Source organism: Candidatus Binatia bacterium (assembly GCA_029243485.1).
GTDB lineage: Bacteria > Desulfobacterota > Binatia > UBA12015 > UBA12015 > VGTG01.
The window spans coordinates 1-115,343 of the sequence record JAQWRY010000052.1 but is presented as its reverse complement, the minus strand read 5'-3'; the positions used below and the strand labels follow the sequence as shown (position 1 = coordinate 115,343).

108 protein-coding genes and 2 pseudogenes (1 of these 110 running past the window's edge) are annotated in these 115,343 nt (G+C 65.1%); 68 read left to right on the top strand and 42 right to left on the bottom strand.

Annotated elements, in window-relative coordinates; genetic code table 11:
* The 4 genes in view from P8R42_14575 to P8R42_14560 are tightly spaced (at most 11 nt apart) and all read left to right on the top strand, a layout consistent with a single transcriptional unit that may run on beyond the window.
* Positions 1-744, top strand: the 3' portion of a protein-coding gene (locus tag P8R42_14575; protein ID MDG2305838.1) for a CoA-transferase. It extends 138 nt beyond the left edge of the window; the window shows 744 of its 882 coding nt (coding positions 139-882); the start codon falls outside the window, past its left edge; it ends in the stop codon at positions 742-744.
* 11 nt (positions 745-755) lie between these two features.
* Positions 756-1,523, top strand: coding sequence for a ketoacid CoA transferase (locus P8R42_14570; protein ID MDG2305837.1), 768 nt, complete (start codon positions 756-758; stop codon positions 1,521-1,523).
* Between the two features lie 3 nt (positions 1,524-1,526).
* Entirely contained in the window at positions 1,527-2,291 is a 765-nt protein-coding gene (locus P8R42_14565) for an enoyl-CoA hydratase family protein (protein MDG2305836.1), read from the top strand.
* Positions 2,291-3,451 (top strand): acyl-CoA dehydrogenase family protein, encoded by a 1,161-nt coding sequence (locus P8R42_14560; GenBank protein MDG2305835.1) that lies wholly within the window; start codon positions 2,291-2,293, stop codon positions 3,449-3,451. The genes P8R42_14565 and P8R42_14560 overlap by 1 nt, the downstream gene beginning before the upstream one ends.
* On the opposite strand, the gene P8R42_14555 is transcribed toward P8R42_14560, so the two are convergent.
* Complete coding sequence (locus tag P8R42_14555) at positions 3,437-3,760, bottom strand: hypothetical protein (GenBank protein ID MDG2305834.1); 324 nt, start codon at positions 3,758-3,760, stop codon at positions 3,437-3,439. The two genes, P8R42_14560 and P8R42_14555, sit on opposite strands and share 15 nt — an antisense overlap.
* A 157-nt stretch (positions 3,761-3,917) precedes the next feature.
* Entirely contained in the window at positions 3,918-5,165 is a 1,248-nt protein-coding gene (locus P8R42_14550; GenBank protein MDG2305833.1) for a Glu/Leu/Phe/Val dehydrogenase dimerization domain-containing protein, read from the bottom strand.
* A gap of 94 nt (positions 5,166-5,259) precedes the next feature.
* Between P8R42_14550 and P8R42_14545 the strand changes: the two genes are divergently transcribed.
* The 13 genes from P8R42_14545 to P8R42_14485 all read left to right on the top strand — a co-directional run bounded on the left by P8R42_14545 (position 5,260) and on the right by P8R42_14485 (position 17,570).
* Positions 5,260-6,699 (top strand): hypothetical protein, encoded by a 1,440-nt coding sequence (locus P8R42_14545; GenBank protein ID MDG2305832.1) that lies wholly within the window; start codon positions 5,260-5,262, stop codon positions 6,697-6,699.
* 224 nt (positions 6,700-6,923) lie between these two features.
* Entirely contained in the window at positions 6,924-7,979 is a 1,056-nt protein-coding gene (locus P8R42_14540; protein MDG2305831.1) for an acyl-CoA/acyl-ACP dehydrogenase, read from the top strand.
* 30 nt (positions 7,980-8,009) lie between these two features.
* A complete protein-coding gene (locus tag P8R42_14535) occupies positions 8,010-8,453 on the top strand; it encodes an OB-fold domain-containing protein (protein ID MDG2305830.1) in 444 nt (147 codons plus the stop codon).
* Complete coding sequence (locus P8R42_14530; GenBank protein MDG2305829.1) at positions 8,450-9,643, top strand: lipid-transfer protein; 1,194 nt, start codon at positions 8,450-8,452, stop codon at positions 9,641-9,643. The genes P8R42_14535 and P8R42_14530 overlap by 4 nt, the downstream gene beginning before the upstream one ends.
* Before the next feature lie 12 nt (positions 9,644-9,655).
* Positions 9,656-10,807 (top strand): acetyl-CoA C-acetyltransferase, encoded by a 1,152-nt coding sequence (locus P8R42_14525; GenBank protein ID MDG2305828.1) that lies wholly within the window; start codon positions 9,656-9,658, stop codon positions 10,805-10,807.
* Positions 10,808-10,834: 27 nt separating this feature from the next.
* Positions 10,835-11,740, top strand: a complete 906-nt coding sequence (locus tag P8R42_14520) for an SDR family oxidoreductase (GenBank protein ID MDG2305827.1) — start codon at positions 10,835-10,837, stop codon at positions 11,738-11,740.
* A gap of 13 nt (positions 11,741-11,753) precedes the next feature.
* Complete coding sequence (locus P8R42_14515) at positions 11,754-12,893, top strand: acyl-CoA/acyl-ACP dehydrogenase (protein ID MDG2305826.1); 1,140 nt, start codon at positions 11,754-11,756, stop codon at positions 12,891-12,893.
* A gap of 12 nt (positions 12,894-12,905) precedes the next feature.
* Positions 12,906-13,688: an SDR family oxidoreductase gene (locus P8R42_14510; protein ID MDG2305825.1), complete on the top strand. Its 783-nt coding sequence runs from the start codon at positions 12,906-12,908 to the stop codon at positions 13,686-13,688.
* 1 nt (position 13,689) lies between these two features.
* Positions 13,690-14,154, top strand: a complete 465-nt coding sequence (locus P8R42_14505) for a MaoC family dehydratase (GenBank protein ID MDG2305824.1) — start codon at positions 13,690-13,692, stop codon at positions 14,152-14,154.
* Between the two features lie 327 nt (positions 14,155-14,481).
* A complete protein-coding gene (locus tag P8R42_14500) occupies positions 14,482-14,793 on the top strand; it encodes an AarF/UbiB family protein (protein ID MDG2305823.1) in 312 nt (103 codons plus the stop codon).
* Positions 14,794-14,839: 46 nt separating this feature from the next.
* Positions 14,840-15,226: a DUF427 domain-containing protein gene (locus P8R42_14495; protein ID MDG2305822.1), complete on the top strand. Its 387-nt coding sequence runs from the start codon at positions 14,840-14,842 to the stop codon at positions 15,224-15,226.
* A gap of 101 nt (positions 15,227-15,327) precedes the next feature.
* On the top strand, positions 15,328-16,317 hold the full coding sequence (locus P8R42_14490) for a DUF3500 domain-containing protein (protein MDG2305821.1): 990 nt from the start codon (positions 15,328-15,330) through the stop codon (positions 16,315-16,317).
* Positions 16,318-16,322: 5 nt separating this feature from the next.
* On the top strand, positions 16,323-17,570 hold the full coding sequence (locus P8R42_14485; GenBank protein MDG2305820.1) for a cytochrome P450: 1,248 nt from the start codon (positions 16,323-16,325) through the stop codon (positions 17,568-17,570).
* Here P8R42_14485 and P8R42_14480 read toward each other — a convergent pair.
* Entirely contained in the window at positions 17,557-19,788 is a 2,232-nt protein-coding gene (locus P8R42_14480) for a histidine kinase N-terminal 7TM domain-containing protein (GenBank protein ID MDG2305819.1), read from the bottom strand. The two genes, P8R42_14485 and P8R42_14480, sit on opposite strands and share 14 nt — an antisense overlap.
* Positions 19,789-19,914: 126 nt before the next feature.
* Here P8R42_14480 and P8R42_14475 point away from each other — a divergent pair, with 126 nt between their 5' ends.
* Both P8R42_14475 and P8R42_14470 read left to right on the top strand, forming a co-directional pair.
* Positions 19,915-21,096: an SPFH domain-containing protein gene (locus P8R42_14475; protein MDG2305818.1), complete on the top strand. Its 1,182-nt coding sequence runs from the start codon at positions 19,915-19,917 to the stop codon at positions 21,094-21,096.
* Positions 21,093-22,454: a hypothetical protein gene (locus P8R42_14470; GenBank protein MDG2305817.1), complete on the top strand. Its 1,362-nt coding sequence runs from the start codon at positions 21,093-21,095 to the stop codon at positions 22,452-22,454. The genes P8R42_14475 and P8R42_14470 overlap by 4 nt, the downstream gene beginning before the upstream one ends.
* A gap of 94 nt (positions 22,455-22,548) precedes the next feature.
* On the opposite strand, the gene P8R42_14465 is transcribed toward P8R42_14470, so the two are convergent.
* Positions 22,549-23,175 (bottom strand): hypothetical protein, encoded by a 627-nt coding sequence (locus tag P8R42_14465; protein MDG2305816.1) that lies wholly within the window; start codon positions 23,173-23,175, stop codon positions 22,549-22,551.
* Between the two features lie 314 nt (positions 23,176-23,489).
* Here P8R42_14465 and P8R42_14460 point away from each other — a divergent pair, with 314 nt between their 5' ends.
* Positions 23,490-24,512, top strand: coding sequence for a YHYH protein (locus P8R42_14460; GenBank protein ID MDG2305815.1), 1,023 nt, complete (start codon positions 23,490-23,492; stop codon positions 24,510-24,512).
* Between the two features lie 41 nt (positions 24,513-24,553).
* Entirely contained in the window at positions 24,554-25,099 is a 546-nt protein-coding gene (locus tag P8R42_14455) for a hypothetical protein (protein MDG2305814.1), read from the top strand.
* A 64-nt stretch (positions 25,100-25,163) separates the two neighbouring features.
* Here the strand turns inward: P8R42_14455 and P8R42_14450 are convergent, their stop codons facing one another.
* From P8R42_14450 to P8R42_14430, 5 genes are all read right to left on the bottom strand, one after another.
* Positions 25,164-25,841 carry a GDSL-type esterase/lipase family protein gene (locus P8R42_14450; protein ID MDG2305813.1) on the bottom strand — a complete coding sequence of 226 codons (678 nt, stop codon included), beginning with the start codon at positions 25,839-25,841 and terminating at the stop codon, positions 25,164-25,166.
* Complete coding sequence (locus P8R42_14445) at positions 25,805-27,307, bottom strand: NAD(P)/FAD-dependent oxidoreductase (protein ID MDG2305812.1); 1,503 nt, start codon at positions 27,305-27,307, stop codon at positions 25,805-25,807. The genes P8R42_14450 and P8R42_14445 overlap by 37 nt, the downstream gene beginning before the upstream one ends.
* Before the next feature lie 27 nt (positions 27,308-27,334).
* Positions 27,335-28,285 (bottom strand): creatininase family protein, encoded by a 951-nt coding sequence (locus P8R42_14440; protein ID MDG2305811.1) that lies wholly within the window; start codon positions 28,283-28,285, stop codon positions 27,335-27,337.
* A 417-nt stretch (positions 28,286-28,702) separates the two neighbouring features.
* Positions 28,703-29,830: an amidohydrolase family protein gene (locus P8R42_14435; protein ID MDG2305810.1), complete on the bottom strand. Its 1,128-nt coding sequence runs from the start codon at positions 29,828-29,830 to the stop codon at positions 28,703-28,705.
* 27 nt (positions 29,831-29,857) lie between these two features.
* Positions 29,858-30,979: an amidohydrolase family protein gene (locus tag P8R42_14430; GenBank protein MDG2305809.1), complete on the bottom strand. Its 1,122-nt coding sequence runs from the start codon at positions 30,977-30,979 to the stop codon at positions 29,858-29,860.
* A 75-nt stretch (positions 30,980-31,054) separates the two neighbouring features.
* On the opposite strand from P8R42_14430, the gene P8R42_14425 reads away from it, so the two are divergent.
* The 3 genes from P8R42_14425 to P8R42_14415 all read left to right on the top strand — a co-directional run bounded on the left by P8R42_14425 (position 31,055) and on the right by P8R42_14415 (position 34,179).
* The gene (locus P8R42_14425) at positions 31,055-31,849 is read left to right on the top strand and encodes a GntR family transcriptional regulator (protein MDG2305808.1); all 795 of its coding nucleotides are present in this window, start codon (positions 31,055-31,057) and stop codon (positions 31,847-31,849) included.
* A 110-nt stretch (positions 31,850-31,959) separates the two neighbouring features.
* Positions 31,960-33,504 carry a mercuric reductase gene (locus P8R42_14420; protein MDG2305807.1) on the top strand — a complete coding sequence of 515 codons (1,545 nt, stop codon included), beginning with the start codon at positions 31,960-31,962 and terminating at the stop codon, positions 33,502-33,504.
* Between the two features lie 108 nt (positions 33,505-33,612).
* The gene (locus P8R42_14415) at positions 33,613-34,179 is read left to right on the top strand and encodes a hypothetical protein (protein ID MDG2305806.1); all 567 of its coding nucleotides are present in this window, start codon (positions 33,613-33,615) and stop codon (positions 34,177-34,179) included.
* Here P8R42_14415 and P8R42_14410 read toward each other — a convergent pair.
* Together P8R42_14410 and P8R42_14405 are read right to left on the bottom strand one after the other, a co-directional pair.
* Complete coding sequence (locus P8R42_14410; GenBank protein ID MDG2305805.1) at positions 34,113-35,609, bottom strand: glycosyltransferase family 39 protein; 1,497 nt, start codon at positions 35,607-35,609, stop codon at positions 34,113-34,115. The genes P8R42_14415 and P8R42_14410 overlap by 67 nt on opposite strands.
* Positions 35,610-35,621: 12 nt before the next feature.
* Positions 35,622-36,329, bottom strand: coding sequence for a hypothetical protein (locus tag P8R42_14405; GenBank protein MDG2305804.1), 708 nt, complete (start codon positions 36,327-36,329; stop codon positions 35,622-35,624).
* Positions 36,330-37,289: 960 nt separating this feature from the next.
* Between P8R42_14405 and P8R42_14400 the strand changes: the two genes are divergently transcribed.
* From P8R42_14400 to P8R42_14380, 5 genes are all read left to right on the top strand, one after another.
* Complete coding sequence (locus P8R42_14400) at positions 37,290-37,943, top strand: hypothetical protein (GenBank protein ID MDG2305803.1); 654 nt, start codon at positions 37,290-37,292, stop codon at positions 37,941-37,943.
* A 52-nt stretch (positions 37,944-37,995) separates the two neighbouring features.
* Positions 37,996-39,561: a glycerol-3-phosphate dehydrogenase/oxidase gene (locus P8R42_14395; GenBank protein MDG2305802.1), complete on the top strand. Its 1,566-nt coding sequence runs from the start codon at positions 37,996-37,998 to the stop codon at positions 39,559-39,561.
* Entirely contained in the window at positions 39,558-39,788 is a 231-nt protein-coding gene (locus tag P8R42_14390; protein ID MDG2305801.1) for a hypothetical protein, read from the top strand. Before P8R42_14395 ends, P8R42_14390 begins: the two co-directional genes overlap by 4 nt.
* Positions 39,789-40,054: 266 nt before the next feature.
* On the top strand, positions 40,055-40,858 hold the full coding sequence (locus P8R42_14385) for a glycosyltransferase family 2 protein (GenBank protein MDG2305800.1): 804 nt from the start codon (positions 40,055-40,057) through the stop codon (positions 40,856-40,858).
* Positions 40,859-41,658: 800 nt separating this feature from the next.
* The gene (locus P8R42_14380; protein MDG2305799.1) at positions 41,659-44,739 is read left to right on the top strand and encodes a hypothetical protein; all 3,081 of its coding nucleotides are present in this window, start codon (positions 41,659-41,661) and stop codon (positions 44,737-44,739) included.
* On the opposite strand, the gene P8R42_14375 is transcribed toward P8R42_14380, so the two are convergent.
* The gene (locus P8R42_14375; protein MDG2305798.1) at positions 44,736-45,647 is read right to left on the bottom strand and encodes an amidinotransferase; all 912 of its coding nucleotides are present in this window, start codon (positions 45,645-45,647) and stop codon (positions 44,736-44,738) included. The two genes, P8R42_14380 and P8R42_14375, sit on opposite strands and share 4 nt — an antisense overlap.
* 238 nt (positions 45,648-45,885) lie before the next feature.
* On the opposite strand from P8R42_14375, the gene P8R42_14370 reads away from it, so the two are divergent.
* From P8R42_14370 to P8R42_14350, 5 genes are all read left to right on the top strand, one after another.
* Complete coding sequence (locus tag P8R42_14370; protein MDG2305797.1) at positions 45,886-46,317, top strand: Zn-ribbon domain-containing OB-fold protein; 432 nt, start codon at positions 45,886-45,888, stop codon at positions 46,315-46,317.
* 3 nt (positions 46,318-46,320) lie between these two features.
* Complete coding sequence (locus P8R42_14365) at positions 46,321-47,460, top strand: thiolase family protein (GenBank protein ID MDG2305796.1); 1,140 nt, start codon at positions 46,321-46,323, stop codon at positions 47,458-47,460.
* 65 nt (positions 47,461-47,525) lie between these two features.
* A complete protein-coding gene (locus P8R42_14360; GenBank protein ID MDG2305795.1) occupies positions 47,526-48,011 on the top strand; it encodes a YfcE family phosphodiesterase in 486 nt (161 codons plus the stop codon).
* Positions 48,012-48,022: 11 nt separating this feature from the next.
* Entirely contained in the window at positions 48,023-48,463 is a 441-nt protein-coding gene (locus P8R42_14355; GenBank protein MDG2305794.1) for a Zn-ribbon domain-containing OB-fold protein, read from the top strand.
* A complete protein-coding gene (locus tag P8R42_14350; protein MDG2305793.1) occupies positions 48,463-49,659 on the top strand; it encodes a thiolase family protein in 1,197 nt (398 codons plus the stop codon). The genes P8R42_14355 and P8R42_14350 overlap by 1 nt, the downstream gene beginning before the upstream one ends.
* 9 nt (positions 49,660-49,668) lie before the next feature.
* Here the strand turns inward: P8R42_14350 and P8R42_14345 are convergent, their stop codons facing one another.
* From P8R42_14345 to P8R42_14320, 6 genes are read right to left on the bottom strand one after another with little or no spacing between them, the layout of a single operon-like run.
* The gene (locus P8R42_14345; protein ID MDG2305792.1) at positions 49,669-50,295 is read right to left on the bottom strand and encodes a PqiC family protein; all 627 of its coding nucleotides are present in this window, start codon (positions 50,293-50,295) and stop codon (positions 49,669-49,671) included.
* Positions 50,292-51,215 carry an MlaD family protein gene (locus P8R42_14340; protein ID MDG2305791.1) on the bottom strand — a complete coding sequence of 308 codons (924 nt, stop codon included), beginning with the start codon at positions 51,213-51,215 and terminating at the stop codon, positions 50,292-50,294. Before P8R42_14340 ends, P8R42_14345 begins: the two co-directional genes overlap by 4 nt.
* Positions 51,212-52,009 carry an ATP-binding cassette domain-containing protein gene (locus P8R42_14335; GenBank protein MDG2305790.1) on the bottom strand — a complete coding sequence of 266 codons (798 nt, stop codon included), beginning with the start codon at positions 52,007-52,009 and terminating at the stop codon, positions 51,212-51,214. The genes P8R42_14340 and P8R42_14335 overlap by 4 nt, the downstream gene beginning before the upstream one ends.
* A gap of 2 nt (positions 52,010-52,011) precedes the next feature.
* Positions 52,012-53,205: an ABC transporter permease gene (locus P8R42_14330; GenBank protein MDG2305789.1), complete on the bottom strand. Its 1,194-nt coding sequence runs from the start codon at positions 53,203-53,205 to the stop codon at positions 52,012-52,014.
* Complete coding sequence (locus P8R42_14325; GenBank protein ID MDG2305788.1) at positions 53,198-53,344, bottom strand: hypothetical protein; 147 nt, start codon at positions 53,342-53,344, stop codon at positions 53,198-53,200. The genes P8R42_14330 and P8R42_14325 overlap by 8 nt, the downstream gene beginning before the upstream one ends.
* A 42-nt stretch (positions 53,345-53,386) precedes the next feature.
* A complete protein-coding gene (locus P8R42_14320) occupies positions 53,387-53,986 on the bottom strand; it encodes a 2-hydroxychromene-2-carboxylate isomerase (GenBank protein MDG2305787.1) in 600 nt (199 codons plus the stop codon).
* A 43-nt stretch (positions 53,987-54,029) separates the two neighbouring features.
* On the opposite strand from P8R42_14320, the gene P8R42_14315 reads away from it, so the two are divergent.
* Genes P8R42_14315 through P8R42_14300 form a run of 4 tightly spaced genes read left to right on the top strand, consistent with a single transcriptional unit; the run spans position 54,030 to position 57,183 of the window.
* On the top strand, positions 54,030-54,449 hold the full coding sequence (locus P8R42_14315; GenBank protein ID MDG2305786.1) for an HIT family protein: 420 nt from the start codon (positions 54,030-54,032) through the stop codon (positions 54,447-54,449).
* A 4-nt stretch (positions 54,450-54,453) separates the two neighbouring features.
* Positions 54,454-55,146, top strand: a complete 693-nt coding sequence (locus P8R42_14310) for a hypothetical protein (GenBank protein ID MDG2305785.1) — start codon at positions 54,454-54,456, stop codon at positions 55,144-55,146.
* Positions 55,143-55,694, top strand: coding sequence for a hypothetical protein (locus tag P8R42_14305; GenBank protein MDG2305784.1), 552 nt, complete (start codon positions 55,143-55,145; stop codon positions 55,692-55,694). Before P8R42_14310 ends, P8R42_14305 begins: the two co-directional genes overlap by 4 nt.
* 40 nt (positions 55,695-55,734) lie before the next feature.
* On the top strand, positions 55,735-57,183 hold the full coding sequence (locus P8R42_14300) for an Nramp family divalent metal transporter (protein ID MDG2305783.1): 1,449 nt from the start codon (positions 55,735-55,737) through the stop codon (positions 57,181-57,183).
* Here P8R42_14300 and P8R42_14295 read toward each other — a convergent pair.
* Together P8R42_14295 and P8R42_14290 are read right to left on the bottom strand one after the other, a co-directional pair.
* Entirely contained in the window at positions 57,180-58,283 is a 1,104-nt protein-coding gene (locus P8R42_14295) for a phospholipase (protein ID MDG2305782.1), read from the bottom strand. The genes P8R42_14300 and P8R42_14295 overlap by 4 nt on opposite strands.
* Before the next feature lie 4 nt (positions 58,284-58,287).
* Positions 58,288-59,166, bottom strand: coding sequence for a TauD/TfdA family dioxygenase (locus P8R42_14290; protein MDG2305781.1), 879 nt, complete (start codon positions 59,164-59,166; stop codon positions 58,288-58,290).
* Positions 59,167-59,287: 121 nt separating this feature from the next.
* Between P8R42_14290 and P8R42_14285 the strand changes: the two genes are divergently transcribed.
* From P8R42_14285 to purM, 5 genes are read left to right on the top strand one after another with little or no spacing between them, the layout of a single operon-like run.
* On the top strand, positions 59,288-61,099 hold the full coding sequence (locus P8R42_14285; GenBank protein ID MDG2305780.1) for a glycoside hydrolase family 15 protein: 1,812 nt from the start codon (positions 59,288-59,290) through the stop codon (positions 61,097-61,099).
* 31 nt (positions 61,100-61,130) lie between these two features.
* Complete coding sequence (locus P8R42_14280; GenBank protein ID MDG2305779.1) at positions 61,131-62,261, top strand: AAA family ATPase; 1,131 nt, start codon at positions 61,131-61,133, stop codon at positions 62,259-62,261.
* A gap of 4 nt (positions 62,262-62,265) precedes the next feature.
* A complete protein-coding gene (locus P8R42_14275; GenBank protein MDG2305778.1) occupies positions 62,266-64,005 on the top strand; it encodes a VWA domain-containing protein in 1,740 nt (579 codons plus the stop codon).
* A 17-nt stretch (positions 64,006-64,022) separates the two neighbouring features.
* Complete coding sequence (locus P8R42_14270) at positions 64,023-66,380, top strand: CoA transferase (GenBank protein MDG2305777.1); 2,358 nt, start codon at positions 64,023-64,025, stop codon at positions 66,378-66,380.
* Positions 66,377-67,483, top strand: coding sequence for a phosphoribosylformylglycinamidine cyclo-ligase (purM, locus tag P8R42_14265; GenBank protein ID MDG2305776.1), 1,107 nt, complete (start codon positions 66,377-66,379; stop codon positions 67,481-67,483). The genes P8R42_14270 and purM overlap by 4 nt, the downstream gene beginning before the upstream one ends.
* Positions 67,484-67,520: 37 nt before the next feature.
* On the opposite strand, the gene P8R42_14260 is transcribed toward purM, so the two are convergent.
* Complete coding sequence (locus P8R42_14260) at positions 67,521-68,264, bottom strand: SDR family NAD(P)-dependent oxidoreductase (protein ID MDG2305775.1); 744 nt, start codon at positions 68,262-68,264, stop codon at positions 67,521-67,523.
* An 86-nt stretch (positions 68,265-68,350) separates the two neighbouring features.
* On the opposite strand from P8R42_14260, the gene P8R42_14255 reads away from it, so the two are divergent.
* From P8R42_14255 to P8R42_14240, 4 genes and pseudogenes are all read left to right on the top strand, one after another.
* Positions 68,351-69,163 (top strand): enoyl-CoA hydratase/isomerase family protein, encoded by an 813-nt coding sequence (locus P8R42_14255; GenBank protein ID MDG2305774.1) that lies wholly within the window; start codon positions 68,351-68,353, stop codon positions 69,161-69,163.
* 2 nt (positions 69,164-69,165) lie between these two features.
* Entirely contained in the window at positions 69,166-70,029 is an 864-nt protein-coding gene (locus P8R42_14250) for an MBL fold metallo-hydrolase (GenBank protein ID MDG2305773.1), read from the top strand.
* Positions 70,030-70,049: 20 nt separating this feature from the next.
* Positions 70,050-70,154 (top strand): annotated as a pseudogene (locus tag P8R42_14245) (DUF1223 domain-containing protein).
* 245 nt (positions 70,155-70,399) lie between these two features.
* The gene (locus tag P8R42_14240; protein ID MDG2305772.1) at positions 70,400-70,852 is read left to right on the top strand and encodes a VOC family protein; all 453 of its coding nucleotides are present in this window, start codon (positions 70,400-70,402) and stop codon (positions 70,850-70,852) included.
* A gap of 489 nt (positions 70,853-71,341) precedes the next feature.
* On the opposite strand, the gene P8R42_14235 is transcribed toward P8R42_14240, so the two are convergent.
* On the bottom strand, positions 71,342-73,747 hold the full coding sequence (locus P8R42_14235; GenBank protein MDG2305771.1) for a TonB-dependent receptor: 2,406 nt from the start codon (positions 73,745-73,747) through the stop codon (positions 71,342-71,344).
* Between the two features lie 161 nt (positions 73,748-73,908).
* A complete protein-coding gene (locus P8R42_14230; GenBank protein MDG2305770.1) occupies positions 73,909-75,234 on the bottom strand; it encodes a hypothetical protein in 1,326 nt (441 codons plus the stop codon).
* Positions 75,235-75,346: 112 nt separating this feature from the next.
* Between P8R42_14230 and P8R42_14225 the strand changes: the two genes are divergently transcribed.
* A complete protein-coding gene (locus P8R42_14225) occupies positions 75,347-76,147 on the top strand; it encodes an FCD domain-containing protein (protein ID MDG2305769.1) in 801 nt (266 codons plus the stop codon).
* A 15-nt stretch (positions 76,148-76,162) separates the two neighbouring features.
* Here the strand turns inward: P8R42_14225 and P8R42_14220 are convergent.
* Positions 76,163-76,754 (bottom strand): annotated as a pseudogene (locus P8R42_14220) (dihydroxy-acid dehydratase).
* 90 nt (positions 76,755-76,844) lie between these two features.
* Here P8R42_14220 and P8R42_14215 point away from each other — a divergent pair.
* From P8R42_14215 to P8R42_14190, 6 genes are all read left to right on the top strand, one after another.
* The gene (locus P8R42_14215) at positions 76,845-77,126 is read left to right on the top strand and encodes a TonB-dependent receptor (GenBank protein MDG2305768.1); all 282 of its coding nucleotides are present in this window, start codon (positions 76,845-76,847) and stop codon (positions 77,124-77,126) included.
* A gap of 8 nt (positions 77,127-77,134) precedes the next feature.
* Positions 77,135-77,740, top strand: coding sequence for a gluconate 2-dehydrogenase subunit 3 family protein (locus P8R42_14210; protein ID MDG2305767.1), 606 nt, complete (start codon positions 77,135-77,137; stop codon positions 77,738-77,740).
* A 2-nt stretch (positions 77,741-77,742) separates the two neighbouring features.
* A complete protein-coding gene (locus tag P8R42_14205) occupies positions 77,743-79,431 on the top strand; it encodes a GMC family oxidoreductase (GenBank protein ID MDG2305766.1) in 1,689 nt (562 codons plus the stop codon).
* An 11-nt stretch (positions 79,432-79,442) separates the two neighbouring features.
* A complete protein-coding gene (locus tag P8R42_14200; protein ID MDG2305765.1) occupies positions 79,443-80,297 on the top strand; it encodes a sugar phosphate isomerase/epimerase in 855 nt (284 codons plus the stop codon).
* Positions 80,298-80,445: 148 nt separating this feature from the next.
* Entirely contained in the window at positions 80,446-80,589 is a 144-nt protein-coding gene (locus tag P8R42_14195) for a hypothetical protein (protein ID MDG2305764.1), read from the top strand.
* A gap of 111 nt (positions 80,590-80,700) precedes the next feature.
* A complete protein-coding gene (locus tag P8R42_14190) occupies positions 80,701-80,877 on the top strand; it encodes a hypothetical protein (GenBank protein MDG2305763.1) in 177 nt (58 codons plus the stop codon).
* Positions 80,878-80,887: 10 nt separating this feature from the next.
* Here the strand turns inward: P8R42_14190 and P8R42_14185 are convergent, their stop codons facing one another.
* Positions 80,888-81,343: a nuclear transport factor 2 family protein gene (locus P8R42_14185; GenBank protein ID MDG2305762.1), complete on the bottom strand. Its 456-nt coding sequence runs from the start codon at positions 81,341-81,343 to the stop codon at positions 80,888-80,890.
* 52 nt (positions 81,344-81,395) lie between these two features.
* Positions 81,396-82,577, bottom strand: coding sequence for a phosphatidylinositol-specific phospholipase C1-like protein (locus P8R42_14180; GenBank protein ID MDG2305761.1), 1,182 nt, complete (start codon positions 82,575-82,577; stop codon positions 81,396-81,398).
* A 178-nt stretch (positions 82,578-82,755) separates the two neighbouring features.
* Between P8R42_14180 and P8R42_14175 the strand changes: the two genes are divergently transcribed.
* A complete protein-coding gene (locus P8R42_14175) occupies positions 82,756-84,198 on the top strand; it encodes a sulfatase-like hydrolase/transferase (GenBank protein ID MDG2305760.1) in 1,443 nt (480 codons plus the stop codon).
* A gap of 14 nt (positions 84,199-84,212) precedes the next feature.
* On the opposite strand, the gene P8R42_14170 is transcribed toward P8R42_14175, so the two are convergent.
* From P8R42_14170 to P8R42_14155, 4 genes are all read right to left on the bottom strand, one after another.
* Positions 84,213-85,949, bottom strand: coding sequence for an amidohydrolase family protein (locus tag P8R42_14170; protein MDG2305759.1), 1,737 nt, complete (start codon positions 85,947-85,949; stop codon positions 84,213-84,215).
* A gap of 90 nt (positions 85,950-86,039) precedes the next feature.
* A complete protein-coding gene (locus tag P8R42_14165; protein MDG2305758.1) occupies positions 86,040-86,642 on the bottom strand; it encodes an NUDIX hydrolase in 603 nt (200 codons plus the stop codon).
* Positions 86,643-86,685: 43 nt separating this feature from the next.
* The gene (locus tag P8R42_14160; protein MDG2305757.1) at positions 86,686-88,287 is read right to left on the bottom strand and encodes a bifunctional glycosyltransferase/class I SAM-dependent methyltransferase; all 1,602 of its coding nucleotides are present in this window, start codon (positions 88,285-88,287) and stop codon (positions 86,686-86,688) included.
* Between the two features lies 1 nt (position 88,288).
* Positions 88,289-90,691 carry an ATP-binding protein gene (locus P8R42_14155; GenBank protein ID MDG2305756.1) on the bottom strand — a complete coding sequence of 801 codons (2,403 nt, stop codon included), beginning with the start codon at positions 90,689-90,691 and terminating at the stop codon, positions 88,289-88,291.
* Between the two features lie 115 nt (positions 90,692-90,806).
* On the opposite strand from P8R42_14155, the gene P8R42_14150 reads away from it, so the two are divergent.
* The 6 genes from P8R42_14150 to P8R42_14125 all read left to right on the top strand — a co-directional run bounded on the left by P8R42_14150 (position 90,807) and on the right by P8R42_14125 (position 97,377).
* Complete coding sequence (locus P8R42_14150; protein ID MDG2305755.1) at positions 90,807-92,015, top strand: phytanoyl-CoA dioxygenase family protein; 1,209 nt, start codon at positions 90,807-90,809, stop codon at positions 92,013-92,015.
* A 107-nt stretch (positions 92,016-92,122) separates the two neighbouring features.
* Positions 92,123-93,220 carry a Zn-dependent alcohol dehydrogenase gene (locus tag P8R42_14145; GenBank protein MDG2305754.1) on the top strand — a complete coding sequence of 366 codons (1,098 nt, stop codon included), beginning with the start codon at positions 92,123-92,125 and terminating at the stop codon, positions 93,218-93,220.
* Positions 93,221-93,621: 401 nt separating this feature from the next.
* Positions 93,622-94,266: a nitroreductase family protein gene (locus P8R42_14140; protein ID MDG2305753.1), complete on the top strand. Its 645-nt coding sequence runs from the start codon at positions 93,622-93,624 to the stop codon at positions 94,264-94,266.
* The gene (locus tag P8R42_14135; protein ID MDG2305752.1) at positions 94,263-95,924 is read left to right on the top strand and encodes an amidohydrolase family protein; all 1,662 of its coding nucleotides are present in this window, start codon (positions 94,263-94,265) and stop codon (positions 95,922-95,924) included. The genes P8R42_14140 and P8R42_14135 overlap by 4 nt, the downstream gene beginning before the upstream one ends.
* Positions 95,924-96,280: a hypothetical protein gene (locus tag P8R42_14130; protein ID MDG2305751.1), complete on the top strand. Its 357-nt coding sequence runs from the start codon at positions 95,924-95,926 to the stop codon at positions 96,278-96,280. The genes P8R42_14135 and P8R42_14130 overlap by 1 nt, the downstream gene beginning before the upstream one ends.
* On the top strand, positions 96,277-97,377 hold the full coding sequence (locus P8R42_14125; protein MDG2305750.1) for an amidinotransferase: 1,101 nt from the start codon (positions 96,277-96,279) through the stop codon (positions 97,375-97,377). The genes P8R42_14130 and P8R42_14125 overlap by 4 nt, the downstream gene beginning before the upstream one ends.
* Before the next feature lie 199 nt (positions 97,378-97,576).
* On the opposite strand, the gene P8R42_14120 is transcribed toward P8R42_14125, so the two are convergent.
* Positions 97,577-99,235 carry a carboxylesterase family protein gene (locus P8R42_14120; GenBank protein ID MDG2305749.1) on the bottom strand — a complete coding sequence of 553 codons (1,659 nt, stop codon included), beginning with the start codon at positions 99,233-99,235 and terminating at the stop codon, positions 97,577-97,579.
* 69 nt (positions 99,236-99,304) lie between these two features.
* On the opposite strand from P8R42_14120, the gene P8R42_14115 reads away from it, so the two are divergent.
* Together P8R42_14115 and P8R42_14110 are read left to right on the top strand one after the other, a co-directional pair.
* Positions 99,305-99,781 carry a L,D-transpeptidase gene (locus P8R42_14115; GenBank protein MDG2305748.1) on the top strand — a complete coding sequence of 159 codons (477 nt, stop codon included), beginning with the start codon at positions 99,305-99,307 and terminating at the stop codon, positions 99,779-99,781.
* Between the two features lie 19 nt (positions 99,782-99,800).
* Complete coding sequence (locus P8R42_14110) at positions 99,801-101,360, top strand: cellulase family glycosylhydrolase (GenBank protein ID MDG2305747.1); 1,560 nt, start codon at positions 99,801-99,803, stop codon at positions 101,358-101,360.
* Between the two features lie 9 nt (positions 101,361-101,369).
* On the opposite strand, the gene P8R42_14105 is transcribed toward P8R42_14110, so the two are convergent.
* The 4 genes from P8R42_14105 to P8R42_14090 are packed head-to-tail and all read right to left on the bottom strand — an operon-like array spanning position 101,370 to position 105,218.
* Positions 101,370-102,305, bottom strand: coding sequence for an alcohol dehydrogenase catalytic domain-containing protein (locus P8R42_14105; protein MDG2305746.1), 936 nt, complete (start codon positions 102,303-102,305; stop codon positions 101,370-101,372).
* Positions 102,302-103,489, bottom strand: a complete 1,188-nt coding sequence (locus P8R42_14100; protein ID MDG2305745.1) for a M20 family metallopeptidase — start codon at positions 103,487-103,489, stop codon at positions 102,302-102,304. The genes P8R42_14105 and P8R42_14100 overlap by 4 nt, the downstream gene beginning before the upstream one ends.
* Before the next feature lie 19 nt (positions 103,490-103,508).
* Positions 103,509-104,948 carry a hypothetical protein gene (locus tag P8R42_14095; GenBank protein ID MDG2305744.1) on the bottom strand — a complete coding sequence of 480 codons (1,440 nt, stop codon included), beginning with the start codon at positions 104,946-104,948 and terminating at the stop codon, positions 103,509-103,511.
* A 45-nt stretch (positions 104,949-104,993) separates the two neighbouring features.
* Positions 104,994-105,218 (bottom strand): hypothetical protein, encoded by a 225-nt coding sequence (locus P8R42_14090; GenBank protein MDG2305743.1) that lies wholly within the window; start codon positions 105,216-105,218, stop codon positions 104,994-104,996.
* Between the two features lie 67 nt (positions 105,219-105,285).
* Between P8R42_14090 and P8R42_14085 the strand changes: the two genes are divergently transcribed.
* On the top strand, positions 105,286-105,603 hold the full coding sequence (locus P8R42_14085) for a hypothetical protein (GenBank protein ID MDG2305742.1): 318 nt from the start codon (positions 105,286-105,288) through the stop codon (positions 105,601-105,603).
* Here the strand turns inward: P8R42_14085 and P8R42_14080 are convergent.
* Complete coding sequence (locus P8R42_14080; protein MDG2305741.1) at positions 105,597-106,025, bottom strand: DoxX family protein; 429 nt, start codon at positions 106,023-106,025, stop codon at positions 105,597-105,599. The two genes, P8R42_14085 and P8R42_14080, sit on opposite strands and share 7 nt — an antisense overlap.
* 39 nt (positions 106,026-106,064) lie before the next feature.
* Here P8R42_14080 and P8R42_14075 point away from each other — a divergent pair, with 39 nt between their 5' ends.
* Positions 106,065-106,769, top strand: coding sequence for a hypothetical protein (locus P8R42_14075; GenBank protein ID MDG2305740.1), 705 nt, complete (start codon positions 106,065-106,067; stop codon positions 106,767-106,769).
* A gap of 16 nt (positions 106,770-106,785) precedes the next feature.
* On the opposite strand, the gene P8R42_14070 is transcribed toward P8R42_14075, so the two are convergent.
* The 3 genes from P8R42_14070 to P8R42_14060 are packed head-to-tail and all read right to left on the bottom strand — an operon-like array spanning position 106,786 to position 109,146.
* Positions 106,786-107,604, bottom strand: coding sequence for a TIGR03619 family F420-dependent LLM class oxidoreductase (locus P8R42_14070; GenBank protein ID MDG2305739.1), 819 nt, complete (start codon positions 107,602-107,604; stop codon positions 106,786-106,788).
* 10 nt (positions 107,605-107,614) lie between these two features.
* Positions 107,615-108,406, bottom strand: coding sequence for an enoyl-CoA hydratase-related protein (locus tag P8R42_14065; GenBank protein ID MDG2305738.1), 792 nt, complete (start codon positions 108,404-108,406; stop codon positions 107,615-107,617).
* Positions 108,403-109,146, bottom strand: a complete 744-nt coding sequence (locus P8R42_14060; GenBank protein ID MDG2305737.1) for a flavodoxin family protein — start codon at positions 109,144-109,146, stop codon at positions 108,403-108,405. Before P8R42_14060 ends, P8R42_14065 begins: the two co-directional genes overlap by 4 nt.
* Positions 109,147-109,258: 112 nt before the next feature.
* Between P8R42_14060 and P8R42_14055 the strand changes: the two genes are divergently transcribed.
* Complete coding sequence (locus P8R42_14055) at positions 109,259-109,639, top strand: hypothetical protein (GenBank protein MDG2305736.1); 381 nt, start codon at positions 109,259-109,261, stop codon at positions 109,637-109,639.
* An 8-nt stretch (positions 109,640-109,647) separates the two neighbouring features.
* Complete coding sequence (locus tag P8R42_14050) at positions 109,648-111,312, top strand: acyl-CoA dehydrogenase family protein (protein ID MDG2305735.1); 1,665 nt, start codon at positions 109,648-109,650, stop codon at positions 111,310-111,312.
* A gap of 1 nt (position 111,313) precedes the next feature.
* Here the strand turns inward: P8R42_14050 and P8R42_14045 are convergent, their stop codons facing one another.
* The 3 genes from P8R42_14045 to P8R42_14035 form a co-directional block, all read right to left on the bottom strand.
* On the bottom strand, positions 111,314-112,696 hold the full coding sequence (locus tag P8R42_14045; protein ID MDG2305734.1) for a glycosyltransferase family 39 protein: 1,383 nt from the start codon (positions 112,694-112,696) through the stop codon (positions 111,314-111,316).
* Positions 112,697-113,866 (bottom strand): amidohydrolase family protein, encoded by a 1,170-nt coding sequence (locus P8R42_14040; GenBank protein MDG2305733.1) that lies wholly within the window; start codon positions 113,864-113,866, stop codon positions 112,697-112,699. It abuts the gene before it with no gap.
* Between the two features lie 67 nt (positions 113,867-113,933).
* Positions 113,934-114,323, bottom strand: coding sequence for a hypothetical protein (locus tag P8R42_14035; GenBank protein MDG2305732.1), 390 nt, complete (start codon positions 114,321-114,323; stop codon positions 113,934-113,936).
* Positions 114,324-114,426: 103 nt separating this feature from the next.
* Between P8R42_14035 and P8R42_14030 the strand changes: the two genes are divergently transcribed.
* Entirely contained in the window at positions 114,427-115,308 is an 882-nt protein-coding gene (locus tag P8R42_14030) for a class I SAM-dependent methyltransferase (GenBank protein MDG2305731.1), read from the top strand.
* Positions 115,309-115,343 lie beyond the last annotated feature (35 nt).

The following is a 115,343-nucleotide window of genomic DNA, read 5'->3' as shown; positions in this document are numbered from 1 at the left end:
ACGCTGGTCACGTATGGAGGCCCGGAGGTCGGGATTCTCTGTGCCCTTGGGAAGGTCAAGAAGCTGGTCTTCGGCTTCGTGTCTCTCGACCTGATCCCGCTCGACGCGCACTTCCGTGCCGCGCGGCAGGCGGGGAAGCTTCCCGACGTCATGGAGATCGACGAAGGCATGCTGCAGTGGGGCCTCAAGGCGGCGATGATTCGCGTGCCGTTTCTCCCCTGCCGCGCCGGTCTTGCGACGGACGTCGAGACGCTCAACCCCGAGCTTCGTACGGTTGAGTCGCCGTATGACGACAAGGAAGTCCTCCTTGCGATGCCCGCGCTCGAGCTCGATGCCGCCATCGTTCACGTCGACCACTGCGATGAACGCGGCAATGGTCAGATCCTAGGACCCGACCCCTACTTCGACGACCTCTTCTGCGGAGCGGCGACGAAGCGCTACGTCAGCTGCGAGAGCATCGTCTCCACCGAGGAGATGACGAGTCAGGGATGCATCCACTCGATGGTGCTGAACCGGACTCTCACCGACGGCGTCATCGAGGCACCGTTCGGCGCGCACCCGACGGCATGCGTCCCGAAGTACGGCATCGATCTCGAGCATCTGAAGGAGTACTCCGCGACCGCGAAGGACGCGGACCTCTGGGACGCGTACAAGGCGAAATACATCGATGTCGAACATGATGCGTACGTCCAGACCGTGGGCGGCGAGGAGCGAGTCGGGAAAATCCCGGCTCCGATCTTCTGAGGGCGCGAAAAATGAGTGATCGCGACTACACGCTCTCGGAGCTTTGCATCACCGCCTGCGCGGAGGCCTTCCGCGGTGACGGTGAGATTCTCGCCTCAGGCATGGGCCTTCTCCCTCGCCTCGGCGCGGGGCTGGCCAAGCTCAGCTTCAGCCCGGACCTCCTGCTCAACGACGCCGAGTGCACCTTGGTATCGGAGCCCATCCCGCCGGGGCCCCGTACCGCCCCTCTCGCGGTCGAGGGGTGGCTGCCGTTTCGGCGGGTGTTCGAGCTTCTGTGGAGCGGCAAGCGTCACGCGATGACGATGCCGACCCAGCTCGACAAGTGGGGATACTGCAACATCAGCATGATCGGTGATCCCGCCCAGCCCAAGGTGCAGCTCCTCGGCGTGCGCGGCATCCCGGGCAACACGATGAATCACCCGTGCAGCTACTTCGTACCGAACCACTCGGCTCGCACGATGGTCGAGAAGGTCGACATGGCGTCGAGCATCGGTCACGACCCGGCCCGCTGGAAGCCCGGCGTCCGGAAGGACTTCGCTGAGCTTCGCCGCGTCATTACGAATCTGGCCGTGTTTGATTTCGGCGGCCGGGATCATTTGATGCGTCTGGTGTCTGTCCATCCCGGGCAGACGGTAGAAGGCGTGACGGAGCAAACGGGCTTCGCCTTCGCGAAGGCGGACGAAGTCGGTGAGACTCCGGCTCCGACCGCCGAGCAGCTCCGGATCATCCGCGAGGTCCTCGATCCGAATGATACGCGCGCCGGCGCCGTGAAGGAGTAAGTGGTGGCCGTTCCTGCAGACACCAAGATCGAGAACGGCGTCGCGCACGTCGTGCTGAACCACCCTCCGGTGAACGCGTTCGACAGCGTCGGGTGGAACGACCTGGCGACGCACATCCGCGAGCTAGGCGAGAACGACGACGTGAACGTGGTTCTGCTCTCTGCGGCAGGGCGTGGGTTCTGTGCGGGCGTGGACATCAAGGAACTCGCCGCGGACTCGACCGTCATCACGAAGGTGAACAAGGGCTGTTACGACACGTTCGCCGCGATCTACGATTGTGCGGTTCCCGTCGTCGCTGCGGCCCACGGGTTCGTGCTCGGTGGCGGGATCGGGATGGTCGGCGCAGCCGATCTTCTCGTGGCCTCCGACGATGCGACCTTCGGTCTCCCCGAGATCGATCGCGGCGCGCTCGGCGCGGCGACGCACCTGCTGCGCATGTTCGGCATGCAGAAGACCCGCAAGATGCTCCTCACCGGCGAGCCGATCACGGCGGCCGAGGCGTACCGGCTCGGTGCGGTCGAAGAGGTGACGACGCGCGACGAGCTTCTTCCGACGGCGATGAAGCTCGCCGAGTCGATCGCTTCCAAGAGCCCCAAGGCCGTGAAGCTCGCCAAGGAGTCCTTGAACGGGATCGAGCTCATCGATGTGAAGAAGAGCTACCGTTTCGAGCAGGGCTTCACGCTCGAGCTCTACACCTCGCCGGACTCGCAGGAGGCGCGCAACGCCTTCGTTGAGAAGCGCGACGCGAGCTTCAAAGACAAGCGCTGATGGATCTTCGCTACACCGCGGCCGAAGAGGCGTTTCGCGCTGAGGCGCGCGCGTGGCTCGAAGCAAACGTCCCCGCTGCGCCGCTGCCGTCCTTCGATACTCCCGAAGGTGCGCAGGCGCACCGTGATTGGGAACGGAAGCTGAACGATGCCGGTTGGGCGATGGTTTCGTGGCCCAAGGAGTACGGCGGTCGTGGTGTGAACCTCCTGGAATGGCTGATCTTCGAGGAGGAGTACTGGCGCGTGGGTGCGCCCCTGCGGTTCAACCAGAATGGTCTCTTCCTGCTCGGTCCGACTCTCATGGAGTACGGAACTCCCGAACAGAAGGAGCGGTTCCTCCCGAAGATGGCTTCCGGCGAGGAGATCTGGGCGCAGGGTTGGTCGGAGCCCAATGCGGGAAGCGACATGGCGGCCATCCGGTCCACCGCGCACATGGACGGGGACGAGTTCGTTCTGAACGGTCAGAAGATCTGGTCGACGCGAGCGGTCTTCGCCGATTGGTTGTTCGGCATGTTCCGGACCGATCCGGAGTCGTCGCGTCACAAGGGCCTCACGTTCATCCTGGTTCCGCTCGATACGCCGGGCGTGACGGTGCGACCCATTTCTCAGCTCGACGGTCTGCCGAGCTTCGCCGAGGTTTTCTTCGAGGACGCGCGAGTGCCGAAGTGGAACCAGCTCGGTGAGCTCGGAGCGGGCTGGGCGGTCGCGATGGCGACCGCCGGGTTCGAGCGGGGCCTGATGTTGCGGAGCCCCGGTCGCTTCCAGGCGGCCGCGGCGCGTCTCGTCGATCTGTACAAGCGTCATCGCGACGAATGCGACGATACGATTCGAGACGCGGTCACCCGCGCCTGGAGCAAGGCCGAGGCGTACAGCCTGAGCACCTATCAGACGGCGACCCGTCTGGTTGCGGGCGGCAGCATCGGGTCCGAGGCGTCGCTGAACAAGATCTTCTGGTCCGAGATGGACATGGAACTGCACGAGGCCGCACTCGCAATCCTCGAAGCACGGGCTGAGCTCCTTCCGCACGCGCCGGCCGCGGGAGACGTGGGCCAGTGGCTCGACGGCTTTCTGTTCTCGCTCGCCGGCCCGATCTATGCGGGAACGAACGAGATCCAGCGCAACGTGATCGCCGAGCGGCTGCTCGGTCTACCACGTGCGTGAGCACCGCTGCTTGCTCCACCGGCGCGCACGAGGGCCTGCCGCGGACGTCCGGCGACTCGCGCGCTTGGCCCGCGGCCCGTTGCGAGCGAGGCCGTGCTTCCGCGCGTTGCAGAGCACGTAGGCGAGCGCGTTCTGAATCTCGCGCCCGGTTCGGAGCACGCGGGAGTGAAACCGACCCGTGAAGACCTTCCCTCTGCGCCCCATGAGCTTATTGAGCGCTCTGGCGATCCGGATTAAGAGTCCTTGCCGCCCGCGTGAGAGCGCAAGCTCGCTCTGCGCTTCCACGATCAGATGAAGATGGTTCCCCATCACGGAGTACTCGATGATCCCGCCCGCCGCCCTCGAACGCCCGAAATCGCCCAGCGCCCCACGCCGATTCCAGCGGCGTCGACGAGACGCCGGACATCACTCGGCGGCGTTCCGGCGAACGGCGTTCTTCAACCTGATGTACGCCCCGGCTTCCCCTTCACGCGAAATCAATCGGCACGCGCGTGTGCGTCCGAGACATCGCCGCGAGCCCGACCCGTTGGATTCCCAAGACGAAGCTCGCAGTTCGCAGGTCCACCTTCCGCTCCTTCGCGATGTCCCGCACGTCCTGGTAAGCGCGCCTCATGACCTTCTCGAGTTCCGCGTTCACCCGGTCGAGTTCCCAGCGGAACTGTTGGATATTCTGTGCCCACTCGAAATAACTCACGGTGACGCCGCCGGCGTTTGCGAGGATGTCGGGGACGATCGTGACGCCGCGCTTCCGCAAGATCTCGTTCGCGTCGGGCGTGGTGGGTCCGTTGGCGGCTTCGACGATGATCGATGCGCGTACGTCCGGTGCATTGTCCGCGGTGATCGCGTCCTCGAGGGCGGCCGGGATGAGGACGTCGGCCGGCCACGTGATGACTTCGGAGCCCTCGAACGACTCGCCGCCCGGAAAGCCCTTCACCGTGTGGTGTTCCCCCGCCCAAGAGAAGAGAGCCGGTACGTCGAGGCCATCCGCTTTCGAAACACCGCCGAGGTGGTCGGCGACGGCGAGGATCTTGCCGCCCTCCTGGTCGATCAGACGGGCGGCGTGACTGCCGACGTTGCCGAATCCCTGGATTGCGACGGTGACGTCCGCCAGGCGCTTGCCTTCATCGCGAAGGGCCTCGCGCAGCGCGTACATCACGCCGCGGCCCGTTGCCTCGTCGCGGCCGAGCGATCCGAAGAGATGAAGTGGCTTTCCGGTGACGACGGCCGGTGAGAAGCCCTCGTGGCGCGAGTACTCGTCCATGATCCAGGCCATGACCTGCGCGTTTGTGTTCACGTCGGGGGCCGGGATGTCGATCGTCGGACCCATGATCTCCTTCGTCCGTTCGACGAACGTCCGGGTGACGCGAGCGAGCTCCGGTATGCTCATTGTCGCCGGGTCGCAGTTGATGCCGCCCTTCGCACCGCCGAACGGGATGTTCACAATGGCGGTTTTCCACGTCATCAGGTTTGCGAGCGCCGATGCGTGGTTTTCGTCCATCGACGGGTGATAGCGCAGGCCGCCCTTGTACGGGCCGCGCGCATTGTTGTGTTGCACGCGGAACCCTATGTGGCGGCTCAGGACCCCGTCGTCGCCCTCGGTCACGATCTCCACCTTCATCACGCGTCGCGGTGTGATGAGGATCTCACGGATGTTTGGCGAGAGACCGAGGACCTCGGCGGCTTGGTGGAAGTAGCGATGGCTGGCTTCGAGCATGCGGCCGACAATACCTGCCTCGGCATGGAAGGGAACCGCTGTTGACCAAGCTGCGGCGCCGGCCTACGCTCGGGAGCGTCTCGAGGACCTACGAATGCGTCGATTCCTCCTCTTTCTCCTTGCTGCTGTGTTGCCGTCGGCCGCCTACGGTCAGACGTGCCCCGACTTCTTCCCGCCGGTGACGACGGGAATGCTGCAGAGCCTTGCGGTGAACGAGGCGTCGGGTCTCGTCGCGAGCGAACAGAACCCGGGTGTCTTCTGGGTTCACAACGATTCCGGAGATACGGCGCGTACGTTTGCGATGCGGGCCGATGGGACCGTGCTGGCGACTTACAATCTCACCGGGGTTTCGGCCGTGGATTGGGAAGACATGGCGCGGGGGCCGGGGCCTGCGCCCGGCGTAACGTATCTCTATCTCGCGGACATTGGAGACAACCCGGCCGCCCGCTCGTTCATCACGGTCTATCGCGTCCCCGAGCCCCTGGTTGATCCTGAGACGCAGGGTGTCGAGATTGATCTCGGCACGGCGGTCGCGCTCGAGATGGAGTATCCCGTTGGCGCACACGACGCGGAAACGTTGCTCTCGGACCCACTTACCGGAGACCTGTTCGTCGTGACGAAGTGTCGTGGGGCGTCTGGATGCACGGACGGGGTGAGCCACGTGTTCCGTTACCCCTTCCCGCATCAAGACGGCGTCCGGGTGACGTTGGCCGAGGTGGCGACGATCCCGTTCTCCGGTCCGGAGTTCGTGCACTCCGCGACGGGGGGGGACGTGTCCGCGGCGGGCAATCGAATCGCCGTCCGAACGTACACGCAGGCGCTTCTCTGGGAGCGCGGCCCCGCCGACTCGATCGCGCAGGCCCTTGCGACGGCGCCGTGTCCGATTGCCGTTGCCCCGGAGGTCCAGGGCGAGACTCTCGCGTTTTCGATCGACGGCTCGAGCTATTCGAGCGTGAGCGAGTTCGTGTCCCAGCCGATCCACCGGATCGACGAGATCCTTGGGGACCAGACCCTTCTCGGGAAGCGCCTTTTCGTGAGGGATGCCAGCGCGGGGACGGACCCGACGAAGCGCAAGGTCGTCGTGACGGCGAAGGAGGTGGCTAGCCCGGACACGATCGTTGGCACGCCGCTCGTCTCGGGCGCGGTGCTCGACGTCGCGGCGAATGGCGGCAACGGCACGACGCAGACGTTCGTCCTCCTGGCCGGCGCGGACTCTAAAGGGAAGAGTTTCTGGCGCGCGCTCGGCCCGACCGGGTTCGTCTACTCCGACCCCCGCGGCGAACAGGGGCCCGTGAAGAAGGTGGTGCTCCGCAAGTCCGCAAGTGGGACATTCTCGCTGAAGGTCGTCCTCCTGGGGAAGAACGGTCCCCTCGACATCGTGCCGCCCGCACCCGGTACCGATGGACACGCGACTCTCCGATTCCCCGGCGGGGATCGCTACTGCGTCGAGTACGGCCCGTCCGCCGAGTCGAAGAACGACGGGGCGAAGCTGTGGCGTGTCCGGCACGTGTCGGGGGAAGGCTGTCCGCCTTAGGTTTGCCACCGCTGCTCGTTTCCCTGTAACTCGGGCCGATCTTCCGCCTGGCCGATGACATCGCCGGCTGCGGATCGAACATGTGGAAGGACAACGTCTTCGCAACGGCCAGCCAGCCCTGCCTCGACTGATCCCGCCCCGGGGCTTTGCAGGCAGAGCCGGGCAAAACCCGCAAGAAATCGGAAAGTTGCAACGAACCCCTCCGATTGCTCCAGTTTCGGAGGGTGCAATTCGACTTCAGCGAAGACCAGCGGATGTTCCGCGACAATCTGCGGGGCTTCTTAGGCAAGGAATGCACGCCCGAGCTCGTCCGTAGTCTCTGGGAAACCGAGACGGGCCGCTCGAAAGACCTGTGGGCCAAGCTGGCGGGGTTGGGAATCCTGGGCATGCTCGTCCCCGAGGGTCACGGCGGCCTCGGAATGAACGAGATGGACCTCGTCCTGCTCCTCGAGGAGACCGGACGGGTCGCACTCCCGGAGCCTATCGTGGAGACCGCAGCCGTCGGGGTGCCGCTTCTTGCGGAAGTCGGCGGACCCTGTGCCGAGGAGTGGCTTCCCAAGGTCGCGGCCGGTGAGGCCATCCTCACGGTCGGCCATCGGCTGAGTCCGGTGGTGGCGGATGCCCACGTTGCCGACCTCCTCCTTCTCGAGCGTGATGGCGCGCTGCACGCGTTGCCGCGCGCAGAGGTGCAGCTCACGGCGCAGGTCTGTTCCGACGCTTCGCGCCGCTTGTTTACGGTGGACTTCACGCCGTCTTCGAAGACACAGATCGCAGAGGGCGAACTTGCCGCCACGGTGTTGGCCGCAGCGATCGATCGTGGCGCACTGGCCGTCGCAGCCCAACTCGTCGGGATGGCGCACCGGATGGTCGAGATCGCGGTCGAGTACGCGAAGCAGCGCGAGCAGTTCGGAAAGCCGATCGGCTCGTTCCAGGCCATCAAGCACATGCTCGCGACGGTGCAGGTCAAGACGGAGTTCGCGCGGCCTCTGATCTACCGCGCGTCGCACTCCGTGGCGCACTCGGATCCGGCGCGCTCCATCGACGTCTCGCAGGCCATCGCGGCGGCGTCGGAAGCATCGAATCTCGCCGCCAAGACCACTCTGCAGGTACACGGTGCGATCGGTTACACCTGGGAAGTGGATCTCCACCTCTGGATGAAACGCGCCTGGGCGCTCGAAGCCGCCTGGGGCAGTCGGCGCTGGCACCGCCGGCGCATCGCCGACGCCGTACTCGATTCCGACGCGCCGGCCCCTTCTTTCGGATTCAGCGCGCGGGTTTGACCGCGAAGTCTCACAAGGGTCCAACACGATATGAGCAACCAGAAGAACCGGGTTCCGGCCGTCGACGGCTGGTTCATCGCCGACGGCGAAGCCGCCCTGTTGGGCAGCCAGTGCAACGACTGCAAGAGCTACTTCTTCCCGAAGGAGACATTCTTCTGTCGGAACCCCGGCTGTAGGGGCTCCGAGTTCACGGAGGTCCCGCTCAGCCAGCGTGGCAAGCTCTGGTCCTACACGAACAACTGCTACCCGCCGCCGAAGCCCTACGTCGCTGCGGACCCGTTCGTGCCGTACATCATCGCCGCGGTCGAACTCGACCAGGAGAAGATGGTCGTTCTGGGTCAGGTCGTCGCCGATGTCGAAATCGCCGACCTGAAGGTTGGGATGGAGATGCAGCTCGTCCTCGACCAGCTCTACGAGGACGACGACAACGAGTACATCATCTGGAAGTGGAAACCCGTGACGGAGGGGAACTGATCATGGCCAAGGAAGTCGCCATTCTGGGAGCGGCCATGCACCCGTTCGGGAAGTGGGGCCGCAACTTCGTGGAGTACGGCGTTCAGGCCGCCAACGATGCCCTCGACGACGCAGGTCTCGCGTGGAAGGACATCCAACTCATCGCCGGCGGTGAGACGGTGCGGAACGGTTACCCGGGCTTCGTGTCCGGCGCTTCGTTTGCGCAGGCCCTCGGCTGGACAGGTGTTCCCGTCGTGAGCTCCTACGGTGCGTGCGCGAGTGGCACGCAGGCTCTCGCGACGGCCCGCGCACACATCCTCGCCGGAATGTGCGACGTCGCTCTCGTCGTCGGCGCCGATGCCGCGCCGAAGGGCTTCTTCGGCCCAACCGGCGGTGACCGGAAGGACGACCCGGACTGGCTCCGGTTCCACCTGCTCGGTGCGACGAACCCGATCTACTTCGGCCTCTACGCTCGTCGCCGCATGGATCTCTACGGTGCGACCCAGAGCGACTTCGCCAAAGTGAAGGTGAAGAATTCGCGCCATGGTCTGCACAACAAGAACGCGCGCTACCGGAAGGAAGTCACCGAGGAGGCGATCCAGAACTCCGCGCTCGTCTCCGACCCCCTTCGTCTTCTCGACATCTGCGCGACGAGCGATGGCGGGGCGGCGGTCGTGATCTGCAGCATGGAGTACGCCCGCAAGCACACGACGGACCCGGTGAAGATCAAGGCCATCTCCACCGTTACGCCGCAGTACCCGAACGACGTGATCGAGATGCCGAACTTCGCGACCGATTCGGCGCACACCGTCGGCGTTCCCGAGACGCCTTTCCGGGATTCGATCGCGACCAACGCGTACGAACAGGCCAGCATGGGGCCTGAGGACATGAGCATGGCCGAGGTCTACGATCTCTCGACCGCTCTCGAACTCGATTGGTACGAGAACATCGGTCTCTGCAAGCCCGGCGAAGCCGAGAAGCTGTTGAACGATGGCGAGACCACGATCGGCGGCCGTGTGCCGGTCAATCCGAGCGGTGGGCTGGGCTGCTTCGGTGAAGCCGTTCCGGCGCAGGCGATCGCTCAGGTCTGTGAACTCACCTGGCAGATTCGAGGTCAGGCCGAGGGCCGTCAGGTCGAGAACGCGAAAGCCGGAATCACCGCCAACCAGGGCCTGTTCGGACACGGGTCGTCCGTCATCGTTTCCAAGTAAGGAGCTCTTCCGATGCCTGAAGCGTACATCATCGATGCCCTGCGGAGCCCGACCGGCCGCAAGAAGGGCAAGCTCGCCGGCATGCACCCGGCGGATCTCGGCGCCCACTCGCTGAAGGCGCTCGTCGAGCGCACGGGCATCGACCCGCACATCGTCGAAGATGTCGTCTTCGGCTGCGTCGACACGATCGGCCCGCAGGCCGGTGACATCGCGCGCACCTGCTGGCTCGCGGCCGGGCTCCCGGACGAAGTGCCGGGTACCACGATCGACCGGCAGTGCGGGTCGTCGCAGCAGGCCGTGCACTTCGCGGCGCAGGCGGTGATGAGCGGCACGAGCGACGTGGTCGTCGCGGGCGGCGTTCAGAGCATGAACATGATCCCGATCTCGTCGGCGATGACGTGCGCGGAGCCCCTGGGCTTCACGGATCCGTTCTCGTCGTCCAAGGGCTGGGTCGAGCGCTACGGCACGCAAGAGGTCTCGCAGTTCCGATCGGCGGAGATGATCGCCGAGAAATGGGACATCTCCCGTCGGGACATGGAAGAGTTCGCGCTGCAGTCCAACGAGCGCGCCTGGGGCGCGATCAAGGGCGGCCGCTTCGAGAAGGAGATCGTTCCGATCGGAGACCTTCTCGTCGACGAGACGCCGCGCGAGACGAATCTGGACAAGATGGCGACGCTCCCGACCCTGCAAGAGGGCGGACGCATCACGGCAGCGGTCGCCAGCCAGATCTCCGACGCATCGGCAGCGATCCTCGTCGCCTCTGAGGCGGCGGTGAAGAAGTACGGCCTGAAGCCCCGCGCGCGAATCCACCACTTGAGCGTCCGCGGCGCGGATCCCGTGTGGATGTTGACCGCGCCCATCCCGGCGACGGCCTATGCTCTGGGGAAGACGGGCATGAAGATCGAGGACATGGACCTCGTCGAGATCAATGAGGCCTTCGCGTCGGTCGTCCTCGCATGGCAGAAGGAGACCGGTGCCGACTTGGACAAGGTGAACGTGAACGGTGGTGCCATCGCTCTCGGACACCCGCTCGGCGCGACGGGCGCCAAGCTCATGACGACGCTGCTGCACGAGCTCGAGCGCACGGGTGGCCGATACGGCCTCCAGACGATGTGCGAGGGCGGCGGGCAGGCGAACGTCACCATCATCGAGCGGCTCGACTGAGCCCAGCGGAATCACGGAGCAACGAACATGGGTGGGATCTGCGACGGAAGAGTCGTCATCGTAACGGGCGCGGGCCGTGGCCTCGGGCGCGCGCACGCGCTGGAGTTCGCTCGCCAGGGTGCGAACGTGATCGTGAACGACCTGGGCGCCGAGATCGACGGCACGGGTGGTTCGGAAGGACCGGCGCACGAGGTTGCGGAGGAAATCCGGAAGCTCGGCGGCCAGGCCGCGATCAACGGCGATGATGTTGGCGACTGGGAAGGCGGTGCGCGCCTGGTCCAGACTGCGATCGACGCGTTCGGGCGTCTCGACGTCGTGGTGAACAACGCCGGCTTCCTGCGGGACCGTATGTTCGTGAACGCGGCCGAGGACGAGTGGGACGCTGTCATTCGGGTCCACTTGAAGGGCCACTTCTGCACGACCCGTCACGCCTGCAAGTACTGGCGCGATCAGGTGAAGGCCGGCGAGAAGGTCGACGCGCGGATCATCAACACGAGCTCCGGCGCCGGTCTGCAGGGGAGCATCGCGCAGGCGACGTATTCGGCCGCCAAGGGCGGCATTGCTTCGCTCACGTTGGTGCAGGCGGCGGAGCTTCGTCGGTACGGCATCACCTCGAACGCTATCGCACCGTCGGCTCGCACGCGGATGACCGAGGAAGCCTTCTCGGACATGATGGCCAAGCCTGACAGCGGCTTCGACTCGATGGCGCCCGAGAACGTTTCTCCTCTCGTCGCTTGGCTCGGCAGCACCGAGTCCGCTGAAGTCACCGGCCGTGTCTTCGAGGTGCAGGGCGGTCAGATCAACGTCTCCGACGGATGGCGTACCGGCCCCGGTGTCGACAAAGGCGCCCGGTGGGATCCCGCCGAGATCGGCCCCGTCGTGCGCAAGTTGCTGGACGAAGCCCCGGAACCGCAGAAGGTCTACGGGACCTGATTCGGCCCGACGCATGAATCTATCCTTCAACGAGGAGCAGGAGGCCCTGCGCGACTCTGCGCGGAGCTTCCTCGCAGAGAACTCCTCCTCTGAGAAGATCCGGCAGGCGATGGAGTCCGAGTCGGGCTACGACCCGGATCTCTGGCGGCGCATTGGCGCGGAACTCGGCTGGTCTGCCGTCGTGATCCCGGAGGAGTACGGCGGTCTCGGATTGGGGCCGATCGAGCTCGTCGCTCTGATGGAGGAGATGGGCGCGGCGCTGCTGTGCTCGCCGTTCTTCTCGAGCATCTGCCTCGCCGGTGGCGCGATTCTCGGTGGCGGCAGCGAGGCGCAGAAGGAAGAGATCCTTCCCGGTATCGCGTCGGGCGAAACGATCGCGACGGTCGCGTACACCGAGGCCGGCGGACGGTGGGATGCGGCGGGCATCGAAGCGACCGTGCGGGGCGACGGTAGCGACTTCATTCTGACCGGGCTCAAGACGTTCGTTCCCGACGGCGCGAGTGCGGGCCTGTTGGTCGTTGCCGCACGCCGCGACGGCACCACCGGCGAAGACGGCGTGAGCCTTTTCCTCGTGCCTGCCGACACGCAAGGCGTCGAGGTCCGTGCCCTGCCGACGGTCGACCAGACCCGGCATCAGGCGGAGATCACACTTCGGGATGTACGCCTTCCGGCATCGAGTCTCCTCGGAGCAGAGGGTGCAGGTTGGCCGATCCTGTCCTCCGCGATCGACGGGGCGCTCGTCGCTCTTGCGGCGGAGCAGCTGGGCGGCGCGCAGCGCTGTCTGGACCTAACGGTGGCGTACGCGAAGGAGCGGGCTCAGTTCGGTCGCCCGATCGGCTCGTTCCAGGCGGTCAAGCACAAGTGCGCGGACATGCTGGTGCTCATCGAGTCGGCGCGTTCGGCAGTCTACTACGCCGCTGCGGCGCAGGCCGAGGGCGATCCGGAAGTGCCGACGCTCGCCTCGCTCGCCAAGGCCTACTGCTCGGACGCCTACTTCCGCTGCGCAGCGGACAGCATTCAGATTCACGGTGGCGTCGGTTTCACGTGGGAGTACGACGTGCACCTCTACTTCAAGCGGGCCAAATCGAGTGAGACGCTTCTGGGCGACGCGCCGTTTCATCGCGAACGCATCGCACGCAACATCGGCCTCTGAGGAGAAGATCCTGTGTCACTGACGATCGATCTGACCGGCCGCGTGGTTCTCGTCACCGGCGGCGGCAAGGGCGTAGGACGAGGGATCACCGACCGATTCCTCGAGGCGGGGGCCGAGGTCGTGATCTGCGGTCGGAGTGCCCCGGACGATCTGCCTGCGGCGGGCGGTCGCACCGCGGTCTTCTTAGAGGCGGATGTGCGCGACGTCGAACAGATCGACGCCGTGGTGACCGCGACCACGGATCGTTTCGGTCGCCTCGACACGCTGGTGAACAATGCGGGCGGCGCACCGTTCGTGGATGCCGCGACGGTTTCTCCGAGGTTCACCGAGAAAATCATCGCTCTTAACCTGTTGGCCCCGATTAACTTCGCCCAGCGCGCCAACGCCGTGATGCAAAACCAGGACGATGGCGGTTCGATCGTGAACATCGCTAGCGTGAGCGGACAACGGCCGTCGCCTGGCACGACGGCGTACGGAGCGGCGAAGGCGGGTCTGCTGAGCGCGACGCAGTCCCTCGCGGTCGAGTGGGCCCCCAAGGTGCGTCTGAACGCGATCGCCGCGGGCTTGGTGCGCACAGAGCAGGCGCATCTCCACTACGGTGACGATGAGGGCATCGCGCGGGTCAGCGCGACGGTGCCGCTGGGGCGGATGGCGATCCCGACGGACGTTGGGGATGCTTGCGTCTTTCTCGCGTCTCCGATGGCCAGTTACGTGAGTGGCGCGAGTCTACAGCTGCATGGCGGGGGGGAACCACCGCCGTTCCTGGATGCGGCGAAGAACACCAGTGGAGGCTGAGATGGCAGCGACGATCTTCGAGACTCCGGCCAAGCTGCTGGAGTCGGTGGGCAACGAGCTCGGAGCGAGCGATTGGCTCGAGATCGAGCAGAAGCGCATCGATCTCTTTGCGGACGCCACGGGTGACCACCAGTGGATTCACGTCGACCCGGAGCGCGCGAAGGATGGGCCGTTCGGATCGACGATCGCGCACGGCTATCTCACGATGTCGCTGGTGAACCTCTTCCTGCCGCAGATCCTCGAGGTTCGGAACGTCTCGATGGGCGTGAACTACGGTGCCGACAGGCTGCGCTTTCCGGCGCCGGTTCCCGTGGGCTCGCGCGTGCGCGGTCGCGGTCAGCTCGTCGAGGCCGAAGAGGTCAAAGGCGGTGCGGTCCAGGCGAAGGTCCGCGTGACGGTCGAGATCGAAGGCGGTGATCGCCCCGCCTGCGTCGTGGATACGATCAGCCGCTTCGTTCCCGCCTGATCGTCAGCGTCTGATCGCTCGAGCGCGGAACATAGGTTGAAACCCGGCCGCGGTTCGCGTCATGCTGCGCGCGAGGCGAGGCTGTTCTTGGGATTCGGCTCCGTCGCCCGAAAGGCTCGCCTCCGCGGAGCGCGGACGTGGCGGAAGCGGACAAACTCACTTCGGGGCACTCGCCGGCGGTACGCCCGCTGACCCGATTGGTCGGCGCTCGACCAATATCGCCTCCGGACTCTTCTCCTACGCGCCCGAAAAGCGGTCCCTCATGTACCTGACCGATGTTCGCCGCCGAACTCGAACGAGAGCTCGGGGCGCCGTTGGGCGCGCTCTTTGCGGACATCGACCCGCAGCGACCTGAAGAACGCGTCGTGGCTCTATCCGATGCTCGGCGCGATCTACCGCGCGCTGGAGACCGGTCCGATCGTGGACGAGTTGCGCGACCGGATCCTGGAAGAGCTCGACTCCGAGTGTGAGGCGAGCACTCAGCGCGCATTCGCCGAACTGTACGCGGACCATCCCTTCCTCCATGTGCCGTCCGTCCACGATCGCCATAGTACCGGTCGCGTTCTCACGACCGACTACGCGCCGGGCCACGACTTCGAGCGGCTCGCCTCGCATCCCTCCGGGCCGTTTGCGGGCTGAGCGATCCGACCCCTACCCTGGCGGATGAAGCCAGGAGGAGAACGTCATGCCTAGAGGTGAATCACTTTACGAGCAGTATCCGGATTATCGCGTCGACCTGGAGCCGAATGAAGAGCGAGTGCGAGTGCGCCTCGGAGATCAAGAGATCGCCGACAGTCGCCGAACGCTTCTGGTGAAGGAGACGAAGCATCCCCCGGTGGTCTACTTCCCCCGGGAGGACGTCCGGATGGATCTCCTCGATCGGACGACGCACGAGACGTTCTGCCCGTTCAAGGGGCACGCCGCATACTGGACGATCCGCGTCGGCGATCAGCTCGATGAGAATGCGGTCTGGACGTACGAAGACCCGTTCAAGGAAGTCGAAGGGTTGAAAGACTACGTTTCGTTCTACGTCGGTCGCGGAGAGCTCGTTCAGAAGACCGACGCCTCGTGAGGACTCGCTCAGGTACGGCATGCTTGGCGGTCGGCATCGCCGCGTTGGGTCTTGTAGGGAGCGCGTCGGCGGCCGACCGGGCTTCTTCGGCTGCGGTCAAAATGACGGCTGCGGCGATTGCCGTCCGGGAGTCCCTCTCGGTAGACGATCTCGAATCAGCGACTTACGCGTTCGACGACGACGAGCGGTACGATCTGCGCCTCGCCCCGTTGTTGCTCGAGGGGCTCACGTTGCGCGACATGGGGGAGGAGTCGTCTGCGAAGGTCGGTGACCTCGTGGAGGCGTCCCTCGGCCCGGTCGGTCGCAAGAAGGCCGACGACATCCGTGGACTCGAAGACGAGGTCGTTCGAATGGAGGAGAAGGACGTCTGGTATATGGCCCTGTTCGCGAGCCTGGCCGGGATCCGCGGCACCGATCTCTACTACCTCTCGTTGTACGGCGATCCTTCCGGCGAAGATCCTTGGGGATATCGCTTCGACGGTCACCATCTCTCGTTGAACTTCACTGTCGTCGATGGCGCGGTCTCACCGACGCCGCTCTTCTTCGGCGGACAGCCGAGAGAGGTTCCGCCCGGTGGAATAGGGCCCGCCGGACTTCGGGTTCTCGCGAAGGAAGAAGATACGGCGCGGGCTCTCTATCTCTCTCTAGACGCCCAGCAACGGGAACGCGCAACTCTCCCCCTTGAGCTCGATCGCGATCTCTTCGTCGGGGGCGGGGAGCGGGTCGATCCGAACCTTCCGCCGGTCGGCATTCCCGGAGACGCTTTGACTCCCGATCAGAAGCGGCTCCTGAACGCACTCCTCGAGGCGTATTTCGAGAACGTGTCGACCCGGATCGCGTCGAGCGAGAGGGCGCGCATCGATGCCGCGGGTCGGGAGTCCCTTCATTTCGCTTGGGCGGGTTCCACTACGCCGGGCGAGGAGATCTACTATCGACTGCAGGGCCCGACCCTGCTGATCGAGTTCGACAACACCGTCGATGATGCGAGGCACATTCACGTACTCTGGCGTGATCCGACTGGTGATTTTGGGGCAGATCTATTACGCCAGCACCACGAAGCGGCACACACCATCGAACCGGCGAAGGAGTAGAACGCGTGGCACTCACCAATGGTCTCGATCTGATCGACCCCCAGTCCTATGCGGACCAAGGGACTCCGCATGGCACCTTCACCGAGCTCCGGCGGGAATCGCCGGTCCATCCGTGCAACGCTCCCGGCTATCCGCCCTTCTGGGCGATCACGAAGCATGCCGATATCTGCGAGGTCTCCAAGCAGCCGAATCTCTTTCTCAGCTCCCCGGGGATCGTCCTTCTCGACGAGACGCAGACGCGCGAACGGGATGAGGGCATCGGGGCGATGCGGACCATCATCGAGATGGATCCGCCCGAGCACGTCACGTTCCGCAAGGTGACCAGCGCTTGGTTCACGCCGCGCGCGCTCAACAAGCTGGACGATCTCATTGAGAACAGCGCAGCTTCGCTCGTCGACGAGCTGGCCGGGAAGACCGGCGAGGGTGAGTGCGACTACTCGCCCGACGTTGCCGCCGCACATCCGCTTCGGATCCTCTCGACGATCCTGGGTGTACCGCGCGAGGAAGAACCGCGGATTCTCAGAATCACCAACGAGCTCTTCGCCGCCGACGACCCGGACCTGCAGCGCTCCGCCGAGGATCGCCAGGCTGCGATTCGGGACCTCGGTTTCGAGCTCTTCGAGTTCTTCTCGAAGATCGTCGAAGATCGTCGCGCGAACCCGACGGACGATCTTACGAGTATCATCGCGAACGCCAAGATCGACGGTGAGCCGATGGGCCCGATGGAGACGTTCGGCTACTGCCTCATCGTCTTCACGGCGGGTCACGATACGACGAAGAATGCTCTCGTCGGAGCCATGGATGCGTTTCTAAATAACCCGGATGAGCTCGCGAAGCTTCGCAGTAGTACCGACGTCGTCGACCGCGCCGTCGAGGAGTCGGTTCGCTGGGTTACGCCCGTGAACTACATGAAGCGCACGGCGGCGGAAGATACGGAACTTCGCGGGCAGAAGATCCGGAAGGACGACGAGCTCGTCCTCTTCTACGCGTCGGCCAACCGCGACGAAGACATGTTCGAGAGCCCGGATTCGTTCTGCGCTGATCGCGACCCGAACCCGCATCTGGGCTTCGGCATCGGCGAGCATTTCTGCCTCGGCGCGCACCTGGCACGGCGGTCGCAGGCCGCTCTTCTGCGTCAGTTCCGGGCGCGGCTCGAGTCGATCGAGCGGGCCGGCGAGCCGGCCCAGATTCGTTCGAGCTTCGTCGTGGGACTGAAGCAGTTGCCGGTTCGGTACCGCTTCAAAATGGCGTAACGGGCGCCGGCTCGGCGCCGCTTCGGCCGAGCCACTTCTCCAGCGTGACTTCGAGCGCTCGCCGGGTCAGTGGCTTACTCAGGTAGTCGTCCATCCCGGCGGTGAGGCAACGCTCGCGATCGCCCCGCATCGCGTTGGCGGTGAGTGCAATGACGAGGACGTGCTCGTCTTCCGCCTCGCGATTCCGAAGCTCGGCTGTCGCTTCCAGGCCGTCCAGCTTCGGCATCTGGCAGTCCATCAGCACGACATCGAAGGCACCCGCTGCGAGTAGCTCGAGCGCCTCGCTGCCGTCACCGGCAACGACGACTTCGTGTCCGAGTCTCTCGAGCATTCCCTTGGCGACCAGTTGGTTCACGCGGTTGTCTTCGGCCAGAAGGACGCGCATCGGTTGGACCCCGGGGTCTGGGTTCTCCCCGGGGGCCTTTGTCCCCAAGCCCTCTGGGGCCGTCGGCGCTTCGGTGGGGGCCGAATCCAGGCGGAGGGTCGCGGTGAAGAGCGATCCCTTTCCGACCTCGCTCGAGACCTCAACGTCGCCGTTCATTCGTTTCGCCAGTTCGCGGGCGATCGAAAGGCCGAGGCCGGTGCCACCAAACCGGCGCGTGGTGGAGGCGTCTGCCTGTGAGAATTTTTCGAAGACACGCGCGAGTTGCTCGGGCTCCATGCCGATCCCGCTGTCCGCGACGCGGAGGGTTATGACGTACTGCTGCTCCTCGGGCTGCACGTCGACCTGAACGCGCACGGTTCCTTTTCTTGTGAACTTGATCGCATTCCCGGCGAGGTTCGTGAGGATCTGCCGGATTCGTGTCGGGTCGCCCATGAAGCTATTGGGGAGGTCGGGGTCGTGTTCGACCACGAGGTCGATGCCCTTGTCCTGTGCGCGGAAGGAGAGGAGGCCCGCAACGCTCTCCACTGCGTCTCGCAGGTCGAACGGCGTGGACTCGATGTCGAGCTTCCCGGCTTCGATCTTCGAGAAGTCCAAGATGTCGTTGAGAATCTCGAGAAGCGCAGCTGCGGACGAGTAGATCGTCTTCGCGAGATCGGTCTGCGCGGTATTGAGTCGGGTATCGAGGAGAAGGTCGGTCACGCCGAGGACGCCGTTCATGGGCGTGCGGATCTCGTGACTCATGTTGGCGAGGAACTCCGACTTCGCAACCGTCGCCGACTCCGCCGCTTCCTTGGAGCGCGCGAGCTCGGCTTCCCAGTACTTCCGAACCGTGACATCGCGCAGAACGAGCATGCGACCGGCGGGCTTGCCGCGGCGAGTTTGCAGTACGGACACCTGCAGGTCGAAACTGCGCTGCACGATGCCCTGGCCGAAGTTGACCTCGGACCGCATCGGCGAGACCGAGTTCATGCGTTCGAGCAGGTCGGGAAAGTTGGCGAAGGCTTCGTGTGCGGGCTGGCCCGGTTCCCGGCGGACGGCGAGCAGCTCACGCGCGGTGGCGTTGATCTCTGCGATGCGATCGTCGTCATCGAGGACGATTACGGCGTCCGTCATCTTCTCGAGCAGGTCACCGCGGGTGACGGGCAAGAGCGTGAGGAGGCCACGATGCGAGAGTGACCAGCCGAGTCCACTCGCCGTCAGGGAAAACGCGAATGGGGTGAGGTCTACTGCGGGGATGAGCTCGACGCCGGAAAGGAAGAGCGCGTTGGAGGCCCACGGGAACGACAGGCTGCCCAGCATCGTCAGGGCTTCGCGCCGGCCGTGCGCTCGTTCCACCCAGAGCTTCTGGACGAGAATGCCCGTGACGAAGACCAGGATCGCGTACGCATAGGCCACGTGGGCCCAGAATCCCCACCCGTGTTCGACGCGGATCTCGGGGAAGGGCGTCCCCTCGGCGAATCGTACGGTCGTCCAGACGAGACCGGTCGGGAGCCACACCGCGATCAGGGTGAGGACCGGGATCACCGCGAGGGCGAGAATCAGCCGCGGAGTAACCCAGTGCGCGCGTCCTGCCAGATGCAGGACGACGAGTAGCAGCGCGGGGCAGATGAAAACGACGCCCAGGTAGACGATCTTCGCCGCGATGGCCATGGCCCACAGATCGGTGAGGATGATCTCGAAGCCGTACGCGGTGACCCAGAGGAACTGAGCGGCCACGACGACGACGAAGTAGGCCACGACCGGAGATGCTCTCCGCCGCCACGCATGCATTCCCAACCACGCCAGCGCGAGCGCGGTGACAAGGGGGAGCAGAGCATATGGCGTGAAGGACAAAGGTGTCGATCTCCTTAGGAGATATCGACATCCGAACGCCGTTTCTTGCGTAAGAGTTTTACCCCCGCCGAGAGATCAAGGATTTCCGGTTCCGAACCGATGTCCTGAGGAGGAGAGGAGTCCCAAATGTCTCAGTTCATGGAGGTCATCGAATGGCTCGATGACACCGGCGAAGAGATCGTTCACCGCGTCCCGGAGTTGGGCTCGGGCGAAACGAAGTTCGGTGCGCAGTTGGTCGTGCGCGACAGCCAGGCGGCGATTTTCTTCAAGAACGGACGGGGCTTGGACGTCCTCGGTCCGGGCCGGCACACGCTCAGCAGCATGAACCTTCCGATCCTCACGAAGGTCCTCTCGCTGCCCTGGGGCTTCACGAGTCCGTTCCGCGCCGAGGTCTACTTCGTGAACCTGAAGGTGTTCACCAATCTCCGCTGGGGCACGAAGGATCCCGTCGCCTTCCGCGACCGAGAACTCGGGCTGATTCGACTCCGGGCATTCGGCGCCTTTACGATGCGGGTCACCGAGCCTCTCCTGTTCGTGAATACACTGGTGGGCACGCAGGGCTCCTATACGACGGGTTCGATCGAGGACTACCTTCGCGAGTTGATTGTGTCGCGCTTGAACGACTTCCTCGGCGAGAAGGTCGAGGCACTCCTCGATCTCCCGCAGCAGTACGACGAGATGGCGACCCAAGTGCGCGGTCGGCTCGAGACGGACTTCGGGAAGTACGGTGCGGAACTGGTTGATCTGCTGATCAACCGCATCACCCCTCCCGAGGATGTTCAGCGCGTCATCGACTCCCGAGCCGGCATGGCCGCAGCGGGGAACCTGGACGAGTTCCTCAAGTTCAAGGCCGCGACCGCCCTGGGGGACGCGGCCGGCGGCAGTGGGGGTGGCAACGGCGGCGGTGGCGCCGATGGCGCCGGAACCGGAATGGGGCTCGGAATGGGCGCCGGGCTGGGAATGATGCTCCCCGGCATGCTGCTTCACTCGCGAAGCGGTGAGCTTCTCGCCGACCAGGGCTCGCTCTCCCGCGGCGTCGTGCACTGCCCCGAGTGCCACGGTGACGTCACGGTCGATAGTCGCTTCTGCGCCCACTGCGGCCACCAGATGGTCACCGTTCTGCGCTGCACGCGTTGTGAGAAGAACGTGACGGCACAGGCTCGATTCTGTTCCTCGTGTGGCCTGGATCTCGGCATGGTCTTGCGGTGCGTGAAGTGCTCGACGGTGTTGCCGCCCCGAACGCGTTTCTGCTTCCACTGCGGCGAGCGTGTCGTTGCGGCCGGAGCCCCGCCCGCCGCGGCCCCGTGACCACGACCGCTGTCGTTTCGACCGAGTGCCCGACCTGCGGTGCGCCGCTCGACTTCGACGACGCAGCGCGCGCGATCCGATGTGCGCACTGTCGGTCGCAGTTGCTCATCACCGGGCGCCGACAGGTGCTGAGCTACACGATTCCCGCTCGCATCGCCGAGTCTGACGCACGGTCGCTCGTGCGGTTTAGTTTGCCGGCCGACCGGCAAGCCGCCCACGTCGGGGGTGGTACGCTGTATCTGGTCCCGTATTACCGCCTCACCGCCGAGGAGATCGCTTGGCAGCGAGGGGATTCCGAGCGTAGCCGTCGCCAGAACGTACGCGATATGTCCGCCTTCCTCGGTGTGCCGGTGCCTGGCTCCAAAGAGGCGATGGACGTTGCGCTAGAGGGCGACGACGCCAGTCCCCGCTTTACGAGCCGAGTTCTCGAGCGAAATTTCGTGGCGCGTGAGACGTCCGTCGTTCCACATTCGCTGGGAGTTCGGCCGGCGGCACTCGGGCTCCGACTCTTCGATCGTGAGACGACAGGCGAAGCGGTCGTCGTCTCGGCGGATCTCACGCCACGCTCTGCGCGAGAAAGAGCGGTCGGGGACGGTGGCGGAGACGTGCGGAGTCGCGAGCTTCTGCGCGTCGTCCTTCAGATGGTGTACTTCCCGTTTTGGATGGTTCCGATCAATGTCGGGTCGACCGAGGCAGTTGCGGTCGTCGATGGTGTGTCGGGAAAGATTCTCTGCGACGACGCCGAGCCGGATCTCGTCACGGCGCTCGGAACAGGCGCCCGGCGTCGTACCCGCACGTTGGGATTTCGCGCGCTCGTCTGCCCGAATTGCGGGTGGGATCTACCGTTGCGGCCCGATGACATCCTCTTCCAGTGTTCGTCGTGTGAGCGAGGATGGCTTGCGCGCGGAGATCGCCTCGACCCCATCTCTTTCGGCGTCGCGAACGGGGAGGGCGACGTCGCTTGCCATCTGCCGGTGTGGCGTGTGGGCGGCCTGGAGGGAGCCGCCATCTTCGCGCCCGCCTTTCGATGCCGGCGTGTGAAGGCGCTCTTCGATCTGGGCGCGCGGCTCACGCGGCAGGCGTCCACCATCCCACGAGCGGACGACATCCCGTCGGGGCTCGTTGGGTGCGCGCTCGACGAAGAAGACGCACGCGCTCTCGCCCGCTTCATTGCCGTCGGGATCGCGGACGAAGCGGTCCGCGGCGCGGCGCGCCCGGCCTTGGCGGAATCGGTGGAGGGCCTGCCGATCGAGCTCCTGTGGCTGCCGTTCAGTACCGACGGATACGCACTCCGAGAGCTGATGACGGGGGCGCCCATCCCACAGAGATTGTTGGATCGCGAGCCCGGGTCGGGGTAGGGGCTTGGCTGTCTGAGACCACGGGTCTCCTCGTGCGGAGGGTCGTGATCTAGCCCGACGCAACGTGCGCTGTGGCCGGGTCTTGTAATCGCGCTCAGGTGCCGGTTTCGCGTCGGTAGAGCTCGGGTAGAAAGGCGGCGAGGTAACTCATCTCCTCCGAGCAGTGCCGCTGCAGCCCGGCCGGGAGCTCGGGCGGAATGGGGAGCTTGCCGTCGGGGCCGCGGAGGTCGGGAACGTCCGTTCCGTCGCGGCTCTCGACGACACCGAGCCAGAAGCGGCTGCGCATCTCCGCGCCCCACGGTTGGTTGCGCACGACGTGACACATCCGGGCGAAGCTCAAGGGGCCGTCGAGCGGGCCCGAGCGGGCGGGGATCGCGACCCCATCGAACGAGACGAGGCGATCCGCGCGGAAGATCTCGGTTGGGTCGAGGAACTCGATCCGCAGCTTTTGCCGAATGCCGCCGATGGTCTCCTCAACGAGGTGGTGTGCCCCGACGATCTCACCGGGGGCCTTGTGCTCCCAGTCCATCCAATGGTGATCGACTGGATGCCACCACTTGTAGTGCTCCGTCGTTGCGAGAAAGTCGGCGAACCACCACCGGACCATTTCGGCGGTGACTCCCGCCATGGAGGTGAGGGCGGCGACGAGGACGGTCCCGTCTTCGAGTTCGCGGATTCCGGTCTCGAGGTCCAGATAGCCGGGCTCGAGCAATCGAGGCATGTCATTCGGATGCATGGGTCCCGAACCTAGGTCGTCGATCGGTCTCGGATCAAGCGGCCCTGATGGGCGGGCTGTCGGCCGGGCTCGGGGTGCGGAGAGGCTGATTCACCCGGCGCGAGCGGCTCGGGGTCGGCGGGAGTTCGAGGGCCGTTGGTCACGTAATCGTCGACTGCGGAGCCCGCATACCCGGCTGCGATTTTCGCAGCCGCGAGACGTCCGGGTCCCGCAATCCGGTCGTTTTGCGGGTGGCATGGTTCCTGCGATTCCGTCCGTCCAACCTTGCCCGCGGGCAACCCGGAGAGGAACGAGATCTCATGCGACGGAACGAGATTCAGCGACTTCTATTGATCTTTGGCACCCTGACCCTTCTCGGTTGTGGAGGCGGCTCCGGCGGCGGTTCGGAAGTGGGCGCGGCCGGATCAGATTCGGCGGACGGGGGAACCGACGAACCTACGGTCGAGACACCCGTAGAGCCGACGGACGGCACTGGAACCACCGCCGATGTACTCTGCGAGTACAGCCAGACCGTCGAGAACGCCGACGAGTCGGTCCAGGACACCAGTACGGCCGACTGGTTCTGCTCGGACGACCTCCGCTCGCTGTCCGCCAACGGCCTTCCCGACCACGAGGTCGGGACGTTCCCGAACGCGAACAATCCGACCGCGATCAGCACCCAGAACATCGAGGTGGACTTCCCGTTGTCGCCGGAGATCGCGAGCGAGACGGGTGCCGCCACCATGACCGTCGCCTACGCGCTCAACGGCGTGAAATTCGAGGTCGGAACGGCGGGCACCTGTACCGATGACGGCGACTGCGCGGCGATCGGCAACGGCGGTGGGTGGCGAATGGAGGCGGTGGGTGAGAACTCGTTCGACTTCGGCAACGACAGAAGCAACGGACACGTTCAGCCGACGGGGCAGTACCATTACCACGGCATTCCCGAGGGCTACCTCGAGAAGCACGGCAAGGGCGAGGCTGTGACGCTGGTCGGGTGGGCGACCGATGGTTTCCCGATCTATGCCCGATACGGCTACGCCGTCGCGGCCGACGCGAGCTCCGCGATCACGATCCTCACCAGTAGCTACGCCTTGAAGAGCACGCCGAATGCCGGTCGACCGGACGTCAGCATCTACCCTCGCGGTGCCTTCACGCAGGACTACGAGTATGTTGCGGGAAGCGGCGATCTCGATGAGTGCAATGGTCGCACAGGCGTCACACCGGAGTTTCCCGACGGCATCTATCACTACTACCTGACGGACTCGTTCCCGTTCGGCCAACGCTGCGTGAAGGGCACGGCCATCGATGGCGGAGGCGCCGGCGGACCTCCCTCGGCGTGACCCGCATCGAGCGACGCAGTCGAGACCCAAGAGGAGAGACCATGGTAACCACACGAATCGACGCTGTTCTTGCGGCGCTCTCGATGTTCGTCCTCTGCGCACCGCTCTGCTCGCACGCGCATCTGATGGTCGAGCAGCGGGACACGATCAACATCGTCGAAGGCGGCGCTTTCGTCGTCTTGTCCGTCCCGGTTGCGGCCTTCACCGGCGTCGATGACGACGACGATGGCCGCTTGAGCAGAGCCGAGTTCGCCTCGCACTACCGAGACATCTCGGCGCAGGTAGAGGAGCGCCTCGAGTTGACGAACGACGCCGGTCGGCGTCCCTTGCAGGGCTTGTTGATCAACCCAGGTGACGATCACGCAGGCGAGCCGTCTACGCACCTCGTCGTGATGGGACGGTTCAAGTTGGACTCAGCCGAGGACGCGCTTCACCTGCGCACCAGCCTCTTCGGTCGCACGGACTCGGAGCGAACCCTCCAGGTCGCCGCCACCCGCGGCGACGATTCGGCCATACTGCCCCTTACCCCCGACCATCCGAAGCGTCGCAGGACGGGGACGTTGGTTAGTCTCGCGGTTTTTGTTTAGTCGCAACCACTGATTGCTCTTGGCCCGACCGAAGTTCTATCGCGACTAAACAAAAACCGCGAGACTAACCAACGTCCCCTCCTACCTGGGGGGTGATGGCGTTGCGCCAGACTTCGTAGCCGGGGCCGAGGAGGTGGGCGTTGTCATTGGAGAGGTCTCCGCGGATTGCGTCGTTTTCGGCGGCGAAGAGGGGGACGAGGTCGATGTAGTGGGCGCCGTGCTCGGAGGCGACCTTTTGGATGGCCAAGTTGCGTTTCTCGATGCTCGGCCAGGACTCGACCGAACGCGGCAGGATGGATTGGACGAAGACCTGGCTGTCCGGCGTGTCGGCTTCGAGACGATCGAGGATCGCGGCGTAGCTGGCGGCGGTCTCCTCGACGGTCTTCTCGGCTTCGGCATCGCCGCCGCCGATCATCAGGAAGACCTTGGCGGGCTTGCCGGCGGCGACTTGGCCGATTCGGAAGGCCACATCCTCGGTCGTGTCGCCATCAATGCCACGGTTCTTGACCGGGGCGCCTGGAAAGAGCTCGGACCAGCGCCCTTCATTCGTGATGGCGTCGCCCACGAACACGATGTCGTCGCTCTTCGCCGGGGCTCCGGCGAAAAAGCTCACGTAGCGCTCCCGCTTCGGAAGGACCTGCTTCACGTGAATGAACAGCGGCCAGCCGTAGCTCAGCCCCAGGACACTGGCGAATAGGAAGACGTTCAGGACGATGGATGCGATGAGCGCGTTTCGCTCCACGAATGCTCCTCGAAATCGTTGAACTGGGGTCGGCGCGTTCGCCACCAATAGGCGATCGTGCCGTACGGCCAGTTGTTCGTGATGCGTCCGTCCGTCTGCTTGTACCAGCTATCGCAGCCGGTGGCCCAGACAGATTTCCGCAGTGCGCCCTGACACTCTTCGCTCCAGCGATTCATCGCGTCGCGCTGGATCTCCAGCCGCGACAGGTCGCTTCCACGGAGCCGTTCGATGCACTGCATGATGTAGCGCACCTGGCACTCGATCATGAGGATGATCGAGTTGTGACCCAGGTTGGTATTGGGGCCGTACATCATGAAGAAGTTGGGAAAGTCCGGGAGCACGAGACCGAGGTACGCTTCGGCGCCGTTCTGCCATGCCTCGTTCAGGGGGAGGCCGCCGCGCCCGCGGATGTCCATGGGTTGGAGGAACTCGGTCGTGCGGAAGCCGGTCGCGAGGATGAGTGTATCCGCTTTTCGAATCCGGCCGTCCTCGGTGCGGATACCGTCGGGGAGGACCTCGGCGATCGGGTTGGTGATCACGTCCACGTCGTCGCGGACGAGTGTCTCGTAGTAGTCGTCCGAGATGAGGATGCGCTTGCAGCCGACGGGATAGTCGGGCGTTAGTGCGCGACGCAGGTTGGCATCGGTCACGATGTTCTCGAGCAAGTCGAGAGACATCTTCTTCATCTGCCTTTGCCAGAAGTCGTTCCCCGAGAACGCCGGCCAGCGTAGTTCGAGGAGGCTCCAAATGAGCGCCCGTTGGAGACGAGGGAGGATCGGATACTTCGCGAAGCGTGACTTCTGTTTCTCGGAGTAGGGGCGGTCGTTCCGGCGGACCAGCCAGTTCGCACTGCGCTGGTAGATGTCGAGCCGCTTCGTCTCCTTCGCGATCTCCGGAATGATCTGGACGGCACTCGCGCCGTTGCCCACGATCGCGACCTCTCGTCCTGCGAGGTCATGGTCGTGGTTCCACCGGGCCGAGTGGAACGCTGTGCCGTTGAATCGATCGAGCCCGGGGATCTCCGGGGAGAACGGGCGGTTCAGCTGTCCGACGCCACTCGCGAGGATTCGCGCCACGTGTTCTTCGCCCGAGGCCGTGCGGAGGCTCCAGGTTTCGGACGCCTCATCGAATCGCGCCGATTCGATTTCGGTGTCAAAGCGGATGTGAGGCCGAAGCCCGTATTTGTCCGTGCAGTACTCGACGTACTCGAGGATCTCCGGTTGCTGAGCGAAGATCCTCGACCAATCGGTCTTCACCTCGAACGAGAACGAGTAGAACATCGAGGGTACGTCGCACGCCGCACCCGGATAGCTGTTGTCTCGCCAGGTGCCGCCGACGCCACCCGATTTCTCGAAAATCGTGAAGGAATTGATGCCGGCCTTCTTGAGCTGGATGCCGAGACAGATACCCGAGAGGCCCGCGCCCAGAATCGCGATGGTCGTTGAGTCGGAACGGGCCCCAGGCATGCGGGTCGTCTAACAATCGAGATCGGCTCAGGCGATCCCGTCCGGAATCCGGAGGAGCCGATTGAAGAGCCGGACCATGAGCGTGTTCGTGAAGAGAAAGCGCTTGGGCCAGAGGGGCGAATGCCACTGCTGCGGCGGGAGCTTGCCGTCGAGAATCTCGCTGACGGTATCGCCTCCATGTTTGGATAGGGTGTCGAGAATCTGGTGCCCGAGTTCGGGGGATGCGGCCCCGGGCGCACCGGCGTAGGTATCGGCACGAAAGAAGGCGAGGCCGGCCTGGAAGGATCTCACCATGGCCAGGAGGCCCGGGGGTTTTCCTCGTTCCGCGGCCGGTTTCGCTTGCCCCTGCTCGTCGAGCCAGAGGTCGACGGTTCGCCGCGGCAGGGCGCCGTAGTCCCGCTCGACCCACTCGGGGTGAAGGGCGAGCAGCTGGGACGTTTCGACCAGGCCACCGTGGGCGTCGCCCACGAGATTTTCCTTCTCGACGCCGGGAAGGTCGCCGAGCGCGTCGTAGAGTTCGGAGCCGCCCCCGGTGAGGCGTGTGATCAGAATTGAAAAAATGCACGCCATGTTGATCTCGCGCTCGCGAGTCACCTTGTCGCAGGCCTTCTCAATCGACAGAAAGTGACGCGGGCTCCCGTGGAAGTTCGACACGAAGACGTTCTTGAATCCCTGGGCTGCGAGGGAGCGACCGAGGTCGACCAGAACCTTCACGGTCGTCTGTGGATGGAAAAAGAGAGAGCCGGGGTGGGGGAGCGGATCGCTTGCCGCGAAGATGTACGGGAGCTCCAGGATCTCTCGGTCGCGATGTCGCTCGGAAACATGCGGCCCGTGGACTTCGAGCGGAGAGCACGTGACGAGTACGATGGCGTTCGCTCGATCGATTTCGTCGAAGCGCCGCTTCGTGAGCATCTCCCATCGAAGGATGGTGGGATCGTAGGTGGAGGCGGGTGCGTTCGTAGTCACGCGTGTCGCCATCACCGCCACTCGGGACGTGAAAGGCGTACGCCGAATGCAAGAAGCCCGACGCATCCCCTAAGGGAGGTCGGGCTTCAATGGTGTGGTCCTTGCCACACAGTCCCAGCTTAGAACCGGGAACAATTCATTTGTCGGCAGATTGATCGCCGAATGGTTCGGAATGGGCGTCGCTGTCGCACTTGATCAACGACGCCCGGATTGGCCCGGTGGATCGTCCATCCTAGAAATCCTCCTGCGAGTCTTTCTGGTTGCGTTGACGGTTCCGCGTGCGGCGCGCTTCCTTTCAGAGCGAAAGCCGCCCGCCTCTTTGTCGAGTCCGCGATCTTCGTCGCGTTCCCTTCACAATGATGATGCGCCCTTTCGTCGTGCCTTGTCAATCCCGTTTTGCATGCGGCTGCTCGGCGAAACAACGCGCGTCTATTCGACGAGTCCCCAAAACTTTGCCGCGTTCGTGCAGATGATCTTGTCGCGTTCCTCGGCCGGAACTTCGAAGAGCATTTCGTCGATCGTCTTACGCGAGTACGGCCAGTCGTTTCCGTGATGCGGAAAGTCCGTCGACCACGCGATGTTGTCGATGCCGACTTGGTGGCGAGCTGCGATTCCGCTTCGATCGATGATGAACGTGCAGAGCCAATGGTCGCGGAAGTAGTCGCTCGGAACTTTCTTTAGCTTGACTTCCGCCCAGTGACGGTTTCGCCAGTAGCGATCGTCCGTCATCTCGAGGAAGTGCGGGATCCAACCGATGCCGGTTTCGACGCCCGCCATGCGGAGCTTCGGGAAACGGTCGAAGACGCCCTGGAAGATCAGCTCGGTGATGAGAGGCATCGTGTACGCGAACGCGCCGGCACCGAGGGCTACTGCGGCCTGCTTCGAGCCGACGTTCTTGCGGGTGCTGGCAGCGAGCAGCAGGTGGATGCTCACCGGCATGTCGAGCTCGGCCGCGACGTTCCAGAAGGGGTCGTCGTCGGGCGAGAGGTTCTCGCCGCCCGACGGCCAGGCGGAGAGGGCGACGCCTCGGTAGCCCTCCTTCTTCGCGCGTTTCAGCTCCGACACCGACGTTTCGATGCCTACGTTCGGTGTCTGGAAGATGCCTATCAGGCGTTCGGGGTCCGCCGCGCAGAAACCGTCCTTGAGCCAGCGGTTATAGGCCTGGATGCCGGCCAGATGGGCCTCCTTGTTCTCGTTCTTCATGAACGTGAGCACGGCCCGCTGAGGTGGGTACAGCATTTCGGCGTCGACTCCGTCCTCGTCCATGATCTTCAGGCGCTCGGCGCCGTCATGGCAGGAGGGGTGGATCGTTTCGCCGTACTTCACGCCGGTCCACTTCAGGTCTTCGGGGCGGGTGCCGACGCAGCACACGAGGCCGAGAGGCTCTGGCTTGGTGGCGCCCATGTAGAGCCACGCGTCGCCCCCGTCGCCGTCATCGACGAGCTTCGGAGCCGTGTCGAGGTACTTCTTGTCGAGCCACTTCTCCCAGAGATCCGGCGGCTCCACGGTGTGGGAGTCGGCGGAGATGATTCGGTAGTCGCGTCCAGTCGCAGCCATCGTTCGTTGCTCCGTCTTCGTGGGACCTCAGCCGAGGCCGTATAAATCGATCGCGTTCCGGGCGACCATCTTTGCGCGCTCGTCTTCGGGGACGCCTTCGAACATCTCGTCGACGACCTTGCGGGAGTGCGGCCAGTCGCAGCCGTGATGCGGGTAGTCGGTGGACCACATCAGGTTTTCGACACCGAGGACGTCGCGATTGCGCACGGCGTAGTGGTCGATCATGAACGTCGACAGCCAGTTGCGGCGATAGTAGAAGCTCGGCTCGTGCTCGAGCTTGGTGGGTAGCCACGATCGATTGCGGCGCCAGCGATCGTCGAGTTGCTCGAGGAGGTAGGGAAGCCATCCCGCCCCCGCCTCGACCATGACCCACTTGAGCTTCGGAAAGCGGTCGTGCACGCCGGATTCCACGATCTCGCCGAACTGACTCATCATGTCGACCGCGCCGACGTTCGCGAGGCCGGTGAGATCGCCGCCGCGTACGCCCTTCGGTCGAGGTTTCGCGATCTTGCGCATCGCGCGAACGTGGAAGTGGACGGGGACGCCGTTTGCCTGCGCGGCTTCCCAGAAGGGATCGTCTTGCGGGCGGATCTTCTCGCCCACGCTCGGCATCGCGTTGAGCCAGACGCCGCGGAAGCCTAGTGCGAGGCAGCGCTCCATCTCTGCGATGGCCTCTTCGCAGCCGAGCGCGGGAAGGACGGCTAGCCCGATCAGTCGAGACGGATCGACCGCCACGACTTCTTGCGCGAGCCAGTCGTTGTAGGCGCGGACGCCGGCGACGTGGAACTCGGGGTCAGGATCCGAATAGAAGTGGCTCATCATCCGGGCCGATCCGAAGAGAACCTCGGCGTCGATGCCGTCCTGATCTTGCTCCAGGAGCCGCGGCTCGCCCCGGAAGTTGCCTTGGTTGGCTCCGGCGAAGGTGACGCCGGTCCAGCGGATCTCGTCGTGGCTGCGCCCGGCGGATGCGTAGATCCCGATGGGTGCCGGCGCGACGTCCGGTGCGAACTGCCATGCCTCCCCGCCTTCACCGTCGGGGACGACGTAGGGCGCTTTGTCGTGGAACTTCTTCGGCAGATACGTCTTCCAGATGTGCGGCGGTTCCAGTACGTGCGAATCCGCCGACACCAGCTTGTACTCCCGCGCCATCTCGGTACGCCTCCTCGCTCGCCCACGGGTTCGTGGGCTTGAATCTAATTCGATAGCGAATTATACGAATTGAAGATGGCACGCAAGTCCATATCCGAGTCCTCGGCGAGGCCGGTTCTCGCGGGGAGGCCGGTTCGGGTTCCCAAGGCGGGGCAGATGATCGCGAGCTCGATTCGCGAGCAGATCGCTGCGGGGGAGCTCGTTGCGGGAAGCCCGCTCCCGAACGAGACGGACCTCATGGCTCATTTCGAGGTCGCTCGCCCGACGGCCCGCGAGGCCCTGCGGATCCTCGAGGCCGAGGGGTTGATCGAGATCGTTCGCGGAGCGCACGGCGGAGCCCGCGTGCGTGCGCCGGACGTCGGGGCTGCGGCGCGACACTGTGCCGTCCTGCTCCAGCTGCAGGGGACGACTCTCGCCGAGGTCTACGAGGTGCGGTTGATGCTCGAGCCGACTGCGGCACGGCTCGCGGCCGAGCGTGCACCACGCCGAGACGCGGCGGCGGCCCTCGAGGCGGTCATCGATGAAGAGGAACGCGCGTTCGACCAGGTAGGGTCCCTGGCCGAGCAGGCGATTCGATTCCAGGAAACCCTCGTCGACGTGGCGGGCAATCCCACCTTGGCTCTGTTGGTCCGGCTGCTGCACGAGCTCGTGTCGAGGCAGACGGGCTCCCGGATCAAGCCCGATCTCGAGGACGCCGCGCGCAAGCGCCTCCGACGACGGCTGATTCGCGCCCAGCGCGCCGTGACTGAAGCGATCCGCGCCGGCCGTGGTGAAGATGCGGAAGCCGAGTGGCGTAAATTCCTCTCCGGAGTCCGGGACGCGTTGGTCGTGAACGGCGGCGGCCGGGTGCGGGTCGACCAGTCCGCGTAGGCGTAACTCGCCGCCGCCTCGAACGTACCTGGAGATGGGTGGCAACCCGTCCCCCTTCGTGGGATGAGAATGCCTACGGGGACGCCCGTTTTCGAAGGAGGAGTAACCTGATGTCCGAGTTGCCGGTGATCGAACCGCTGGACGAGTACAACCGCGTCCTGATCGACAATGTTCATCCGGCAGATTGGGAGAATCCGGAGCCGACGGGACGATACAACCTGGTCGTCGTCGGGGCGGGGTCGGCTGGGCTCATTGCAGCCTCCATCGCGGCCGGGCTCGGCGCGAAGGTCGCGCTGATCGAGCGACACTATCTCGGCGGGGATTGCCTGAACGTGGGCTGTGTCCCTTCCAAGGGTATCATCCGCGCCGCGCGCATGGTTGCCGATGCGAGGCGAGCGGCCGACGAGATCGGTCTGCCCCTCGCGGCGGACGCGCAGGCCGACTTCGGGCTCGCCATGGAACGGGTGCGACGCGTTCGTTCGGTCATCAGCACCGAGGACTCCGCGCGCCGGTATCGAGACGAGCTCGGCGTCGAGGTCTACCTCGGGGATGCGCAGTTCACCGGGCGAGATACCGTCGCCGTGGGTGAGCAGACGCTTCAGTTCAAGAGAGCGATCATCGCGACCGGCGCGCGCGCCGTCGAGCTGCCGATCCCGGGGCTGGGTGAGGCCGGCTGCCTGACGAACGAGACGTTGTTCAACCTAACCGAGCGCCCGCGTCGGTTTGGCGTGATCGGCGCAGGGCCGATCGGCTGTGAGATGGCGCAGGCGTTCCGTCGACTCGGATCGGAAGTTGTCGTCCTGCACGCGGATGGGCACATCCTACCGCGCGAGGACGTCGATGCCGCCGAGGTCGTGCAGCAGAAGTTTGCGGACGAGGGGATTCGCCTGGTCCACGGCTGCAAGATCCAGAAGGTCGAGGTCCGGCCCGAAGGCAAGGTAGTGGAGGTTTGGTTGCCCGGTGGCGGGACGCAAGAGGTGGTCGTCGACGAGATCCTCCTCGGGGTGGGGCGCGCCCCGAACGTCGAGGGTCTGGGGCTCGAGGAGGCCGGGGTCGAGTTCGACGTGCGCGATGGCGTGAAGGTAGATGACACCCTTCAGACGACGAACCCTCGAATATTCAGCGCGGGTGACGTGTGCATGAGCTGGAAGTTCACGCACGCCGCGGACGCCACCGCGAAGATCGTCGTGCAGAACGCACTGTTCTCCGTCGGGTCGGTGGGTCGAAAGAAGCTCTCTGATCTCGTGATGCCGTGGTGCACGTACACGGATCCGGAGATTGCGCACGTCGGCATGTACGAGCACGATGCGAAGGCCGCCGGGCTCGAGGTGGACACGTGGCAGGTTCCTCTTCACATGGTGAATCGCGCCGTTACCGACGGCGAGGCCGAGGGCTTCGTCAAGGTGCACACGAAGAAGGGCACCGACGAGATCGTCGGGGCGACGATCGTCGCAACCCACGCCGGGGAGATGATCAGCGAGGTCACTCTCGCGATGGTCGGAAAGCTTGGCCTCGGTCGCTTCGTCGACGTGATCCATCCGTACCCGGTGCAGGCTGAGGGCATCAAGCGAGCAGCGGGTCTGTTCACTCGTGGGCGACTTACGCCGACGGTGAAGACGGTGTTCAACGCGTTTCTGGGTTGGCAGCGCCTCTGACCGGACCGAGGGGCGTTCCTAAGAGATCGCTCCGATCCGCCCGTCATACCTCGCAGCCGAGGGCGCTCTCCGCTGCTGTGGAGCGCGCTCGAGCGCTACCGCCCACGCGTGGTCGTCATCGAGGCGAACGCGAGCATGGAGCCGCACGTTCACTTCGTCCAGCCCGAGCCGTCTCGGCACATCGGTTCGAGCTCTCGCGCGCTGATCGACCTCGCACGAGCGAAGGGCTACGAGATCGTCGCACACCTCGTCTCCAATTGTGCCTTCGTGCTGAACGAGGAGTTTCCGAAGCTGGGAATCGACGACAACTCCCTCGAGGCCCTCTTCACGAGCCCTTTCGTGCCGACCGTCGTCAGCGATCTCGACGGCGTGGACTACCTTCTGAATGAAGGACCGTGGGGTCTTAGCGGCGTGGTCTGGAGCAACTATCTAAAGGCACCGGACAACGATCCCGCCTGCGCCCTGCGCTCTATCCGTCAGCTCCAGGGGAGTGAACGGATGGCGGTCAATGTGACACAGAAGCAGAGTCACGTCGGGTCGATCGAGTACGAGGCGGAAGGGTACTGGGTGATCTCGTGGAGCGCATGCGCGGATACTACAGCGTCTGATCAGCGCGACGACTCGAACACGTTCACCTGCACGCCGGTGAACTCCCGGGAGCGCACGCGGCTGTAGTGCGCTCCGGCCATCAGCTCATCGAGCTCCGTGGGCGTGTCGTCGGCTGGGGAGACCACCACGATTCGATGGATCTCGTTCCGGGCGGTCTCGGCCAGGCCGGCGAGGTGCGGCACGCCGTACACTCCCAGGCGGTTCATGTCATCGACCATGTTTGTGGGATCGGCGAACGACTCGCGAGAGTAGTGGTAGGCGAACGGTAGTAGCTGGTGCGGAGGCGTGACGACCGTGAGGACGCCCTCGTCGTGTTCGCGCAGGGCGACTTCGGCGGCCGCGCGCCAATCGGCCCGAAGGATTGGCTCGGTCCACAGGCCCCACGCCGCCGGCACGAGGATTACGGCGAGAACCGCGAAGCGGCCCCGCTCGGGGAGGGGAAGGCGCGTGAGGGCGTACGCCACGAGCAGAAAGAGCGCGAGCGAGGCATAGAGCAGATAGCGGTACAGGAAAGACGGGACTGCAAACGAGAACGCGTAGTCGAGTGCGAGAGGGGCGACGAGCCACAGGGCGAGCAGGATCACGCGATCGCGGTCGAACGTGGCGAGGCCCGACCGTCCGAGGAGAATGGCCGTCGTGAAGACCGCGGTGTAGAGGCCCACGAGAACTGGACCTCCGGAGAATGCGTTCAGCACGTATAGGATGTCTCCGGGAACCGGCGGTCGGATCCACGTGGCCATGGGTAGGGGCGTGGCCGAGAGAAGCAGGTACGCAGCGCACGGGGCGAAGAGTGCTGCGGCGAGGACCTGGGAGACGACGTAAGCGGACATCGCCCGGCTGCGAACGTGGACTGTGCAGAGGGCGGTGAGCAGCTGCGCGACCAGCGCGAATACGGCGATGTAGTGCGCGTACACCAGCGCGGCCGATAGCGCGGCCGCCGCGAAGGTCCGCCGGCGCGTGGGTTCCTCCAGGAGAAGGAGGAACGCGTAGAAGGAGGCGATGCACACAAGCCCGACGAGCGCGTACGCTCGGGCCTCGTGGCCGTAGTAAAGCTGCGTGCGCGAGGCGGTGAAGAGGAGTGCGGCGAAGAGTCCCGTGCGGCCGTCGAGGAAGCGTCGTCCGAATACAAAGAGAAGCGCCGCGGTGAGCGAACTCAGTGCCGCCGAGAGGCCGCGCGCCGCCTCGAGTGAGGGGCCGAGCACCGAGGTCCAGGCGAAGAGAAGCAGCCCGTAGAGAGGGGCGCTCGCATCGAGCGAAAGGTTCCGGGCGAGGTCGAATGGGCCCTGGACCTGGGAGAGCGAGATCGCCTCGTCGAACCACAGGCCCTGCGCTCGGATCCGAGACAGCTTTAGGACGAGGTTCAAAGCCACGAGTCCGAGGGTGACCACGTTCGCGTTCGCGTCGAGCCAGGACTCAGTGCGACGAGCGGAGTCGTCCGTCTCGTCGCGGGAAGCGGGTAAAGTGTTCAGCGCGTGGGCCTCTCTCGTGACCGGCACGACGCCGGTCGGTCACTCCACTGTAACGGATTTCGCGAGATTTCGAGGCTGGTCGACGTCCCGCCCCAGAGCGACCGGGCATTCGTACGCCAAAAACTGGGTCGGGAGGGTGAGGAGGGTCACATCCAGGGCGGGTTCGGAGCGGGGCACCAGAATCAGGTCGTCCGCGGCTCTCTTTACCCGATCGTCTCCTCCGTGTGCGATCGCGATGATCGGCCCGCGCCGCGCGCGGATTTTCTCGAGCGCGAGAAGGAGTCTCTTCCCGTCGCCGGGAGACAGGTCCCGAGTTCGACCGACGTGAATCGCCAGGAGCGCAAAACACATGAGCGTGCAGGTGAAGGCCTTCTCGATCACCGGGTTGCGGTAGCGGAACTCGGAAGCCGGTTCCGCGTCGGTCGGGATGCGCGTGCGTTGCTCCAGCATGTGCGAGCCGGCGAGGCCCGCGTAGAACGCCGAGCCGCAGCCGAGCACCTTGATCCTCCGTACGTCGAGGAGGTCGCGAGCTGAGAGGTTCAGTCCGCCCAGGTGGGCGACGCCGAACTCCCGGTCCAGGCGTTCGCGGCGCGCTCGTCCCACGGCCTCCGGCTGCTCATAGATCTCTTTGCGCATGAGGTGCGAGTGCTCCCCGCGCTCGTAGAAGTCGCTGCTTGCGGCGACGTCGGAGGCGACGAACATCTCCTTGTCCCCGATCCCGATCACGACCGGACTGCCGTTGCGCACGACCGCGAGGTCGCCGGCGCAGTCGACGTGGGGTGTGCGTTCTCGTCGCTGGGTTCACCGTGCGTCGCCCAGCGCGTGTGGGCGATGCCAGCCTGCGCCTTCAGCCGTTTCGGCAGCTTGGCTTCGAGATGCTCGATCCGTCCTTCGGACCTGTGCACGCGCAGCGCGGTCTTCGGCCTCGCAACGATCGAGTCGCGTGGTCCGATCGGGTTGGGAGAGAAGGGCCTCCCAGGTCGCACCCGCCGCCATGGGAGAACATCCAACCAGAGAGAAATGACCAATCGATAGAATCTGCCCGAAGTCGGGCAGGAATGTGCCCCGAATCGGTCATTCTGAGCTCGTTCAGGCCTTCCAGGAGGGTGGAGAGCGCCCGGAACCCCGTCTGAGCGCCCTCCGGCAAGGTTCCTGGGAGGTCAGGAAGCCGTCGGCTCGACGAAATAGTCGCCGACCAGGATGAACATCTCATTCTCGGTGCTCTCGCTGGCTGTGATCCGGCAGGCGTCGAGCAGGTCCTCGGTCCCCGGCACCGTCTCGTGTTCGGGGGCGCCCCCGAGGGCCTAGTGCTGGTGCCGCGCTCGCCGCAGGCGGCGATGGTGAGAGTCAATAGGATGGGTAGGGCGATCCGCGTCGCACGGCTGGTGAGCATTTGTCCCCCTCTTGTTGCGCCAGTGTCGTGCGTACGCGCGCAACGTCCGTGCCATCCGCCGTGCCGCGAATTGGTGAGCGTTCCCGGCGTGCCCGTGCCGGGGGTGCCCGGTCGCATGTGCGGTGAGCGCATGCTCGGAATGGCATTCGTGTGGCGCAGTCGCGTCGCTGCGGGAGCCGCAGGGAACCTGCGGCGGTTTGCGCCGCGACGTAGAGAGAACACTGCACTTTCGGGCGCGTGGTCCCCGGTACGTCTTTTGCAACTGCCATGTGGTGGAACCCGACACACACCACACGACGAAAGGGGACGCAGAGATGGATTCCTCCGCGAGTCACGAAGTCCGGGAAGAGGCGCGCACCGAAGTCATCGACTGCTACCGCGGTGGTTTCGGAGTGTTGCTCGATTACCCCGTCATGCTTCTGGTACCGGGGTTCGTCGTCTCTGCACTGGTCGTTGCGGCGTGGGGGTTTGTGAGTGTGCCGTTCGTCGGCGGGATCCTCGGATTCATTTTCGCGGCGCTCGTTTCGACACCGCTCGCGTACGGCTTCGCGTACCAGTGCCTGCGTGCGGTGCGGGACGACGTGGCGGAGCCCGGTGACGTCGCAGAGGTCTACGATAGGTACTTCGAGGCAGTCGTCGCGGCCGCGCTGAGCACCGGTCTCGTTCTCGTCGGGTTCGCATTCCTTGTCGTCCCCGGCATCTTCCTACTCTGCCGGTTCGCGTTCGTTCCGTACCTCGTCGTCGAGGGGCGGCTGTCCGCCGTGGACGCTCTTTTCGAGAGCTTCGAGCGTACGCGTGGCCACGGATGGACAATCCTGGGGATCGGGATCTGCCGGATGGTCCTGCTCGTGATCGGTTCGGCGAGCTTCGGGCTTCTGATGGTTCCCGCCGCCGTGTGGAGCGATCTCGCGATGGCGAGCCTGTACCACCGCGTCGTCAGCGGAACGCCCCCTCCCGACCTCTACTGACGGCATCGTCGGCTCGTTCGCACCGGTTCGGCCCATGCGCTAGTTGGGCGGAGTGAATCGTGACGAGATGGTCGGCGCTCTGGAGGGCGATCCGTTCGACGTCCTGGTGATCGGTGGCGGAGCGAGTGGGCTCGGTGTCGCGGTCGACGCGCAGACGCGTGGCTACCGGACGCTTCTTCTCGAGAAGTACGATTTCGCCAAAGGTACCTCGAGCCGCAGCACGAAGCTCGTGCACGGCGGCGTCCGCTACCTCCAGCAGGGGAACGTCTCTCTGGTTTTCGAAGCCCTGCGTGAGCGTGGCCTCCTGTGTCGCAACGCGCCGCATCTGGTGAGCGATCTCGGCTTCGTTGTTCCGCGGTACAAGTGGTGGGAGGGGCCGTTCTACGGCGTCGGTCTCAAGGTGTACGACCGGCTCGCGGGGCGGCTGAACATCGCTCCGTCGCGCGTACTCGATCGCAAGGAGACGATCGCTCACATCCCGAACGTTCAGACCGAGGACCTTCTCGGCGGAGTGATCTACCACGATGCGCAGTTCGACGATGCGCGAATGGCGTTCACGCTGGCCCGCACGGCCGCCGATCACGGCGCGACCGTGCTGAACTACGTTTCGGTCGTCGGATTGATGAAGGAAGCCGACTCTGTCATCGGCGTCCGCGCCGTCGACGAGGAGAGCGGTCGCGAGATCGAGATCCGTGCGAAGGTCGTAGTGAACGCCACCGGAATCTTCGCGGATCAGGTCCGCCGCATGGACGTGCCGGAGAGCGAGGTCACACTCGCACCGAGTCAGGGCGTCCATCTCGTCCTCGATCGAGCTTTCCAGCCGAGCGATACGGCGCTGATGGTGCCGCATACCGACGACGGCCGCGTTCTGTTCGTGATTCCGTGGCACGGGCGGGTGCTCGTGGGGACGACGGACACGCCGGTCGACGGTCCCGAGATCGAACCCCGGCCCCTGCCAGAAGAAGTCGATTTCATTCTCCGGAACGCGGGGCGCTATCTCGAGCGCGATCCAGGCGAAGCCGACGTGCTGAGCTACTTCGCGGGTCTCCGTCCCCTCTTTCAGGGAGGCGGGGAGCGCGGTGGGACGAAGTCGATCTCGCGCGAGCATTCGGTGATCGTTTCCGACTCTGGGCTCGTGACTCTGGTCGGCGGCAAGTGGACGACGTACCGCAAGATGGGGGAGGACACCGTTGACGATGCGGCGCTGGTCGCCGAGCTACCAGAGAGCAAGTGCATCACCGAGGACCTTCGCCTGCACGGTTGGATGTCGCGCGATGACCCCGACCGTCCGCACGACGGGCACATGGCGATGTACGGCTCCGATGCGAAGGATGTCTACGACTTCCTCGCGACCGATCCGGCGTTGGCCGAGCCGATCCACGCGAATCTTCCGTACGCTCGCGGTCAGGTCGTGTGGGCCGCTCGATACGAAATGGCGCGCAACATCGACGACGTCCTGGCCCGGCGCACGCGGAGTCTCTTGCTGGACGCAAAGGCCGCGATCGAAGCGGCCCCCGATGTCGGGCGCCTGCTCGCCGGAGAACTCGGGCGCGACGACGTCTGGGTGAAGTCGCAGGTCGAGGAGTTCCAGGAAATGGCTCGGGGGTATTTGCCGTGAACGAGAACCTGCCGGAAATCGGTCTGGTCGTCGGGCCGCTCCTCGCGGGTTGTCCGATCGGCGAGCAGATGCGGATCCAGGCAAACGCGGAGAGGCTCGGTGCGGCGACCTGGCGTGCCCTCGCGAGTTCCGCGGATGAGGCGTTTCGGGGAATTTTCGCGTCCTGCGCGCCGTTGGAAGAGGAGAGCGCCGCTCCGCCCGAGGCCCTGATTTCCGAGGGCGTCTGAAGCTTCTCGCCTCCCGGGAGCGAGCCCTGAACGATCGACTCCCATGCATGCGACTCGCAGAACGCGGCGAATCGCCGCCCTGAAACGCCGGAGCCGGCAGCCGCAGCTCAGCACTCCGCTGGCGCTGCTCCGGTATCGACGGGCCCTCTGACCCGTCTGGGCGCCGAGCGGACAGGCGGTCCATATAGAGAGGTCCGACTTGCCCACCGTGCGCCGGAATGCGAGCTGTACGGGTTGGATGTCCGTTCAGCCAAGGGGAGACTCCTGTGATCGACGGTAGACGCGTCTGCGTCGTCTTGCCCGCCTATAACGCGGCCCGGACGCTGGAACAGACGATCGCGGACGTGCCGAAGGCGGTCGTCGACGATTTCGTCGTCGTGGATGATCAGTCCAGCGATGACACGGTCGCAGTGGCGCGGCGGCTCGGCTTGCACGTGATCGTTCATCCGAAGAACCGTGGATACGGTGGCAATCAGAAGACCTGCTACACGGAAGCGCTGAAGCGCGGTGCGGACATCGTCGTGATGGTGCACCCCGACTATCAGTACCAACCGAAGCTGGTGCCGGCGCTCGCTGCCTGCATCTCGAGCGGCTTGTTCGACGTCGCGTTGGGGTCTCGGATTCTCGGCGGGGATGCGATGAAGGGCGGCATGCCGGTCTACAAGTACGTCGCGAATCGCTTCCTCACGCTCGTCGAGAACCTGATCCTCGGCCAGAAGCTCTCGGAGTACCACACCGGCTACCGCGCGTTCTCGCGCCGCCTGCTCCTCGAACTCCCGCTTGAAGAGAACGACGACGACTTCATCTTCGACAACCAGATGTTGGTTCAGGCCGTCGAGTTCGGGTTTCGGATCGGAGAGATCACGTGCCCCACGCGCTACGAGCCCGACTCCTCGTCGATCAACTTCTCGCGAAGTGTGAAGTACGGCCTGGGTGTGTTGCAGACGGCGACGCTCGCGCGACTGAAGCGTTGGGGCGTCGCGAACCCGGCGTTCCTCGAAGCGAACGGGCGACGGCTCGCCGTGGATGCGGCCGAGGCTCACGCGCACGACATTGTGCGCTCGCAGTGAGGACTCTTCGCCAGCCGGCGTCCCGCTGACGCCCCACCCACGCAGCGGAGAAGTCCGCGAGTCATGCAGCGTGTGCGGCCTTCGGACCGCAAGTCCTGTGGGACGCAGTGATCGCGACGTCGCTGACGGGGGTACGCTTGTCGCTGTAGAACACGGGTGTGGGGAGAGGAGGGATACGTCATGGGGGGTCTGTCCGAGTTCCACTCTAGGGTAGTCCCGGTTCTTGCCGGTGCTCGTAGCCGTTTGGGTCGGCTCCGCATCGTCCGTTGCTTTCGCAGTGGACTACGACATCGTCTACGTCCGCGAGCTTCGGTTCGGAGACAATGCGAACACGATCTGGCCCGAGGTGTCTCACCCGGCGAGGATCCGACGGCCCCGAGCGATCCAGGGCATTTGCTGTGCTACCAGACGTCCTTCACTAAGCGGACGCCGAAGTTCACGCGCCAATTCGGCCTCTTCACGGCGAATCCCTTCGGAAACGAGCATCTGGACGCTCTAAAGTTCGAGGGGCTCTGCCTGCCGTCGACCGTGACGCCGCCGGCCTGAATTAGGGCGGCAGGAGGGGCCCCGGGGCGGCGGGAAGGAAAGTGGGTTGCTGCAGTGCCTGCAGTTCCGCTTTACTTCAAGCCGACGATCCGCCATCGGGATTTTTGTCCCGAAACACGAAGAACTGGAGGCTCCTCATCGGCTGCGCCCGGAACCCGCCTGGGTCCCCCCCAACCAAAAAACCCCGACGCTCCGGAACTGCGATCCTTCTTTTGGCCCTTGTCTCGGCTTTGCTGCCGAGTAGCGCCCAGGCTGTGGCCAAGTGTACGGCGGCTGATTTCGGCTGCGCCCCGACCGGCACGTGCATCATCTCGGGAACGCACGACATCGGGACCGGCTGTCACCTGGATTGGGGAACTCAGAACGTCGAGATCCGGGGTACGCTGCGCACGGAACAGGTGGGGGATTCGTTCTCGCTGACGGGCGGACAGATCTATCTCGACGGCGGCAAGCTGACGTCGACGGGCAACAACGTCGAGAGTGGTGGCCAGATCACCATCACCGCTTCGGGGCGATTCTGGATGGCGGGCTCCGGCTCGCGAGTCGAGACCAGCGGGAATGCGGGTGGCGGCAGTGTCGTCATCACGGCGAACGACGTCTTGATTGCTGGCGGCGGCGCCATTATCACCGACGGCGGCGTCGGGCTCGACTGTGGGCCTGCCGGCGACGTGACCCTGTCGGCCAGCGGTGGGCAGATCCTTCTCGGCGGAAACGGCACGACGATCAGCGCTGCGACGACCGCGTACGACTGTGACGGTGGTTTCATCGTCATCGATGCCCCGAGTCTCGCGATTTATCAGGGCATCGACGGCTCGGGTGGTGCGCCCCCCGGAATCACTCTCGTTGCGGACCCCGGAGACATTTTCCTCGCCTCGGGTGCGTCTCTTGATGCACGCGGGCGCGGCTCCGATGAAGACTTCGGGAACAACGGCGGCGACATCGAGCTCGATGCCGCTGGGCGCATCGACCTCCAGGGGTCGCTGAACTCGGAGGGCTCCGGTGGCGACGGCAGCGGCGGAGACCTGCAGATCGACACCGAGGGCAGCGTCACGATTGGCGACGACGTCGACCTCGCTGGTGTGGGCACGTTCGCCTCCGGCGGAGTGGTCGAGATCACGGCCCTCGGTGATCTATCGATCGCCGGCAACATCGACGTGTCCGGTGGCCCGCAGGGAGACGGGGGCACAATCGACGCGTTGGCGCGCGGCGACATCACCGTGGCCTCGGGGATGACCCTGACGGCTCTCGGCGGTTCCTTCGGCGGTGGCTTCATCGACCTGATCACGCAAGGCAACACCACGATCGACGGCGACGTGATCGCCCGAGGCACCAGCACCGGGAGCGGCGGCTTCGTGGACATTCGAGGCTGCCAGGTCTCGGTTTCGTCGACGATTGACGTGGAGCCGGGCGCCATCGGTATTGCAGGGTTCATCGATCTCACTGGTGGGACCATCACTCTCACATCGACTGCTCGTCTGGAGTCACAGCCTTGCGCCAGTGGCGACTGCAATACGCTGAGTTTGCGGAGCGGGGCACCCTCGATCGATCCGGGAGCGTTCCTCGATCCAGCCGCAAATATTGTGCTCGCCCCGAGCCTCGCGCCGTGTTGTGGCAATGGAGTTCTGGACGATGGGGTCGGCAGCCCCGTCGACGTTGGTGAGGAGTGCGAGGACGGCAACGGTCAGTTCTGCGACAGTTGCACCCCGTCCTGCATGTCCGAGCCGAGTCCGCCGTGCGCCGGGGATGGGAACGAATGCACCCAGGATTGCTCGCCTTCGTTCGGATGCGCGTATCAGCCGTTGACCGGAGTCGCCTGCGACGACGAGCCCGGTGGGAACGTCTGTACGACCGACATCTGCGACGACGGTGCGTGTACTCATCGGCCGAACACGTGCGACGACGGTGTCGACTGCACGATCGATAGCTGCGATCCCATCCTGGGTTGTCAGGCGGCGGATAGCGACCCGCTCTGCAACGACGGCGAGGAGTGCACGACCGAGATCTGCGATCCCGCATCGGGGGACCCGCAAACCGGCTGTGTGATCTCACCGGTCTCCAACGGGACAGTCTGCGACGACGAAAGCGTCTGCACGAGTGGAGACGAATGCCAGGCGGGGGCGTGCGTGCCGTCGGGTCCGCCTCTCGAGTGCGACGATGGAGACGAGTGCACGTTCAACAACTGCGACGACGACATCGGGTGTATTAACTCGGAGGACGCAAGTGCGTGCGATTGCCTCGACGGCGGCGGAGTTCCGCTGGCGTCCGGGTCTTCTTGCGTCGACGGCAATGACTGCACGGTGGACGACACGTGTGATGCGGCCGGCGGTTGTGTGGCCGGCCAGGTTTGTCCCGACGACGGCGATCCGTGTACCGCGGAGTTGTGTGCGTTCGGGGTCTGCCTCCATCCCGATACGCAGTGTCTCGGAAGCGGAAGCTGCGTCGAGGGTCAGCCTTGTAGTGACGGCGATAGCTGCACGCTCGGGACCTGTCTGGGCGGGCAATGTGAACCGACCGCCAAGCCCTGCAGCGACGGAGACGACTGTACGGGCATCGAGGCCTGTTCCTCGCTCTTGGGCTGTCGTCAGTTCAGCCAGCCCCCGATCGCAGATCCCATCTGCGATGGTTTCGTGACCGATGCCTTCACCTGCTATCGCGCGCGGCGCTCGAGTGGCACGCCGGCATTCCTTCCTATCGTGGGTGTTGCGATCGAGGACGAATTCTGGACGCGTAACGTTGATGTGACGAAGCCGGCCGGGATCTGCCTCCCCACCAACGTCGCAGGTTCGGACCCGGACGCGGTGACCCACGAGGATTGGGTTCTCGGGTACAAGGTTCGGTCGTCATCGGGCCAGCCGAAGTTCGTGAAGCAGTTCGGTATCGAAGTCACGAACGCGCTCGGGACGGTCTACGTCGACGCGAAGAAGCCGGACCTCGGATTCGCGCCTACGGCAGGAGATCTCGTTTCGCCGCCCGCGGCCCCGACGCCTCCCGACCCGGACTACTTCTCCTGTTACAAGGTCGGTCGCAGCCAGGGCACACCGAAGTTCCAGCCGGTGATCGGTGTGACGATCGAGGATGCGCTCGGAACGCTGACGGTCGACGTCAAGAAGCCCATGCACCTCTGCAACCCGGCCAACGTGAGCGGTCTCACGCCGGGTGCCGCCGTCCATGCGACGCACCTCCTTTGCTATCAGGTGCGGATCTCGAAGCAGACGCCCGGGTTCACCAAAGTGAGCGGGATCCACACCGCGAACCTCATGGGCACGGGGCAGTTGGACGCGCCAAAGATCTCGGAGCTTTGTTTGCCGAGTTCCGTGACGGTCGCAGGGCCCTAGCTCGTAGGCCGTTCGCTCCGACGTCGAATGTCGAGCGTCGCGCGGCGCAGCGATCCACCGAGCACGGCATAACCGTCAAGAGGCACGGGGCGCACGTCATATCCCCAACTCGTGAGCGCACGGGTCATGTCGGTCTGTGACTCCTCGACCAGGACGCGCTTCGGGTCGAGCTGGAGCACGTTCATCGCGAGGTTCGCGTTCTGGACCGATGTCTTCGGCGCGATCCGGATGGTGCCGGCGCGGACGGTTTCGGGCAGTTGCGTGGGATCGATTGCTGCGTCGCGGACGAGAAACTCTCCCGGAGCGAGGGGCAAGAAGATCGTGTCGAGCATTCCTCCGACCGGCAGGCGTGGCTTGATCTCGTGCACCTCGTGCGTCGCCCTGAGGTGCCGCCGCAGCCATTCGATGCCGGCGAGATTCGTTCCGGCCGTGCGCATCGTGAACAGGTCGCGGCCGCAACGCAGGACGTCGGCGGCACAGAGGACTGGCTCCGACTCGCCGGCGAACATCGGTGGCCGTGCATCGTCGAGCCACTCCCCGTGGGCTTCTTCGTAGAGCTCGTCCTTCAAGTCGGGACGCGGCGCGGAACTCCAGCGGGCGCCGGCGCGAAAGTAGGACAGGAAGAGCGGCCGGAGCGCGTCGGTCTCAAAGTAGCGCGCACGCCAGGCCAGGGGAGTCTCGATGAGTTCGTCTCCGACGACGATCACTGCGTCGCGGGGGCAAGCCGACGAGAAGCCGCGCTCCTTCCAATCCACGGTCTGGAACAGGCGGTCGTGCCGGGCCGGCTCGGGGCGGTGGACCGTGATGCCCTCGGCGCGCAAGAGTTTGGCGAGCGCATCGAGTTCGGCACGGGTCCGGTCGGCTGGAATCGACCGGGTCTCGGCCGCGGCGCCGTCGAGGCGGCCCACGACGACCTCCTCGAGCGCATCCCATTCGTTGTGGGAGAAGACCGGGCTCGGGCCCGCAGTCTGCGCTGGAGTGGGGTCGTCGATGTGTTCTGGAATCGTCGCGGGGCCCTCGTTACGGTGGGAGTCTAGCAGAAGCCTGCGAGTCGCGGCACGGGGACGAGTTGACACCGAAGAGCTGCGATTGACATAGTTTCCATCTCTTTCCCGAGCCGCATCAACCCGTAAAGGACACACATTCATGGCCGAAGCGACGCCTGCGGCGGGGCCTCTCCCCGTCGTCGATTTTCTGAAGATCCCAGAAGCGGGTGATCCGTACCTCGAGGGCCATCGCTGCAAGAAGTGCAGCGCGATGTTCCTCGGTCCGCGCGCGACGTGTGCGAAATGTTTCGCGCGCGGTCAGGTCGAGCCCGTTCGGCTCTCGAACAAAGGGGAACTCTACTCGTTCTCGATCGTCTATAGGTCGTTTCCCGGCATCGACACGCCGTACATCTCCGCGATCGTGGACCTCGAAGGCGGTGGCACGGTGAAGGGGAATCTCGTTGACATCGAGCCGGATCCGAAGAACGTCGAGTTCGGGATGCCGGTCGAAGTCGTCTACCGCGACGCGCTCGGGCGCAAAGACAAAGACGGTAACTCCTACCTGAGTTACTTCTTCAAACCACGGAGCTGAACGATGAGTGACGTCTACATTCTCGGAATCGACATGATCAAGTTCGGGCGCTTCCCGGACAAGACGGTGGCGGAGCTCGGCGCCGAAGCGGCGCAGATGGCACTGGATGATGCGAACGTGTCGATCCAGGACATCGAGGGCATGTGGTGCGGCAACCTGATGCAGGCGTCCAACATGGTTGGACAGCAAGTTCTGCAGCAGATCGGCCAGACTGGAATCCCGGTCGTGAACTGTGCGAACGCGTGCGCGACGGGCGCCACTGCGTTCCGCGACGCGTGGATGTCCGTGAAGGCCGGCATCTACGATCTCGTGCTCGCTGTTGGTGTCGAGCAGATGGGCAAGGGTCTTCTCGGCGGCATGGGTGGTCGCGGCGGAATTCCCAAGGAGGGCCTCCTCGGCTCCTCGACGATGCCGGCGATCTTTGCGGAAGCGGGCATGGAGCACGCAAGGAAACACGGCACGACCTTCGAGCAGTTTGCCAAGGTGTCCGTGAAGAATCATCATCACTCGACGCTGAATCCGAAGGCGATGTATCAGATAGAGACCCCGCTCGAGACGGTCATGAACGCCGAGATGATCTCCTACCCAAACACGAAGCTGATGTGTTCGGTGAACGTCGATGGCGCGGCCGCAGTGGTGATCGCTTCGGAGAAGAAGGCGAAGGAACTCGGCATGAGCCGGGCCGTCCGGGTGAAGGCGTCGGTCCTGACGAGCGACCCCTTCACGGAGCGCGATCTCGTGATGCCGGATGTGAACACGTGCACACGTCTCGGCGCCCAGAAAGCCTACGAGATGGCGGGGGTTGGTCCCGAAGACGTGAACCTCGTCGAGCTGCACGATTGCTTCGCAACGGCGGAGATCCTCCACTACGAGAATCTTGGCCTCTGCAAGGACGGGGAAGCCGGTAAGATGATCGACGAGGGCACGGTCGCTCTCGGCGGCAAGGTGCCCGTGAACGTCTCGGGTGGTCTTCTCTCCAAGGGCCATCCTCTGGGTGCCACTGGGATCGCGAACCTCTACGAGGTTTCGACCCACCTTCGCGGAGAAGCTGACAAGCGTCAGGTCGAGGGCGCCAAGATCGGCATGACGCACGTCATCGGTCTCGGTAGCGCCTGCGCGATTCACATCCTCGAGAAGGTCTGAGGTCCGTTCTAGTGCACTAGCCGACTCGGGCGAACTCTTCGCCTAAGTCGGCGGGTCCTCCTCTCATGCGGATCGGAGTCGTAAGCGACACTCACGACAATGCGCGGAACGTCGCGCGCATCGTGGAGGTGTTGAATCGCGCGGAGGTGGATCGCGTGGTTCACACCGGCGACATCACCCGGGGTGCGACTCTGGAGAAACTCGCACACATCGATGCCCCGCTCTTCGGTGTGTACGGGAACAACGACGTGCTGCGAGAGGAGCTGGATGCGGCCGCGGAGCGCCTCGACATTCGCTTGGCCGAGCCGCCCTTCGAGGCGGTCTGGGAAGGTCGAGAGATCCTCGTGGTGCACGATCCGCGGGAGGTCGAAGGCGCGCTCCGCAAACCGCACGATCTGGTACTCCACGGCCACAATCATCTCCGCGTTCATGATCAGACGCCGCAGCGACTGATCTTCAATCCCGGCGAATGCGCCGGTCACCTCGAGGGGCACAACGCCGTCGGGGTGGTCGACCTCGGTACCCTTTCCGCCGAGGTCCTGCTCTTTTGAGGAGAACGACGTTGACTACAGACGAAACCCCACCCTTTCGCTTGCTCCCGCGGCTCACGGATCTGAATCGCCCGTTCTGGACCGGTGGGGAACAGGGAGAGTTGCGCTTCCTTCGGTGTGGCGACTGCGGGACGCGGATCCACCCGCCGGTGGGGGTCTGTTACCAAGACCATTCGAAGAATGTCGCGCCGGAGGCGGTCTCAGGAAGGGCGAAGGTCGCGACGTACACGGTGAACCACCAGATGTGGATGCCGGGACCGGAGCTTCCGTACGTCGTCGCCATCGTCGAGATCGAGGAGGATCCGACGATTCGCCTCACGACCAACATCGTCGGGTGCGCGCCCGAAGACGTCTACATCGGGATGCCGGTCGAGGTGGTCTTCGAGAAGCAGCCCGATGGAGAGGACGTCATCTGGATCCCGCTCTTCCGACCCGCCGGAGGGGAAGCTTGATGGCGACCGAGACTCTGGAGAAGAAGGCCTGTATCACTGGGATAGGCCAGTCGGAGATCGGACGTCGTCTGTATCGGGATCCGTTGGAGCTCACGATCGACGGGTGTCTCGCGGCCGTGAAGGATGCCGGCCTCGAGATTTCGGACATCGACGGACTGTCGACCTATCCCGGGATGGCCATCGGCAACCCGGGCTTCAGCGGGGCGAGCGCCACGGACCTGCACGACGCGCTGCGCTTGGAACTCAGCTGGTTTGACTCGGGCATCGAGACCTCCGGCCAGCTCGGCGCGGTGATCAAGGCTTGTCTCGCTGTCGGTGCGGGGCTCGCAAAGCACGTCCTGTGCTTCCGCAGCGTGTTCGAGGGAAGTGCGCAGGGTGCGGGGGGCCGCCAGGGGATCGGCTCGGAGGGAGGGAGCGGTTTCCGAGCGAGTGGCCCTCTCTCGTGGACGTTGCCGTTCGCCGCGCCGTCCGCGGCCATCTGGATCGCGCTTTTCGCACAAAAGCACTTTCACGAGTACGGGACGACGCGCGAACAGCTCGCACAGATTCCGATCAACGCCCGCAAGAACGCCGGCCTCAATCCCAATGCGATCTACCGCGACCCCATGTCGATGGAGGACTATTTCGCCGCCCGGATGATTTCTGAGCCGTTCTGCCTCTTCGACTGCGATGTGCCATGCGACGGGGCGACCGCCTTCGTCGTCTCGCACGTCGACCACGCGAAGGATCTCCGGAAGACGCCGATCCAGGTGGAGGCGGTGGGCACGGCCCTACGCGGCCGACCCTCGTGGGATCAATTCGACGACCTGACGACGATGGCGACCCGCGATGCCGGAGCGCATCTCTGGACACGTACGGATCTGAAGCCGTCGGATGTCGACATTCTCGAAGCGTACGACGGATTCAGTTTCCTCACGCTTTCCTGGCTCGAAGCTCTCGGCTTCTGCAAGCCGGGGGAGGGCGGTCCCTTCATCGAGGGCGGGCAGCGGATCGCGCGTGATGGAGAGCTTCCGATCAACACCCACGGTGGGCAGCTATCCGCAGGGCGACTGCACGGGTTCGGTTTTCTCCACGAAGCGTGCGTGCAGCTTTGGGGTGAAGGGGGCGAGCGTCAGGTGCCGAAGGCCCCCGAAGTCGCGGTTGCCGCTGCCGGGGGTGGAAATACCTGCGGCTGCCTATTGCTGACCCGGGGATGAGGGAGCGCGTCAGCGCCGGTGGGTCGCGGCTTCGGTGAGTACGGTGCGCCCGATCTCGCGAGCGAGGTCGGCCGTGAGTGCGCTCAACGTAGCTGCGATGTCGTCGGGGTTGTCCGAAGTGATCGGTCGACGCAGGTCGGCGTGGCGTGTCACGAGGTACTTCTTCTGATGGAGTTGGTAGACCGTCCAGACGCACTCGAGGACGGCCTCGCTATCGTCGTTCGTCTCGAATCGGAGGACTTCACCCTTCACCTGGTACTCGAGCGGGATCTCGTACCACGGAAAGAGCAGGACCTGGCTGGTGCCTATCGCCCAGCCGATATTCTCCGCCATGACCCGCAGGAAGCCCGCTTCCACGGGCTCCGCCCATTTGTTGAACTGCGAGAACACGACCTGGTTCGGGTCCGTCCGTCGCACCATCTGCTTCCGTGACAGGTAGCGCGGGAACGTGAACGGGCCGACGCCGATCGACACCTTTGCGTTGCTGTCGGTGCCGCTGCTGAGCGTTCGGTCGCCGGTGAGTACGAAGAAGCGCGTCGGGGTCACCGTGGGCGCGCTGAACAGCGAGCAGCCGGTTGCGAACAGCGCGACCAGCAGCGGGGCGAATCTCATGGGATCCATGGCACGTCGGATCATTCCCTCTCCCCTTCCTTGCCGTACAGGAGCACGGTGGGTTGTTCGTCGACCAGGTCTGCGAGCTGCTTCAGAGCACGTGCGGCGCCGCCCACGTCCTTGATGGTTTGTTCGAGTTCATAGGCGAGCGGGGCGTCCGGCTGAATCAGCGCCTGCGCCGTCTCGATCGTCTGACGAAGGGTGTCGAAAACCTTCGTCGCTTCCTTCGTGGCGTCTTCGAAGTTCTGCGTGACCGGGCCTACCGCGTTGTTGATCTCTTCGATCGCCTGGCGCATCGCCACGAGAGTCTGGTCCAGTTCCTCGATCGTGTCGGCGATCTCGGGTGAGTTCACGATCTTGTTGAGGCCGTCGACCGTCTGCGTGATCCCGTCGCCGAGCTTCTTGAAGTCGACCTGGCGGACCTGCTTCAGCACCTCGGTCAGCGTCGCGCTGAACTGCTCGAAGGTCGAGGGCAGCGTGGGGATCTGGGGGTACTGGCTCTGGATGTGCAGTGTGGCCGCGCCGCTATCGGGCACGATGTCGAGGCCCACGAACAGAAGCCCGGTGACGAGACTCTGGCTTTCGAGGGTCGCGCGGAGTCCCGCCTGGACGAGTTCGTTGATGTTCTGATCATTGAGGTGGAGAGAGGTTCCAAGGTCGGTCGCGACTTTGCCGTCGTCGATCTCCGCGACGACGGGAATCGCGACGATGTTCTCCTCCTGGTCGACCATCAAGCGAATCTCCGCCACCGAGCCGATCGGGACACCCTTGAACTTGAGCGGGGATCCGACGGACAAACCGTTCACGGATCCTTCGAAGTACATGATGATCCGGGTTCTTTTCTCGAAGAACTTCCCGGAGCCGAAGATGATCACACCGCCTAGGGCCAACGCGATGGCTCCCAGGACGAAGACCCCGATCAGGGTCGGACTCGCCTTTTTCATCCTGCCTCCGCCCCATCCTCGCCTCGCCGCAGAAACGTGCGCACGCGAGGGTCGTCCGAATGGTCCCGCAATTCGCGGGGGTTCCCGGTCGCGATCATCGTGCGGCTCTCGGGGTCGAGGAACACGCAGTCGTCCGCGATGGTGAAGATACTGGCCAGCTCGTGGGTCACGACCGCGATGGTCGCGCCCAGGTTGTCGCGAAGTTCGAGAAGGAGTTCGTCGAGGCGTCGTGAGCTGATCGGGTCGAGGCCGGCCGACGGCTCGTCGAAGAAGAGCACGTCGGGGTCCAACGCCAGCGCGCGGGCGAGCCCGGCCCGTTTCTGCATCCCGCCACTGATCTCGGCGGGGTAGAAGTCTTCGAAGCCGCGCAGACCGACGAGCGCCAGCTTCAAAGACGCGAGTTCGCGGATGTCGCCGGGGCTCAGGTCGGTGTACTCACCCAGGGGAAGCCCGATGTTCTCGGCGAGGGTCAACGAGCTGAACAGGGCGCCGCTCTGGAAGAGCACGCCGAGTCGTCGCACCATGCGCTCGCGATCCGCGGCGTGGGCTTTGGTGAAGCTCTCTTTGCCGTAGAAGATCTCGCCCTTTGCGGGCTCTTTGAGGCCGATCATGTGACGGAGGAGTGTGCTTTTCCCGCTCCCGCTGCCGCCCATGATGATGAAGATGCTGCTGCGCTGGACGGAGAAGTCGATGTCGCGCATCAGAACGAAGCTTCCGTACGCCATCGTGAGGTCGCGTACGGTGATTTCGGCCTCGGAAGCGTTGCCGCTCGGGTTTGGATTCGGATCCGTCATGACTAGAAACCGATGATGTTGAACACGACGGTAAACGTCGCGTCAGCTACGATGATCATCACGATGCCGGTGACGACGGCCGACGTTGCCGCGTCGCCGACCGCGGACGCGCTGTTGCCGCACTGCATCCCGCGCAGGCAGCCCGAGAAGGCGATGAGCATTCCGAAGACCGATGCCTTGATGAGGCCCGTCGTGAAGTCATTGAGGGTCACGCCGTAGACGGTCTGGTCCCAGTAGACGACGGGGGTCAGGTCGAGCATCGCGGCCCCGACGACACCGCCGCCGATGATGCCGACGAGATCGGCGTATAGTGTGAGGAGGGGCATCATCAAGCAAAGCGCGATCACCCGCGGAAGGACCAGGAAGTCCATCGGTGGGAGACCCATGACCTGCAGAGCGTCGATCTCCTGATTGACGCGCATGGTCCCGAGTTGGGCGGCGAATGCCGCTCCGGTTCGCCCGGCCATGATGATGGCAGCCATCATGGCGCCCATCTCTCTCGCCATCGCGATTCCGACGAGATTCGCGACGTAGATCTGTGCGCCGAACTGCTCGAGCTGGACCGCGCCGACGAAGGCGAGGATCAGCCCGACGAGAAAGCTGATCAGTGTGACGATCGGCAGAGCCTGGACGCCGCAGTCCTGAACGAACGACCACAGGTCGACCATCCGGAAGCGGGCCTGCCCGCGGAACATCCGGCCGATCGAAGCCGTGACCTCACCCATGAAGGTGACCATCTCGCCGCCGCCTTCGGAGGCGCTCTGCGTCGCGGCGCCGAGCCGGGCGACCATGCCGGACGGCTTGCCGGAGTTGTCTTTGGCGTCCTTCGTTTCCGGGACGGCGGTGGCCAACTCGACCATCCGCCGGAGCCCTTCCGGAAGGCTCGCACGGTCGGTCGCCACGCCGCGTTCGGTGCAGAGATCGTCGACCTGGACGAGGAAGCTCAGCACGCCGCTGTCCCAGCCGGAAAGCTGGCTCACGTCGAATTCGACCTGGTTGGGCGGCGGATCGGTGGAGAGCTCGCGCCGAACCGGCTCGACCGGCGGCAACCCCTCACCCTCATCTAAACCCCACGCACCCGAAAGTCGCACCCGCAGGGCACCTCCGGGCGACCGGTCGAGGCTTACCTCGCGCTCAGCGGACACGTCCACGCCACTGTGCGGAATCCCCGCAAGTGTGTCCAACGGATCAGCCAATCGAGTTCCACCAAATCGGAGCGATGAGCATCGAGAGGGGGATCCCCGTGCCGATGAGCAGCGCGACGAGGCCCGGTTCCAGGTCGTGTTCGAAAGCCCAGCCCGACGGCCAGCGGCGCCCACCGGCCGGAGAACCCATCGAGGCGAATCGCGTACCCGACGGCGGCGAGTGCGATGGAATTCAGTCAGATTTCGCAGCGAGGTCGAGTGCCGCTTCGAGTCGGTCGTCGCCCCAAAACAGCTCGGTTCCCACAGTGACGCTGGGCGCGCCGAAGATGCCGAGCTCGACTGCACGCTCGGTCTGCAGACGCAGGCGAGTCTTCGTCTCGGTGGCGGAGGCTCGTTCGAGCCACCGGGTAGGGTCTTGCCCGATCGACGCCAGGACCTCGGCGACGATCTCCGGCTCGCCGATCTCGCGGTCGTCGACGAAGTTTGCGCGATAGAGCGCGCGGATGAGGTCGGGCTGCCAGGCTTCGCCGTCGGCGGCGACCGTGACGCGCGCGGCGGTCAGGCCGTTGCGCGGGAACACCGACGGCTTCCGCCAGCGGATGCCGTGCGCCGCGCAGACTCGTTCGAGATCCCGCCACATGTACGCGCCCTTTGCGGGGTAGAGGTTGAACGGCGAGTCGGCCCAGCCCTGGGCGCCGAAGATCGGGCCCAGGAGGAACGGCCGCCAGACGAGAGGAACCCCGCGGTCCTCAGCCAATGTCCCGATCCGCTGGACGGCGGGATGGGAGTAGGTACTGGCGAACTCGAACCAGAACTCGACGACAGCCACCACAGTCGTGTAGCACTGGGCCCTCAAAGGACGCTAAACCAAAAACATGCCCCATGATCCCAACTGCATCTTCTGCCTGATCGTTGCGGGGAAGGCAGACGCGAACAAGGTCTACGAGGACGAACACACGCTCGTTTTCATGGATATTTTCCCCGTATCCGACGGGCACACGCTGCTCATCCCGAAGAGCCACTGCAAGGACCTGTTCGATGCAGATCCCGAAGCGCTGTCCTCGCTGATGGCGACGTCCAAGCGGGTCGCGACGGCTCTGCGCGAGGCCGTCCGCCCGGAAGGCATGATGGTTTTCCAGCTGAACGGAGCCGCGGCCGGACAGACCGTCTTCCACTATCACATGCATCTTCTCCCGCGCTGGGCGGATCAACCGCTGGAACTTCACACGCGTAAGCCGGGCGATCCCGCACGACTGGCCGAGTTGGCCACGAAGATTGCGGCCGTGTTGGACTAGGCGCATGCGGCGGACCCCCGTGCATGCGTTCTTGCTTCTGCTCCGCCCGGACCGGGTGCGGTTCAACTTGGAAGCCGTTCGTCAGGCGGGTCTCGTGGAACGCGTTCCGAATCTCTGGCAGATCGAGCTCGGTGTTCTTCGGATGTGGCATCGGATCGCGTTCCGGCCCGAGACGATCGGGATGAGTGCCGCTCACCCGGTTCGTTCCGGGTGGCGTGCGCGCCTTCTCGAGAAGCGACCACTGCGCTTCCCGTTTCTTCTGCGCGAAGGGTCCGTCGCGCCGTGGGATCTGTCGGGGTTGCTCAGTACGCCGGAGCGTCTGGTTCGCCACATGCTCGGAACGCACCACGACGGGAACCAGTTCGTCTACGATCTGCAGATGCTCTCGATCCACCCTGGATGCACAGAAGACCTTCTGGGGCACGCGCGTGGGGTGGTCGAGAACCGGGATCCGAAGCGCGCGGCATGGCTGCGGGACCTGGTGGTCTACGAGAAATATCACGAGACTCTTCTAGAGGTCGTCGAACGGGCGGCCCTCGGCGAGATCGAGTTGCCTCCGGACGAGCAGCGCGATCCGGACATTTCGTTCCTCGCGTACCTCGACTGGTGCGCGCGCCAGCCGACGACGCCCGCCGACACGTGGCGTGCGTGGCGGCGCGGGACGTTCCATCTCGGGCCGGCGCGAGTTCCCGCGTGAGCCTTCGAGACGAGCTTCTCGCGACGCGTCGGGTCGGTCTCATGGACCGTCTCGTCGATGGCCACCCGATCGACGTCGATGCGATCGCCGATTGGGAGTACCGCGGGATCAGTCTCGGGCTGCCGGAGTTCGTCGATCGCCTCGCTTGGAAGACGTTTCTCAAGGCGTTTCATCGCGAGCCCGACACGGGTGTCGTGCGGGGCTGGAACATGCGGCTCGAGCAGCACGGGATCGACGGGCCGATCGAGGCGATGCAGAAGGATGGGGCACCGATCCGCTTCGGGCACTACCGGGTCGAGTCTCTCGACCGGTACGTGATCCCGTACCCGATCCGCAGAGGGCTCATGCTGGACTACGGGCTCGGGGGGAACCCCGGGCTCGACCCCACCGGGTTGATCCGCGATCCGATCGTGGCGCTGGAAGAGGGAAGCGTGGAGCATCTCCTCGGTTGGTCGTATGTCGACCTGGCGGGGATTCGGATGGGGACGCCGAGTTTCTTCCTCCTCGAGAGGCTCCGGCCGCTCCAGGAAATCATTCCGGCACCGTAGCGGGCGTCGACCATCCGCCATTGCGAGGAATCGACCTCCGTTGAAATCGGGGCCCGGGTCGCGCTATTGCGGGCGGACTCTGTTCACGCGCCTCGACGATCCGGAAACGCGGGACCTTCCTGAGCGGAAGCTCTCCTTCTGGCGGATGGCTGGGCCCGGCGCGATTCTCGTGGGCCTGTCCATCGGTGCCGGAGAGATCGTCATCTGGCCCCGGATCGTTGCCGAGTACGGGGGCTCGATGGTGTGGGCCGCGGTCCTCGGGATCTTCCTGCAGATGTGGGTGAACCTCGAGGTCGCGCGATGGACCGTGGCGACCGGGGAGACGATCTACACGGGCTTTGCGCGCGTATGGCGCGGGTTCGGTCCGCTGTTCATTCTGCTCACGGTGCTCGCGTGGCTCGCGCCGGGGTGGGCTCGGGCGTCGGGGCTCGCGTTGAAGGCGATCCTCGTGGGACCGCAAGGATTCGGCTCCGACACGTTCTGGACTGTCGTGACGTTTGGCGCGGCGGCTGCGATTCTCTTCGGGCCGAAGGTCGCGTACCTGGCCGTCGAGCGAACGGTCGAGGTTCTCGTTGTCATCGTGACGCTCGGCCTCGTCATCGTGGCGATCGCCGTCGGCACGCAGACGGCCTGGCAGGAACTCGGCGCGGGAATCCTCAACGTCGGCTACCGCGCGCCCGGCATGTCCGTGAAGGCTCTGTTTATCGCGATCGTCTTCGCCGGCGCCGGGGGAACGGCGAATCTGTTCTACTCGTTCTACCTCCGCGATAAAGGGATCGGCATGGGCGCACACGTGCCAACGCTTCAGAACCCGTTGCGCGGACGCACCGAAGCGATCGCCTCGACCGGCTTCACGTTCGAGGACACCGAGCAGAACACGAAGCGGTTCCAGTCGTGGTGGACCTACATCAAGCAGGACCAGATTTTGTTCTTCTGGGGCCTGAACACCGTCACGATTCTCCTCTTCATTTTCGGCGCGCTCGCGGTCCTACATCCGCAGGGCGTCGTACCGGCGGCGGGGTCGCTCATCTGGGACGAAGCCGCAATCCTCGAGGGCGTGTGGGGCCCCACCGGGCGCATGATCTTCCTCCTGGTGGGACTGGCCACGCTGTTCAGCACGCAGTTGGCGGTACTGGACGGCGTTGCCCGCAGCGTCGCCGACATCGTGCACACGAACTTCGAAGCGGCCCGCGCGCGTAGCGTGAACTGGTGGTACCTCGTCGTGGCGAGCGTGTGGATCGTGGCGGGGTGCGCGATCACCTACGTGATGGAGAATGCCGGCGTGAGCGAGCTCGGCTTCCTCTTCAACGCGGCCTACATGGGCGGCTTCGCGATGGCGATCTACGTGCCGGTGACACTCTACATCAACCTGCGCTACCTGCCGCGCGCGGCCCGACCGGGCCTTGTTTGCACGGTGATGACCGGCATCGCGGGTGCCGTCTACGTCGGATTCGCGATCGCCTGCCTCTGGTGGGAGGTCGCGGGCTAGTCGGCCTCGACCTCGACGGCGGGGAGCGCCAGGCTCGGGTCGAACCACGTGAGGATCTTGTCGTTCTCCTCGCGTGGGTAGGTGTGCGACAGGTCTTCGATCTCGCGAAAGACGAGTTCGGCGCCGGCCTCTTCAAGCGCGTCGCGCGTTCTGTGCGCGATCATGACGGGGAAGAGCCAGTCGAGTGTGCCGTGCACCAGGTAGATGCGCTTTCCCTTCGCGCGGCCGATGTTGCCGTTCTCCATGTTTGCGGGATGGAGCACTCCGGAGACCGGCGCCAGTGCGGTGAACGGCGACCCTTCCTGCAGGCCGAGGAGTAGGCTGTAGGTCGCGCCGTCCGACAAGCCGGTCAGCAGAATGTGGGAGGCGTCGACCTTCCAGTTGTTCTGGATGTAGTCGACCATCGAGCACAACGCGGGGGCGTCGACATCGGGACCCATCATCGACCAGGTGTCGCCCCGTGCCGTCGGCGCGAGCAGCAGGAAGCGCCGCCCACGGGCTTCTGCGAGCCACGTCCACAGGAAGTCGGCGCCGTCGCCGCTGCCCCCGTGGAGGGCGACGACGAGCGGCCAGTCCTGCGTTCCGTCGTAGCTCTCGGGCACGTAGAGGGCGAAGCCACCGCGTTGCGGTGGAACCCCGCCGGCGCGATGAAGGCCTACCTGTAATCCTTCCGCGGGCTCCGGGTCGATCTCTACGAGCCGATCGCGAAACGCCGGTTCGACGAAGAACCGACTCACCGGCGGCAGGACCTTGCGAAGCGGGTACAGGAACTGCTGCGCCTGGCAGTGCAGGTGCATCGCACGGAGGATTTCCTGGGGCCCGGATACCGGCTCGAGAAACCCGGCCAGCGCCTTCTCCGCGGCATGTGCGGACTTCGTGATCTGCTCGGCGAACGGGCGGGCCTCCTCGGGCGTCTCCGTCCCCTCGAACACTTCGAGCGCCCCGGTCAGCTTCTCATGCCATGGTCCGAGCGCCGCCCGAATCTCATCGAACCGCTGGGGGTGCAGGTGCCGCCGCGCGGTCTCGAGCGCATCGAGCCCACCGAGCAACGCCGGCCCCAACTTTGAAAGTCGGTCCAGAAATCCAGGATCGTCGATCATGCCGTTACCCTGCGCGAGGAGGACCACCCTCTGCAAACCCCGCCGTATTGCCGATGGTCGTGCGGTGGAGGAGTCGTTCGTGGCCGTCGTAGCCAGCGGTCGCCATGTGGAGGACCGAGCGGTTGTCCCACAGGACGAGCATGTCCGGTTCCCACGTGTGGCGGTATTGGAACTCGGGCCGACCCTGCCACTGGTACAGTTCCATCAGGAGGGCCATCGCCTCTTCGTGTTCCATGCCCTCGATCCCGCGGATGTATCCAAGGCAGCCGAAGATGCCCTCGCGCCCGGTCTCGGGGTGCTTCCGGATGAGCGGGTGACTGTGAGCCTCGTCCGCCTCGTCGGAGTAAAGAATCTCCATCGCGCGCTCGGACTGCTGATCGCTTTCGCCGTAGATGCCCCCGCGTCCGTAGGCGACGCCGGCCGAGTGAACCGCCTTCTTCCCGGTGAGTCGTCTCCGTAGCTCTCCCGGCATCTCGTCCAGCGCCTTGTGCTGGTTGGCGAACAGCGTGTCACCGCCCGCCTTCGGGATCGTGATCCCGAACAAGCACGTCCCGGCCGGCGGGTTCACCTGGAAGCTCCAGTCGGTGTGCCAGGCCTCAGCGAAGATTGACGCGGTCTCGTCGGCTGCGCGGTGCACGGCGATGATGTGCTCACGTCCGGCGATCGGCGCGATGAACGGATCCGCTCCGAACGGACCGAAATAGAGTGTGAACCGCTCGAGGTCGTCGTCCGTCATGGGCTGATCGGGAAACGCCAGGACGTGATTCTCGAGCCATGCCGTGCGTATGGCGACGACGTCTCCTGCGCTGAGAGGCTTCGTGAGGTCGACGCCGCGGACATCCGCGCCGCAGGCTTGGTTCGCCTTGGTGACTTCCAGTGCCATGGTAACGCCGTCTTACGCCGTCTCGGGGCTCTGAGGGAAGGGTCCGATCGGTCGAACGGCTTTCTTTCTCTCCTCACCCCGGGCATACAAGACAGATGCAGGTGTCTGAGGGGGTTGCGTTGTGAGCTATCAGCCGATCGAGAACTACGGGATTATCGGCAATCTGGAGACGGTCGCGCTGGTCGGGCTCGACGGATCGATCGACTTCCTTTCGTTCCCGGAGTTCGACTCCCCGACGATCTTCGCGGCGATGCTGGATTCAGAGAAGGGGGGGCGGTTCCGCATCACGCCGCATCTGGGGCACGCGAAGCGCACTCAGATGTACCTCCCCGACACCAACGTGCTCATGACGAGGTTCCTCGCCTCCACGGGCGTCGCCGAGATCATCGACTTCATGCCGATCTCAGCCGACGAACATCGAAGTGCAATCGTGCGCCGCGTTCGCACGGTCCGCGGTGTCGTTCGGTTCCAGGCGGAATGCGCACCGCGCTTCGACTACGGACGCTCGAAGCATACCGCGCATCGGCGCAAGGACGCGGTCCTCTTCCGATCGACGGGTGAAGACAAAACCGTAGTGCGGCTTCGAAGCACGCAGGAGCTCAGCCTGCGCGACGGGGACGTGATCGCCGACTTCGAGCTTCATGCGGGTGAGCACGTGGACTTCTATCTCGAGAACGCCGCAGCCGAGCAGGAAGTGGGGAAGCATCTCGGCGACTGGTGCAAGCTCGCTTTCGACGAGACCGTGAAGTTCTGGCACTCGTGGTCGCAGCATTCGAACTACACCGGCCGGTGGCGCGAGACGGTTCAGCGCTCGGCGCTCACGCTCAAGCTCCTCACGTCGCGCAAGCACGGCTCGCTCGTCGCCGCGGCGACCTTTGGTTTGCCGGAAGGGATCGGCGGCGAGCGCAACTGGGACTATCGCTTCGCGTGGATTCGCGACTCGTCGTTCACCCTCTATGCGCTTCTGCGTCTCGGTTACACGGAGGAGGCGCGCGGCTTCATGGGCTGGATCGAGGCGCGCTGCAACGAACTGGGGCCCGACGGCTCCCTGCAGATCATGTACGGCATCGACGGCCGCCACGAACTACCCGAGCAGGAACTCGACCATCTGGAAGGCTACGAGAAGTCGAAGCCGATCCGGATCGGGAACGCGGCGTACGATCAGTTGCAGCTCGACATCTACGGGGAACTGATGGACTCGGTGTACTTGTACGACAAGTACGGTTCGCCGATTTCGATCGACCTCTGGAGGAACCTCGTCCGTCTCATCGACTGGGTTTGCAAGAACTGGCGTCGGGAGGACGAGGGCATCTGGGAGGTGCGCGGCGGTCAGCGTGAGTTCCTGTACTCGCGGCTCCTCTGCTGGGTGGCCGTGGACCGGGGATTGCGTCTTGCGGATCGGCGTTCCCTGCCGGCGCCGATTGCGCGGTGGCGCAAGGTGCGCGACGAGATCTACGAGGAAATCCTGACCAACTTCTGGAGTGAGAAGAAGCAGGCCTTCGTCCAGTACAAAGGGGCCGAGACGCTGGACGCCGCCTGCTTGTTGATGCCGATGGTCCGCTTCATCTCGCCCAACGACCCCCGTTGGCTCTCGACGCTCGAGGCGGTCGGCAACGAGCTGGTCGATGACTCTCTCGTCTACCGGTATAGAGTCGGGCACGGCGCCTCGGACGGCCTGGAAGGGGAGGAGGGCACCTTCAACATGTGCTCCTTCTGGTACGTCGAGTGCTTGGCGCGCTCCGGGCAGCTCGACCGCGCGCGGCTCCTCTTCGAAAAGATGCTCGGGTACGCGAACCACCTCGGCATCTTCTCCGAAGAGCTCGGTCCCTCCGGCGAGCACCTCGGCAACACGCCGCAGGCCTTCACGCACCTCGGTCTGATCAGCGCCGCATTCGCGCTGAATCGAGGCCTCGACGGAGATTGGCGCGCGTGACCTCGTGAGGTGGGGAGGCTAGACCTTGGGTGTGGACCCAGGAGTCGAACCCGCGCGAGAGAAGCTCCAGGCGGTTGCCGCCGAGCTGAGTCAGGCCTTCATTGAACGCAACGCCGTGGTCGAAGGATCGTTGGCGGCGCTGCTTGCCGGCCAACACGTCCTTCTCGTCGGGCCGCCGGGCACCGCGAAGTCGATGTTGGCAGATGGGGTCTGTCGGCGGATCGAGGGCGCACGCTACTTTCAGTGGCTTCTCACCAAGTTCACGACGCCCGAGGAGGTCTTCGGTGCGGTCAGCCTGAAGGCACTCGAGCGAGACGAGTACCGGCGCGTCACGACGAACAAGCTGCCCGAGGCGCACATCGCGTTCCTCGACGAGGTCTTCAAGGCGAGCTCGTCGATTCTGAACGCGCTCCTCACGCTCCTGAACGAGCGCTGTTTCGACAATGGCAGCGAACGCATTCAGACCCCGCTGATCACGCTCTTCGGTGCCGCGAACGAGCTTCCCGAGGAAGACGAGCTCTCCGCCGTCTACGATCGGTTCCTGGTGCGGTTCGTCGTCGACTACATCGAAGAGGATTGGCGCTTCCTCAGAATGCTGGGAGCGGACGAACCGCATGGCGGCACGATGCTGTCGGCGAGCGATCTCGCGACTCTCGCGGAGGCGGCCCGCGCGATCGAGATTCCGGAGACGGTCCTCGGCCACATCGTCGAGCTCCGTCGCGATCTCGGCGAGAAGGAGGTGGTCGCGTCGGATCGCCGCTATCGCCAGAGCCTCGGTCTGCTGCGCGGCCTCGCGCTTCTCCGCGGGCATGACGTGGTGGGTGACGAGGAAGTCCTGTTTCTGGAGCACGTCTTGTGGAACGATCCCGCCGAGCGCGAGGTCGTCCGGGAGGCGCTCCGCAAGCTGGTGCACGGGCACGACGAGGAGGTCCAGGAACTTCTCTTCCAGGCGCTCGAGCTGAAGGAGTACGCTGGTCGCGGGTGGAAGAGCATGGACGAGCAGACGCAGGCCATCATCGAGGTAGAGACGAAGCTGCGTCGCATTCTGGTTCGACTCGACGATCTCGAGCGCGACGCGACCGCCGCCGGGCGGGAGGTCCCGCGCGCGGTGCAAGCGCGTGCGGAGATCGACGCGATTCGGCGAGGCCTGGGCGGGACGTGAGCGCGTGAGCGACGACTCGGACGGGCTCGACGCTCACACCGTCGAGTCTGATCTGTACGATCGAGCCGCAATCGCGCGCCTGCGTGCCGGCTCCGTGGCCTGGAAGAACCTCGACGCCGAGGGCGGCCGGCTCGTTCCGCATTTCGATGCACTGCTCGACGACGTCTTCTGCGCTCTCTTTAAGTACAACGTCGTCTCGTTCGATCCACAGGCGACCGCACCGAGCACCGCGCTCAACCGCAAGGTGGTGTCGGAACTGCTCGAAGGACAGGCCTACCCGGCGTTACGGCCGAAGACCCTTCTCGACGAAGCGCATGCCGGTCTAGCGACCGTGTCGATCGGCGAATCGCTCTTGAAGGCTCTCCGTGAGGATCGCGTACTCACCGCCGGCGACCTCTTGGATCTCTGGAGCCTCTCGCGGGAAGAGGAGAAGGTCCGCGACGCCGAGGAACAGTCGGAGGTCGCCGAAGATCTCGCTTCTGCGCAGGAAGCGCAGGAGGCCGCGGAGACCGAATCCGGCGACGAGATCGCGGTCCCGGCGGGCGAGGTCGAAGGAGACGCCGAAGACATCGAGATACTGGACTCGGCTGCGGACGAAGGTGCGGCGCCGCCGGGTGAGGGCGAGCCGGCATCCGGCGAACCCGGAGCCGAAGGTGAGCCCGGTGCCGAGGGTGAAGGGGGCTCGGGTGATCCCAGCGCGATGCGCCGTGCGGCCGCGAGCGCCAAGCGCGCCGCGCGAGTTGCGGCGGCGCAGCAGAGGCAGAAGGAGCGACACGTCGAAGAGGGCCTGGAGCGGGTCCGGGACCGGCTTGAGAAGAGCATCCTCGGGGCGGCCGCGCAGGCCGCAACGAAGGTGCAGGACCTGCCCGAGGCGCTTTCGAGTTGGGGGCGCGGTCTCGGGGCCGGAGGAAAGCTCGACGCGGGGCAGCGCATCGACCTCGGCCGCCGTCTGGCCGACAACCCGAAGCTGCAGAAGCTCGCGAAGGTGTTCGGTCGTATGCGGGAGAACGCGCTTGCTGTCCGTCGGAAAGTGCTCGATCGGGCCGATCAGGAGATGTTCGAGGTCGGCCGCCACCGCAGCCTCGACGACATCGCTCGCTTGGTGCCGCACGAGTTGGTCGCGCTGACGCATCCGCTTCTGAAGCGTGACTTCCAACGACGTCTCCTAGACGGTGGACTTCTCACATACTCGCTCAAGGGCGTGGACTCGCACGGCCATGGTCCGATCGTGGTGTGCCTCGATACGAGCTCGTCGATGTCGGGTGACAAGGAGATCTGGTCGAAAGCGGTGACGCTCACGTTTGTCGAGATCGCTCGCCGGCAGCGACGCCGTTGTCACGTGGTCTGCTTCGCGGATGCGAAGGCGTTGAAGGAGTTCGACATGAACCCGGGTACGGCCTGGCAGGTAGCGCTCGACGAGACGATGGACCTCGCCGAGCACTTCTCCGGGGGTGGCACTGACTTCATGGCGCCGCTCGACGCGGCCGTCGACAAGATCTCTGGTCGCGAGATGAAGCGGGCGGACATCGTTCTCATCACCGATGGCGAGTCCGCGGTCGACCCGGAATGGAGGGAGGAGTTCCATCGCGCGAAGAAGAAGCGCAACTTCTCGCTGTACGCGATCCTGATCGACCTCGGTTCCGCGCGAAGCGAGACGGTCGAGGATCTGGCCGATCGGATCTCGCGGATCTCCGAGCTCACCGAAGACGGGCGGGAGATCTTCTCGCGGCCCGGCGAGCGCTGAGAGCACCGGCCGGCGCGATGCCGCTCTCGGGCCTGCGCGTTCTCGATCTCTCGGATCACGCCGGGGCGTTGTGCTCCCGGATCCTTGGGGAGTGCGGCGCGGACGTGGTTCGGGTCGAGCCGCCCGGGGGCGCGCCGATTCGTCGCCTCGAGCCATTGCGCGGGGGCGAGAGCCTCGCACATCTTTACGCGAACCACAGCAAGCGCAGTGTCGTTCTCGATCTCGCGTCGGATGCGGGCCTCGACGCGCTGAGCACGCTCGCGCGCAGCGCCGACGTGATCGTGGACGCGCGGTCCATGGCGCCGGCGCTGCCGGTGGGATCGCCGGATCCGCTGGATGCGGCGCCTCTGGGTGCGGTCGTGCTTCGGGTGACGCCTTTCGGTCTGACGGGTCCGCATGCGGCTTGGAGGGGTTCGGATCTCATCTGCGCCGCGCGCGGGGGCATGGTCTTTGTGAACGGTCATCCGGACGAGGCGCCCCTCGCGCCCTTCGGCCTGGCGGCCTACACGGCGACCGGGATCGTCGGTGCGATCGCCGCTCTCGTCGGCCTGGCCGCACGTGACCGGACGGGCGAAGGCCAGATCATCGATCTCTCCGTCGAGGCGGCGACGGCGGGTGCGGTGGAACACGTGACTGGGCTGTATCGCCAGACCGGTCTCGTGCAGCGTCGGCAGGGAACGCTGCACTGGAGCCGCACCTTCCGGATAGGAGCCGCTCTCGACGGCCTGGTCTTGCTCACGCACCTCGGGGACTGGACGACGCTTTCCGAGTGGGTCGCGAGTGAATGCGCTGACGCGCGGGAGCTCACGGATCCGCGTTGGCAAGACGTTGCGGAGAGGAAGGCCCATGCCGAGTCGATCTTTGGCGGGCTCGACGCGTGGTTGGCGACACGGTCAACGCGGGAGGTGTGCGAGGGCGCGCAGCTTCGTCGGCTCCCGTTCGCAGAAGCGCGTCGGCCTGAGACTCTTGCGGCCGAGCCTCAGTTGGCCGCGCGAGGCTTCGTGGATGTCCGGAGGGTAGGGGCTGAGACGGTCGCGCTCCCCGGCGCTCCCTGCCGGTTTTCGGCGCGATCGGAAGGGCCGGGCCGTCTGCCCGCGGCGCCCGGCGCCGATTGCGAGGCCGTCTTCCAGGAGTGGGGTCATGTCGGCTCGGCGGGGCGGACGCCCCAAGGGCACTCGTCGGACCTACCGCTCGACGGCGTCGTGGTTCTCGACTTCACCTGGGTCGTCGCCGGGCCGGTCGCCACGCGGACTCTCGCGGACCAGGGTGCGCGCGTCGTGAAGGTGGAGCGCCGCAATGCTTCGGACTTCGGGACGAGGCGCAGTGGTTTGACCGGGAACCTAAATCGCGGGAAGCAGAGCATCGTGATCGACATGGAGACGGAAGCAGGCCGCCATTTGGCGCAGCGTCTCGCGGCCGAGGCCGACGTCGTGATCGATAACTTCTCGGCGCGTGTGATGCAGGGGTGGGGTCTCGACTACGACTCGCTGCAGCGGCGCCGCATCGACGCGATCGCCGTGCGTCTGACCGGGTTCGGCCTCGACGGACCGGCGCGAGATCAGGTGAGCTACGGCCCAACCCTGCAAGCGCTCGTCGGGTACCCACATCTGATGCGAACCGAGGGAGGCGCGGCGGCGGGTTGGGGCTATTCCTGGTCCGACATGGCGGCTGGGCTAATGGGTGCGTTCGCGACGCTGGCCGCGCTTCGGCATCGAAACCGGACTGGGGAGGGACAGGTCGTCGACCTGTCGCAGTTCGAGAACCTCGTGGCTCTCCTCGGCCCCAGCGTTCTGGACTTGCTTGCCGGACGCGAGGTGGAGGCACCTGCAAACGGTTCCCAGGAAGGCGCGCGCACGCCGCAGGGAATCTATCGCTGTGCCTCCGACGGCGCGGATGACGATCGATGGCTCGCTCTCTCGATCGCCGATGACGCGATGTGGGGACGTCTCGCCGCAGTCCTGGCGCGTGACGGCGAGGTCTGGGCGGTCGCCCAGGAGTGGTCCGAGCTCGCCCAGCGTCAGGCGAGGCGGCAGGAGATCGATGCGCGTCTCTCGGGCTGGACTCGCCGACTACGCGCAGAAGACGCCGAGACCCGACTCCAGGAGGCGGGCGTCGAGGCGGCCCTCGTCGCGAATGGAGCCGACCTCGCGGCGGATCCGCAGCTGGCGGCACGGGGCTATTTCGAAACGGCGGCCGCGGAAGGCGAGGAGGAGCACGTGTTCGACGGAATTCCGTTCTTGTCGGGTCGGAGCCCGGGCCGAGTAGCCGCTCCGGGGCCGCTCTGCGGAGAGCACGCGGATTCGGTACTGTCCGAACTGCTCGGGCTCGGATCGGCTGAGATCCAGAAGCTTCGGGACCAGGAGGTGATCGGGTGAGTTCGGACGAGGTGAAGAGTTACGCGGAATCGGGAGTGGACGTGGTCGGTCTCGAGGGGGGGCTGGGCAAGCTCGTTGCCCGCCTGGCCGAGACAAACTCGTTTCCGCGGCGCGGCAAGCCGGCGCTTCCCAACGGGTTCTTTGCCAACGTGCTCGACCTGGGGGGTGGCATGGGGCTGGCGATTGGTACCGACGGTGTCGGTACCAAAATCCTGGTCGCCCACGCGCTGCGCCGATACGACACCGTCGGAATTGACCTCATCGCCATGAACGTGAACGACGTCCTGTGCGTCGGCGCCGAGCCGATCGCCCTGGTGGACTACATTGCGGTCCCCGGTACGGACGCGGAGCTCTTGGACCAGCTATCGCAAGGGCTGGTCGAAGGCGCGCGGCAGGCGAGGATTAGCATTCCCGGTGGCGAGATCGCGCAGGTGAAGGACCTCCTCCGCCCGCACGAGCCCGACGGGCGTGAGAGCTTCGACGTGGTGGCGACCGCCGTCGGCGTCGTCTCGATGGACAAGCTGATCGTAGGGCGCGACGTCGCACCGGGTGATGTCGTGATCGGCCTCGCCGCCTCGGGCATCCACTCGAACGGGCTCACCCTCGCGAGGAAAGTGCTGGCGAACGGGCACGGGGCCGAGGCGTACTCCGAGCGCCCCGGGGTACTCGGCGGCCGCAGTGTCGGCGAAGAACTGCTCGTCCCGACACGGATCTATGTGCGCGAGGTGATGGCCCTTCTCGATGCCGGGCTTCCGGTGCGGGCGCTGGCCCACATCACTGGAGACGGGCTCCTGAACCTCCTGCGGATCGATGCGCAGGACATCGGCTTCGAGTTCGACGACCTCCTCGAGCCGCCGCTTCTGTACGAGCTGATCGCCGAGCGCGCGAAGCTCGACAACGCCGAGATGTACGCCACGTTCAACATGGGTATCGGCTTCTGCATCGTCCTTCCCGAAGACGCGGCAGACAAGGCGCTCGAGTTGGTTCGCGCCGAGGGGTCCGTGGCCAAGGTCATCGGCCGGGCGGTCCGGGATCCTTCGAACTCTGTGAAACTTCCGTCCGTCGGGATCGTGGGGGCAGGAAAGAGCTTCTACAAGGCCTAGGCCGGGAGCCCCTCCATTCCGGCCATCGGGCACTGCACTAGAGTTGCAGGCTCCGGGTCGCGGCGCCGTCGACGAGGAGGTGCGCGCCGGACACGAAGCTCGCGCGCTCGCTCGCGATGAAGGCCACGACGTCGGCGATCTCCTCGGGGCGCCCGAGTCGACCCATCGGGTTCTCGCGGAGGATAGATTTGTAGAGCTTGGGGTCCTCGGTTTCAGCGCGTCCCCAGACGCCGCCTTCGAACTTGATATCGCCCGGCGAGACGACGTTCGCACGGATGCCTCGGCCGGCGAGTTCGAGCGCGAGCGATTTGACCATGCTCACCGTCGCCGCCTTGACGGCCGCGTAGGACTGCAGAAAGGGGATTCCGACCGACGCGGCTCGTGAGGCGATGCAGATCAGGTTCGCACCGGCGTTTGCCTCCATGTGGTCGAGCGACGTGCGGAGCAACGACTGCGCTCCCATGATGTCGACCTCGACGCAGCGGCGAAAGTCGGTGTTCATGGCGCTCACGTTGGAGACCACGATGTCGAGGCCGCCGAGCCGTTCGGCCGCCCAGTTCGCGAACTCGGCCGGCTCGTCGGGTTTCCCCATGTGGGCGGCGCGATGATGGATCTCGCCGAGGGCCGCCATCTCTTCCGCTGCGGCCGAAAGGACGTCTTCCTTCCGTGCGCAGATCGCGACCCGAGCGCCTTCGCGCAAGAACCGTTCGGTGATGGCGCGGCCGATTCCCTTACTGCCGCCGGTGACGATGACGCGTTTTCCCTCGAGCTCGAGATCCATAATCAGATCGTATACCGACCCCGGCGGTCGCCGACCATGGTAGTTGCTGCATGCGTGGGTTACTTCGAGAGCCGAGGAGGGACGTCATGTCGAACCGAGTCCAGCTGAGCCGCCCCCGCGAGGGAGTGGCATTGATTGAGATGAACACCGCCGACATCGGCGGATTCGTTTCCTGGGAGGCCGTGAACGGCCTCGCCGACGCACTTCAGGAAGCGCGCGAAAGCGGGGTGCGCGTCTCGGTTCTGTCTTCCGCATTCGCCGGGCATTGGTTCGAGCACGCCTGGCTCCGCGACATCTGCGACATGATCACGAAAAAGCCGACGAGTGGTCCGGCGGAAGGATGGTTCCGAACGCTCAGCGAACTGGCGGCCCCCGAGGTCGTGACCATCGCGGCCGTATCCGGCTCGTGCGCCGGCGGTGGGGCCGAACTCGGCTGGGCGTGCGACCTCCGCGTGGCGGAAGAGCAAGCAACGTTCAGCCAACCCGAGGTCCTGCTCGGGTTGACCACGGGGATCGGCGGGACGAGTCGGCTGATGCGTCTCGTCGGGCGAACGGTCGCGGCCGAGATGGTACTCGACGGTGCGCCGATGCCGGCACGCCGCATCTACGAGCTCGGCGGCGTGAACCGCGTGGTGCCCGAGGGGGGTGCGGTGAAGGCGGCTCTCGACTGGGCCGAACGGCTGGCCGGTCGTCCGGCGGCGGCCCTCGCCGCCCTGAAGCGAATTCTGAACGACAACGACGACAAGCCTCTGACCGAAGCGCTGCGCAACGAGCAGGTCGAGTTTCAAAAGATCGCATCGACGCCGGACGCCATCGCTCTCATGGAACGCACGCAAGCGCGGTTCGACGCGGGCGAATCGATTCGGGAGGTCTACGGACCCGCCCGAGAGGAGGACTGATCGTGGCGGACCTCTTACGTTGGCAGGTCGGGGACGTTCGAATCACGCGCGTCCAGGAGTTCGAGGCACCGGGGATCGGATTTCTGCTTCCGGATGCGACCCGTGAGAATCTCGCGCAGATCGACTGGCTCACGCCGTATCTCGATGCGCGTGGTGAGGCGGTGGGGAGCGTTCATTCCCTGATTCTCGAAGTCGGGGAGCGTCGCATCGTCGTCGACACGTGTGTCGGCAACGACAAGGCGCGCCTGCCGTTCAAGATGTGGCACATGCGCCAAGGGCCGTTCCTCGCGGACTTCGAAGCCGCCGGCTTTCCGCTGGACCAGATCGACACGGTGGTTTGCACGCATCTCCACACCGACCACGTCGGCTGGAACACGCGCCTCGACGGCGATCGGTGGGTGCCGACGTTCACGAACGCGCGGACTCTCATGACGCGCCGGGAATGGGAGCATTGGTCGAAGACCGACATCGACCAGATGCAGGTGACGGTCGGGGATTCCTTGCAGCCGCTGTTCGACGCCGATCTCGTCGACCTGGTCGACATGGAGCACGAGGTCGCCGAGGGCATCCGGTTCGAGCCAACGCCCGGACACAGCCCCGGTCACGTGTCGGTGCGGATCCACTCGCGCGGCGAAGATGCCGTCATCACGGGCGATCTCGTCCACCATCCGGTCCAGTTCGCGCGGCCGAAGTGGAAGAACGCGGCGGACAGCGATCCCACGCTTGCCGAGACGACCCGCCTCGACTTCATGGCACGGTACGCGGATACGCCGACGCTCGTGATCGGAACTCACTTTTCGGGCGCCACGGCGGGACGGCTCGTTCGCGACGGGGACGTCTGCCGGCTCGACGACGGTGCTGCCTGAGTTCCGTTGCGGAGGCCAAGGACCTTCCCGTCTATCCGCTCTCGATGCACGGCGACTATTGGAATCGGCTCGGCTGGAACGACCCGTTCAGCGATCGACAGTTCTCGGAACGCCAGCAGAGCTATGCGCCCGACGAGGTGAGGCGATGGGTCGCTCTCACCCGGCGTGCCTCCGGAAACCACGTGCCGCGCGGGGAGAACGAAGGGCGTGATCTGCAGCACGCGCGCGTGCGGGTGACTGCCTTCGTGCGGGATCCGAGCACAATGAAGGTGATCGGTGCCGCGAGGACATCGGCCGGCTGAGCGGCGTCGCACCCGGAGGGTCGGTCGCCCGGGGTGCGCTCTGGTTCGAGTTGCGATACTCGGAGCGCATGAACATCAAAGCCGTCTTTCATCTGGCCGTGAATTGTACGGACTTCACCCGGTCCCGCGCGTTCTACGAGGCGCTCGGCTTCCAGGTCGTCTGGGAGGTCCCCGAGGAGGGCACGGACGAGATCGCGGCCGCCTGCGGCCTCACCGAGTACAAGATCCGCGGCGCGCTCATGGCGCTCCCGGGCGAATCGACGCTCATCGACCTGCTCGAGTGGCAGGCGCCGCGCGACCACACGCCGCCGTATCCGGACATCGCACGGCTCGGGATCGCGCGAATTGCGCTCCACTCCACGGATCTCGAAGCGGATATGGCGGAGCTGAAGAAGATGGACGTCGAGTTCATCGGCCCGCCCGCAACGGTCGCCGCGCTCGGAGCCGCGGGGACGCGTTTCGTCTGTTTCAAGGACCCTGACGGGACGATCCTGGAGCTCGTGGAAGTGCTGGAGGGCTAGCCTCGAGGCTTCATGCGCCGCGCAGGATCGCCTCGCAAAGGACGTCGAGCTGGGAGCGGGCCAGTCGCGGCTTCACGAGGCCGTACCGTGCCTGCTTCGCCATCCCGGACAGAGTCGCGAACAGCATGACGCGCGGACCAGCGCGCGGACGTGCCCTTCGAGCCCCTGCTCGATCTCCAGTGGCATCAGGACGACGAACTCGGGGGTCATCCCGTGATGTGACCGCTCATGCAGGTGGGGGTCCAACTCGATCACGCGAACGCTGAGAACAGAGAGCTATACGTGCTCGCTCGTTCGCATCGTCACTCTAATCATCCGATGGCGTGGGGCGAAGATGAGGCCCAGCCCATCGTTCGCATCGAGACGGAACCGGGTGACGTAACGGTCCACTACGGCGACATCTTCCGCACGACGCCGAGATCTGGGAGGCAGACGACTCGCAGAAGGCACTACCGTCGGCGAACGAGCGAAAGGGCTGAGTAGGGACGCTCAGAACGAGTATGCGATCTCCACTCCATAGGTGCGTGGGGCTTCGTAGTACCGAACGGCGTATCCGAAGCTGCTAGCGACAGGAGATACGATGTCCGTGTAGGCGACGTCGAGGAGGTTCTTGCCCCACAGCGCTACCTGCGCTCGATCGTCCATGAACTCATACGAGAGCCGCGCATGCAGTAGGTTGTAGCCGCGCTGGTTCGCGGGGGCGAGTTCGGGGCCGAGTGCGTGGAATTCAGTCTGGTAGAACCACTCGAGTCGCGGGGTGAGCCAACCGCCCATCGGGCCCTCGATAGGGACGGCGAACGAGTACTGTGCGGCGATGTGGGATTGAAGCTTCGGCGCGTTGTTGAACGACTCTCCCGCCCGTGAGAGCGGGTTTCCGGTGACGGCGCTGAACGACAGGAACTCATCGTACTCGGTGTAGAGCAGTCCGACCGATCCGTTGATCTGCAGACCGTCGAACGGCAGGGTCAGGATCTCGATCTCCGCGCCCTTCTGGGTTGCCTTGGCCGCATTCTCGGTGACCTGGTCGATGTCGATGATGCCGTCGCCGTCGATATCGCCCGCTTCGCGCTGCGTGGTCACCTGAATGTCGGTGTAGTTTCCGTAGAAGAGAGAGACGTTCAGGGTTGCGCGCTGCTCGAGTCCGACGGTCTTGAAGCCGATCTCAAACGAGTTCAAGAATTCCGGTTGGAACTGCTCCAGCGATTCGAGGATCGGGTTGATCACCCCGTTGAAGCCGCCGCCCCGAAACCCGCGGGAGTACGTGAAGTACGTCATCAGGTGATCGAGATTCGCGGCGTCGAGCCAGGAGTCGGGTGCGAACGCCGCCACGCTGGCCATCGGTGTCCACGCAGAGAAAATCACGGAGTCGGAGATGTCGACGGTGGGAACGGTCGCTCCCGGCGTTAGGTTCTTGGCGGCCAGGCCCTTCTTTTCCTCGGTATACCGCACCCCGCCCGTGATGCTGAGCCAGTCCGTTGCGTCGATGGTTGCCTGCGTGTAGAGCGCCCAGTTCCAGTTGTCGATGGTGCGAATGTTCTCGACGACGAGACTCGTTGGGACGACCGCGAGGACCTGGGAATCGAGACCCTTCTCCCAGAAGGCGAAGTAGCCGCTCACGAAGTGGAGGCGATCGTCCCAGGCGTCGGCGTTGATCTGTAGTTCGGTGCTGATCTGCTGCTGGAACCCAGGCGTGCCGTCGCTCGGGTTGTCGCCACCGACGCTCGAACGCCACAAGGCGTTCGCGCTGGTCTGATCGACGTCGACGCGAAGCCGCGGGATCTGCTGGCGCCAAGACGTGATGGACTTTACGACGACGTTCTCGGCCGGTCCCACGTCGCCGACATCGTAGGTGGCGGTGCCCCACATGCCGTAGCTCTCTACGTCGGCGATCTGGGCAATGTTCGAGGAATTCTCGAAGGGCCGAGTCGCTTCGCAGGCCTTCTTCAGCCCGGGGACGAGCCCTCCGAGAGCGGTGTCCTGTACGTAGACGCAGTCGCCGCCGCGCCCGGCGTTGTGGTCGCGCGACCACGTGCCGGAGAGATCGATCACCAGATCCTCGACGGGCAGGAGTCGGATCGTTCCAAGGAAGGTCAGCGAGTTCCGGTTGCTGTACTTCACGTCCTGGAAGGTGTTCGTGTTGTATCCGGCGCTGTTCGTGGACGACATTGCAAAGCGGCCGAGGACCGTGCCGGGCACGATCGGCAGGTTGACCATCGCTTGGGTGAACAGCCCACCGAAGTTGCTGGGACGCACGAGCGCGAATCCCTCGATCTCGTCCTTCGGCTTCACGGTCGTGATGTTGATCGCCCCGCCGACGGTATTCTTGCCGAACAAAGTTCCCTGGGGGCCACGGAGTACCTCGATCTGCTCGATGTTGACGACATCGACGAGGGTGCCGATCGTCCGGGGTAGGAAGACGCCGTCGATGTAGATCCCGACCCCGGGATCGAAGGCGATCGCAGCCGACTGGGGCGTGCCCACGCCGCGAATCACGATGTTCGCGGACATCCCCTCCGTACCGGCTTGGAATTTTAGATTCGGGACCAGAGTCTGGATGTCGTCGAGTCGAGTGACGCCCGCCTGCCGCAGGGTGTTCTCGCTGAGTGCGGTGACCGAGACGGGCGTGTCCTCGAGCAACTCGGCACGTTTTCGCGCCTGCACGACGATCTCTTCGATGACTCCGGCCTGGCTGCGCGAAATCCCGCGGGCCGAGCCGGACTCTTGAATGGCCTCTGCCTGCGCTTGCTGGGCGTCGGTTTCTCCGGTGACTCCGCCCACCGCACCCGCTTCCTCGATGTTCTCGACGTAGCCGCTTGGGCCTGGAGGTGGCTGTGCGCCCACCTGTGGGACCACGGTCAGGAGCGTGATAGCGACAATCAGGGCGGTGGATCTCATGGAGTGGACCTCCGGTTGAGAGAGTTCGCCGATTACACAGCGAGGAGGGCCTGCAGGTCAAGCCGATCTCGGTACGTGGCATCGTGCGCTTCGTTCGCGGTCAAGGCTCCCGGTCGAGATGGGAGATCACGCACATGCGTACGGCGGTGCGAGCGCGTTCTTTAGGTTCGTCCGGGTCCGAGGGACGGGCGTAGGTCGGGCAGTCGGGAGAACAGAACGAGGAGACTAAGGCTCAGTGTGATCCCGACGCCGAAGAACAGCAAAAAGTGATCGACGTTCATCCCGGGCACGGGCCCGCTGTTCTTGAGAGCGAGTCCCCAGAGCATCGGAGCGAGGCCCGCCAAGAGTCCGAGCGCCGCTGTGAAGACGGCGATGGTGATTGGACGGTCCTTCTCCGGAGAGAGCTCGGGGAGGTACGTCGCGTGCGTGACGTTCGTCATGGCTACGCCCATCCCGAAGATGAAGTAGGCGACGCCGAGCCACGGCACGAGACCGTCGACCCCGTTGAGAAGAGCGAGCCAGAAGAGATCGACCACCGCGACCATGGCCACGGCGATCTGGAAGAAGCGTCGAAGGGGTACGTGGTCGATCTGGTGACGGATGCTCGCGGTTCCGAAGATCTGACCTCCGAACTGAGCCGCCGTGAACAGCAGGATTTCGCTCGAAGGGAGGCCTCGGACGGTCTTCAGATAGTAGACGGTGAAGGCCACGAGTGAAGACGTGACGAAGGACCCCGTCAGCATCAGCAGCAGATAGTGACGGAAGCGTCCGGGCGACATGCACAGTTCGAGGGCGTGGCCCGCCATCGCCCGCAGCGGCAAAGCCGCAGGCGCGGGCGCCGAGGGAAGCCGACTGAGGTTCCAAACCGCGAGCACGGCGCCCATCGCGGCGGCGAGGTAGACGATGCCGAACGCCGTGCGGGCCGAGAGACTCGCGAACAAGGCGGCGCAGGTGAGCAAGGTGCCGACGCCCACGACGCTCGTGATCGCCTGATCGGTCGCGAAGAACTTTCCCCGCAACTCCAAAGGAAGAATTGCTGCCATCCAGGGGAGATGCGCCGCGGTTCCGAACGCGCGGCACACGCAGAAGCCGAAGACGCTGGTGACTAAGAGAGCGGGCATCCACGGTTGCGGCGCGTCGAATTCGACCCACACGAGGCCCAGCGGAATGACAAGGAAGACGGTCCGGACGAGCCAGGCGAGGACCATCTGTCGCTTGAACCCCAAGGACGGGAGCGCGGCGGTCGCGACGATCTGGATCGGAAGGAGAAGGAACACGAACGAGGAGGCGAGCCCGACCTGAAACGCGCTGGCGCCGAGGTGCTGTGCGAGCAGCACCATGGGTGTGCCGAGCGAGATCATCCAGGTGACGCCGTTGAATCCGCCGAACCAGAAGCCGGGACGAAAGGGGCGCAGCGACGGTACGACGTTCTCGCGCGGCTCGGTCGCCGGGGGGGTGCCTGGGGAGACGAGTGGCGTCGTGGTCACTCGAAGAGGCTAGCGCTCGGTCGGTGCCATCGCGACCGGTGCGTCACCACACACGTGAAACTCGGGCGCGCTTGCTGCGAGATTCACCCCCGTCTAGTGTGGCTTTCATCCCATGATTCGAGGCGCCACGAAGAAGCCCGGTTCCAAGAAGCGATCGACCGCCCGGCCTCGTCGCTCGGGGCTGCTGGAGATTGCCGTGGAGGAGCTGGGGACACGGATCACCCGCGGCGATTACGACGAGGGAGTCCCCCTGCCGATCGAGAGCGCGCTTTGCGAAGAGCTCGATGTCGGCCGGAACGTCGTGCGCGAAGCTGTCAAGGTGTTGGCCGGCAAGAGTCTCCTACGAACGGGGCCGCGAGTCGGGACGCGTGTGCGCCCGCGGTCCGATTGGAATCTACTCGACCCGGACGTCATCGCCTGGACCGCGCGCTCGCCGAAGTCGTTCGAGCCGATGCTGCGGGATCTCACCGAGGTCCGCCGCCTCTTCGAACCGGCGGCGGCGGAGTTCGCCGCGTCCCGGGCGACCCGGCGCGAGGCCGCCGATCTTCTGGCGGCCGTCGAGGGTATGGAGGACAGCGTCGAGGATCCCCAGAAGTCGCTCGAGGCGGACCTCGAATTCCACCGGGTTCTGCTCACCTCCGCTCACAACAGCGTTCTCGGGTCCTTCCAGAATGTGATTTCGGCGCTTCTGCGCGCGGACTTCGAGATCGCGATGCGTCGGCCTGGCGCGTACGCGGCGTCCATCGGGCAGCATCGCGAGATTGCCGAGGCCATAGCGGATCGGGCTGCGCCGCGCGCGCGCCGCGCCGCTGAGAAGTTGATTGATGAAAATTGGCAGGACGTCGAGAACGTCCTCTCTACCAAGGCAAAGGGGGGGCGCACTCGAGCCCGCGCGCGCCCCCGGCGGAAGTAGCGCGCCGCCGCTCTCTCAGTGCGACTCGCGCGGCACCTCGGCCCCGCTCTTTCCGACGAGGAAGTCGAAGTCGACCCCGCGATCGGCCTGCATGACGTGGTCGTAAAAGAGGCGTGCGTAGCCGCGTTCGCTGCGGGTCGGCGGTGGCTCCCAGTTCGCCCGGCGCTGCGCCAATTCCTCGTCCGCCACATCGAGGTGGAGTCGTCGGCCGGCCACGTCGAGCTCGACGAAGTCGCCGTTCTGGACCAGGGCGAGTGTTCCGCCGGCAGCGGCTTCGGGCGCGGCATGAAGGACGACCGTGCCGTAGGCTGTTCCGCTCATCCGCGCATCGGAGATCCGGACCATGTCCTTCACGCCGCGTTCGAGCAGCTTCTTCGGGAGGGACATGTTGCCGACTTCGGGAAAGCCCGGGTATTTCTTCGGTCCGCAGTTCTTCAAGAGGAGGATGTCGTCTGGCTCGACGTCGAGGTCGGGAGAATCGATGCGCGCTTTGTAGCGCGTCGATGTTTTCGAAGACGACGGCGCGGCCGCGGTGCTGCATCAGTTCCGGTGTGGCGGCGGAAGGTTTGAGGACCGCACCGTTCGGGCACAGGTTGCCGCGCAGGACTTCAGCGGTGATCGCTTCAGCAACGTCTCCCGGCTCCAGACGTTCTTGTCCGTCTAGTAATCGTTCCCCATCGAGACCGGTGTGGAAGGGATGGACGGATGGCTCACGCCGCGTCTGGACTGGTCGTATCAGAGCCTGATCGAGTACGCGGGTGAGCAAGTGCTGCTGCAACAGCGCGGTGTGAACCTCCTAAACGCGCGCCTCTCGTACGGGTTCTTCGACGATCATGCGCAGGTTGCGCTCTGGGCCCGGAACCTGATTGGTGAAGAGTACTTCAACTCGGTTCAGCCGTTGGACTCGGTCTTCGGTGCATCGACTCGTTACTACGCACCGCCGCGCACCTTCGGTGGTGAACTCAGCTACCGCTTCTAAGGAATCCCATGGAAAGACGTGACTTCCTCGCAGGTCTCACGGCCCTGTTCGGGGGTGCTGTTGCTGCGCCCTGTGTTTCGTTTCTGAGTCGGGCCGACGCCGCTGTCGGCAACGCTTCGTCGCCCCTCTTTACGCCGGAGCAGAAGGAGACCGTCGCAACCGCGACGGAGCTCATCCTCCCCACGACCGACACGCCGGGTGCGCGTGACGCGGGCGTGGCCGACTTTATCGAGATGATGCTGGTCGATTGGTACTACGACGACGAGCGGGCGGAGTTCATGGCGGGGCTGGCGCGAATCGACGTCGTCGCGAACGAGCGGACGGGCAAGACGTTCGTCGAGTCGCCCGAGGCGGACCAGGTCGAGGTGTTGAAGCAGCTCGAGAAAGAAGGTCAGGCGGAGATGGCGGCCAAGGGCATCAATCCCCTCGTCGCATTCCAGAAGAAGGCGCCGGCTCCGGCATTCTTCCCGGCGCTGAAACAGTTGACGATCGTCGGCTACTACACCTCTAAGATCGGCGGCACGCAGGAGTTGGAGTTCAACCCGACCCCAGGACGGTTCGACGCCTGCGTCGCGGCGGGAGCTAATGGCCGCGTTTGGGTCGTAGGGTTCTGATCGTGGACGCCAAGTTCGATGCCGTCGTAATTGGTTCGGGTGTGACGGGCGGCTGGGCCGCGAAAGAGCTCACGGAGCGTGGGCTCACCGTTCTCATGCTCGAGCGCGGGCGCCCGATCGAGCACAGTCGGGACTACACGGGCGAGCACGAGAATCCCTGGGAGGAGAAGTTCCGAGGACAGGGGGATCGCAAGAAGTTCGAGTCGGACTATCCGATGGCGAGCGCGAACTATTCGTTTAAGGAAGGCAATGTTCACTTCTGGACGAACGAGAAGGAGAACCCGTATGTCTCGGACCCGGAGCGGCCGTTCCACTGGTATCGCGGGGGCGGGCTAGGCGGGCGCTCTCTCCTTTGGGGCCGCCAAGTCTATCGCTGGAGTGATCTCGACTTCGAAGCGAACGCCAAGGACGGGCACGGTGTCGACTGGCCGATCCGCTACGCCGACGTCGAGCCCTGGTACGACCACGTCGAGAAGTTCATCGGTGTGAGCGGTCAGGCCGAGGGGCTGCCACACCTTCCCGACGGGCAGTTCCAGAAGCCGATGGAGCTGAACTGCGTCGAGGCGCACGCGCGAGAGAAGATCGCCGAGAAGTTCCCAGGTCGTGTTCTGACGATCGGGCGGACGGCGGTTCTGACCGAGCCTCTGAACGGCCGCGCGGCCTGCCACTACTGCGGCCCCTGCCACATGGGCTGCTCGACGGGCTCGTACTTCAGCACGCAGAGTTCGACGTTGCCTGCCGCCGAGGCGACGGGGCGCCTCACGGTTCGGACCGACACGGTCGTCGAAGGAATCGACTACGACCCGGCCGCGAAACGCGCGACCGGGGTCCGAGTGATCGACGCGAAGACGGGAGAGAAGGAGACGATCTCCGCACGCGTCATCTTCGTGTGCGCCTCGACGATCGGTTCGACGCAGGTCCTGCTTAACTCCAAGTCTGAGCAGATGCCCAACGGTCTCGCGAACTCGAGTGGTGTTCTCGGTAAGTATCTGATGGACCACCACCTCGGGTTGTCTGCCATCGGCATCATGCCAGGCTTCGATCAGAAGGAAACGTTTGGGAATCGTCCGAACGGCGTGTACGTCGCTCGTTTCAAGAACCTGGGCGATGACGCATCGAAGGCGCCGTTCCTTCGCGGGTACGGGTACCAGGGCCGCGCAATGCGCACGGGTTGGTCGATGGGCAACATGACCCCCGGGTTCGGCAAGGATCTGAAGAACGCGCTGCGCAAGCCGGGCCCCTGGATGTTCGCACTCTCGGGCTTCGGCGAATGTCTGCCGGATGAGAACAATCAGGTCACGCTGGACGGGTCCAAGGTGGACCGGTTCGGGATTCCGCAGGTGAAGGTGAGCTTTGCCTTCGACGAAAATGCGAAGAAGATGCGCGAGGACGCGGCGACGGAAGCCGCCGCGATGATCCAGGCGAGTGGCGGCGCCGTTCTCATGAAAATGGCGGACATGAGTCCGGGTGGCGACGGCATCCATGAGATGGGGACCGCGCGCATGGGGCGGGATCCCAAGACGTCTGTTCTCAATGCGCATAACCAGGCGCATGACGTGCCGAATCTCTTCGTGACCGACGGATCGGGTATGACGTCCTCGGCCTGCCAGAACCCGTCCCTGACCTATATGGCTTTGACGGCAAGAGCTTGTGCGTACGCGACCGACGAGATGAAGTCCGGCGCGATCTAGGGAGCCCACGAATGAAATACGGAATGAACCTCCTGCTCTGGACGGATGATCCGGCTGACGAGCAGTTCCTGCCGCTGTACGGTCGCCTTCGCGAGATGGGATTCGATGGGCTGGAGCTCCCGATCTTCGGTGGTGAGCCGGAACAGTTCGCCCGTCTCGGGCGCCATTTGGATGATCTCGGGTTCGAGCGGACGGTCACCGCCGTCCGAAACGCGGAGGATGATCCGATCAGTCCGGACCCGGCCGTCAGGCGCGCCGCCCTCGATGCGACGAAGAAGACGATCGATTGCGCGGACGCCGCCGGAGCCAAGCTCATCGGCGGACCGCTCTACGCCGCGATCGGCCAGTTCAGCGGCAGTCCGCCGACTGCTGAGGAGTGGAAGCGCAGCGTCGAGTGCATGCGGGCATCCGCGGAGTACGCGGCCGAGGCCGGGATCACGCTCGTCTTCGAGTTCCTGAACCGCTTCGAGATCTATCTTCTGAACTGCGCCGAGGATACGGCGCGCTTCGTCCGTGACATCGATCACCCGAGCGTGGGTGTCCACTACGATACGTTCCACGCGAACATCGAGGAGAAGGACGTCCGCAAAGCGATCACTGGAGCCGCTCGTGAGATCCGTCACGTACACATCTCCGAGAACGATCGCGGAACGCCGGGCCAAGGACAGGTCCGCTGGGCGGAGACCTTCGATGCGCTGAAGGAGATCGACTACGACGGGTGGATGGTGATCGAGTCGTTCGGCCAGGCGTTGCCCGGGATCGCGGCGGCGACCAAGATCTGGCGGCGGATGTTCGAGAGCGAGGAGCAGGTCGCCCGCGACGGCCTCGCGTTCATACGTAGTGAGTGGGAAAAGCGCACCGCCTGAACCCCCCATTGTTCGAGCTGTCGATGCACGTATCTTCATAGGATTGGTATCGCGTGGAATCCGGATCCTCGCGGATGAGGACCCGCACGCCGGCGCCTAAGGAGCGCTCTCCTTTACCTGGTTCCTGGCTCGGTCTACGGTGGAGTCGATGGAGCAAGGTGCTGTCGGCACAGTGTTGTCGTATGAGGTCGACGCCGGGGATCGTTTGACGCGCATCGATGGCAGCTGGGATGAGTTCGCGCGAGAGAACGAGAGGCCAAAGCTGAAGGCTGCATCGGTCCTCGGGACGTGACTGTGGGACCACATCGCCGGCGATGAGGCGTGCCAGCTGTATCAGGGCCTGTTCCGGCGAGTCCGCCAGACGCAGTCTCCCGCCGTCATCCCGTTTCGATGCGATGGACCCATGGTGCGGCGCTTTATGGAACTCAGGATTCGTCCAGTCCCCGATTGGTCCCTGGCCATCGACTCCGTGACGTTGCGGGAGGAGCCGCTCCCCGCGCTCGAACTCTTCGAGAGGTTCCCGCTCTCGCAGCTCTCGCACGGGATCTGTCCCAAGTGCCTCGAGGCGATGCGGCATTAGTGCCGCGCCGTCATTTCGACTCGAGCTTGGCCTTTTGGTCCGTCCAGTCCGCGCGCATGCTCTGGAAGTGCGCTGGGTTGTAGATGTCCTCCTCGAAGGAGAACTTCATGTTGCCGGCGTACTTCAGTAGCGTGAAGTTGTACGCTTGGTGGAGGCTTCCGTCGCCGGGGTCGACCATGCGGTTCCAGACCTGGCATACGATCCAGCCGCGCTCCTCGTCGATGATGTGCCACTCGACTGGGAAGAACTGCATGACGCGGTTCTCCGGCTTCGACATCAGAGGTTGGATCCATTCGTAGATCGCCTCTCGTCCGCCGAGGGTTCCGTACGCGTGCTCGATGTAGGTCGCGTCCTCGGTGAACAGGTCGGCCCACGGACGCCAGTCACCGGACGTGCCGGCGACCAGGGCGGTCTTCTGGAAGTTGTCGAATGCGTCTTCGAGCTCGTTTCGTGACCAACGTCCCACGGGGGTGTCTCCTTCGGGTTCGGGGTGATGGGTGGGGAATGCGTCGTAGGGGCTACGGCGCGGCAGGATGCTCGATGTCTCCGGCGTCGCACGCGGCGGGAGCGCTGAGGGGGTTGCAGCGCCCCGGCGTCCCGCCCGGGATCTCGACGAAGTAGCCGGTGCCGAAGTCGAGGTTGGCGACCGGGTAGTCGCTACTGACGAGCTGCGCGCCACTTTCGATCGCTGCGTCACGTTTCGTCGTATCTCCGGTCCGTGCCTCCTCGGTGTCGCCGTCGGCGCGGGTTCGCACGATGAAGCCCATGCCGACGAGCTCCTGGATCCGGTCGAAGGAGCCGATTGGGTCGTTCAACTTCACGAAGGCGGCTTCGTCCTCCCCGGGCTCGGCGCTCACGAAGAGCACGCGTCCGCGCAGGGACGGGTGGCCGTCGACGTAGGCTTCCTTCACGCCGCCTCCGTTGTCGAGGGCGAAAAGGACTCGCCCCCGCGAATCACCGAGCGTCGGCCAGCCGTCCTGAAGAATTGCCTGCTCGAGCGTTGCGTGGTCTCCGCGAACCTCGTCCGGTGTGATGACGTGTCCGGGTTCGAAGACGCTCCAGATCTCGTCGTCGATCACACCGAGTTGCGCTCCGTCGAACGGGATCGGAATCACGGTGTCGAATGGTGCGTCGATGGTATCGTCCTTGGCCTCGATCAGGATCGTCAGCGGCGCGTGTGTAGGGTTGGCTTCGGACCAGCGCCGGATCGTCTCGAGGCCCTGCACGAACGTCCAGAACGTGCTCTCGAAGTCGAGGTCCTGCACGTGCAGGACCTTCAGGCCCGGGGCGTCGAGATCGGGGACGCCGGAGGCACCGTCGCCGGTCAGGAGTTCTGTTGCGCCGCGGCTGGCGTAGAGCCCGCCGTCGGGGTCCGCGAAGACGTCGATCTCGATCTGCCGGATGCCCTGCTCGCTGAACTGCTGGTCGAGCGGGAGATGCGTGTACTCCCACGCGGCGGCCAGCGGGGGGACGAGCGCTTCGATCGCCGCGAAGAGGTCGGGCTTCGGTTGGATGTGGTAGCTGTTGTGCGATCCGAGCACCTGGATGTGGTTCAGCCGGAGGGCTCCGTCGCGCGGATAGTCGGCCGGTTTGTCGCTTCCCGTCGAAGCCGAGTCGCCGCATCCTACGAGGAGCGCGAGCCCGCCAAGGCACGCAAGACGAGAGGCTCTGAGGCCCGGCCGCAAACCCTTGATTCGCATGTCGGCGAACAGATCATGTCTGATCCAAGGGTGCGAGAGGCTACCGAGGCCGCGGTTTTCGCACAGCACTCGCGCAGCCATGAATCCCACGAGCCGCTGCGCCGTGTGCTATCCTTGCATGGTGAGTTTGTCCTTCACGCCAAATGTGTCCCGTCGCGGGGTACTTCAGTTGGGCGCCGTGGCCGCCGCACAATTGATACTCCCGGCGGGCTGTACTCGGAAGCCAGCCGAGGCAAAGCCGCAGAATATCGTTCTGGTCATCACCGACGATCAAAGCTGGGATTCGATCGGCTACGCGAGCGGCGGGCGGGTGAAGAGTCCGGAACTCGATGGTCTCGCGGCCTCCGGCACCACCTTCGATGCGGCGTACTGCAATTCGATGCCGTGCGTTCCGTCCCGCGCGTCCCTGACGACGGGCGTGCACCATCATCGTTGGCCTCAGCAGCGTCGAACGGACAAGGTCGTCGCGATCCGGCCGGGGGCCTGGACGTGGGCGCACGCGCTCCGCGCGGCCGGCTACTCGACCGCTCTGGTCGGCAAGATGCACTACATGCCCCGTCAGGCACCTCACGGCTTCGACTACATGGCGTTGTGCGAGCATTGGCCGGCCAGCTTTCGCGATAAGGTGATCCTTCGCCTCGATGGTTGGCGGCGCTCGTTGTCGGAGAGCGCTCTGTACGAGCCGATGGCGGCGAGTTCCCGGAAGCGAGGCGGCTTCTCTGCGAAGCCGTGGGCCTTCGCGCCCGAGCATCACCGGATCTCGTGGGTACGAGACCGCGCGATCGAGTTTCTCGATGAATCACGTGCGACGGAGCGTCCCTTCGCGCTCACCGTCTCATTCTCGGCGCCCCACAGCCCGTACGACCCTGCGCCCGAATTCGCGGCCCTTTACGATCCGAAGGACGTGGAAGTCCCGACCGACGGGTGGGCGGACATGGTGGGAATTCCGGAGTCGGTGCGAAACGTGCCCGCGATCTTCACACGCGACAAGGTCCCGACGAAGAAGATCCGCGAGATGCTCGCGTCCTATCGTGCACTCGTGTCTCAGGTCGATGCCGCCGTCGGCGCGATCGCGAAGCACGTGGATCCCGCGGACACGCTGGTCGTATTCTGTTCCGACCACGGCGACTACCTCGGGAAGCGCGGCCAGCTGCTGAAGGACCCGGGCATTCCGTTTGACGACGTCGCGCAGGTGCCGATGTTCGCCTACGGCGCCGGTGTGCCGGAGGGGAGGATGTTCACGGAGCCCGTATCGCTCGTTGATCTTGCGCCGACCTTCCTCACAGCCGCCGGCCTCGAGCCTCCGGCGCATTTGGACGGCATCGCACTGCAGGATCGGTTCGCGGGCGCCGAGATGCCGGCGGATCGGCCGGTCTACTGTTTCGGCCGAGCCGGGTTCGACATGATCCGCGTCGGCGAACTCAAGTACTTCCGATCGCACGATGGGTCCGTCGAGATGCTCTTCGACGTTGACCAAGACCCCCGCGAGCTTCGAAATATCGCCCAGGATCCAGCCCAGCAGACCGCACGCGCGGAACTGGCCGCGCGCCTGGCCGCGGTTCTCGAACGTGCTCCGGAGCAGGCCCCGGGCTTCGGCAGGCACTCGGTTCGCTTGGCCTGAATCGGCGCCGGGGGTTACTCTCCGCCGCCGGGAACCGGGACCGTCTCCGTGTCGCGACCGGAGCGTAGGACCGTGCCGGGGGCGGCACCCGTGAACTCGCGCCCGCGAACGATCTCGACGCCGTTCACGAATACGTGCTCGATCCCGTCGGCGTCGGCGTACAGGCGGGCGGCGCCGGTCGGGAGATCGTTCCGGGTGTAGATCGGCCCCGGGCCGACCCGGGTCTCATCGAATACGACGATGTCGGCATGCCATCCTTCTTCGAGGCGTCCACGCTCGGAGATTCCGTACAAGCGGGCGGGAAGATCTGTGAGTTGCCGAATCGCCTCTTCCAGCGCGATGAGCCCCCTCTCGCGGACGCCGCCTTTCAGAAGAGCCGTCGTGCCGGCGAACGTATCGATCATGTCGAGATGGGCCCCGGCATCCGTGGCGCCGATGATCGTTCGGTCGTCGCGCCACGCGTCTGCGCGCAGCTTCCAGCTCTCTTCGTCGTCGCCCGAGCTAGGCGGCATGAACGAGGTGCGTAGGTCGTCGGCGAGGGCGATGTCGAGCATCGTATCGAAGGGTGTCTTGCCGAGTTCCTCGGCGGCCTCACCGACAGTTCGCCCTTGATAGGCGGCGTTCTCCGGCGCGAACGTTTCATCGAGTCGGAAGTTGGCCCAGTTCGCGAAGAAACGGAACACGCCTGCTTCCTCTGAATGCGCTTGCCGATCGAGCCTCTCGCGCACGACGGGGTCGGCGAAGGCCTTCTTGCGCTCGCTCAGGGGCAGGCCAATCACGTCGGACCATCCGGGGAGCGCGTCGAAGATGAACCCCGACACGAGGTTCAGTCGAAGAGTCATCGTCTGCGGAAGGGTCAGCGCGATGACGGTGCCGCCGCGTTCGCGCGCGTAGTCGGATGCGGACAGCTGGCTCTCGGTCATCTCACGGTTGAGCGCGGTGACACCGAGCACGTTCCAGTTGAGCGGCCGATTCGCGGCGAGGGACATCGCGGTCATCAGGTCTTTATGTTCATCCTCGAAGTTTCCGATGGTGGGCAGGAACTCGAGAGTGGTACCGGCGTGGTCGCGTACGGCTGCCGCGAGGGCGACGATTTCACGGCGCGATGCGGAGCGGGACGGCACCGGCTTTCCGTCTCCGTCGTTGTGGGTCGGTGCGGCGGAAGACGAGAAGCCGAGTCCGCCTCCATCGAGGGATTCGTGCAGGAGCTTCACCATCTCGGCGATCTGCTCCTCGGAAGCCTCGTTGCCGACCGCGTCTTCGCCCATCACGACGCGCCGCAGGGCGGAGTGGCCCACGAGGAATCCGGCGTTGACGGCGATCTTGCCGTCGAGTCGGCCCAGGTAGTCGGAGAACGTCGTCCAATCCCAGGGGACGCCTTCTTTCAGCGCCTCGAGCGGCATGCCCTCTACGCGAGCGAGCATCTTCATCAGGTACTCGCCCGCCTCGGGTACGAGGGGGGCGACGCTGAACCCGCAGTTCCCGCCGACGATCGTCGTCACACCGTGGAACGAGGAGGGAGACACGCTCGGATCCCAGAAGACCTGCGCGTCGTAGTGGGTGTGGATGTCGACGAATCCGGGCGCGACGATCTTCCCCGTTGCATCGATCACCTGGTCCGCCGCCGTGGGGTCGAGGTCCCCAATGGCGGCGATGCGGCCGTCTTTCACACCCACGCCGGCCTTACGCCGAGGCGCTCCGGTGCCGTCGATGACGTCGCCACCTTGAAGGATCAGATCGAATTCAGCCATGGCTTCCCCCTTGTCCTGCGAGGACGGAGGTACGCCGCGGATGCTCCGTCCGTCAAGTCCTGCCCCTGCGGCCACCTTCGGCGCCCCCACCTATTCGTGGGTGATGACGCGCTGCATGCCGCGATAGTGCACGAAAAGGTCGTGGGCCTGATCGCCCGTGACGCGCGCCCGGAGCTGCTCGAGCATGGCCTCGGTGACGTCGATGATCGTGAGCTTCAGAGCTTCTTCGATCGAGTACCAGCCGAGGTCCAGGAGCTCGCCATTGCCCTTCAATCGGCCGGTTGAGGTCTCCACGCGCGCACGCAGGAAGCGCGCGTGGTAGCGGATAGGGTTTCCCCAAGGGGTGATCGCGCGACCGATGTAGTCGAGGCCGGAGAGGTCGGGACGGATCGACTCTCCCGCCCGCTTGCCGAAGACCAAGCCCGTCTCTTCGTAGGTCTCGCGCAGAGCTGCGACGGCGAGCGCTCGCGCCCGCTTCGGGGTCGCACGGCGCTCCAGCCGGCGCGCCACCGACTTGGGCAGATTCCGTTCGGACGGGAGCGAGGTATCGGTTCCATCGACACGACCGCCGGGGAAGACGTGGACGTTCGGCATGAAGCGGTCGTTCGGCGGTCGCCGGCCGAGTAGAACTTTGGTCTTCGGGCCGTCCCCGCGGGTGACCACGAGGCTTGCCGCGTCGCGCGGTCTCACCATTGATGGTTTGTAGCGGAGCGCTGCGGCAACGCGAAAGCCGTCGTTAGTGAGGCGCCGTGGCGACCACTGTCAGCGATCCGGAAGGAACGTACATCCGGCGCGCCGCGCCACCCACCGCACGGAGTCCTTTGCTGGCGAGCCGCCCGCTGCGGGGATGCCCGCGCAGCGCGCGGGAGGCGAGGAAGTCCAATCGCGCGTACTGTCCCGCCGGCTCGATCCGTTGGACGTGAAACCCGGCATCCTCGAGCGCGCGACGAAGGGTTCGCTCCGAATAGAGCACGACGTGCTCGGGAAACTTGAGAGAGACCCAGTTGCGTCCCTGTGCTTTCTGGAGCCAACTCCCGACGTCGGGCGTCGTGGCGAGGAACGCGCCTCCCGGCCGGAGGAGAGTCCGAACCCGTTCCAGTGCTCGCTTGGGATCGGGCAGATGCTCGAGGCAATCCTGCATGCTGACCACGTCGAAGTAGTTGGCCGGCAGGTCCGAGGCGTCGAACGACCCGATGATGGCGCGATGGTCGGCTGCGATGTGTTCGGCGGCGCCACCGTTCATCTCGAGCGCCCACCGTTCGTGGAAGAGGCCGCGCCCCGCGTCGGCGAGGTAACCGAAGCCGGCGCCTACATCGAGAAGCCGTCCGGCCCCGGTGTGCGCGGCGACGAGGCGCAGCCGATGTCGGAAGGTCGCACGGAAGTCTTCGGCCATGGCTTCGTAGTCGGCGTATCCGGCTTGCAGTGAGGAGTCGCTCTCGAAGTACTCGCTGCCGTAGAGCTTGGCGAGCGTTGCCGGAGTCGGCATCGGGTTCAGGTACCAGAGGTGGCACTGCGCGCACTCGACCATGCGGAAACCGTGGTTGGCCGCGCGTGGGGCAAAGTCTTCGGCTTTGCAGAGCGGGCACGGCTGCGGTGCCGCGGCGCCCGACATCTCCTCGTACGCGCCCCGAACGAAGTTACGCCGCACCCGAAATACCTCGGTCGCCATTTTGAAGCTGTCCGCGAAGAGACGGATCCGCGAATCATCGTTGTGGGTGAGCTTCACGGGGAAGCGCTCCACCCGATGTCCATTGGCGACGGCCGCCGCGAGGATCTCGAAGTCGAATCCGAAGCCGTCGATCGTTCGCATCGCGAAGAGCTGCTGGGCGACGTCGCGACGGAACGCCTTCAGGCCGCATTGTGAGTCTCGAAACGGCAGCCCTAGGACCGCCCACGTGAGGAAGGAGAACGCCTGTCCCGAGATGTGTCGAAGCGTGCCGTAGCCGCGATTGATGTGGGAGTCGTCGAGGTCGCGGGAGCCGATGGCCACGTCCGTCGTCCCATCGCGAAGCGCCTCCATCATCGGAACGAGCGCACTCAGGTCGTACGGGGAGTCGGCATCGGTGAAGGCAACGATCGGATGGCGCGCCTCGCGGATCCCGTACGAGACGGCGGCGCCTTTCCCGCGATTGGGTTCGAGCCGGAGCGTGCGGACGGGGACGGGCCCCTCGAACCTGCGAGCCGCTTCGCTCGTATCGTCCTCGCTGCCATCGTCGACGACGAGGATCTCGGCTTCAGTCGTGAGCGCGGCGATCGCCTCACTCGTTTTTGCGAGCGTTTGCGGAAGGCGCTGGCTCTCGTTGTACGCGGGGACAACGAGGGAGAGGCATGGCTTCATCTCAGGCACGCCAAACGAAGCGGAGCTGCGAGACCGACAGATCGCTCTTGCGGGAGCGGATCGTGTTCTCCTCGATCTCGAGAAGCCCGTCCTTGTGGGGGGTGAGATCGTCGAGCTTCTCGCGAAACTCGCGGTCCAGTTCGGCGATCTGCTCGTCGACGGCTTCGACCTCGGCCTCGGCGCGACCGATGTCGCCGCGCTCGCGAACAGTCCGGCTGATGCCTTTCGCCGCCGTCGATGCCCTGCGGGCGGTGCCGAGCCCGCCCATCTTTCGACCGAAGACCGCACCGAGGAGCGTCGACCCCCACGAGATCACAGTTTCCATCCGGCGGTTCTCGTATTGCTCTCGTTCGCGATCGACGCGCGCGAGAAATCGCCGCTTGCGGTCTACCAAACGCCCTAGCTTCGGAGCGTAGCGTTTCTCGATCGCGGCGCGTTCCTTGTCGCGAAGCTCTCGACGCTTGTGGGCGAGGCGTCCGCGGAACTCGCCTTCGCTCTCTCCGGGGCGCGAGTACGCCTTCAGTTTCTTGCAGTGCAAAATGGTGAGCGGACGCTCTTTGTAGATGTGCGATGCGAGCATCTTGGACCAACGGGCGTACGATTTCGGGTTGGAGACGGCCGCCGGTGGCTCCTGGAACTCTGCGTCGTCGACTGGCCCCGGCGCGAACGAAAGCCCGGCTGCCGTGAGTTCTTCGGTCTCGTCGCTCCACGGCGAACCGCGGCGTCCGTTGATGAGGGGTGTGTAGAGCCGAGTTGTCTCCCAGTGATCGACGTCACCGCGGCTGCGAACGTAGTGGACGCTGACTTCGGCGACGAGCCCTGGCTCGTACAGGGCGCCGGCCTCCGGGGGTTCGCCGGGCGAAGCAAAGAAGGCCTCTCCGGCTTCGGCGGGAAGCAGCGGGCGCTGTGGTCGAGAGTTTTTTTTCGTAGCACGCTTCGCCGGCCCGGCCTTCCGCGTCGTGGTTTCGCCGGCGACCGGGGCGGCGCCCACGTCCGGAGACTCCGAGAGCTTCCGGATCTCGTCGCGCTGCAGGGGCCCGCGGAGGTAGGACAGCGCCCAGCGTGTCTCGAACAAGGCGGGCCCGTCTTCGTGCACGTTGTTCATCAGGAACATGCGCTTCCCCAGCCCGGACAGAAGCTCGTCGACGCGCTTGCGGTCGAAGCCCGTCTGCGAGGCGCCCTCGAGCCCTTCGAGAACACGTGCTTTGTCGCGCTCGGTTTGGAGCCGCCCAAGGAACCACGTGCCGCAGTTCGAGAGCCCCTTGTAATCGATGTCGACCGGATTCTGCGTTGCGAGCACGACGCCGAGGCCGTAGGCGCGGGCCTGCTTCAGGAGCGTCAGCATCAACGGCTTCGCCGGCGGATTCCCGAGGGGCGGGAAGTACCCGAAGATTTCGTCCATGAAGAGCAGCGCGCGCAGGCTGCCGGTGCCCTCTTGCGACCGCATCCACGAGACGACTTCCCCGAGCAGAAGCGTCACGAAGAACATGCGCTCGCGCTCGGAGAGGTGTGCGATCGACAACACGCTCAGACGCGGTTTTCCTTCCGCGGTGTAGAGGAGCTTCCCCACGTCGAGCGGCTCGCCTTCCATCCAACTCGCAAAGCCGGGGGAGGCGAGGAGGTTGTTCAGGGTCGTTGCGAGGGCAAAGCGATCTTTCGCCGGGAAGTACGACTCGAGATCGATCACGCCAACGCGCTCGAACGGCGGGTTCTGCAGAGTTCGGATCAACGAACCGAGGTCGAGGTCTTCTCCTTTCTCCCAGCAATCGCTCAAGATCCGCGCGATTACGATGTGCTCACGGCTCTGAACCGGATCGGCGTCGATCCCGAGGAGCGTGAGGAGGCTGGACGTCATTCCGACGACGCGGTCGCGGAGAGCGTCGGGATCGTTTCGGACGGCTTCGGACGGCGCGTCGAGCGTTCCGAGCACCCGCAGCGGCCGCCCGACCCGGCTGCCCGGGGTGTAGATCGCGGTTTCGACGGCGGACTTGAAGCGGCCGACGCGGGCGCCGTCCTGGCCGGACTCCGCGAGTCCCTTTTTCCAGAGGTCTGCGGTCCAGGTCGCCTGCTCGTCGGGGGATCGCTCGTTGCGGGCGGCTTCCGATTCGTCGATCCACGGCCGGAAGTCCGCGGGTCGCAGTTCGGGGAAGGTGAGCAGGAGGTTGCCGAGATCTCCCTTGGGGTCGATTGCGATCGCCGGGATTCCGTCGATCGCGGCTTCTTCGAGCAGCGTGACGCAGAGGCCCGTTTTCCCGCTGCCCGTCATGCCCACGCAGAAGGCGTGCGTCGTCAGGTCCTTCGAGTTGTACAGGAAGGGCTCGGGCGACGAGGCCCCGATGTCAGGGGATACAGGCGTGCCTAAGTAGAAGACGCCTAGCTTCTCGAAGGTCGAGGCCTCGATCATTGCGCAAGCATGGCATGGGGCGGTTCGGCAGTCGAAGCCGGTGGCCGATCGGTCCGGTCGTGTATCGACGGATCCGGGCGGATCGAGTAGGAAACGAAGCTAGGAGGTTCGCCCATTGGCAGCCACGTTTGCTCCGCTCGACTTCGATTCTTTCCATCGTGAAGAACTGCCGCGCCGTTTGGCGGCCGGGAACGGTGCCCTCGCGGCGCGCGGTGCCGAGCGACTGCCCGCCCTGGCGTTCCGTCGGCAGGAGGGAGGTTCGTACACGTACGTGCCCGGCCAGAAGGGGATCGAGGTGGTGGCGGACGAGGCCGCCGCCGATCTCGTGATCGAGGTGACGGACGAGATCTGGCAGAACATCGTGAACGAGCTCGATGCGGCAGCCGGTCTTCTCTACGGAGGCCGAGCGAAGTGCGTTCGCGGCGATGCGATCCGATGGCTCGACTGGGAGCCGGCGCTTCGCGCCATGTTCAGCGGTCGTCCGGTGTACGATGCGAGCGACGTTCGACTCCTCGATCGGGTAGGCGCTCCGCTCGATCCCGAGCACACCTTCACGCTGGACGACGGGCACGAGGACATGGCGCACTTCCTGCGCACCGCCGGCTACCTCTTTGTGCGCGAGGTCTTTTCGGCGGGTGAGGTCGAGAGATTCCTCGCGGAAGCGGCCGAGCTTAGGGGGGAGGCGGTTAAGGGGGACAAGCTGTCGTGGTGGGGGAAGGACGATCGCGGCGAGGACATCCTGTGCAGAGTCACTCGCGCCGGTGCGAAACCGAATCTGCGATCGATTCCAACGGACTCGCGCCTTCTCGACTTGAAGGATCTCGCGGACGAGCCGCTCGCGCATCGTGCGAGTGCAAGCCCCGAGCAATCGATCACCGTGATCTGGAAGAACCCGAACATGTGCGAGGGGCTCGGTGACTTGCCCTGGCACCGCGACTGCGGGATGGGTGGTCACGCGGCGATGTGCCCGGTTTTGATCGCATCGGTCTTTCTCACTCCATCCAATCCCGATGCCGGAGACCTGCGCTTTCTTCCTGGGTCGTGGCAGGCGGGCTGCGGCCCGATCGATCCTAACCACCCGAAGGCCCCGCGCGGCGCGATCTTCAACGCGGAGGCGGGTGATGTCTCTCTGCACTACGGCGATACGATGCACGCCGCTCCGTCGCCCGCCTCGGCGGGAGTCGACACGTACCGGATCAGCGCCGTCACCGGCTATACGCGTCCCGGCACGCGACCGCATCGCGGCAAGAACTACAACGAGGTGCTGCACAGTCGGGACGACGGCCAAGTCGAGCACCTGGAGAAGGTCGCCCGAAAGTCCTAGTGCACCGCCGTCGACCTAGGGCTCGTTGCGGGCGCCGCTCCTGCATGTCGGAAACAGGGGACACCTGATTGGGTGCCGCCCGGCGCCCCGAACTTTCCGGAGAATCCATGAAAGCAGCCGTCCTCGAGGAGCAGGGTAAGGGCGTCGTCATTCGCGACGACGTGAAGATTCAGGCACCCGGTCCCGGTCAGGTGCGTGTGCGCGTCTGCAATTGCGGGGTCTGTCACTCCGACCTGAGCGTGATCGACGGTGCATTCCCGGCAGCGCTGCCCGTCATCCTCGGGCACGAGGCCGCCGGCGTCGTCGAAGAGCTTGGCCCTGGAGTGGAGTCGCTCGCCGAAGGCGATCATGTCGTTCTCACACCCTGTCCGCCGTGCGGGACCTGCTACTTTTGTCTGCGCGGCGACTCATCCGTGTGCGTTCGGACGGCGGGCTTGATCTCCAATACCTTCGTCGACGGAACGACCGGTCTCTCGATCGGAGACCAGACGGTGTATCGCGGACTGAACGTCGCTGCCTTCGCGGAGAACGTGGTTGCCGACGCGAATGGCGCGGTGAAGATCCCATCGGACGTCCCACTCGATGTCGCGTGCGTGATCGGTTGCGCGGTCCAGACCGGTGTCGGGGCGGTGTTGAATACGGCCCAGGTGGAAGAGGGCGCGACGGTTCTCGTTCTGGGCCTCGGCGGGATCGGGCTCTCGGTCGTGCAGGGGGCGCGCCTGGCGGGTGCCGCGCGGATCGTGGTTTCGGACCCTGTCGCGGAGCGTCGTGACTCCGCCCGAGCTCTCGGCGCGACCGACTTCATCGACCCGACGACCGAGGACGTGCTCGCGCGCGGGATGGAGATCACCGGTGTCGGGTTCGACTACGCGTTCGAGGCGGCCGGACGCTCGGCACTTCTCGAAACCGGACTGGCTGCGATCCGGAATGGGGGCACCTTGGTCTGCGTGGGCGCGCCGCCGCTGGAGGAGCTCTTTACTCTGATGCCCGCCGCCTTCGTCATCACCGGCAAAAAAATCCTGTCGACGGTGCTCGGCGGCGCGAACTCGTTGCGGGACATCCCTCGTTACATCGCGCTCTGGCAGAACGGGCGGCTCGATCTGGACGCGCTGATCACGGGCCGCCGGCCTCTCAGCGAGATCAATGGGGCCCTCGAGGACCTGCGGACGAGCCGTGGGATTCGAACGGTGCTCGACATCTCCTGACCGGCTCCTTCTGACGCGGCCGGGCCGAGTTGAGGGGAGGCGCCTGCGCAACGGTCAAACTCGAGAACGAAGCCCTGCCGGATGGCACCGCCGGGGACGTAGATCCGGTTCCCGAGAGCCGCGGCGACCATGCCTTGTCGCGGCTCGGCCATTGGGGGCAGTACGGCCCAGCTGTCCGTCGCCGGATCGTAAACCTCGACGTCGTCGAAGACGCCGCTGTCGGTGTCCGGGCAAGGAGATCACCGGTCATGAGGGCGATCATGATGGGGTGCGGAAACGCTGTCGATCGGCTTCCCGAGCCGGCGTGATTCTCCGCCCGCGGCGTGCTTGGGTTCGGAGCAGCCGACAGGAGGTCCGCCATGTCCGAGGCAGGAACGCAGACGCAACAGAGCCCCTTCGCCATGCCCCTCGAAGAGGCGATGAGCACGCAGCGTGCAATTCGTCGATTGAAGACGGATCCCGTCGACGACGCGCTCGTTCTCCGTCTGATCGAACTCGCGCAGAAGGCCCCGACGGGCAGCAATGCCCAGAACTGGGAGTTCATCGTCGTGAAGGATCGCGCGGTGAAGGCGAAGCTCGGCCGGATGAATGCCGGTGCGTTTCGTCTCTACGGTGGCATCGGTCGCCGAATGGCGAAGGACGATCCGAAGATGCAGCGGATCATCAACGCCGTGCAGTGGCAGGCGGACCACTTCGAGGAGGTCCCCGTCGTCGTCGTCGCGTGTCTGCGGGGAGTGAGCCTGCCGTGGCCGCGTGTAGCCGCGTCGAGCTACTACGGCTCGATCTATCCGTCGGTGCAGAACCTTTTGCTCGCGGCTCGTTCGGCCGGACTGGGTGCGGCGCTGATCACTCTGCCGCTCTGGAGCCACTTCCTTGCGCGCCGCGCGCTCGGATTGCCCTACTCGGTGAGTCCGTGTGCGGTCATTCCACTGGGCTGGCCGAAGGGCAAGTACGGTCCAACCACACGCAAGCCGGTCGGTGACGTGGTCCACGTCGATCGCTTCGGCAATCAGCCGTTCAAGGGACAGACCGGGGAGACGAAATGAGCCAAGCCCTTCACATCTCCAACGCCCGCATTGTCGATGGAACCGGCGCGCCCGCCTTTGGCGGGAGCGTCGCCGTACGCGACGGGAAGATCGAGGCTGTGGGTGCCGATCTCACACCCGCCGCCGATGCACGCCACATCGACGCCGCCGGAAAGGTGCTCGCGCCGGGCTTCATCGACGTCCATACGCACTTCGATCCGCAGATCTGTTGGGATCGCCTCGCGACGCCGTCGCTCGAGCACGGTGTGACGACGGTCCTGATGGGCAACTGCTCGCTTTCGCTCGCGCCGGTGAAGAAAGAAGACCAGCGCGCGCTCGCCGGGATGTTCAAGCAAATCGAGGACATCTCGATTCCGACTTTTGACGCGGGCGTCCCCTGGAATTGGGAGACCTATCCGCAATATCTCGACGCGATTCGCCCGGGGCTAGGCATCAACGTCTCCGGTCTCGTGGGGCACTCGGCCCTTCGTCACTACGTGATGGGAAACGCGGCACAGGAGCGGGCCGCGACCGACGAAGAGATCGCGGAGATGTCCGCGATTCTGGTCGAAGCCATCCACGCCGGTGCGGCCGGTCTCTCGACGTCGTACGTCGACGTCGACGAGGAGATGCGGCCGGTTGCGAGTCGAGCCGCGACCAAGGAAGAGATCATCGCGCTCGGAAAGGCGATGGCCGGCGCCGGTCGAGGGCTCATCCAGACGGTACCGATCTTCTTCGTGCCCGATGCGCAGCTCCAAAACCTGCGCGACATGGCCGAGATCTCGCGCGAGACCGGTCTCATGTGCACGGTCGCCCCGATCATCCACAACCCGACGAACGACCTCTGGCGCGACTCGATGGCTCTTCTCGAAGAGGAAGCCAAGACCGGCGCGAAGCTATACGGACAGTGCATGCCGCGCACGTTCGACGTGAACGTGCGGCTCTCCGAGGCGTCGTTCATCCTCCTCGCGTTGCCCGCGTGGAACGCGATCATGCGGCTGCCGAAGGAAGAGCGCTGCGCGGCGTTTGCCGACCCGGCTCGCCGGGAGGATCTCCGGAACCAGGCCGTCCTACTCGGCCCCGTCTGGGACTACCTGATCGTCCGCAATGCTCGCGACGCCAAGAACGAAGCGCTGAACGGCCGACTGGTGAAGGACCTCGCCGCGGAGCAGGACGCGGCCCCGGCCGACTTCATGATCGATCTGGCCGTCAGCGAGGATCTCGAAACCGAGTTCTGCGTGATGGGCATGATCAACGGGCAGACCGGGCCCGTGACCGAGCTCCTGCAGCATCCGCTCGTGCTGGTCGGCGCGAGTGACGCGGGCGCACATGTGGCGCAATTCTGTGGCGCGGGGGATACGAGTGATCTCCTGGGTCGGTGGGTTCGGGAGTACGGAGCGTTTACGCTCGAGAGGGCCGTGTACCGGCTCACCGGGGAGTTGGCCGATGCCTTCGGCATCCGCGGGCGCGGACGGATCGAGCCCGGGCTTGCCGCCGACCTCGTCGTGTTCGATCCGGCGACGATAGACCGTGGGGACGAGGAGTTCATTCACGACGTCCCGGGAGACGCGAACCGGTACGTTCGCCACGCGACGGGCATCGATCAGGTCATTGTGAACGGTGCGATCGTGTGGGAGCAGGGCGCCTACACGGACGCGCGCGCGGGGCAGATCGTCTGATGATCTACGGCCTTCTCGTCATCGAGATGTGCCTGGCGGTCGCGGCGCAACTCGTGCTGCGCCATGGCGCCAAGATGTTGAGCGAAACGGAGCTGAGTTTCGGTATCCTGCTGGAGCCGTTCCGGAACCCGTACATCTTCTCCGGGCTCGCGCTGCACGGCGTGAGTTTTTTCCTCTACGTGTTCATCCTCTCGCGCCTGCGCTTGAACATCGTGTATCCGGTCTCGACTGGAGCGACGATCGTGCTCATCTCGATCCTGTCGGTGTTCCTTCTCTCGGAGCCGCTGAACGGGCTTCAAGTGCTCGGTATCCTGACGATCATCGTCGGCATCGGTCTGGTGTTCATTCCGGCATGACGCAGGCGGCAGTGGCAGGCTCTTCGGGGGTTCGCACCTACAACGAGTGGGATCCGCTCGAAGAGGTGATTGTCGGTCGGCTCGAAGGGGCCACGATCCCAAGCCGTCACGTCACGTTCGACGGCAACTTGCCGCCGATCGCTCGCATGCTCTATCGGCCGCTAGCGGGACGTCCGTACCCCCGCATTCTGGTGAAGCGAGCGCAGCGAGAACTCGATCAATTCGTGAGTCTGATCGAGCAGGCCGGTGTGACCGTGCGTCGGCCGGACATCGTCGACTTTTCGGTGCCGTGTTCTACACCGAATTGGCAGTCCAAGGGCTTCTGCGTCGCGAGTCCCCGCGATGGGCTGATCGTGATCGGGGACGAGATCATCGAAGCGCCGATGGCGTGGCGCTCGCGTCAATTCGAGATGCGGGCCTACCGGACGCTTCTGAAGGAGTACTTCGCGCAGGGAGCCCGTTGGACGGCGGCTCCTCGGCCGCAGCTCCTCGATTCCCTGTATGCGAGCGAGGATTTCAGGCCGGCGGGGACGGGCGAATCGGTTCGTTACATCATCGACGAGTCGGAGTTGGTCTTCGATGCCGCCGACTTCGCCCGGTGTGGGCGAGACCTCTTCGTCACGCGGAGCAACGTCACGAACGAGACCGGCATCGAGTGGCTTCAGCGCCACCTCGGCGATGGATTTCGGATTCATCAGGTCGAGAGTCTCTGCCCGCAGCCCATGCACATCGATACGACGTTCGTGCCCCTGGCGCCCGGCAAGGTCTTGGTCAACCCGGAATACATCGATACGAACAATCTCCCGAGTGTCCTCGACTCGTGGGATGTGCTCGTAGCCCCGGAACCGGACCCGATCCCGGGCTTCCTGAATGTTCACCTTTCGCTGGTGAGCAAATGGATTGCGATGAACGTGTTCATGCTCGACGAAAAGCGCGTGATCGTCGAGGCGTCACAGACCTCGATGCACAAAACCCTGCGCGATTGGGGGTTCGAGCCCATCCCGACCCCGTTCATGAACTACAAGCTCTTTGGGGGCGGCTTTCACTGCGCGACGCTCGACATCCGCCGGCGGGGCGAACTCCAGTCCTACTTCTGAGCGTCACAGCGCGCGGGCGATGCGACCCGCTTCGAATTCGACGGGAACGTCGAGCGTGAAGCAGGTTCCTTCTCCGAGCTCTCTCTCTCTCTCGACTGAAATCTGACCTGCGAGACTGTCCCTCTCCCTGCGCCGATGATTCTAGTCGGGCCGCAGGCGGAAATCTTGATGAGCCGGGGACTTCCGGCGCCCCGGGGGTTCACAAGAGCCCGGCCAGAGGGCCGGACCGGTCGTAGCCGAGCCAGTCCCAGAACCGGCAGCGGGCCGTGAGGTCTCGGCTTTCTGAGAGCGGCTCGTCCAGAATCAGCCGCAGCGGGTCTTCGACGCTGTAGCCGGTCCAAGGGGGGACAGTCTCGGGCGGCCTCAGATTCGCAGCAAATCCGGTCCAGAGGCGCATCATGGTCGCTGCCAATTTTCGTTCGTCGCCGGTGAACGAGGCTTGCTTGGCCCAGAGCTCGGCCCCGAAAGGGTTCCCGAAGACGAACGGGAGCTCGGAGGCGTGGCACACCTGGCCCGTCGCAGGCGCGCACGCCGGCACCGCCGGCCAGATGGGGAAGGAGGGGACGTGCGTGAACTGGTAGGCCCACTTGGGCGCGGTGGCGTCCTTCAGAACGAAGCGGTTCGCGCAGACGAAGAGATCATCGGTCACGATCTCGGAGAGTGTGGCCGCGGGCTCCCCTGTGCCGATCGATGCGTAGAGCTTCCGGACGGCGCTGCCGTGTTCGCCGAACGCGATGTCGGTCTCGAGGACGTACTTCATCTCGTCGATCGTCCCGATCGAGCGTTCCTGCATCGCGACAAAGAGGGTGCCTTCGTTCTTGTTGGTCCCGATCAGGATGGGTTTGTCGATCGAGATCTCGTTCGGTTGGGATTCAAGGAGAGGTCCGCCGACCACGGGTCCCCACGGGACAAAGGAAGCGAGTCCGAGAAGGAAGGACTCCGTCACGGGCAGCTTGCCCTGCGCGGCCACGATCTCCGCTGCGGACTTCTCCCGAAGGCACGTCGGCGGGTTCTTGGGCGGAGCGCAGTCGAGGTGTCCCACCAGATCGTTCGCGTAGGCTCCCGCCTGCCGGGCGGTCTTGTACGGGATGCCGTAGGGATTGCTCTCGAGGATCGCGGCGCGGAAGAGGCCGCGGCTCGTCGCCGCGCCGAGGTGGATTCCGACCGACATCGCGCCGGCGCTCTCGCCGAACAGTGTCACCTTCTTGGGATCGCCACCGAAGGCAGCGATGTTTTCGTGGACCCACTGAAGCGCCAGCTGTTGGTCGAGAAGTCCGTAGTTCCCAGTGAACGGGCCGAGGCCCGCAAGGAAGCCGAGCGCGCCGATCCGATAGTTCAAAGTGACGACCACGGCCGGGCCGACTGCGGCCAGATTGGCGCCTCCGTAGACCGGCGCGGCGGTCCCCCCGTGCACGAAGGATCCACCGTAGACGAAGACGAGCACCGGGAGCGTCCCCTTCGGGTCCGGGGTCCATACGTTCAGTGAGAGGCAGTCCTCGCTCGCGTCGATCTCGACTCCCGGGGGCACGTGCTGGGGACACGAGGGCCCGAAGGTCTCCGTCTCGCGAGTGCCGGTCCACGGCTTCGTGGGTACGGGGCCGGTCCAGCGCAGGTGGCCCGTCGGAGGCTCGGCGAACGGGATGCCGAGGTAGGCGTGGATGGGCCGGCTCGGCTCGCCCGGCACTCCCCCTGGAGCGCTCGTGCCGCAAACGGCGCCGACCGTCGTCTGCACGACCGGCGTCGAGCACGTGGCGTCGGCGCGCGCTCGTGTCGGCGCCGCAAGCATCATGGCTACTGTGAGTGCCAGGGCGAGCACGGCCCGGCGGTGGGGCGGTGTCCGATCGATCGTCGCGCACATGTCGCGTGAAATAGCGGACCGGTGTTGCACCTGTCGACCGACCTGTAGACTGTGGGCATCGTGGGGGACCTGTGGATTCGCGTCTGTCTCGCCAACCAGAGCCTGGAGCTTCTGGCGGGGGAGCGCGTGGTCGGCCGCTACCCGGTCTCGACCGCGGCGAACGGCGCAGGCGAGCAAAGCGGGAGCCTGCAGACGCCCCGCGGCGCGCACGAAGTGAAGGAGCTCATCGGCGCTGGGGCTCCGTGCGGCGCGGTGTTCAGCGCGCGGTGTCTGACCGGCGAGATTCTCACGCCCGAACTTCAGACCGCTCATCCCGAGCGCGATTGGATTCTCTCTCGCGTCATCTGGCTCTCGGGTCTGGAAGACGGCCGGAACCTCGGTGGAAACGTCGATACGCACGACCGCTACATCTACATCCACGGCACGCCCGATGATCAGCCGATGGGTGAGCCCCACTCGCACGGCTGTGTGCGTATGCGGAACGAGGATGTGATCGCCTTGTTCGAAGAACTGCAGCCCGGCACGAAGGTGCAAATCGACGAGTGAGTACCGAGAGCCCTTGACGATGAGCGCTCCGGCCGGGGAGACTCCTAAGATGCCCGTCCTCTCCCGGCTCGCCCTGTCTCTGGTCCTCGCCTGCGCTTCGTTCGGCTGTTCGGACACGACGCCTCCACCGGCCCCCGCGGCCCTTTCGTTCCTCCATGCGGAGCCGGATCCCCTGGAAGGCGGACGAATCGTGGATGCGCTCGGCCGTGAAGTCCTGCTGCGGGGCGCGAACGTGAACTCGTTCGCGGAGTACTGGAGCGGCAACGACTTCCCGACGACTTTTCCGTTCCCCGAGTCGGATGCGGAACGAATGTCGGAGATCGGGTGGAACGCGGTTCGCCTTCTGCTCTCGTGGTCGCGCGTCGAACCAGAGCCGGGGGTTTACGACGAGAGCTACATTGACGAGATCGATCGCGTGGTCCAGAGGCTCGCGCGCCATGGGCTGTACACGATCATCGATCTCCACCAGGACGCGTGGACCGCTGTGCTTGCAGCGCGACCCGATGAGGTCTGCGAGCCTCCGTCCGAGCCGGCCCTCGGCTGGGATGGGGCCCCCGCCTGGGCGACGTTCGATGAAGGACGCGTGCGGTGCATTCTCGGGGGCACCCGGGAGACGAGCCCGGCGGTCGTTTCGTCCTGGGACGCGTTCTTCGAGAATGCGGAAGGACCCGGGGGGGTGGGGATTCGAACGCGGTACGCGAGTATGCTCGGACACCTCTCGGCTCGGTTCGCGAACGAGCCCGCGGTCGCCGGATACGACATCATCAACGAGCCGGGGGCATTCTCGCCGCTGCAGCAGGAGGGCCTCTCCGCGCTGTATTCGGAATCCCTCGCGTCGATTCGTGCGGCGGAGCGGGCGGCGGGCGGTCCCTCACATCTTGTCTTGTTCGAACCGTTCTCGCTCTGGTCGGTGCTCGGACAGGGACCGCCTCTGGACTTCGAGCGCGACGATGGCGTCGTCTATGCGCCCCACATCTACACGGGCGGATTCTCGGGGACGCCGATCACGCGCAACGCCTTTCAGATTGCGGTCGACGAGGCGGCGCTCTTCGGCGGAGCGCCCGTCCTGACGGGCGAGTGGGGCGCGAGCCCGAGCCGGGCCGGTCCCGACGGGGACGGCTACTTTCTCGATCATCAGGGTTTCCAGGACGAGTTCCACACCTCGGCGACGATCTGGACCTGGCGAGAATCCTGCGGGGATCCGCACAAGGTGAGCGACGCTCGTGGGGGTGCGGACCCGCCGGTTCCGTGGGGCGAGTTCGAGGTGGACTGCTTCACAAACGAGATTCGTGGAGAGCGCTCGCTGCTGGTGACGGATCTGACGAGGGCATACGTCCGTGCGGCTCCGGGCCGACTCGGCCGGGCGGTCTATGACCCCGCGACGGGTGGCCTCGAGGTGTCCGGAACGCATGCGTCTTCGGACACCGAGCTAGTCGTCTTCTATCCGTCGGGAAAACACGGTGAGCCGTCGGTCTCGGTGGAAGGCCTCGTGGATGTCGAGACGACACCCGGGCCCGCAGGGGCGGTCTACATCACGGGGCGTACCTCGGGAGCGGAGTGGAATCTGTCGGTCGAGTAGGCACCCTGCTCAGGGTTCCAGAACGACTTTGATCGCGCCGGCTTTGCGATCCGCTGCGATGCGGAATGCCTCGGAGGCCGCTTCGAGCGGGAAGCGGTGCGTGATGACCGAGCGTGCGATCTCTGGATTACTCGCGAGCAGCGCCGCCGCGGCGTCGACGTCGCGGCTCGGGCCAAGGCGGCTATACATCGCGGCGGGGATCACGTCGATCTCCTTCATGCAGACTCCGAAGCCGGGCATGGTCATGCCCTCCCAGAACGTCGCGAGGATCAGCAGCTTGCCGCAGGGGCGAAGAAGGTTCACGGCCTCGTCGAGGGAGCTGGTCGTCCCGGCCGCATCGATCACGACGTCGTATGGTTCGGTCGCATCGACTTCGCCGGCACCGAGTCTCGCACCGGCGGCCTTCTGCGCGTCGTGGCGGGCGGCGAGATCGACGTGCGCGCCAGTGGCGCGTGCCGCGGCGACACCGGTCAGTCCGATCGTACCGCCGCCGATGACGGCGACGCGCGGGCTTCCGCCCAGCCCGACACGCCGGATCCCGTGTACCGCAATCGCAAGCGGCTCGACGAGGCACGCATCGCTCACGGGCACGGAGGCGGGCAGGGGGACGAGGGAGGACTCCGGAACACGGACGCGCTCGGCCATTCCGCCGTCGAGTCCGACACCGAGAATCATCGACGCTCCCGACACGCAGTGGTTGTAGCGGCCGCTGCGGCAGTACGAGCATTCTCGGCACGGCGCGATCGGCTCGACGGCGACCGCCGTTCCATCGGAGAGGACGCCGGCAAACTCGTGTCCGAGGGTCGCCGTGAGCCCGGCGCCCAGGAGGTGGATGTCGGAGCCGCAGATGCCGGAGGACCGGACTTGTACGTCGATGCCGTCGCCCGATGGCGCCGGGACGTCGGTGACGACGACGCCGTCGCCCGAACAGCGGACGGCCTTCATGCCAGCCCCTTCTCGTAGGCGCTCTTCGCTGCGTCGCGCAGATCGGAGTCCAGCAGGAAGTCGAGCGTGGTCATCGCGAGCGCCTTGGCTCCGTCGGCCGTCGCGTTCTCGCCGAGATCCGAGCCGGCCCATTTCTCGAATTCCGGATTGTGGATCGTGACGTGGGCGGGAGCGCAGGTAATCATCGGGTGGATCGACGGCACGCGGTAGCTGATGTTGCCCATGTCCGTGCTCCCCGCGACGCTCGAAGGCAGTTTGTCGAACGGAAAGAAGCTGCGCCCGAGCGACTCCGCGTTCGATTGGTAAGCGTTCGCGAGCGGCCAGCAGGTGTTCAGGTCGAGATAGTCGACGTTGCCCCACTTGACCTCGGCCCGAGCACCGGTCGCGAGGGCGCCGGCTTCGAAGCACTGGTTGGCGCGTTCCTTGAGCGACTCGAGCTGCGTCTCGTCCGCAGCGCGGACGCCGAATCGTCCCGATGCGCGCTCCGGGATCACGTTGGCTGCGTCACCCCCGTGCGTGATGATGCCGTGGATCCGTTCGGTGTGCTTGATGTGCTGACGAAGTGCGGAAAGGGCCTGGTAGGCGATGACCAGGGCATCGAGGGCATTGATGCCTGCCTGCGGTGCCGCCGACGCGTGCGCCGAGCGACCGTGGTAGATGATGTCGACGTCGGCGACGGCGATGCAAGGCATGGTTGCCAGATCGACACCGGCGGGATGGACCATCATGGCCGCGTCGATCCCGTCGAACGCGCCTTCGCGGGCCATCAACTCCTTGCCGCCGCCGCGTTCCTCTGCCGGTGTGCCGAGGAATCGAATCCGTCCGGGCAGGTCGTCGCCGAGTCCGTGGAGGGCGAGGGCCGCACCGAGAGCGCTCGTCGCGATGATGTTGTGACCGCAGGCATGGCCGATTCCCGGAAGTGCGTCGTACTCCGCGAGGAGCGCGACGCACGGGCCACCGTCGCGGCCGAACTCGGCCTCGAATGCAGTCCGTAGGCCGTAGGCTTCCTTGCGAACGGTGATCCCGGCGTCGTGCAGAGTGTCGGTCAGTACCTTCGCGGCCTTGTGCTCTTTGAAGGCGAGTTCGGGGTTCTCGTGGATGAAGTGCGAGACCTCGAGGAGCTGCGGCGTCAGGTCGTCCACTGCGCCGCGTACGCGGGCTTTGAGATCGTCCTTCGTACTCACGATGATGTTCTCCGGTTGGTTAGACCGTCTTCAGATACTCGATGACGGCGCGGCGCTCTTCTCGGGTGAGGTGGTCGCCGAAGGGATGGCCGGTGTTCGCCTGACTCCAGTAGGTGGTGTCGAGATCGAACCGGCGCCAGCGCGTGGGTCGCGCGCCGGAGTTCAGGAGGAGTTCTGCCGTCGGGACGGAGCCGTTGTGCAGGAAGGGGGCCGTCGCCCAGATGCCGTCGAGAGGCGGTGGCATGTACCCGGGGAACGGGTCGTTCGGCTCCACCTGGGTGATCTCGCCGTAGAACGATGCGTTGTACCACTCCACCAACTCTGGGCTGTGCACGGCGCCCGACTCCGCCACGGCGGGATCGGTTCCGATGACGTCGAGTGGAATCAAGAGGTTCGGATACGTCTCGTCGGCCTCGTTCTCGGAGTACGTGCCGTGGCATCGGGCGCGGTTGGCGACGAAGACCTCTTCACCCTCAGACGCGAGCGCGGCGTCGATCGCTCGGGGATACTTCGGTGCGCGCACGGAATCAACGAACGCCTGAATGTCGCGGAACCATGCGTCGATCCTTCGGGCCTGTTCGACATCGTCCACGCAGACCGATGTCGCCAGCGCCATGGTGCAGCGGTGGTCGCCGCGCGCCATACCGTTGTAGAACAGCGCGGTCTTCTTGTGCACACGCCACCAGGGCGGCGGGTCCGACGTCCGCTTGTAGTCGGGAAGGACGTTCCCGTCGTGGTCGCGCCGGACAATCGGCGCGAGTTCGTCGTCGCTCCACTCGAGAGTGTCGCGGTCGTGATGGACCATGAGCACGACGGCGAGCACTTCGGCTGGGTTCATACCGATGGTGCGCATCGCGGTCGTGTCACCGATGATCGCGCCGCGCGTGAGCATCTTCGTGAAGTGCGCCTCTTCCTTCTCGTCGAGGCTGAGGGTCGCGAGGACCTCCGGAGGGAGAGCTCCACTCGTTCCCGGGTTGCCGAAGCCGCTAGTGAAATCGGCGTTCGCGTTCCCGAGGCCGATGACGAGCTCTCCGTCGCACTGTCCGCCGTGGCATAAGAGCCAGTTCGCATTGACGACTTCCGCGCCGTCCTGCGCTTCGAACACGTTCAGGCAGTAGGGCAGTTCGGCGTTCTTGCCCTCGCGACCTGGAACGTTCGGGGCATCGGGGCCGCCGCCGAAGCCCTGGGAGATCAGACCTTGGAAGGCGGGGTTCTCCCAGATCTTCCATGGAATGCCGCAGGTCATGAACGGGCCGCCCAGGAGCATGTCACGGCCCACGTCCGGATCGCCCCGGCCTTGGGGCTCGGCGGCGAGAAACTCACCTTCGTCCCACGGGCCAGCCGGTTGTTCAGTGGGCGCCGATCCGGAATCACTCGTCGTGCCGGTGCTGCTCCCGGCGCACGCGGCGAGTAGGGTGAATGCCGCGAGCAAGAGCGTTCGAGGCAGGATGCAGGGCATGGGCGTTTCATACCATTGTGGAGAGGGGGTGCGAGTCCCAAGGATCTAGGCGCGGGCGTCGTGTTTTGCGTTCGAGACCGAGTCGCTTTTCATCATCACCTGGCCCATTGCGATCGCAGCGAGACCGACGACGGTCAGTACGAGATTGCCCGTCGACTCCGCGACGAGAAGCATGCAGGCGAGCGGAATCCGGTACCCGCCGGCGAGAAGGCAGGCGCCAGCGAGGATCCACAATGCGTGCTGGTCCCCCGCAAGCCAGCCCGCCGCCACGTAGCCGGGGCCGAAAGTAATCTACGCGCCGCAGGAGTTCTTCGGGGGCCTCGACGCGCTGCGCTTCGTGATCGAGCCCGCCGCGCGCGACTACTACGAGCAAAAGGGGATCTCGTTCGGGTTCCAACAGCTACTGCGGGTCCTCGATGATCGGGTTTCGATAATCGACCCGACGGGATTCCTATCCGATCGTGACACGATCGTCGAAGATGCGGGCTATCACCGACGTCTACTCGACTACGTGCGCCGGTTCCGGGTGGATCCCGCTTCGACGTTTCCCGGCTTCATTGCGTACTGTCACAAGCTACCGGCGGACGTGCCGCGGATTGCGCAGCGCCCCGTCGGCTTGAAGGAGTTTCCGACCGAATTCGCAGCGGATCAGTAGCCGCCGTCGTCGCCGCCGAGGCTCCAGGGGCCGTCGCCGCGCGCGGCTATGTACAGGAAGACCCAGGCGTACACCGTCGCCAACTCGCCGCGGTTCTCGATCGGGAGCAGCGCGTCGCCCTGGTGGACCAAGAAGTACGCAAAGGCCATCAGCCCGCTCGAGAAGAAGGCGGCGTACGTCGTGAGGAAGCCGACGGCGATCATCGAACCGGCGATGACCTCCGAGAGCCCCGCGAACCACACGAGGCCGACGGGTAGGTCCGGGTGCGGGCCGCCGAACAGTCCGAAGATCTTCTGCGCACCGTGGCAGAAGAAGAGGAAGCCCAGGACCATACGCATGATCGCGTAGATCTTGTCCACGACGCGCGGACCACCGCCCTCCGCCGTCGCCACGTTGTCCCCACCGATCGATACGCCTGCCATCCGCTGTGTCTCTCACGATTGGCGAGCTATGTCACATGTATGAACCGGGCGGCGTCGTGGCGGCACGTGACTCAGAACCTCGGGTCCGGCCTGCGCTCACGGGGCCTCGATCTCGTCCATCCGTTCCGTGTCTCCTGGTACGACGACGCGGTGGCGCGGGAGGACCGTTTGCCGTGGGCCGGTGGGGGCGAGTCGCTGGCGCTTCTGGTGGGGAACACGCGGGCGTTCTGGTCGACATTCCTCCAGGAGATGGAGCGTGAGCCGGATCGCCCAGACGTGTCGGATCCTCTCGATCGCTGGATGGAGAGGACTCTGGTCGAAGAGACGCGATCGTTGGATCTCGGGCACGAGGTCGTATTCTCCCACGAGCCGCCTCCGCGCCGTTTGCCGATGCAGCGCCTCGCGATGCACGTCGGCTTCGCGCCGCTCTCTGCCGGGCAGCTTCTGGCGCACCCGGAGTACGGGCCTTGGTTCGCGCTCCGGGCGGTGGTGATCGTGGACGTCGCGGGCCCTGACGGGCCGGCGCCGACGGTCGGGCCCCCGTGCGAGGGCTGCGACGCTCCGTGCGGTCCCGCATTCGAGCACGCCTGCGAGGTTGGGGACGCCCGAACAGATCACGCGCTCCTAGGTGAGCGTTGGCGTCCTTGGCTGGCGGTTCGCGATGCCTGCCCGGTGGGTCGTGCCCATCGCTATTCGGACGCGCAGATCCGGTTTCACTATGCGCGGGAGTGGCCGACCGGCTGAGTCGTCCGGCTGGCGATCACCCGCGAAGCCGAGCGCCGACCTTCGCGAGCCTGTCTGCAATGTCGACGAAGGTCTTGGCTTCCGCGTAGCGGGCCGCCTGGACGATGCGAGTCGCGCCGACGGCTCGGAGCGCCTCGGCCTGCGCGACCCCGTGGTCGGTGTCCTCTACATCGAGTCCAGTGATGAGAACGATTTCGGGGTCCGGGTGTCCTGCCGCGGCCGAGTCGCGTCGGAAGTCGGCGATCGGCCCCGCGAGTTTCTCGGGGTCGGCGCCCATCGGCATCCAGCCGCCTCCGAATCGCGCCGCGCGCTTGGTCGCGTAGGGTGCGCCTCCTCCCACGAAGAGGGGCGGCTTGGGTGGGCGCGGTCGGAACAGCATCGGCTGGCCGTTGGAGACTACCTCGTCTTCGGCGAAGCACTTTTCGAAGAACTCGAGGGTCTCGTCGCTCTGCGCGCCACGGCGGCTCCGGGGAATTCCGACGGCGCGGAACTCCGCGTCCATCCATCCGATTCCGACACCGAGGAGCATCCGTCCGCCCGACAGTTCCTGAATCGTCGCGATCCACTTCGCCGTCGGGAGCGCGGGGCGGTAGGGAAGAATCAAGACGCCGGTCCCGAGGTGGATCCGTTCGGTCGCGCCGGCGAGCCAGGCGATTGTCGCAAGGGGATCGAGGTAGCGTCCGTTCGAGCCCTCCGCGTCGTCGGGCGGAATCGCGATGTGGTCGGCGAACCACAGATCGTCGATGCCGGCCGCCTCTGCGCCGAGCGCGCAGTCTCGTACGATCTCGCGGGTCGACGTGTCGCCCATGTTGCGCATGTAGAGGCCGAGCTTCATCGCGTTGCTCCTACTGGCGGAACTTCTTGAAGTCCGGGTCGCGCTTTTCGATGAACGCGGTGATGGCCTCGATGTTCTCGGGCGATCCGGCCTGCTTCATCATCAGGTCGTCCTCGACCGCGAGTGCAGCCTGGATCCGATCCCGATTCGCGACCATGAGCGTCTGCTTGATCGCCTGGAGCGAGGAGACGGGCCACTGGGCCATCTCCCGGGCCTTCTCGAGGGTCGCATCGAGAAGTTGGTCGTCCGGAAGCACGCGCGCGGCCATTCCCATTTCGAGTGCACGCTGCGCGGTGATCCATTCGGCGGTAAAGAAGAGCTCGGCGGCGCGCTGCCGACCGATAGCGGATTGCAGCGTGTAGCTGCTCGCGATTTCGGGGACGAGGCCGAGGCTCGCGAAGGGCAGGCGCATACGGATGCTCTCGCCGAGGTAGGTCACATCGCATGCGATCAGGAGTGTGCATCCCCCGCCCACGGCGACGCCCTTGCCTGCGCCGAGGAGCGGCTTGTCGAACGCGAACAGCGCCTCGACACAGCCGAAGAAGCCAGAGGGCTTGCCGTCGGGGCGCGGCTCGGCGCCGCCCCCGAACGCCGTGAGATCTTGTCCCGCGGAGAAGTCGGTTCCGGCCCCGGTCAACACGACCACTGCGACGGCCGGGTCTTCGCGCGCCTCGTTCAGCGCGTCTCGGAGACCATCCCACTGTGGGTCACTGAAGGCGTTCTTCTTGCGGGGGCGGTTCAGGGTGATGAGAAGGACGCCGTCGTCGTCCAGGTTCTTCAGGATCGGGGATTCTTCGTTCATCGATGCTCCGGGTTCGGGAAGTCGGGTTTGCAGCCGGCGTCCCATTGGGAGCGCTGGTTGCCGTGCGCGGGGATGCCTCCGGCGTCTTTGATCATTCGCGCCATGTGCATGAGGTTCCATGTCATGAACGTCGTGTTGCGGTTCGTGAAGTCGTTTTCGGGGCCGCCCGATCCGGGATCGAGGTACGACGGGCCGGGGCCCGCTTCGCCGAGCCAGCCGGCGTCGGCCTGCGGTGGGATCACGTACCCGAGATGTTGGAGTGAGTAGAGGATGTTCATCGAGCAGTGTTTGGCGCCGTCCTCGTTGCCCGTGATCAAGCAGCCGCCGACGCGCCCGTAGTAGGCATACTGTCCCGCGTCGTTCAGATCACCCGAAGTCGAGTACAAGCGCTCGATGACTTGCGTGCACACCGACGTTTTCTCTCCGAGCCAGATTGAGGAGCCGAGCACCAGGATGTCCGCCGCCTTCACCTTTTCGTAGAGCTTCGGCCAGTCGTCCGCGTCCCAGCCGTGCTCGGTCATGTCGCCGTACACGCCGGTCGCAAGGTCGTGATCGATCGGTCGAATGACGTCGACCGATATCCCGTTCTTCTCCATGATCGCCTTCGAGATATCGATCAGGCCCTGGGTGTGGGATAGGTCCGGGCTGCGTTTCAGGGTGCAGTTCAGAAAGAGGGCCTTCAGGTCGGAGAAGTTCCAACGGCTCTCGTCGCACATCTTGCTCTGCTTCTCGTTCAACATGGTGGATTCCTTCCTGGGGGCCCGTTGTGGACGCACGAGCCTATCATGTGGCTGCTCGGGCCAAAGCGGATGTGAAGTTGCCCGGGAAACGAGGGGCTGTCACAACGACCCCATGGCCCACGACTCGATCCGATCGATGGTTCTCCAGGTGGTACTCCTGCTGGCGCTCGTTGTTACCGCGGCGCCCGTCCAAGCGGAGTCGATCTTCGACGACACCGCGTCCGAGCAAGTGGAGGAGGCCACGAATCTAGTTCAAGTGAAGACCGATCTCGCGTTATGCGCTCCACACCTGGACGAGCTGAAGCGCGGGCCCGACGCCGAGGCGCTGCACGATGGCGTCGAGGATCCGCAGTGTCGGAAGGCGGTCCTGGCTGCGCGGGCAGCGGGTCTCAGCAAGGCGGAGATCGTGAACATCCTCATGGGTGCGAGCGACGTTCCCGACCCGAACGCGTTCACGGTCGACCACGATGGCCCGCCGGTCGTGGTGGAGTAGGGCGCGCCGTGGCTTCGCGTCGTCCCTTGGTGACGCTCTCGACGCATTCAGTCGAGAATCAGGTCCCGCCGCTCGACTCGATCGACCTCTTCGGGGCCGACACGGCGCTGGTGGAGGGCGTCCGACGCGGCGGCGCGGCGTGGGCCACTGAGCGGTTGAAGGCGTTCGGAGACGAACTCGGCAGTGCGCGGGTGATCGACCTTGGCTTCGAGGCGAACCGCCATCCCCCCGAGCTGCGCAGCTTCGATCGCTACGGTCAGCGCATCGACGAGGTAGTCTATCACCCGGCGTACCACGACCTGATGCGACTCGGCATCGACAGCGGTATGCCGTCGATCGCCTGGACCGAGAAACAACCGGGTGGGCACGTCGCGCACGTCGCGATGACGTATCTGTTCTCGCAGATCGAAGCCGGTGTCGTGTGTCCGATGACGATGACGTACGCGGTGCTCCCGGCGCTTCGCCAGCAGTCCAACGTCACGGCCTCGTGGGAAGAGGGCGTTCTGCAGGCATCCTACGACGAGCGGTGCGCGCCCGCGGCGGAGAAGACCGGCCTCACGTTCGGGATGGCGATGACCGAGAAGCAGGGCGGCTCGGACGTTCGGGCGAACTCGACCCGTGCGCAACCCCTCGGTGCGGGAGGCCCCGGCGGAGAATACGAACTGCGCGGTCACAAGTGGTTCTGCTCGGCGCCGATGTCGGATGCGTTCCTCACCCTCGCCCAGACGGATCGTGGGCTGTCGTGCTTCCTCGTGCCCCGCTGGAGGCCCGACGGTTCGCGGAATCCGTTCTGCCTCCAGCGTCTGAAGGACAAGCTCGGAAACCGGTCGAATGCTTCGAGCGAGGTGGAGTACGACGGCACCTGGTCCCAGATGATTGGCGAGGAAGGCCGCGGGGTGCGGACGATTTTCGAGATGGTGCATCACACCCGGAATGATACGGTCGCCGCGCCCGCGGCCTTCATGCGCCAAGCGCTCGTGCAGGCGATTCACCACGCTATGCACCGCAATGCGTTCGGAAAGCGTCTCGTCGAGCAGCCACTCATGCAGAACGTGTTGGCCGATCTCGCGATCGAATCCGAAGCGGCGACGGTTCTGTCGATGCGAATCGCACAGGGTTTCGACAACTCCACGGGAAGCGATGAGGCTCGGGCGTTCACCCGAATCGCCACTGCGGTCGCAAAGTATTGGCTGAACAAGCGTGCGCCGGGGCACGTGGCCGAGGCGCTCGAGTGTCTCGGCGGCGCGGGCTACGTCGAGGAGTCGATGATGCCGCGTCTCTACCGCGAAGCGCCGCTGAACGGCATCTGGGAAGGTTCGGGGAATGTCATTTGTCTCGACGTGCTCCGGGCGCTTGGTCGGGAGCCGCGGGCCTTCGAACTTTTCCTCGCGGAAGTGCGCGAGGCGCGGGGTGGCGACCGCCGTCTCGACGCCGCGGTGGAGGATCTCGAGAAGACTCTGAGTGATTCGTCGGATCTGGAACGGCGCGCGCGTCAGATAACCGAGTCGATGGCCATCGTGCTGCAGGCTTCGCTGCTCGTGCGCTACGCGCCGTCTTTCGTGGCGGACGCGTTCTGCGGCGCGCGGCTCGGTGGTGAGGGCGGGTTCGTGTACGGGACACTGCCGGCGTCGACCGCCGTCGACGAGATCATCGCTCGGGCTTGGCCCGCCTGAGTCAGTACCAGAAGAAGACCCAGCGTGAGCGATTCAGCTGCGCGAGGTCGGTCAGCTCGCCGGACGTGATGAGTTCGAAGAGCGGTCGCTGGAACGAGAACACGAGGATCGCCACGGCGACTCCGACCGGCACCAAGTCGATCGCGCGCAGCTGCCGTTCGAACCCGCGGGCGACGCCTACGCCGGCGAGGATCGCCAGGATCGCGTGGAACGGCATCCGGAATCGCGTGGTCGCGACCAAGCCGGCTACGAGCACTGTGAAGAAGAGCGTCCAGCTGAGGAGGAGCTTCATGTGCGAATCGCGCCAGGTCTCCCGGAGCCCTGCCGCGGCGGCGAGGAGGAGGGCGATGTAGCCGAGCTGAATCGCCCAGAACCAGCGTAGGAACGTGTCGACCCGGATCTGCCCCCACGCCTCGAGACTCAGGTTCCGGGTCACGAACCATTCGAGCCCCCAGAGGTTCAGTCCTCGGACGATGGATCGCCGTGCGTAGTCCGCCGGGAAATCGACGATGCCCTTCCATCCCATCTCCCCGGCGACGCGCGCGCGGGTGAGAGGATCGGGCAGACGGTGCCACGTGTCGAACACTTCCTGCGGCTCACCCCAATGGCTTCCCATCCACAGATTGTACGGGGCTTCGTTCTCGAGAAGGATCTCGGGGCCGTAGCGTAGCTGGTTACGGATCACCCAGGGGGCCAGCACGAGCGCGGTTGCGGTCGCGAACACGAGCGAGAGACGGATCGCACCGCCCCAGCCGAATCGCAGGAGCCACGAGAAGGCGAGCATCAAGGTGAATGCGCCGATCGCCGGTTTGAGCAGCATGGCGAGCCCGGTGAGAATTCCGAGGACGACCGGACGTAGGATCTGGTCGGGTGTGAGCAGGCTCGTGCGCCAGAACACGATCGCGGTGAAAAGCGTGTAGAGGGTCTCCGGCCAAAGCATCGCGCTGTACGCGATCATCGTGGGATCGAAGAGGAAGAACGCGGCGGCGACCCGTGCGGCGGTCCGTCCGGCGACGCGGTCGGCGAGCGCAAAGATCGGGATCGCCGCGGCGGCGCCGGCGATCGATTGCAGGATCTTCGAGGCGAGGTGCCACACGGGGCCCGTCCCCGTCAGGAAGGAAGTGACGTAGAGGAACGCGAAGTAGCCGGGGGGACGTTCGAGGGCGCCGGTTTCGAGGACGCCCGTTTCCCGCCACGCCGCCGCCTGCTCGAGATAGAGGAGGTCGTCGGCGAGGAGACGATTGAAGGAGTCGCTCCAGATGGAGAGGGCCACGCGGATGAGCAGGCCCGCTCCGAGTAGACCGAGAAACAGGCGGTCGTCACGCCAAGCGCCGGGCGCCGGCAGGACTTCCGGCGAGGCGCCCTGGCGGTCCGCGGACGTCAATCAGCTCTCCGGAAACCAGCGGTCGAGCGTGCCCGTAGCAACTTCGCGCAGCTTGGTTTGGGGCAGACCGAGACCGGCTTTCTGGAAGCCTTCGACGAGGTCGGGAGTGCCGTCGTAGTGGGGCCAGTCCGAGGCGAGCGCCACGTGGTCGGCGGGAAGGAAGTCGAGCGCGATCTTGAGATCGGTGTGCTCGCACGCCTCCACCGTGACCATCATCTGTCGCTCGAAGATCTCCATCGGAGGGGTCTTCCAGTCCGGTGCCTTGAAGCGACCGAAGAGTCGGCGATGGTCTTCGAAGCGTTCGAAGAAGGACGGGATCCACCCGGCGCCGGCTTCGAGGATCATCGTCTGCAGGTTCGGGAAGCGGTCGAAGATCCCGCCGGACATCATGTCGTACAGGGTCGCGATCATGTCCATCGGGAACCCGAGGGCAGAGCTCGCCATGATGTCCTTCAAGCGGAAGCCGCGCGCGGCTCCGTCCTGATCCCACACGGGCAGGGGATGGAGGCCGAGCTTCATCTCGGTGTCGACGAGGGCCTGCCATACGACATCGAACTCGCGCTCGGAGTATTTGTTGTGGTTCACGGGGTTGGTGCGGATGAAGGCCGCGTGAAAGCCGAGTGCGGCGGTGCGATGGATCTCGTGGACCGATGCTTCGGGATCGACAATGGGCAGTGCGGCGACCGGGATGAGACGACCCGCCGAGCCGCTGCAGTAGTCGTTCAGAATCCAGTCGTTGTAGACCTCGCAGACGGCGGGAGCGAGATCGGGCGTGAACGTTCCACCCGCCAACATGAAGGTCGGGTACAGGACGGCGCGGGTCAGTCCGTGCTCCGTGTTGAAGGCGAGGCGCCGTCCACCGTCCTTGCTCCAGTCGGGTGCGTCGAGGATCGTGAAGCGGCCCGCGTCATCGTTGTTGAACACTGGCCCCAGGTCGATGCCCATTGCGGCGGCGAGGCCCATGTTCTGGAGCATGTCCGACGGCTTGATCTGCTGGAAGATGGTGTCGAGGTCGCCGATGTCCAGACCGTAGATCCGCTGGTGGAAGACGCCGTCGTCGTCGCGGTAGAAGTGGGGCGCATTCTCGCGCAGGTTCTTCGGGAGACGTTCGACCCAGAGGTCGCCGGGCTCGATGACGTGCCCGTCCGCGTCGGCAAGGTGCTGGATCATCCGGAGTTCGGTACTCCGGCTCTCTCGGTCATTCAAGCGAACGACCGATCGGGCTGAAACCGGCCGGTCAGTCGTCGAAGGGCCGGTTCGCGCCGCCGATCGACGGAGCATCACCCGCCGACGGGAAATCGTACTGCCCCGAGGTCTCGCCGATGCTCGGATTGTCCGCGTCGCTGGGGTTGTCCATGAACTGTCGCGAGTCCTGGCCGATCGAAGGGGCACTGCCGGCGGTGGGGTTGTCCATGAAGCGGCGCGACGTCTCGCCGATGGAGGGTGCGTCGCCCGCCGACGGGTTGTCAAAGAACTGCCGTGAGCCTTCCCCGATGCTGGGGACCTCGCCGGCCGGTTCGTCGAACTCGCCGGGGCCGATCTGCGCCTCCGCGCCTGTCGCCGTGATCAGGGCGAGCCCTGCCGCCAGCAGGACCCCGTGAACCTTCGCTGTCGCGTTCGCACCCATCGTTCCGAAATCTCACTCGCGCGGAGCCGAGTCAAAGGGCATGGCTCTTGAGAATATCCGGCGTTTGCGCTTCCTGTTGGGCACGATGGGACAAGGTGCAGCCGTGGCGAAGAAGAAAGACAAGAAGCACAAGGACAAAGACAACTCGGGTAAGAAGGGGAAGCGGACGATGGCCGAGAAGGCCGACCGCCATGCCCTCTACGAAGACTCCGTCCAATGTCCCGAGGAAGACGTCGAATTCTTCGGGGATACGTTCAAGAAGCTTCGCGGTCACAAGGCTCTCGTCTTACGTGAAGATTTCTGCGGCACCGCCAAGATGGCGATCGAATGGTGTCTCAGTCATCCGGATCGAACCGCGATCGGAGTCGATCTCGATCAGCCGACCATCGACTGGGGACGCGAGCATCATTTTCTTCCCAACGCCCGAAAGCTCGGTGATCGTCTCACGGTTCACACCGCGAACGTCCTCGAGCCGCGCGCGGAGAAGGCCGACGTCACCGCCGCCTGCAATTTCAGCTTCTGCGTCTTCAAGCAGCGCGAAGAGCTGAAGCAGTATCTCTCCCTTGCGCGGGACGGTCTCACCAAGGACGGACTTCTCTTCCTCGAGATCTACGGCGGCACCGAAGCTACCGCAGTCACCGACGAAGAACGAGAGTGCGACGGGTACGAGTACGTCTGGGATCAAAACAAGTTCAACCCGCTGACCGCCGAGACGCTTTGCTACATCCACTTCCGCTTCCCCGACGGCTCCAGCATCGAAAAGGCCTTCACCTACGATTGGCGCCTCTGGTCGATCCCCGAGCTCATCGACCTGCTGGGGGAAGTCGGTTTCGCCGGCACCAAGGTCTACTGGGAACAACTCGAAGACGACGACGACGATGACGACGAAGAAATGCTCTACGGCTCCGGCGAATACGAAGACATGACCGGCAAAGACGTAGAACAACAGGAAAGCTTCCTCGTCTACGTTGTCGGCATCAAGTAGGGGACGTTGGTTAGTCTCGGGGGGGTTTTTTTTTT

Excerpts from the sequence above, each read along its gene's own strand:
- P8R42_14570 (MDG2305837.1), top strand. The coding sequence starts at position 756 with ATGAGTGATCGCGACTACACGCTCTCGGAGCTTTGCATCACCGCCTGC.
- P8R42_14560 (MDG2305835.1), top strand. The coding sequence starts at position 2,291 with ATGGATCTTCGCTACACCGCGGCCGAAGAGGCGTTTCGCGCTGAGGCG.
- P8R42_14555 (MDG2305834.1), bottom strand. The coding sequence starts at position 3,760 with ATGGGGAACCATCTTCATCTGATCGTGGAAGCGCAGAGCGAGCTTGCG.
- P8R42_14550 (MDG2305833.1), bottom strand. The coding sequence starts at position 5,165 with ATGCTCGAAGCCAGCCATCGCTACTTCCACCAAGCCGCCGAGGTCCTC.
- P8R42_14545 (MDG2305832.1), top strand. The coding sequence starts at position 5,260 with ATGCGTCGATTCCTCCTCTTTCTCCTTGCTGCTGTGTTGCCGTCGGCC.
- P8R42_14535 (MDG2305830.1), top strand. The coding sequence starts at position 8,010 with ATGAGCAACCAGAAGAACCGGGTTCCGGCCGTCGACGGCTGGTTCATC.
- P8R42_14525 (MDG2305828.1), top strand. The coding sequence starts at position 9,656 with ATGCCTGAAGCGTACATCATCGATGCCCTGCGGAGCCCGACCGGCCGC.
- P8R42_14520 (MDG2305827.1), top strand. The coding sequence starts at position 10,835 with ATGGGTGGGATCTGCGACGGAAGAGTCGTCATCGTAACGGGCGCGGGC.
- P8R42_14515 (MDG2305826.1), top strand. The coding sequence starts at position 11,754 with ATGAATCTATCCTTCAACGAGGAGCAGGAGGCCCTGCGCGACTCTGCG.
- P8R42_14505 (MDG2305824.1), top strand. The coding sequence starts at position 13,690 with ATGGCAGCGACGATCTTCGAGACTCCGGCCAAGCTGCTGGAGTCGGTG.
- P8R42_14495 (MDG2305822.1), top strand. The coding sequence starts at position 14,840 with ATGCCTAGAGGTGAATCACTTTACGAGCAGTATCCGGATTATCGCGTC.
- P8R42_14490 (MDG2305821.1), top strand. The coding sequence starts at position 15,328 with ATGACGGCTGCGGCGATTGCCGTCCGGGAGTCCCTCTCGGTAGACGAT.
- P8R42_14475 (MDG2305818.1), top strand. The coding sequence starts at position 19,915 with ATGTCTCAGTTCATGGAGGTCATCGAATGGCTCGATGACACCGGCGAA.
- P8R42_14465 (MDG2305816.1), bottom strand. The coding sequence starts at position 23,175 with ATGCCTCGATTGCTCGAGCCCGGCTATCTGGACCTCGAGACCGGAATC.
- P8R42_14460 (MDG2305815.1), top strand. The coding sequence starts at position 23,490 with ATGCGACGGAACGAGATTCAGCGACTTCTATTGATCTTTGGCACCCTG.
- P8R42_14455 (MDG2305814.1), top strand. The coding sequence starts at position 24,554 with ATGGTAACCACACGAATCGACGCTGTTCTTGCGGCGCTCTCGATGTTC.
- P8R42_14445 (MDG2305812.1), bottom strand. The coding sequence starts at position 27,307 with ATGCCTGGGGCCCGTTCCGACTCAACGACCATCGCGATTCTGGGCGCG.
- P8R42_14440 (MDG2305811.1), bottom strand. The coding sequence starts at position 28,285 with ATGGCGACACGCGTGACTACGAACGCACCCGCCTCCACCTACGATCCC.
- P8R42_14435 (MDG2305810.1), bottom strand. The coding sequence starts at position 29,830 with ATGGCTGCGACTGGACGCGACTACCGAATCATCTCCGCCGACTCCCAC.
- P8R42_14430 (MDG2305809.1), bottom strand. The coding sequence starts at position 30,979 with ATGGCGCGGGAGTACAAGCTGGTGTCGGCGGATTCGCACGTACTGGAA.
- P8R42_14425 (MDG2305808.1), top strand. The coding sequence starts at position 31,055 with ATGGCACGCAAGTCCATATCCGAGTCCTCGGCGAGGCCGGTTCTCGCG.
- P8R42_14420 (MDG2305807.1), top strand. The coding sequence starts at position 31,960 with ATGTCCGAGTTGCCGGTGATCGAACCGCTGGACGAGTACAACCGCGTC.
- P8R42_14400 (MDG2305803.1), top strand. The coding sequence starts at position 37,290 with ATGGATTCCTCCGCGAGTCACGAAGTCCGGGAAGAGGCGCGCACCGAA.
- P8R42_14370 (MDG2305797.1), top strand. The coding sequence starts at position 45,886 with ATGGCCGAAGCGACGCCTGCGGCGGGGCCTCTCCCCGTCGTCGATTTT.
- P8R42_14365 (MDG2305796.1), top strand. The coding sequence starts at position 46,321 with ATGAGTGACGTCTACATTCTCGGAATCGACATGATCAAGTTCGGGCGC.
- P8R42_14360 (MDG2305795.1), top strand. The coding sequence starts at position 47,526 with ATGCGGATCGGAGTCGTAAGCGACACTCACGACAATGCGCGGAACGTC.
- P8R42_14350 (MDG2305793.1), top strand. The coding sequence starts at position 48,463 with ATGGCGACCGAGACTCTGGAGAAGAAGGCCTGTATCACTGGGATAGGC.
- P8R42_14345 (MDG2305792.1), bottom strand. The coding sequence starts at position 50,295 with ATGATCCGACGTGCCATGGATCCCATGAGATTCGCCCCGCTGCTGGTC.
- P8R42_14340 (MDG2305791.1), bottom strand. The coding sequence starts at position 51,215 with ATGAAAAAGGCGAGTCCGACCCTGATCGGGGTCTTCGTCCTGGGAGCC.
- P8R42_14335 (MDG2305790.1), bottom strand. The coding sequence starts at position 52,009 with ATGACGGATCCGAATCCAAACCCGAGCGGCAACGCTTCCGAGGCCGAA.
- P8R42_14325 (MDG2305788.1), bottom strand. The coding sequence starts at position 53,344 with ATGGGTTCTCCGGCCGGTGGGCGCCGCTGGCCGTCGGGCTGGGCTTTC.
- P8R42_14315 (MDG2305786.1), top strand. The coding sequence starts at position 54,030 with ATGCCCCATGATCCCAACTGCATCTTCTGCCTGATCGTTGCGGGGAAG.
- P8R42_14310 (MDG2305785.1), top strand. The coding sequence starts at position 54,454 with ATGCGGCGGACCCCCGTGCATGCGTTCTTGCTTCTGCTCCGCCCGGAC.
- P8R42_14295 (MDG2305782.1), bottom strand. The coding sequence starts at position 58,283 with ATGATCGACGATCCTGGATTTCTGGACCGACTTTCAAAGTTGGGGCCG.
- P8R42_14290 (MDG2305781.1), bottom strand. The coding sequence starts at position 59,166 with ATGGCACTGGAAGTCACCAAGGCGAACCAAGCCTGCGGCGCGGATGTC.
- P8R42_14270 (MDG2305777.1), top strand. The coding sequence starts at position 64,023 with ATGCCGCTCTCGGGCCTGCGCGTTCTCGATCTCTCGGATCACGCCGGG.
- P8R42_14260 (MDG2305775.1), bottom strand. The coding sequence starts at position 68,264 with ATGGATCTCGAGCTCGAGGGAAAACGCGTCATCGTCACCGGCGGCAGT.
- P8R42_14255 (MDG2305774.1), top strand. The coding sequence starts at position 68,351 with ATGTCGAACCGAGTCCAGCTGAGCCGCCCCCGCGAGGGAGTGGCATTG.
- P8R42_14240 (MDG2305772.1), top strand. The coding sequence starts at position 70,400 with ATGAACATCAAAGCCGTCTTTCATCTGGCCGTGAATTGTACGGACTTC.
- P8R42_14235 (MDG2305771.1), bottom strand. The coding sequence starts at position 73,747 with ATGAGATCCACCGCCCTGATTGTCGCTATCACGCTCCTGACCGTGGTC.
- P8R42_14225 (MDG2305769.1), top strand. The coding sequence starts at position 75,347 with ATGATTCGAGGCGCCACGAAGAAGCCCGGTTCCAAGAAGCGATCGACC.
- P8R42_14215 (MDG2305768.1), top strand. The coding sequence starts at position 76,845 with ATGGACGGATGGCTCACGCCGCGTCTGGACTGGTCGTATCAGAGCCTG.
- P8R42_14210 (MDG2305767.1), top strand. The coding sequence starts at position 77,135 with ATGGAAAGACGTGACTTCCTCGCAGGTCTCACGGCCCTGTTCGGGGGT.
- P8R42_14200 (MDG2305765.1), top strand. The coding sequence starts at position 79,443 with ATGAAATACGGAATGAACCTCCTGCTCTGGACGGATGATCCGGCTGAC.
- P8R42_14195 (MDG2305764.1), top strand. The coding sequence starts at position 80,446 with ATGGAGCAAGGTGCTGTCGGCACAGTGTTGTCGTATGAGGTCGACGCC.
- P8R42_14190 (MDG2305763.1), top strand. The coding sequence starts at position 80,701 with ATGGTGCGGCGCTTTATGGAACTCAGGATTCGTCCAGTCCCCGATTGG.
- P8R42_14180 (MDG2305761.1), bottom strand. The coding sequence starts at position 82,577 with ATGCGAATCAAGGGTTTGCGGCCGGGCCTCAGAGCCTCTCGTCTTGCG.
- P8R42_14170 (MDG2305759.1), bottom strand. The coding sequence starts at position 85,949 with ATGGCTGAATTCGATCTGATCCTTCAAGGTGGCGACGTCATCGACGGC.
- P8R42_14165 (MDG2305758.1), bottom strand. The coding sequence starts at position 86,642 with ATGGTGAGACCGCGCGACGCGGCAAGCCTCGTGGTCACCCGCGGGGAC.
- P8R42_14160 (MDG2305757.1), bottom strand. The coding sequence starts at position 88,287 with ATGAAGCCATGCCTCTCCCTCGTTGTCCCCGCGTACAACGAGAGCCAG.
- P8R42_14155 (MDG2305756.1), bottom strand. The coding sequence starts at position 90,691 with ATGATCGAGGCCTCGACCTTCGAGAAGCTAGGCGTCTTCTACTTAGGC.
- P8R42_14145 (MDG2305754.1), top strand. The coding sequence starts at position 92,123 with ATGAAAGCAGCCGTCCTCGAGGAGCAGGGTAAGGGCGTCGTCATTCGC.
- P8R42_14140 (MDG2305753.1), top strand. The coding sequence starts at position 93,622 with ATGCCCCTCGAAGAGGCGATGAGCACGCAGCGTGCAATTCGTCGATTG.
- P8R42_14135 (MDG2305752.1), top strand. The coding sequence starts at position 94,263 with ATGAGCCAAGCCCTTCACATCTCCAACGCCCGCATTGTCGATGGAACC.
- P8R42_14130 (MDG2305751.1), top strand. The coding sequence starts at position 95,924 with ATGATCTACGGCCTTCTCGTCATCGAGATGTGCCTGGCGGTCGCGGCG.
- P8R42_14125 (MDG2305750.1), top strand. The coding sequence starts at position 96,277 with ATGACGCAGGCGGCAGTGGCAGGCTCTTCGGGGGTTCGCACCTACAAC.
- P8R42_14120 (MDG2305749.1), bottom strand. The coding sequence starts at position 99,235 with ATGTGCGCGACGATCGATCGGACACCGCCCCACCGCCGGGCCGTGCTC.
- P8R42_14110 (MDG2305747.1), top strand. The coding sequence starts at position 99,801 with ATGAGCGCTCCGGCCGGGGAGACTCCTAAGATGCCCGTCCTCTCCCGG.
- P8R42_14105 (MDG2305746.1), bottom strand. The coding sequence starts at position 102,305 with ATGAAGGCCGTCCGCTGTTCGGGCGACGGCGTCGTCGTCACCGACGTC.
- P8R42_14095 (MDG2305744.1), bottom strand. The coding sequence starts at position 104,948 with ATGCCCTGCATCCTGCCTCGAACGCTCTTGCTCGCGGCATTCACCCTA.
- P8R42_14080 (MDG2305741.1), bottom strand. The coding sequence starts at position 106,025 with ATGGCAGGCGTATCGATCGGTGGGGACAACGTGGCGACGGCGGAGGGC.
- P8R42_14075 (MDG2305740.1), top strand. The coding sequence starts at position 106,065 with ATGAACCGGGCGGCGTCGTGGCGGCACGTGACTCAGAACCTCGGGTCC.
- P8R42_14070 (MDG2305739.1), bottom strand. The coding sequence starts at position 107,604 with ATGAAGCTCGGCCTCTACATGCGCAACATGGGCGACACGTCGACCCGC.
- P8R42_14065 (MDG2305738.1), bottom strand. The coding sequence starts at position 108,406 with ATGAACGAAGAATCCCCGATCCTGAAGAACCTGGACGACGACGGCGTC.
- P8R42_14060 (MDG2305737.1), bottom strand. The coding sequence starts at position 109,146 with ATGTTGAACGAGAAGCAGAGCAAGATGTGCGACGAGAGCCGTTGGAAC.
- P8R42_14055 (MDG2305736.1), top strand. The coding sequence starts at position 109,259 with ATGGCCCACGACTCGATCCGATCGATGGTTCTCCAGGTGGTACTCCTG.
- P8R42_14040 (MDG2305733.1), bottom strand. The coding sequence starts at position 113,866 with ATGATCCAGCACCTTGCCGACGCGGACGGGCACGTCATCGAGCCCGGC.
- P8R42_14035 (MDG2305732.1), bottom strand. The coding sequence starts at position 114,323 with ATGGGTGCGAACGCGACAGCGAAGGTTCACGGGGTCCTGCTGGCGGCA.